The following is a 115,343-nucleotide window of genomic DNA, read 5'->3' on the forward strand; positions in this document are numbered from 1 at the left end:
CAGCGCCGCCGCATTCAGCGCACCGCCCTGCGTGAACGCGCGATCGGCGCGCCGCAAAGGCTGCGTGATGCGTGCGGGCCGGGCCTGTCGCGAAAGGCTGGCATCGATGAAATTTCCGTGCATAGGTCAGTCAGAAGTGGGCGAATACTAAATCGTCTTCGTTTCGGATATCAACCTATCTTAACAATGCAGCGCACGATTCCTTTCATCCGCAACGAAAGCGGCACGAGGCAACCAAAAATTGGAACCCCGCGACTAACGCCGGTTCCATCTTTCCTTCGATACTTGTCTCACTGATGTCATTTCTGAGCCTTTTCTGAGCGTTTCATGCAAAACGCCGAACGCATCCGTAACCCATACTCAGCCGTCGCTCACGAGCGACAACGAAGAGGAGAACCCAACGTGACAACGAACGGATCCGTCGCACCGAAAGAGCGGGTCAACATCGTCTATCGCCCCGCGATCGGCGATGCAAAAGCGGCAGTCGAACTTCCGCTCAAGGTGCTTGTGCTCGGTGAATTCTCGACGGCTGACAACAAACCGCCGCTCGAGGAGCTTACCCCCGTCAACATCGACAAGGACGACTTCAACAACGTGATGAAGGCGCAGAATCTACGACTCGCGATAGGCGTGCCGAACCTGCTCGACGATCAGGCTAGCGAAGACGATCATCTGCCCGTCACGCTCGGCTTCGATTCGATCGACGATTTCTCGCCCGACGCGATCGTCGAGAAGGTGCCCGAACTTAAACAGCTCATCGCACTACGCGACGCGTTGAAAGCGCTGAAAGGTCCACTCGGCAACATTCCGGGCTTTCGCAAGCGCATCCACGAGATCGTGACCGACAAGGCAGCGCGCAAGCAGTTGCTCGCCGAGCTCGGCCTCGACAACCAATGAACCGCGACGCAAAAGACATGATCATGGAAGGCGAACACTTGCAAACCCAGAAGGTCGCCGATGTGTCGGACGCGGCGAGTCCCGACGCCGCGACATCCGACACGCCCGCATCCCTGCTCGACGAACTGATCGAGGCCGCGCGCGTGAAGCGCGACGAGGACGCGTATTCGGTAACGCGTCACGGCATTCAGGCATTCATTACACACCTGGCAACGCCCAAGCGCCCGATCGAGACCGTGAGCCAGACGACTGTCGACGACATGATTGCCGAGATCGATCGCAAGCTGTGCCAGCAGGTAGACGCGATCCTGCATCATCCGGATTTTCAGCAACTCGAATCGACGTGGCGCTCGTTGAAATTCCTCGTCGAGCGCACAGATTTCCGCGAGAACATCAAGATTCAGTTCCTCGACGTCGCTAAGACCACGCTTCTCGACGATTTCGACGATTCGCCCGACATCACGAAATCCAGTCTGTACCAGAAGGTCTACACGGCCGAGTACGGCCAGTTCGGCGGCCAGCCGATCGGCGCGATCGTCGCGAACTACACGTTTGGACCCGGCGCGCAAGACGTCAAGCTGCTGCAATTCGTCGCAAGCACGTCGGCGATGGCGCATACGCCGTTCATCGCGGCGGCGGAACCCGCGTTCTTCGGCATTGATTCGTTTGGCAAGCTGCCGAACGTGAAGGATCTGTCGTCGCTCTTCGAGGGGCCGCAATTCACGAAATGGAACGCGTTTCGCGAGAGCGAGGATGCTCGCTACGTCGGCCTCACGCTGCCGCGCTTCCTGCTGCGGCTGCCCTACGGTGCGAACACGACGCCCGTCAAGCGCTTCAACTACGACGAGCGCGTCGACGGCGGCGATACAGACTTCCTATGGGGCAACGCCGCGTTCGCGTTCGCGACACGGCTCACCGCGAGCTTCGCCGACTATCGCTGGTGCGCGAACGTGATCGGCCCGAAAGGCGGCGGCACGGTCGCCGATCTGCCGCTCTATGCATACGAGGCCATGGGCGAGATCCAGAACAAGATCCCGACCGACGTGCTGATTTCCGAGCGCCGCGAGTTCGAGCTCGCTGAGCAGGGCTTCATCGCACTCACGATGCGCAAGCACAGCGACAACGCCGCGTTCTTCTCCGCCAATTCGACGCAGAAGCCGAAATTCTTCGGCATTAGTAAGGAAGGCAAGGATGCCGAACTGAATTACCGGCTCGGCACCCAGCTTCCGTACATCTTCGTCGTCAACCGGCTCGCCCATTACATCAAGGTCATTCAGCGCGAGAACATCGGCACGTGGAAGGAGCGCGGCGATCTCGAGCAGGAGCTCAACCAGTGGATTCGCCAGTACGTCGCGGACATGGACAACCCCACCGAGGGCGTGCGTAGCCGCCGGCCGCTGCGCCAGGCGGAGATCTTCGTGTCGGACGTCGAGGGCGAGCCGGGCTGGTACCGCGTCGACATGAAGGTGCGGCCGCATTTCAAGTACATGGGCGCGTCGTTCACGCTGTCGCTCGTCGGCAAGCTCGAAAAGCGCTGACGGTGCGCGGCCGCCGGCGCACCGCACCGAATGTTTCATCCGAGATGTTCGAGCACTGCACCGAAACGGAAATCCATTCCGCGCCGCCAATAATCGTTTCACGTCAGCGGCCCCGCATAGGGCCGCGACGTTCGTCAATCCGGTGCGCCGCGCGGCGCGCCGCCACACCAGGAGGAATTCGCCATGCCGATGCCGTGCTATCTCACGCTCGAAGGGCAAACCCAGGGAAACATCGAGGGTTCCGTCGACATCCAGGGGCACGAGGGCAAGATTCTCATCCAGGCCGTCGAGCACACGATCGAGATCCCCAAAAGCCCGCAAACGGGTCTGCCGACGGGCAAGCGCATCCACGGACCGATGACGCTGACGAAGGAAATCGACAAGTCGTCGCCGAAGCTGTCGCAGGCGCTCGCGTCCGGTGAGCAGATGAAATCGGTCGCGCTCGAGTTCTACCGGATTCTGAAGGAGGGGAAAGAAGAGCACTACTACACGGTCAAGCTCGAGAATGCGATCCTGACGAGCATCCGCTCGTGGACGCCGAACTGCCTCGTGCTCGACAACAAGCAGCTCGGCCACATGGAAGACGTGTCGTTCACATACGAGAAGATCACATGGACCTACGTGCCGGACGGCATCGAGGCCGAGGACTCATGGCGCGCGCCGAAGGTATGACCGCTCGCACGCCTGCCCGCCCCCCGGCGGGCGAGCTCCGCCTGCTCGAGCGGATCACGGCCTGGGAAGCGGGTGGCGAGCACAGCTGCATCCCGCGCGCGGACGTGCTCGCGCGCTCGGTCATCGATCATCTGCGCCGCATCTTGAACACGCGGCAGGGCCACGTGCCGATCGATCCGGCCTTCGGCGTGCCGGACTTCACGAATCTCGCGGGCGGTTTTGCGCAAGGGTCCGCCCGCGAGATTGAAACGCAGATCGAACGCGTGATCAAGTGCTACGAACCTCGACTGAGATCGCCGCGCGTCGTGCTCGCCGAGCGTCCGCTCGATGCGGCGACGCTGCACTTCAGTCTCGACGCGCTGCTCGTGCTCGACACACATGAAGTGTCGGCACGCTTTCTGACAACCATCAGCGGCAACGGAAAGATCGATATTCAAACGACTTCCTGAATGCACGCGATTTCGCCGCGAGTCCATCATGACCACCACGCTGAATCGCTATTTCGAGGACGAGCTGCTCCGTCTGCGCGAACTCGCCTCCGAATTCGGCCGCGCACACCCGCTGCTCGCGCCAATGCTCGGCGCGCCGTCGGGCGACCCTGACGTTGAGCGGCTGCTCGAAGGCGTCGCGTTCCTGACGGGGCTCGCCCGGCAAAAGCTCGACGACGGCCTTCCGGAGCTCGTCCAGGGACTCGCGAACCTGCTGTTTCCGCACTCACTACGCCCGGTTCCGGCGGCAACACTGATCGCTTTCGAGCCGCGCGGCGCGCTGCGCGAGCGCGCGATCGTCGGGGCCGGCACCGAGATCGAATCGATGCCCGTCGACGGCACGGCCTGCCGGTTCCGCACGTGCGTCGACCTCGACATCGAGCCGATTGCACTCGCCGACTGCCGTTTCGTTCCGTCCGCGGGCGACGCACCCGCCCTGCGCCTCGACTTCGAGATGCTCGGCATCGACGCAAGCGAATGGGACGCGACGCGCATCCGCCTGTTCGTCGGTGGCGAGCGGCTGCACGCGAGTCGGCTGTTCACGCTGCTGATGCGAAACGTCGCATCGGTCGACATCACGTGCGGCCCTCCGGATCGACCTGGCCCGCGCATCGCACTCGGCGGCGGCACATTGCGGCCGGCGGGCTTCGACGACGCGCTGCTGCCCTGCCCCGACCGCGCGTTTCCGGGCTTCCGGCTGCTGCACGAATACTTCGCGTTCGCCGAGAAATTCCTGTTCGTCGAACTGACCGGCCTCGAGCGCTGGCGCGCCGCCCGCTCAGGCACGCAGTTCAGCGTGTGGCTCGCGCTCGACTGCGCGCCCGACTGGTTGTCGGGCGTCGATCGCGACAGCTTCCGGCTGAACGTCGCTGCCGCGCTGAACCTGTTTCCGCACGAGGCGGTGCCGATCCAGCACGAGCATCGTGCGACCGACTACCGGCTGCAGCCCGAAGGGGACGCACGCGGCCACTGCCGGATCTTTTCCGTCGATCGCGTGGTTGGCTATCGTCCGGGCCATCCGTGCGATCGGCATTACGTACCGTTCGGCGTCGTGGGCGACGCCGCAAGCTATCGGCTGATTCGCCGCACGGCGCTCGACGGGCGCAGACACAACGTCCATCTCGCGCTCGCCTATCCACCCGGCGAGGCACTCGCGACCGAGACACTGTCGGTCGACCTGTCGTGCACGAACGGCACGCTGCCCGCGAGCCTGAAGATTGGCGACGTGTGCCGCCCGACTGACAGTTCGCCCGAATGTTTCGCGTTCACCAACATCACGCCCGTGAGCCCGTCGATCGACCCGCCGCTCGGCGAGCCTCTTCTTTGGCGGACGATCGGTCTTCTCGCGCTGAATTTCCTGTCGCTTGGAAGCACCGACAGCCTGAAGCAGATGCTCGCGCTCCACGCGTTCGCCGAGTACCGCGAGGACGCGCGCGCGCAAGGCGATCGCCGCCGCATCGACGGGATCGAGTCAGTCGACGTACAGGCTGAGACGCGGATTGTCGGTGAGCGGATGCTAAGCGGCCAGCGCGTCGCGCTGCGCTGCCGCTCGGACGCGTTCGGCGGCACCGGAGAGCTGTATCTGTTCGGCTGCGTGCTCGAGCGCTTTCTGTCCGACTACGCGGCGATCAACACATACATGCGCGTCGAGATCGACGCGTCGCCCGACGGCGAGCGTTTCGCTTGGCCGCCGAGGATGGGAACGCAATGCCTGCTCTAGAACCTGTCCTGCTCGGCGAGGCGAAGCACTTCGCGTATTTCCAGGCGATCCGGCTGCTGCGTCGCATTGTCCGCGAACGGCGCGGCGACGCCGTAGGTGGACCCGCCGCGCCGATGCCAATCCATACGCGGCCGAATCTCGCGCTGTCGTTTCCGGACACCGACGTCGAGCGCATCGACAAGGCTGAAGACGGCGGCTACCGGGTCATCGCGAACTTCTTCGGGCTGTACGGCGTATCGTCGCCACTGCCGACGTTCTATACCGAAGACCTGATTGACGAAGCGTCCAAAGGCCGCCACGCGGCGCGAAGCTTCCTCGACGTGCTGCATCGCGTGCTCTATCCGCTGCTGTTCGACGCATGGCTCAAGTACCGGCTGTCGCTGCGGATCGTCGAGGATCACGACGCGGCCGCGCTGCGTCCGCTCTATGCGCTCGCGGGCGTTGACGTGCGCACCGCGCGCGACGCGGGCCTGCACGAGCACGCGCTGCTGCGACACGTCGGGTTGCTGAGCCAGCGGCCGCGTTCGGCGGCCGGATTACGCGCGCTGCTCGCCGACGTGCTCGCGCCCTCGACGGTCGACATCGAGCAGTGTGTGCCGCAATGGCTGCCGATTCCCGTTGATCAGCGCACTCGCGTCGGCGCGAACGCGCATCGGCTCGGCGTCGATGCGCGCGTTGGCGAGCGAATGCGCGACGACGGCGGGCGGCTGCGCATCGTGCTCGGCGATGTGCCGGGCCCGCTGTTTCGCGAGCTAATGCCGTGCGGCGACGCGTTTCGCCGGCTCCGGTTCCTCGCTCGCCTCTATTTGACGCTACCGTTCGTCGTCGACGTCGAGGTACGCGTGCGTACGCGCGACGCGGGCCCCGCGCGCTGCGGCGGCGACGCATGGTCGCGCGTCGGACTCGACGCGTGGCTGGGCGGCCCTTCTGCCAAACACGCGACGTCGCCTGAATTCCGTCTTCCGACTTCCCCCTTTGATCAAGCGAGACCCCATCATGCTGGTTGACCTGAAGCCGTTGATCGAACAGCTCAACCCCTATTGCCGAACGTCGCTCGAAAACGCGATCGGCGCATGCGTCGCGCGCCGGCACGACGACGTCACCGTCGAGCACTTGCTCGCGCGGCTGTGCGACGAACCGTCGGCTGACGTCGCGCTGCTGCTGCGCGCGATCGGGGTCGACGCGGCGCGCCTGCGCCGGCAAGCCGACGCGGCGCTCGACGCACGGCAGGCGGGCGACGGCGGCCGCCCCGCGTTCGCGCCGTCGCTGCTCGCGCTGCTGCAAGACGCATGGCTGATCGCGTCGCTCGAGCTCGGCGAAACGCGAATCCGCTCGGCGGCGGTGCTCGCCGCCGCGGTCGCGCGCGCCGCGCGGCAGCCATCGCCCGGCTGCGACGACGTGTTGCAGTCGCTACGCAAGGACGCGCTTCTCGCGCACTTCACTGACACGTGCGCGCAATCGGTCGAATCGACACAAACGCGCGCGCGCGACGGCGCGCCGGGCGGTGCGCACGATGGGTCGAGCGCGATCGCCCGCTATTGCGAGGACTTCACCGCGAAGGCCCGCGCCGGCGGGATCGATCCCGTGTTCGGCCGTGACGCCGAAATCCGTCAGATCGTCGACATCCTCGCGCGGCGGCGCAAGAACAATCCAGTGTGCGTCGGCGAGCCGGGCGTCGGCAAGACGGCCGTCGTCGAGGGGCTCGCGCTGCGGATCGCCGAAGGCGACGTGCCGGCGACGCTGCGGCACGCGACGCTGCTCGGTCTCGATCTCGGGCTGCTTCAGGCGGGCGCGAGCGTCAAGGGCGAATTCGAGCAGCGGCTCAAGCGCGTGATCGCCGAAATTCGCGCGTCGCAAACGCCCGTTGTGCTATTCGTCGACGAGGCGCACACGCTGGTCGGCGCAGGCGGCCCGGCGGGCACATCCGATGCGGCGAGCCTGCTGAAGCCCGCGCTCGCGCGGGGCGAGCTGCGCACGATCGCGGCGACGACGTGGAGCGAATACAAGAAGTATTTCGAAAAGGATGCGGCGCTCGCCCGACGCTTTCAGCCAGTGAAGCTCGACAGCCCCGATGTCGCGACGTCGGTGATGATTCTGCGCGGCCTGAAGGACCGCTATCAGGACGCGCACGGCGTGACGATCCGCGACGACGCGCTCGTCGCGGCAGCCGAGCTGTCGGATCGCTACATCACGGGCCGGCAGTTGCCGGACAAGGCGATCGACCTGCTTGACACGGCCTGCGCACGCGTGAAAGTTCGCCTGCAGACGAAGCCCGCCGCGCTTGAGGACGCGGAGCGCGCGATCCAGGCGCTCGAGCGCGAGCGTCGCGCGCTGCGACAGGACCTCGCCGATCGTTGCGAGCCGGACACGCCGCGCGTCGCCGACATCGCGGACGAGCTCGTCGCGCAGTCCACGCGCGCCGACGCGTTACGGGACGCATGGGCGGCACAACGCGACGCGGCGCAAGCGCTCGTCGACGCGCGCCGCGCATGCTGTGCGATCGCGGATACCGCAGCGCATGCACGAACCGATTCGGATGTGCGCGCCGCTTCGAACGCCCAGGCCGATTCGAATTCGCATGCCGACGCGCGCGACCGCGCGAAGCGCGCGCTCGCCGACGCGACCCATCGCTTCAAGCACGCGCAGCGCGACGCCCAGCTCGTGCGGATCGACGTCGATCCGCACGCGATCGCCGACGTCGTGGCTGACTGGACCGGCATCGCGGCCGGCAAGCTGCGCCGCGACCGTGCGAACGTGATGCTGCGACTCGCCGACACGCTCAAGCGCCGCATCCGCGGCCAGGATCACGCGATCGAGCAGATCGCGGAAGCCGTCAAGACAAGCGCGGCCGGCGTGCATGATCCGCGTCGACCGCTCGGCGTGTTCCTGCTCGCGGGGCCGTCGGGCGTCGGCAAAACCGAAACCGCGATCGCCGTCGCCGACGCGCTGTTCGGCGACGAGCGCTCGATCGTCGTCGTCAACATGAGCGAGTTTCAGGAGCGGCACGAAGTCAGCCGTTTGATCGGCTCACCACCCGGCTACGTCGGCTACGGCGAAGGCGGGATGCTGACCGAGGCGGTGCGCCAGCGGCCCTATTCGGTCGTGCTGCTCGACGAAGTCGAGAAAGCCCACCCGGATGTGTTGAATCTGTTCTACCAGGTCTTCGATAAGGGCTCGCTGTCCGACGGCGAAGGCAAGGAAGTCGACTTTGCGAACACGGTGATCTTCCTGACGTCGAATCTCGGCGCGGGTGCAATCGCCAATCTAGTCGCGGACGGCGGCCGGCCAGACGCGGACGAGATGCGCGCGGCGATCCGGCCGACTCTGTCGCACCATTTCAAGCCCGCGCTGCTCGCGCGGATGGCCGTGATTCCGTATGCGACGCTCGCGCCCGACACGCTCGTGGACATCGCGCGGCTGAAGTTCGAACGCATTACGGCGCGCGTCGCTGCGCAGCATGGAACGCGCGTCGTCTGTGACGACGCCGTCGTCGCGCACGTCGCTGCGCACTGTACCGAAGTCGAATCGGGCGCGCGCAACGTCGACTTCGTCCTGCAACGTCACGTGCTGCCTGCGCTCGCGCAGCACATTCTCGTGCGCGCGTGCGATGCGACGCCTACATCCGCGATCCGCGTCGCGGTCGACGCCGACGGCTGCTTCGCTGTCTCGACCGACGAGCCGGCCACGTCCAACGCGTCCTGACGCCCCCCGCTGCCCAGGAGTTCCCGATGTCTTCGTCCCACCAACTGATAGCCGACGCGGCGTCCGCGAACGCGCGGCGCTTCGCATTCGTCAGCGACGCGTACGGCGACATGACGTTTGAAGTCGTCGACGTGACCGGGCGCGAGGCGATCTCGCAGCCGTACCGATTCGAGCTGACGCTCATAAGCGCGGAGCCCCAAATCGACTTCACAAAGATGCTGAGCCGCGCGGCGACGCTGACGATCCGCCCGCAGTATGGCAACGCCAACACGACGCGCTATTCCGGTGTGCTCGCCGAGTTCGACCAGCTGAACGGCTTTCGCAACCGTACCGTCTATCGTGCGGTACTCGTGCCGCGCCTCTGGCAGTTGTCGCAGTACAAAGTGTCCGACGTCTACCTGAACGAACAGACGATTCCGGACATCGTGAAGAGGGTGCTGCGCGCCGCGTCGTTCGGCGGCCGTGACTACCGGTTCCGGCACGGCGGCGCCTATCGGAAGCGCAGCTTCGTCTGCCAGTACGACGAAAGCCATCTCGATTTCGTGTCGCGCTGGATGGAAAAGGAAGGCATCTATTACTACTTCGAGCAGGACGGCGCGCGCGACACGCTCGTGATTGTCGACGAGCGCCGCCATCAGCCGGGCCCCGCCGACGATCTCGCACTCCGCTACCTGCCCCCGACGGATTTCGACACGGGCATCGACGCAAACCGCGTGCAGGCGTTCGCGTGCCGCGCGAAGCCGCTGCCACGCGAAGTTGTGCTACGCGATTTCAATCACCGAAAAGCGGAGCTACCGCTCGAAGTCCGCGAGAGCGTGTCACGCGACGGCGTCGGCGAACGGGTGTCAAGCGACGAGCATTTTCATACGAAGGAGGAAGGCCAGCGCTATGCGAAGCTGCGCGCCGAGGCGCTGATCTGCGAAGGCCGCCGATTCGCGGGCGAAGCGACCGCGACCGGGCTGCGCGCAGGCCGCTTCATCGCGCTCTCGGGCCACTATCGTACGGATTTCGACGGCCGCTATCTGGTGACGGCGGTCACGCACCGCGGCTCGCAGGCGTGCCTGCTGTTTCCCGATCTCGACACGCCGTTCGGCGCGACGCCGCGCGAAGTCGTCTACCGCAGCGAATTCGACGCGATTCCCGCGAACGTCCAGTACCGGCCACCGCGCACGACTCCGAAGCCGCAAGCGGCGGGCGTCGTCAGCGCGATCGTCGACGGCGAGGGCAGCGGCAAGCTCGCCGAACTCGACGAATACGGGCAATACAAAGTGCGCTTTCCGTTTGCACATACCGCCCATCCGGCGAATAAGGGCTCCGCACGGATTCGGATGGCGACGCCGTATTCGGGCCGCGACCGTGGCATGCATCTGCCGCTCCTGAAGCAGACCGAGGTAAAGATCGCATTCGACGGCGGCGATCCCGACCGCCCCGTCATTGTCGGCGCGGTGCCCAATTCGTCGCACCACAGCGTCGTGACGCGCAAAAATCCCGCCGCGCACCGGATCATGACCGAACACAACCAGCTCTACATGAAGGACGGCAGCGACGCAGCGACGTGGTTGCACGCGCCGAACAACCATATCGGCATCGGCGCGGTCGGGCCGAGCGACGGGCTCGCGCTTCTCACGTCCGGCAACAAGTTCGATTTCTCGCTCGGCAACGCGTACAGCTTCTCGGGTGGACTCAAATGCAAAGTGTCGATGGGCGGCAACACCGACGTCTACGTCGGCGTGCGCAACAGTCTCGACATTAGCGCGAATTTCATGACGACGCTGCAAGGCAACCTGCACTGGATGCTGCCCGGCAGCCGGGCCTACGAGATCAACGACAGCGCGTCGACGCTGCTACAGACGCTCCACAAGCAGTCCGCAACGCGTGCTATCCGGCTGTCCGCGGGGCAGGACGCGTCTGCCGTGCTGCAAAAGCAGCTCGATAAGCTGAAAGGCACGGTCCGCAAGTTCATGATCGTGTCGGGCCTCGCGAATGTAGGGGCAGCAGCAGCCGCGGCAGCGCTCATCAAGGGCAGCGATGCAAGCGCCGATTTGCCATGGGAGAGCTTCGGCGTGTCTGCCGGACAGTTCGCCGGCGCGACTGCCGTCAGCGCCGGCCTAATGGCGACATCCCGCGCGCTGCTGATGAACATCGCAAAGCTGCAGGCGACGCTGCCGCTCATCGCCGACCTGTCGCTCGGCAAGCACGGCATCGCCCTCGCGGCGAAGAACCTGGCGCACGCGACCCGGATGTCGTTGACCGTAGACGGCGTCACGTGGTCAACGCACGGCAAAGGGCCGGGCGCAGCCGATGTCGCCATGAGCGTCGGCAAAGGCCATTGGGGCGTCGAATCGGCGAAACATGCGCACGTCCACGCGAACGACACGGTGCTGTTCGCGGTACCGGCCGATCCGGCGACCAAGCTCGACCTCAAGGACCTGATCGGGCTGCGTCAGAATCTCGACGCATGTCTGAAGGACATCGCCGATCTCGAAGCCGACATCTCGGAGCACCAAGTACTGTCGACCGATCAAAACGCGTTCGGCGTGAGTGCGCTCGTGCCGACGCCACCGTCGCCGGCCGACGCAGTCGAGGCGATCGCGATCAAGGCCAAAGAGGCGAAGCTCGTCGAGCTGAACGCAAAGCAGAAGCTGGTCGCGCTAAAGATCGACAACCTGCAGCAAAAATTCGTGAAGCACGTAAAGAATCTGAGCGCCGTGCGGATAAGCGCATCCGACGCGGAGCTCGGCTTCAAGGGCAACCGGCTCGTCGCGACAGCCGACGGCGTCACGCTCGCCCACGCGCAGGGCAAGGCGAAGCTCGACGTCAGTGAAACGAAGATCGGCGTCGAAGCGGGCAAATCGAGCGTCGAGGTCGACGAAGGAAAGATTGCGGCCGAGTGCGGCTCGACGGCGCTCAAGCTCGGCAGCGACGGCGCGATCAATGTGCGTGCGACGAACCTCAAGCTGAGCGGCAGCGCGTCGGTGAAGATCGACGGCCAACTGATCCAGCTCGGCTGATCTGATCACTCGTACGAATTCCTTCATGAAAATTGTCAAACCCAATACGCTTGCACTGCTCTACCGAACACTGCGCTTCGAAGGCGTCGACCGGCTGTCGATCGGCGCGCTCGCGCTCTTTCCGCTGCGCGCTGACGCACCTGTCGGCCCTGATGACCTCGCGACCGAGACAGAGCTCTGGCAAGTTGCACAACAGATGTTCGACGAACACGCACTGCTTGACGAAGGCTTTCCGAAGCCGGCAGGTGAATTTCTCGTCTACGGCAACGTGTATGCACCTGCGTGCGAACGCGGCGCGCGCACGTCTATCGCGGTACGCGCGCGCATCGGTGCGACGTGCAAGGAACGGCTCGTCGACGTGCGAGCGTCCGCGCCGCTTGCCGATTTCCGCGCGTTGCTGGCCTCGGATCGCGAGCGTGTGCGCCATCTCGGGCCATTGGACGCCCGCTGGCAGGCGAATCATTGGCCTCATCTCCCCCCCGGCACACGCGCCGAGTACTTCCACGCAGCGCCACGCGACCAACGGATCGCCGGATTCTGGCGCGGCGGCGAGAGCATCGAGCTCGTCAATATGCATGCGGATCGGCCGATCATCGCGGGCGCGCTACCGCGTCTGCGGGCGCGCTGCTTCGTCGAGCGCATGGTCGGCGGCGTCGCGCGCGTTGACACGTGTCCAATGCGTGCGGAAACCGTCTGGCTGTTCCCCGGCGCGGTCTGCGGAATCATCCTGTATCGCGCGCTCGCTGCGATCGACGACGAAGACGGCGATGATGTCGTGCGCGTGATCGCCGGCTGGGAATGCGCCGACGCTCCGCCGCTGGCCGACGATGCTTACATCGGCCAGCCGATGATCGAAGATCGGCGTCCGCTCGCGAACGCCGCCGCGCTGGCAGAAAGCGTCGACGATGAAGCGCGCGCCAATACTGGCCCCGACGTGGACCGTATGGCGGCCGTGTCGGCCTCGCACACGAAACCGCCTGTACTGGACCTGTCCGAGCTCGAACGGGATGCGGCGGCACTCGCCGTACAAACCGACGCGTTGCTCGCCGAACACGGCCTGACCGAAGCCGATATCACGCGGCTACTGCCCGCGCGCGTCGCACCCACCGACCTGAACTTGGACGAACTCGCCGCGCTCGCAGCGGAACTCAACGCGCAGACCGAGCAATGGCAAACGCAGTGTTGCGCATCAGCGGTAGCCGGCGTGCAAAACGCCACTCCGCCGTCGTCATCGTCTCCTTGGTCGCCGGAATCGGACGACGCACCACTCGTCAAACTGCTCCGGCAAGCCGACGCGCAAGCCCGCGCGCTCGTCGAGCAGCTCGGCTTATCGCGCGCGCAGGTGCAGGCGGCTGCGCACGACCGGCCCGAGCTTGCCGCGCTCGTGGACGCGCTCGATGCACCGCTCGACCTCGGCGCGCTAACGACAGGCCTCGCGGCGCCCGGTAACCGCGAAGCGATTGCACCGGATGCGCTGGTCGCCCCCGAACAGCCGCCCGCCAATCAGCTCGACGATGCCGCGCTAGCGCTCCCCGCCGCTTCGCAGATCAGCGGTGCGGCGCCCGCGCCCCCGCTCACGCGCGAGTTGGTCATCGAACGCCACGCCCATGGGCTCGGCTTCGCCGGCCTCGATCTGAGCGATCTGGATCTCTCGTCGGCAGCGCTCGAGCACGCGGATTTCCGCGATGCACACCTCGAGCGAACCTGCTTCGCAGGCTGCAAGCTGTCCGGCGCGTCGTTCGAGCGCGCCCTGATGTCGCATGCGGACTTCTCGAACGCGGACCTGAGCGAGACGACGCTTGTACAAGCGTCCGCGCCCGATGCATCGTTCCGAGGCGCCACGCTCGACCGCGCGCGCCTCGACCGCACCGACTTCACCAACTGCGACTTCACGCGCGCGTCGCTCGTCGACAGCCGCTGCGTGGGAGCGCAATTCGATGCAAGCGCGATGTCTGCGCTCACCGCCGCGCGACTCGATGGCGCGCATGCGAGCTTTGCTGGCTGCACACTCGACGCCGCCGATTTCACGTCCGCGCGCTTGCCGCGCGCGAACTTCCAGCACGCAACGCTTACGGACGCAACGTTCGCGTCGGCGCAATGTGACGGCGTCGAATGGCATGCCGCGCAAGCGCCGCACGCTCGATTTCACGCGGCATCGCTGCGCGGATCGCGCGCGGACGCGGCGACGTCGTTCCGGCAGGCCAACCTGAGCAGGGCGTCGCTCGACGATGCGAACTGGGACGGCGCGGACCTGAGTCACGCGAATCTGCACAAGGCGACGCTCGATCGCGCGAGCCTCGTTCATGCGATCGCGAGCGGCACGCAACTGACCCTGACAAGCGCACGGCACGCCGATCTGGCAAAGGCCGATCTATCACACGCGGACATGCGCTTCTCGAACCTGTTCGGCACATCGCTACGCCGCACACGGCTCAACGGTGCCCAACTTCAATCGAGCAACCTGTACGGCGCCGATTGCTATGGCACGGCGCTCAGCCGATCACAGTTCGACGGCGCGAACGTCTATCGAACCCTGCTTGACGTGCCGGTCCACCTCTTAACAGAAATCGCCCGCCGATCCATTTGACGATACCGATGTCCGACATCCTTCAGGCGGCACTTGCCACCCTCGCCGACACCCGCACACTATCCGGCGTCGATCTTTCGTATGCCGATCTTTCGCGGCGCGACCTGTCCGTCTGCACATTCGACCGCGTGATCTTGCGCGGCGCGAACCTCTCGGGATCGCAGCTCGACACGACGTGCTGGCTGCATTGCGACCTGACGGGCGCACGCGTTGACGGCGCAACACTCGGCGGATCGAGCTGGCACGCGGTCGCGTTGCACGGCGCGAGCCTGTGCGCGACAACGGGAGACGCGTTTGCGATGACAGACGCCGATCTCGCCGAAGCGACGCTAACCGACACGCTTTGGGCGCGCTCGACGTTCGAGCGCTGCGACCTCACTGCCGCACAGTGCACAGGGGCAAAGCTGCAGCGTTGCGAAACCGTCGATTGCCGCTTCGAGCACACCAACTTCGCGAACGCCGAACTCGAGCGCTTCGCAGCGATGCACGCCGACCTGTCGACCGCCCGCTTTGACGCCACGCGTCTGACGAACGCGCTCCTCACTAACGCGGATCTGTGCGGGCAACGCTTCGACCACTGCGAACTAACAATGACGCATTTCAACGGCGCAAAGCTGTCCGGCAGTGATTTCAGCAGCGCATCGCTCGTGCAGACGATGTTCTTCGATGCCGACCTCGAATGCGCGACGCTCGCTGGTGCGCGCGGCCGCCATACTCGCTTCGCGGACGCGACGCTCGTTGGCGCCAACCTCACCGGGGCGGCATTCGACGAAACTGATTTCGCGCGCGCGCGCTTGTCTTCAGCAAACGCCCGTGGGTTGCGTGCACAGATGTCGCTCTTCGCGCATGCCGATTGCGCCGACGCCACGCTCGCGGGCGGCAGCTTCGTTTACTGCGATTTCTCGCACGCAAAGCTGTCGCGCGCTGACTGCACCGACGCCGATTTCTCGCATGCGAACCTACACGCCGTCGACGATCGCGCCGCCCGCTGGGCCGGCGCACGCAAGACAGGCGTGCGCCCGACCGATCCCACACTCGCGCAGGCCGAGCGATGGACCGCACCCGAACGATAACGCCTGGCTCTTACGCTCCGATGATGAACGTTCCTTCCTCTTCCGCTCCGTCGATCTCGCCACTTCCGTCCGTAGACATGCCACGCATACTCGGCGTGACGCTGCGCGCGTCGCACGTAACCGGCCGCGTCGGCGACTGGCTGCTGCTCGACGACCCGGTCGGTCGCGCGCGACGCGCCGACGGCTGCGTGCTCGCCCCCGACGTTGGCGACAGCGTGCTGATCTGGGCGTGCGCAGCCGGCGACGCATCCGGCAGGCCGCCCGCTTATGTACTCACTGTGCTCGCGCGCGCCGGCGCGCCTCAGGCCGCGCTCGCGCTGCCCGGCGGCGTCGTGTTTGAAACCGGCATCGACGGGCTGCGCATCGACGCGCCGCGCATCGCGCTCTCGGCGCGAGACCGGATCGACGCCCGCGCGGCGCGTGTCGACCTGAGCGCGCATCGCGCATGCGTGCGCGCCGCGCATCTCGACGCGTGCGCGCAGTCGATAGACGGCCGCGCGCACGACGTGCGGCTCGTTGCGCGCCGCTTCACGTCGACGATCGGCCGCGCACTGCACACGCTCGGCGATTGCTTTCGCCGCGTGCGGGGCGTCGACGACACGCGCGCGAGCCGAGCGCGCTGGCAGATCGACGAGCGCGCGCATCTGCACGCGCGAGATGTCACGCTGCTCGCCGACCGTCACGTCGGCATCGACGGCGAACGCATCGACCTCGGCTGATTTTCTCTTCCTGATTCGGAGTTCAAACATGTTTGTCGTCACCACCGCGTCCGGCCTGTGCATGAGCCCCGCCGACGTCTGCAAAACGCCGACGCCGACCGGCCCGGTTCCCATCCCGTATCCGAACACCGGCGCGCCGATGATGGCCTCTTCGATCACGACAAAAGTACTCGTCTGCGGCATGCCCGCGCTCACGAAGAAATCGACGATTCCGATGACGAACGGCGATCAGCCCGGCACCGTCGGCGGCGTGATGTCCGGAAAGATCATGGGCAAAGTCGAATTCGCGGCGGGCAGCGCGAAGGTCAAGTTCGAAGGCAGCCCCGTCGTGCGGCTCTCGACGCCAACGAAGCACAACGACGGCAATGCGACCGGCGCCGTGCTGCAACCGAGCCAGCAAAAAGTGATGGCGATGAGCTGAGAATTCGACATGAACGATCAACGGATTTCCGCACGGACGACGGCGCGCCGCCTCGCGGCGCGCGCGTGCGCCGTCGCCGCACTCTCCGCACTCTCCGCGTTGACGGGCTGCGCGGCGGGCGTTACCGAAGAGCAGGCGCGCGCCGACGTGCGATGGGACTACGTGCCCGACGCGCTGCGCATCGATATCGATGCGTCGCCACGGCTGAACGAATACCTGAACGCGCCGCACACGCTGCTGCTCACGATTTTCCAGACCGCGGACGCGCAGGCGTTCCGCAACCTCGCCGACGATCCGGACCGCCTGCGCGCAACGCTCGCGGCAGGCGAGACGGCTACAGGCTTCATTCAGACCACACGCTACGTCGTCTCGCCGGGCGCGCGCGTCGCATTATCGATCGATCGTGTGCAGCAGGCTCGCTACTTCGGCATCGTCGCCGGCTACTACGACACCGACGGCCCGCGCTCCGTGCGGCTCTACGACGTACCGTTGCGGGTCGACAAGCGCGGCTGGCTCTCACCCACCTATCACGCCTCGCCACGAACGCTCGAATTGAAGCTACGACTCGGCGCGCAGAGCATCACCGACGCGCGCGAAGCGCGCCTGAGCCTGCCACCATCCGGCGCGCGCGCGTGGACGCAGCTCGACTTCGGCGCGAAATCCCTAACGCTGCCGCCCGACGACGTAGCTGAGGACAAGCACAGCCGCGACGCGACCGGCGCGCAGCGCAAGCAATGACTCACGAACCCCAAATGAACAACATGGATAACGTCTATTGGCATCAGGGCATGCTCCTGCAGCCGCAACACTTCCAACTGGCCGAACTACAGCAGCAGTTCCGCGCCAAGCCGTGGCTCGCGTCTGGCCCCCCGCACTTCTGGGGCGTCGGCGCGCTTTCACTCGCGGAAACCGCGATCGATAATCGCGTGGTCGAGATCCGCTCCGCACACCTGCTGTTTTCCGACCGCAGTTACGTCGAGTACCCGGGCAATGCGGTCATCGCCGCGCGTGCGTTCGATCCCGCGTGGCTCGACGACGGCCGGGCGCTCGTCGCTCATGTCGCGCTGAAGCGGCTGGCGCGGGACGCGAACAACGTGACCGTCGCGGCCGCCGCCGATGCGCTGCCGAGCGTTGCAACGCGCTACGTAACGCTGCCGTCCGCCGACGACGTCAGCGATCTCCACTCGGACCACCCGCCCGCGCCGGTGCGCACGCTCAAGCACGTGCTGAAGATCGTCTTCGAGCACGAGCTTGACACATTCTCCGGGCACGAGACGGTCCCGTTCGCGCGCATCGTGCGCGACGGTGAGCGCCTGCGGCTAGACAACGAATTCGTGCCGCCTTGCTACGCGCTGTCCGGCTCGCGCGGGCTGCTCGACCGAATCCGCTGCATTCGCGACGAGCTCGCAGGCCGCGCGCGGCAACTGCAGCAGTACAAGAGCCCACGCGAGATGCAGCGCGACGAGTTCGACGCGAGCTATACGGCGTTCCTGCTCGCGCTGCGCTCGCTGAATCGCTTCGGCCCGCTGCTGTTCCATCTCACCGAATGCGATCAGTTGCATCCGTGGGAAATCTACGGCGCGCTGCGGCAACTCGTCGGCGAACTGAGCGTGTTCTCCGAGCGCTTCAACATGCTCGGCGAAGCGCTTGACGCGCGTGGGCTTGACGCGCGTGGCGGCCTACCGCCGTACGACCATCGCGATCTCGGCGGCTGCTTCTCACACGCGCATGCGCTGATCGGCCATCTGCTCGACGAAATCGCGGTCGGCCCCGACTGCGCTGCGACGTTCGAGCCCGACGGCCCGCAGCAGCCCGCGCAGTGGTCCGCACAACTGCCGCCTGACGTCTTTGGCGACCGCCATCTGTTCTATCTGGTGATCCGCAGCGAGCATGATCCGGACACAGTCGCGCAACGCTTTCTGCACGGCAGCCGTATTGCTGCGACCGACGAGATGCCCCAGCTTACCGCACTCGCGCTGCCGGGTGTCGAGCTGACCCGCCTGCCGGGCGCACCGCAGCGGTTGCCGCGCCGCAGTGGCACGCAGTACTTTCGGATCGAGCAGACCGGCCGCCAGTGGGACGCAATTAGGCGCGATGGGCACGTGTCGTTGCGCTGGCACGACGCGCCGGACGACCTGCAAGTGGAACTCGTCGCAGTAAGGCACAAATCATGAAACTGTCCGATTCCATGATGCCGCTCGTCGCATATGCGCGACAGTTCGCGCAACACCCACGCGGCGATGCCGCTGAAGTTGCGCTGCGGTTTGAATATCTGATCGAAAGCGCGCGTGATCACGCTGCGTGTGCCGGCGTATCCGAAATCGACGTCGACCATGCGCTGTTCGCCGTGTGCGCGTGGATCGACGAAGCATTACTGAACAGCGGCTGGGACAACGCCGATCGCTGGACGCTACGGCTTTTGCAGAAACACTACTTCGACACGTCGCACGCGGGCGTCGAATTCTTTGAGCGCCTCGAAACACTCGACGGCGAGCGCGCGGACGTGCTGGAGGTCTTTCTCCTCTGTCTACAACTCGGTTTTCGCGGCCGATACGGCTACGACGGCGGCAGCAGGCCGCTCGATGTGATCCGTCAACGCGCGATCGAAGCTCTGTCTGCGGAAGCGGCCTCGCGCGCCGAGGGCGAACCACTGTTTCCAGCCGCCTATACGGGCATCGAGTCGCACGCCACGGTGGCAAAAGCGCGCGCGCACCGCCGTATCCGGCTCGCGGGCCTGAACTTCGGAGTGCCGCTCGCGATCCTTTTGTCCCTTTATGTGATTTTTCACGTCGTCATCGCGCGGATGGTCGACTCGGTACTCCCCACATTGCAATGAAGATCATCGGTATGGTAATCGCGCGCATTGCGGCGTTAGTCGCACTCGTCGCGTTCAGTTGGGCGACAACGCTCTATTTCGACTGGCCGCTGTGGTGCGCACTCGCCGCGTTCTGCGCGGTACTCGCCGGATGGCTCCTGGCTCGGGTCGCGCGTCGCGCGCTGCGTGCAATGCGCGCGCGGGGGCAATTGGCGCAACTCGACGCGTCCGAGCGCCTGCCCTCCGATCGCGAGACGCCTGAAAAGAATGCCGCCGCGCGTTGGCGAGCCTCACTCACGGCGCTCGAGCGCGCAGTGCCCGCTCCTGGCCTACTCGGTCGGCCGCGGAACGCCCAGCCATGGTATCTCGTGATTGGCCGCTCCGGCTCGGGCAAGACGACCGCTCTGACTCGCGCGCGTGTCTCGTCGCCACTGCGGCGCGCGCGCCGCGATGCATCCGTCGAGCCGACCGAGGATTGCGATTGGTGGTGTTTCGACGACGCGGTCATGCTCGATCTCACGGGCCGCTTCGCCGAGCCCGACGCGACGGACGCCGACCGGCACGAGTGGAGCGCCATCCTTGACCGGCTCGGCCGCGCACGCGCGCGCAAAGGCATCAATGGCGTCGTCGTCGCGATCGATGCGCCGCGCCTCGTCGAAGCAGATCACGACGCGCTGACGATTGACGGCCGCGCCATCCGTGAACGACTCGAGCACCTGATCCGGTTGTTCGACCGGCGCTTCCCGGTCTACGTGCTCGTCACACAGTGCGATCGGCTCTATGGCTTCGAGGAATGGGCCAAGCAACTCGCTCCGCAAGACCGTGAGCGCGCGTTCGGCTATCTCGGTGATCACGACGCAAATGCGTTCGTCTCGCACGCGTTCGACAGCCTCGACGCGCGTCTGAGCGTGCTACGAACGGCGCTAACGGCGCGCGGCGAGCCGCCGTCGCCACGCGCACTGATGCTGCAGCACGAACTCGCACGTCTGCGGCCCGCGCTAGACGCGTTCGCGCGCGCGGCGTTCGGACCGAACGTCTATCAGGAGACGCCGTATCTGCGCGGTCTGCTGCTCGCGAGCGGCCGACAGACAGGTGGCGCGCATTCGCTGACGCTACCCGACTGGCTCGACGCCGCGCCAGCGCACGACCCCGACGACGCCGGCCTGTTCCTGTACGACGTATTCGCGCGCGTGCTGCCGAGCGATCGTGACGCGTCACGCCCCGTCGAGCGGCCGAGCCGCTCGCGGCTGACGCTGCGGCGTCTCGGGCTGGCCGCATGGCTGCTCGGCTGCGTCGCGGTCGGGCTGCTAATGACTGCGTCGTTCGTCGGCGACATGCGAACCGTCGAGCTGGTCCGCCGCGACTATCCCGCGCATCCGCGCTTCACAGGTGAGTTCCGGCACGATGCGGCAACGCTCGAACGGATCGGCCGCGCGATCGCCGACGTCGAGCAGCGCGACGATCGGCCGCCCGCTCGCACCATCGCCGATGCCACGCCCGTCGGCAGGCTCGAAGCGGAACTCAAGCGCCACTACGTCACGCATTATCGACGGTCGATCGAGCCTTCCGCCGACCGGCTGTTCTTCGGTGAGCCGGACGATGCAAGCGACGCGCGCGCGAACGGCAGCGGCGAAGTCGCCGCGCGCATCCGCAATCTGGTCCGCTACGTGAACCTGATGCAGGCACGCCAGCGCGGCGCGGACCGCAAAACGCTCACGCGAATGCCCGCGCTGAAGATCACCCGGGCGCCTAACAAAGACGAGGCAGACGACACACGCGATCGTGACGACGAAGCGTCGCCGCGCATCGACGCGCTCGCCGTCAACCAAATTGCCTGGAGCGCGCCGGACGACGGCGCGCTCGCAGCTCGAATCGCGGCGGCCCAAGCGCAGCTCGAACGGCTCGCGTACCGCGATCCCAACGGCGCATGGCTGCTCGACGCGCCCGACGCGTCTACGCCACACGACGTGACGCTCACCGACTTCTGGCCGGCCGCTGCAGCGCGCACGCTGCCTCCCGCGCTGCACGACGTGCGGGTGTCAGCCGTGCTGACGGCCGCACATCGTCCGGCAATCGATGCGTTCCTCGACGAAATGGCGCAGGCTGTGGCGAACCGGCCAACGTTCGCGTTCCATCGCGACGCGTTCTACGCCTGGTATCTCGCGCAGCGAATTGACGCGTGGCGCGACTTCGTCGCTCGCTTCCCGCAGGGCGAGAAATTGTTGACGAAAAAAGCGCAATGGCGCGTGGTGATCGACCGAATTCCCGACCGCCGCGATCCGTTCGCGGCGCTGCTCGCGCGCATCACGCGCGAATTCGAATCCGAGCACAACGATACGCTGCCACCCTGGCTGCGGTTCGTCCGGACGGCGTCACGCATGCTCGCGCCCGTATGGGCGCCCACGCCAAACAACGGCCTCGGCGCGCTGCTCGGCTCGATCTCGCGCAGCGGTGGCCGGGCCTTGCACGAAACGCTCGGCGGCGCGCCCGCGCAAGGACGGTTGACGCTCGAGCGCGACGCCGCGCTGCGCGACGCGCTCGTCGACTACGATCGGCGCGTCGCCGCACTCGCCGTCGACGCGCTCGCGGGCACAGGCGCCGCCTACCGACTCGCAGCCGACTTCCACGGGTTCGGCGCCGATGCATCAGTCGAAGCGTCCGCGATGCGGGCAGCCGACGACGCGCTACGGGGCGTCAAGCAACTCGCAGGCGATCGCGACGGCGGCGGCGACGTCGTCTGGAGCCTCATCGGCGGCTCACTGCATTCGGTATTCGCGTATGTCGAGCAGCAGGCATCGTGCGCACTGCAAAGCGACTGGGAGCGCGACGTGCTGTGGCCGCTCAAGCGCGCCGCAACGCAAGACGATGCGGACGACCGGCTGTACGGCCCGCAAGGAGCGATCTGGGCGTTCGTCAACGGTCCCGCGAAGCCGTTCGTGCGCGTCGGCGCGGCGCGTGCGTCGGTGGTCGACACGCTCGGCTACCGACTACCGTTCACCGACACGTTCCTGCCGCTTCTCGACGACGCGGCTGCCCGTCGCGTCGCGCAAGCGCGGCGCGACGCCGAGCGGCGCGCGCAACAGCAAGCAGCGGCGGAACTCGACGAGCAAATCGCGTCGCTCAGCCGACAGATCGACGCGCTACATGCGCAGACGATGCACATCGGGATCGTCGCGCAGCCAACCGACGTGAATCCGGATGCGCAGGCGAAGCCGTTCGAGACGATGCTGACACTACAATGCACACCGCAAGCGCGCACGCTAACGAACTACAACTTCCGCGTATCCGAGCAAATCGATTGGCGGCCTGATCAATGCGGCGACGCGACGCTACGCATCGCGCTCGGTGGCGTCACGCTCGTGCGTCGCTATACAGGGTCGCTTGGCGTCGCGCGCTTCGTGCAAGATTTCCGCTACGGCGTGCGCCGTTTCACGCCCGGCGATTTCCCCGACGCGAAAGCCCAGCTCGAACGACTCGGCGTGCGCTACGTCGACGTGCGATACGACTTCTCTGGGCAGGACGCGCTGCTCGCGCAAGTCGACCGGATCGACGAGCTCGAACAAACGCGTCGCGACAACATCGCGCGCCAGCGGCGCAACCCGATTCGGCAGAATGACGAAACGGCCGCGAGCGCCGCAGCGAACGCCGCGCTGCCTCCCCGCATTGGGGCGTGCTGGGGCGACCCGGCTCGCGACGGGCAAAACGCCGGACAAGGTGCGTAATCCGCGGTCCCTTCCGAACCGGCGGCGCACAGCGCCGCCGGTTCATCGAACCCGTTCATGTCCCTCTTCGATCTTGTCATGATGAAACGCACTTCGACACACCCTGACCATCCCAACGCGCCGCATTCGGCGCATCGTCTTATCCGCCCGGCCCGTACCGGCGCGGCCACAACGCGTCGTCGCCCGTGCCGCGTCAGTGCGGCGCTCGCGCTAGCCGTCGCGTCGTTCGCCGGATGCGGCGGAGGCGACGATTCAAACCAGTCCGCCACGAGCGTGCTCGCGCCGCCGACAGTGCAACTCTCGTATCCAGCGCAACCAGCGGCGCCGCAGCCGAATGTGCCCGCAGCACCCGCGCCGTCGACCGCGACTCCAACAACACCGCCCGCTGTCGTATCCGCCGGCGTCGCGCCGACGCACGCGGCATTGCGCCGCCCAACGATCATGCTCGAATTCGATCGTGCGATCGAACCGCGTTCGGTCAGCAACATCGCGCTACACGACGGAAATCGCGCAAGCGTTGCCATCGGCCCGTTGTCGTGGCTGAGCGATCGCCGGCTCACTTTCGCGCCACTTGTGTCGCTTAAGTCGAACAGCCGTTACGAAATCGTACTGCCGACCGGCATCGAAAGCGTGACGGGAGAACGGTCGGCGCACCGCATGACGGCCAGCTTCGACACTACGCCGACCACACCGCCGCGCGGATTGTCGAACCTCGGCAACACATGCTTCATCAATGTGGCGCTGCAACTGGCCGTCCATTCGACAGCGCTCGACGACATTCTGTCGAATGCCACCGTCGATTCCGCCGTGCGCGCGCTGCTCGACGGCTATGACGCTGCGCCAGCCAGTGAGCTCGAGAAACAGTGGCGCGCAGCAGTCGCCGCGATGCGCGCGCTGCCGCAGTTTCGCGGCGGCGGCATGGGATACACGTTTGATGTATTGAAGGCGCTGCAGATGCCGCTGCATTCGGCAGATAACGCGGACGCGATACGCTACGCGCCGCCGGAAGCAAAAGCGTTCTATCTGACCGGCATACCGCTCAGCTACGCGGAGCTGCCGAACCATGACCGGCTCGTCGCATTCGACTACAGCACGGGCGGCCATTACATCGCATATGTGAAGCGGGATTCGATCTGGTACCGCGTCAACGACGGCGTTGTAACCGAAGTCACGGAGCAGCAGTTGTCCGCCCTGCCGGCTCATAACCACCAAGGCGCCTTGGCGATCGAGCTCGCGATCTATCGCTGATCGGTCGGCACACGCAGCACGCCGACGCCGTACGCGGCGTCGAGCGGCTCAGCTTCGCTGCGGCGTCCCCGCGCCGCGCGCCGAACGTCGCCGGGCGTCTTACCGAAGCGCTGGCGAAACAGCTTGCCGAACGTCGACTGATCGGGGAAACCACACGCGTGCGCGATCTCGCCGATGCTAAGCGTGAGCCCTGGTTGCTCGAGGTAGCCGAGACTGCGGTTCAGCCTCGCATCACGAATCGCCGCCTTCACCGTCTGCGATTCGTGGCGGAACAAACGATAGAGCTGTGTGCGCGAGCAATGGATCGCGTCGGCAATTCGGTCGGGCGTCAGGGTTTGCAAGTGGAGATGCTGACCGATGAAGCGGTACGCGGCCTGCAGACGATCACCGCGCGCAGGCGCGGCGCGCGGCGCGCGCGCCGATAGCGCCGCCTGCAGCAGCATGCGACCGAGGTCGGCCGTGCGCGCGAGCGTGTAATCGAGTTCGCCGGACGACAGCGCCGGGCCGCGCCCACCGATGAGCGCCAGCTCCGCCGCAAGAAACGGCGCGAGCCGGCCCGCCTGCAACGAAACTGCGGGTTGCGACGCGTCCATCGCCACTTGGCCAAGTGTCCGCCCCACTGACGAACGCGGCAATCTGAGTGCGCTGAAGCACGGTTCTTCCCAGTGCACATGCATCGGACGACCGCCGTCGAGCATGAACAGTTCGTTCGCACAAAAGCGCGCGGCTGGCGAGCCGGGCGCCTCGACCACGCATTTGCCCGCGTGCAGCGCGCAAATCGTCACGTGCGTGTCGGTCGTCGCAGCCTTCAGCCACCCTTCGGTGATCCGCGCATCGAGCGATGCTCCGCGAAAACGGACGAACCGGGCGCGCTCGCACCTGCACAAAAAACCGTGTCCATGAAACGTCCGCGCCCGTTCCGCACGCACTTCCTCGCACTGAAACACGTGCGCGCTCCAGAACGCCGTTCCGTGCACAAGCGGCATGTCGTCGGTGGAAAAGAACTGCAGCAGCGTGCCGCTGCCAAGCGCGTGCATCTTCGCCATGATGAAGCCCGGTGAAATGTGCGACTGGAAGACGCGCCGTGCGTGTCGCATTGCATGTGTTGCGCGGCGTAGGTCACGTGTCATGCGACACAAAATCGGAACCCGCTGCGTGCATCGCGCGATATGGGGCGTGCACTGTGTTACATGAGCGGATGCGGCGCATCAAGATGCCCGGCGGGCGCGGCCGCGTTCCCGCCACACCGCGCACGGGGTGACAGGCTTGCGCGACATCCGCCGCCCGCTCCGCTGCGTCACCGGCCCACGTGCGCATTCATCCTGACGCGAGTCGTCTGCCCGGCCGCGCCGCGCGGGCGCGGCATGCGTTCACAGTGTCGGACTCTGCGTGCGCGTTGGCAAGACTTTGTACTTGCAGTCCTCGGGCCGGTCGCCGATGTGCCGATTAACGAACGCATGGAGTTCTCTCAGCTTGCGCCGTTCGAAATACAGGCCGCGGTGTGCGACGCATTTGACCGCTTCGATCGTCTTGCCGAACAGCCCTTTCCTGGCAAGCTTTTTGCCGACCTCGTCGATGTTAATGGTAATTCGCTTTTGTTTCGCGAGCAGCACCGGTTGGCTGACAGCGCTGTTGAAGCGGATCTCCCTGAGCACATCCATTCTGATGGCCTTGATCTCGCTCTTCAGCGCCCGACCGCGCTCGTCGCGGTTCTGTTTCGCATGTTTTTCAACTACGACATGTTGAGGTTTCAAAATCGCGGGGGACATCCCAATCGTTTTCATGATCTGTTTCCTTTTCCTGAACATTAGCGAGCGTTCATTCTCCGCCGCAGATTGGCTCGGCACTTTCACGAATCGCTCGCCCGGCTACACGGCGTAGCCTCGCTTGCTTCGTCGCACGAATCGCACAAGCTGCGCGAACAGCGCGAGTCGCGGAACGCAAGCGCGTACGACGCCCACAATCGCGTCGCGCTGATTAAACCGCACAGCAAACGGATCCGCCGAAGTGTCGTACGCACGCGCCATAGAGCGCGAACCCGCGCCGGTCGCGCGCTACGTCAGCGGCGCGCACGCATTCGCGTATCCGTATCGATACGCCCACTGAATCACGTTCGCCACGTTGCGCGCGCCGAGCTTCTGCATCAGCCGCTGCCGATGGCAATCGACCGTCTTCGGGCTGATGTTGAGCCGCGACGCGATCTCTCGGTTGCGCATCCCGTCGGCGATCAATTTCAGCACCTGCTTCTCGCGCCGCGTCAGTTCGTCGACAGGCGTGGAAAACGAGCGGCCATTGACCGAGGACGCGATTCTCGCGCCGTCGAGCGCCGGGTCGATATAAACTTGCCCAGACATCACGCGCCTAACCGCATGCAAAATGCCTTCCAGGCTGCACCACTTCAGCAAGTAGCCCGACGCACCGAAGCGGATCGCATCCGCCGCGCGCGTCTCAGATCCGAGCGCGGTGAAGACGATAAACCTGACGTTTGGATGCTCGCACAGGAGCTCGCCCATTGCTGGCAGCGGATCATCGCCCGGTAGCATCACGTCCATAAACACGAGGTCCGGCCTGTCGCGACGGCATCGGTCCCTCGCCTCAATCATGTCGGTGACCCCGCGCACCTCGATTCCCGCATACGCCCTGCCGAGTACGCCCTCAATGCCATCGCGCACGATAGGGTGACTGTCAATGACGAGCACCCTTTCACACTTACTCTTTTCGACCATAATTGATTCTCCGTTGCTCCGATGCGCCCCTCTTCCGTAAGCCCACGTGATGCGCCGCCTAGACGGCCCATGCCGCACGCTACGCACGCGCTTTTTTAACATAGTGCCCGCACGTCACCGAAATATTTCAGATCCATTTCATTAGTTCGCCGTTCAGCGATCCCAATTGCACGCAGGCCGTGCGTGACTCCGCCGGTGCGTCCCACGTGCGCGCGTCGTAGGCGCCCATCCGTGCGAACGCGTCGATCAGGCCTTCGAGGCGAGACGCAAACACTGCGAGTGCGTCGACGAATTCTCGGCTCTCGAGATTCGCCGTTGCAATGCGCTCGATCAGCATCACTGCTCCCGCTTCATCGTCGAGTCCGAGGCCGCTACCCGATTCGGACAAGTCGAGATTGACGACGAGCATCCGTCGCCAGAAGTCCGCAGGCGCATGCGGCGGAAATTCACCGACCATCCCATACAGCACGAGCGCGTCGGACCGGTCGCGAATCGAGATCATCAGTTGCTCATCCAGCAGCAGGAAACACTGCCCTTTCTCGTCGAAGCCAAGCGTCACGCCCGTCGCTTTGCTCAGCGCATTCAACAATTCGGTGTGTGCATTCATAGTTTGAGGTACTCCATCGGATTCGAATCGGTCGGTCGCGCGCCGCCAACCGACGAGCGGAGGGCATGCGTCATGCGGCGATCGCGGTCGACATGAACGCCTCGATTTGCCCGATCATCGCGTGCGCGGCCAGCATCCGCAGCGCGGACCGGTCGTCCGGCGGCGGCGCATCGAGATGCCGGCCGAGCGCCTCGACAAAGGTTCTCGCCTTGCGCGTCAACGCCGCGACGTCGTCGCGCACCGATGGTGCGCAGCGCTTCATCGCCTCGGCGAGATCCGCGTCCGCCCGATCGCGATGCTTGACGGATCGCGCGGCGGACAGCTCGTCGAAATACGCGCCGATCCGCTCGACTTCGAGCGCGTGACCGTCGAGGCGCGCTTGCCGCGGCGCGCCCGTGTGCGCGGGAACGCGACCGCGGCCGGCTTCGCCCGCGAGCACGCCCCGCACCGCTTGGCCGGGCTCCGAGAACGCGCGCCACGCCTCTCGCACGGGCGCGCTGTTGCACAGCCGATCGCAGTGGCGCGCGATATCAGCGCGCTGCTGGTTCAGCGTGTCGATCCTCGCCTGCACGGCCTGCGCATACGCATGCGCGCGATTCGGATCTTCGGAGATCCATGCGGCCGTATACGGCACGAAATGCTCGGCGCCGCCGGAGCGCAACACACGCAGCGCCATCGACGCGCAGTTTTCCTTCTTGCTGATCATCTGGTACTTGAGCTCGCCCGTCGTCGCAGCGTGCTTCACGGCACGCGCGTCGCGCAACATCGCCGCCTCGTTCAGGCCGAACAGCACGAACGCGTCCCGGCCGGCCGCCTCGCGCTTGTCGCGGTTCAATCCGATCGCCGGAAAATACACCTTGCGCGCGCTCAGCCCCCATCGCCACTCCTCATCCCGTTTCTGCCCCGCTCTCGGGAAAAAACGCGCGGCGCGAAAATCCGCTTCGTCAAGAAGATGGTTGGCTTCCTTCTCGATCTTTTCTCTCGCGATCTCGCCTCGCCGCAGATTGCGCACTGTTTCCTTGCCGATTTCCGATCGCTTGTCCTGCCGATATCGGCTCAGCGCCTTCGCTTCGACACGCCCGAATTCCTTGCTGTCGAGAGGTTTGAGCGGCCACCAACTAACGTGCTCGTACACATGCCGGCCGGCGTCGGCGTCCGCCTGATTCTTGATCGTCAGCGACGCGTGTCCCGGATGATCGAGACCTCGGCATTCCCATGACCGGAACACGATCTGGCGGGCGAGCGGCTTCGCATCGCCCGTCCCGTGAAAATGCTCGGCGATCGACATCATGTTGCGCACGAGCCGCCGATCGAGCGGCGCGTCGTCGCGGCGCGCGCCGTAGTCGAGCGCCGCCGTCGCGCCCTCCGGGCCGTATCGCTTCGACAACGCGCCCAGGAACACCGCGAGCGTGCGGCAGTTTTCCGTGCGGACCCGCTCGGCGTAGCGCCGCACCGCATCGCAGTGCTTGAGCAGCGGGACGTGCGCGAGAAACGCGAACAGCCGCTCCTTCATACCCAACCTCGCGACCGACACCGCCGGGCCGCGCGCGCCGTCACCGACGACGACACGCCCCCCCCACGGCAGCGCATGCGCAACGAATGCATCGACATTGATCATCAGGTCCTCCCATCGACTACGAGATATTCCGATACGACGCGGCAGCCGCGCAGGCCGCCGCACGTTGCTGTCGGACGGGCCGTCGCGCGCCGGGCATGCAAGCGAGACCGGCGCACGGCGCTTCAACCCGGTCGACATCGATACCGATGCTAAAGACATTCGTCCCGCGTCGCTTTCAGATTCCGCTCAGGCCACCGCGTACATGTCGGCGCCGCCGGCAAACAATGCGACGTCACGGGCGAAGGATGCGCTCGTCCGCATGTGCGGCTCGCGCGGCCGTCCGGCGTCGATCCGACTTCGCAGCGTCGCACACAAGCGGATCCGGCCAAACGGGACAACTCGCGCCGATCCGTGCCAATCCATGCCGATTCGTCCCGCTTCGCTCCGACGTCGCCCATGGCTGCAAATGGTCAAAAATTGCCGTGCATGGCCGCCCGTCGCCGGCACGCATGAGCACTTTATGGAATCGGACCACGCGACTCGCCCCATAAAATCGAATCTATTCAGAAGCCTGTTCCCGCGCGCGCCGTTGTCGATCGAAATCGAAACCGAAATCGCCGCGCGGATGCGGGCGTGCCGGATCCCGCCATTCCACTCAATCGAGAGCACGACATGATTTCCAACCTGAGAATTAACAGATCCACGCACGTCAAGAAAGCGTCGTTCGACGTTCACGTCAAGCGCTGCGAAGCGCGACCGCGCACGTTGTTTGCCCAGCAGATCAAGCGCATCTTCAGCAAGATCGGCGAGACGCTCGGGCCGCTGTTCCGCCGCTGTGCGCCGGACAGCGCGCCCACGCGGGTCAAGCTGCAGGGCATTCGCTACGTCAGCAGCTATCGGCCCACCGGCGACCGGAAACAGGCGATCCGGCATTTCGTCGACGAGGCGGTCAAGCAGGTCGCCCACACGCGTACCCCCGAGATCCAGCAAGACGCCGAATTCGGCCGGCAGGTCTACGAAGCGACGCTCTGCGCGATCTTCAGCGAAGCGAAGGACCGGTTCTGCATGGATCCGGCCACCCGCGCGGGCAACGCGCGGCCGGCGTTCGTCGCGGCGCTCGGCGATGCGGCGCGCGCAACCGGGCTGCCCGGCACCGACAAGCAAGGCGTCTTCACGCCAAGCGGCGCCGGCACGAATCCGCTCTATACCGAAATCCGGCAGTACGCCGACAGGCTGATGGACGCAGAACTAGCCGCGTGCCCGGAATACCGGGAGCTTCAGCCGTATGCGAGACAACAGGCGATCGACCTCGTCGCAAATGCAGTGTCGAATGAGCGCAAGAACACGCTCAAAAATTTCCAGACGACGACGCAAGAGCTCGATGTCCTCCACCGCGGTGCAACGGGCACCGTATAACGAAGGCGGGTGCCGGCCGCGATGACTGGGAAACGCGATCGGCGTGCGGGTGCGCTCCAGTTCATGGTAAGCGCTAAATCCGCCACACGTCGTTAGGTGACGTGTTACCGGGTAACATGTTTCGAATCGATAGTTACCGGGTAACGAAGGAGATGCGAGATGACGCAAACGACGGCGCAGCGGCAGGCGGCTTATCGGGCAAGGCGCGAGACGGCAGGCAAGGACGGCAACGGTGATCGACGTCTGGATATGTGGGTGAGCACGGAAGCGTACTGCTGGCCACGCCCCGGCTGGTACTCAAACAGCACCACCGGCTGCTCGCTATCCTCCGCGCTTCGGTAGACCCACATGTATGACTTGTCCTGCGCGTTTCGGCCGTTCTCCTTCAGGACCTGGACGGTGGTCTCGTCGCCGTGAATCAGCCACTGGCTGAGCAGAATCTTCTTGAGCGCCTTGAACAGGCGCGTGTAGTGAAGCTCGGCGGGGCGGATGATCCAGTTCGCCAGCGTACCGCGGCTGACTGCGATATTCGAGCGTGCGAGCACGTCTTCCATCCGGTACAGCGGCGTGCCGTCGACATACTTGCCGGCCGTGACGGCGGCGATCATCGATGCACTGGCGTGACTACCCGGCAAGGGCTGCGCCGGCATCGGCGCGACCACGATCGGTGTGTGCGTGCCGTGACGCTCGCAGTGCCGACACGCGTACTTGAAACGCGCGTGCTGCAGCACCGAGACCTTGACCTGCATGTGCAACTGTTCGCTGATTTCCTCGCCCATCCGATGCATTGCCTTGCTGCAGCACGGGCAGATCTTCTGGTCTTCGGGCAGGTCGTACTCGATTCGCTCGCGCGGCAGGTCCGCGGGCAGCGGTTTGCGGCCACGCTTGCGCGGTTCAGGCTGGCCGGGTTCCGGCAACCCGGTATCGGGCAACGTCAGCGGCTCGCCGTCGTCCTCCTCGGCCGGCTCAGCGTGGGCTGCCTCTTCGGCCTCGTTGAACACGCGGTCGCGGCGCTTCTCGCTCTTCGGCGCGTACTGTCGGGCCAACGCGAGACGATATTGCTCTTCCAGCGCATCCAGGCGCTTGGTCAATTCGTCGATCCTGGCGTCACGCTCGGCAATGACCTGAGCATCGGCCGCCACCCGCTCCTCCAGCTTGTGGATATAGGCCTTGGCGGTGCGCGGAAGTCGGGGGAGATTGGGAGGGGACATGCGCTCAACGATAGCGAAACGCAGAGCCAAATAGGTTTACGCGAATTTGTAACAGCTAAAGCCGCCGTTGTTTACTGGCAACAGCGGCGATACCCTGCTTCAGTTCGTGTGGCAGTACTGCCGCGCTGGGTGGCGGCGCACGGCGTCGATATCGACGCCGTCGAGCAGCAGGTGAAGCTGCTCGGCCGTCAGTTCGATCACGGCTTGCTGACGGCGGGGCCAAACGAAACGGTCGGCCTCGAGGCGTTTCAATAGGAGCCAGAATCCGGCCCGGTCATACAGCAGAAGCTTCACGCGATCGCGTTTGCGGTTGTGGAACGCGAAGACGGCTCGCGCAAGCGGATCGAGCAGCATCGACTGCTCGACCAGCGCGACGAGGCTGTTGATGCCGGCGCGGAAGTCGATGGGCTCGCGGTGCAGGTAGATCTGCAGGTCCGCGTCGAAGCGGAACATCAGCGTGCCCCCAACGCTTCGATCATCGCCTTCACGAGAGCGCCATCGTGTGCGGCGCATTCGAGCTGTAGCGTTACGCCGTTGGGCAACTGCGCTGATAGTCGCGCCGGCGTCATTGCCTTCGCCGCTTCGTACCTGTGTGACGTTCGCCGTACGTTCACCGGCTCGGGGTTCGTGCGCACCGGTGCCACCTCGTTGATCGGAACGACCGGCACGAATGCCGATGGCAAGGGCTCGACGCACGCCGTCACAGCAGCATTCGCGCGTTCGCGCAATTGAATCCACTTATGCAGCTGGTTCGCGTTCACACCCGCCTTCAACGCCAGTCCGGCAATTGACGCGCCCGGCTGCAGGCAGGCTTCAATCAGCTTGCGCTTACCCTCGGCGTCAAACCTGCGCTTGCCCGTCGCGGTCACGCCGGTCACCCGCAGTGGCAGGAAATCAACTTCGTTCTGTGTCATCGGTTGCGTCCGCAAGTTGTAGTTGCGGACGCAAGCCTGCGCTCGTTCAGCTTTCGATTCTAGGTGGGGTTAAATTCGCGCTTACAGTTCATGGAACCAAGTCTTCAATACCTGGGCCGTGTTTGACCACAACGGGATGCTTCGTTCCTTGCGGCCCTTGCCCATCAGGTTGATCAGCGTGCTGCCGCTGAACTGGACCTGCTCCTGTCGGAGCGCGATGATTTCGGAAACGCGCGCTCCGGTGTTGTACATCGTCAGCAGCAGTGCATAGTCGCGACGACCGCGCCATAGAGACCGGTCGGGAGCAGCAAGCAGCGCATCGATTTCGACTCGGGTGAGCGCCTGCACCAGCAGTCGATCGGTCCGCTTCAACGGAATCGCAAGTACGCGGGTACGGTTCCCGCGTACTCAGGAAAACTGCTCTGCAAGCACTGGCGGGGCGTTCGCGTTGAAGATAGGCGCACAATGCTTCGCCGACCTCGCAAGGCAACGGCAGTCTCCGTTCGCGGTGAGACTTTCCAGGACGAACGCGCACGCAGCCCTCGACCCAGTCGATGTCGTCGAGCATCAAATGCGTGAGCTCGCAGGCCCGTACGCCCATTCTCGCCAGGACCAGCAACATCGCCCGATTGCGCAACTCGTGAGCGCTGCCGTCGAGCGCTGCTCCGAGCACGCGCTCGGTCTCCTCTGTGGTGAGACGAACCGGCAGAGAGGCGTACTTCCACTGGAGCATCGAGGGAATCGCGGCTTCGAGCTCACGGCCCGCCATGCCGCAGAACATCAGATACCGGAGCCAAGCTCGCAGTGCAGTACCTGGCTTCTTGCGCGAGTGTCCGTGAAGACGTGCAGCCTCTTGGCGAACAAAGGCGGTGCGCCATTCCGCGCGAGGCACCCACTGGTCACGGGCGATTGCCGGGCAGTACTCCGCCAGGAACCGCCGGACAAAGAAGCGATATTGGCGGCGGGACGCGGATGCAAGCCCCACAACCTGCGAGAGATGGCGATCGAAATCGCCGACCCAGCTGTTCTGTTCGTCGGGCAGCGCTGCCTGCGCCAAACGCTTGCCGTTACCTCGTGATCGAGTTGCGGACGAAGTCGGAGACGGTGTGTTGTTCATGAGTCGGCCCTGAACAATTCACTTTGAACGACGACGGCGTTACGCGCCGCGCGTCATCATCAGGTTCCCGCCAATGACGCGCGCCAGAATCAGAGCGCAAAGAAGCCGCAGCTTCCTGAGGATCATCCGCAGGTTATGGCCGGCGCCGCACAGCACCGCATGAATCGCGTCGCCCAGCGCCCCTTTGAGCCAGTTCCGATCGAGCTTGCCGTCGGCCTTCATGTGGCCGATGGCCGGCTCAATGGCGCTACGGCGCCGGATCATGGCGCGCAGGCCGCGTGTAATGCCGCGCCGCAAACCCGGGTGATAGACCTGCACGCCATCGACGGCGACGCCCTTGTAGCCGCGATCGACCACGGCAATTTCCGGTTGAACGTCGCTCAGGATCGCTGCCTGTTCCAAGGCTTTGGCCAGCGTGTGTCCGTCGTACGGATTGCCCGGCATCGAGTTGCCGCTCGACGTCTCGCATCACACGCCCCACGCGCGAACGCAAAGTCCGCAGCGCCTTCCTCATCCGCTTGTACTGCTTCGCATGCGCGTAGCGGCCAATCTGGCTCGCCAGACGAGGCGCTTCGCGGTTGTAGTTCTGCCGCAGCTTCAGCCCGTGCCGAGCGGCGGCCTTCACCAGATGTTCCCGGCAGCGTTCCAGCAGGCGCGAATCGCTCGGATGGGCAATCGCCTTCTCCATCACCGTTGTGTCAACGATCACTCGCTTCAGGCTCGCGCTCTTGATGACGCTGGCCCGTTTGGCCGCTTCGATCGTCTCGGCCAACAGTTCTTCAACACCGGCCTCACCCAGGCGCTTCCTCCAGCGCGTCAGGCTCGATGGATCGATCGGCGGCTTCGTCTGCAAGTACGTCTCGCCCGTGAACACCTGCCAATACAGGTTCTCCAGCCATTGCCAGACCACGTCTTCGTCTGACAGGTCGAATGCGTGCTGCAAGTACAGCAGCCCCGCAACCAGGCGCGGCGAGGTCGCCGGCCGGCCCCGGTTCGAAACGAAGCTCACGCTCATCATCGCGCTCAACCGATCCCAATCGATCCCAATCGATCAGCTCGGCTAACCGCACCAGCGGATGCTTCAGGTTGATCTGCTCGCGCAGCGGTTGGCGGAAGAAATCTCCCTCCGTCACCGGCGTCTTCGGCCCCATCCAGACCTCGTCAGAATTTGCAGGAAACACGCGTCAATATGCCTGCACCTTGCAATTCCCACAACACCACTTCAGCCCACGAGCCTTGCTGTATAAGTCTTGGCGGATTGTTCAGGGCCGACTCATGAGCTTCTCCCGTCGGCCGGAATGACCGATCGGGGAAGCTTGCCCCGATTATGCGCAGACGGCTCAGATGCCAACTGGCTATGACGGACACCCCACGGGATCTGCAGAACTTAACCCGTCACGAGCTGGGCATAACCGGGAACTGTGCCTAAAAGCGCAATTTCCTATCATAAACCTCGAAGTTATAAAAATACCCGTGCTTATGCATAAATTCTCATAAGAGAGCGATTACTTGAGATCCCTCGCGCCAAACGCTTGATCGAACTGCCGGGCTCGTTGCACCTCGTCGCTGTGCAGGTAGGTCGAAGTCGTCGAGATCAATGCGTGTCGCAGGTTGTCGCGCACCATGATCAATTCGGCGCCGCGCGCCAGTGCGTGTGACGCGTGGGTGTGCCGCATCCAGTGTGGGCTCGCGCGCCGTAGCTTTTCGGCGGTTGCCGGCCGCTCGTCCTGGATCGCGTCAGCCGACAGCACGAAGAACCGGCGCAGCACGCGCCAGAGCCGTCTGGATTCGATGCCCGCGCCATCCTCATCGAGGCTCGCGACGAGCGGCGCCGTCGGGTTCCAGCGTGTCGGCGTGACCGGTAGGCCGCGCTGCGCGAGATATTGATCCAGCGCAGTCCAAGCGAGCGACGGTAAGGCCACCTTGCCGAGCTTCCCCCCTTTGCCGAGCACATCCAGATCGTGCCCACGATCTCACGTGATCCATGCGGAACTTGCCAAGCTCTCACATCATGCCCCACGCGCGCGCGAATATCGAACTGGCCGCGCTGAGCCGCTTACCTTTCGCGTCTGGCTATTGCGTTTGAACACTACAATGAGCGCCACCCGCATAAAGCTCTGAAATACCGCTCGCCTCGCGAGTTCAGGCGTGCTGCGGTGTCATCGACCTAACGGTGTCCGCGTGTCCTGTGTTACGGGGGCAACTCCAGCAACTATCTCGCCTTCGCAGCGCCTGCCTGCGCCTTTGGGCCGCTGGTGAGGTGTGTGAACAGAACCATCACGACTTGAACGCGTAGCCACATCGCGTCTCCCCAGGGGGATGGAACTGCGTAAAGCAGTGTTTCCTTCTTGTTTTGCATTAAATTATTTACTAGGATGACACATGCTCTCGATTGTTTTGGGAGTCGATATAAGATCCTGCTTAGTGTTGGTTTGGGCTAACTTCCTGAGTTGGTTGGGATGTCGAAATAATAATTGTGCGAATCTGTAATGTCGCAGGCGCATGCACCTTGAATGTGCAAAGCGAGATCGAGGCGAAACGGACCTTCGGAAATAGCTCCGGGTAATTCCCAAAATGTGGGATTTGTCGTGGTGGGGCAACTGATATGCTGCCGTGCATACAAGTGCATCGCTCATTTCTGGGGATGTGGAACAAGTGAACTTTGATGAGGCAGCGAGCAATAAATGATAGAAACAAAAAACGATATGAATTCCCAATCGATGTCTCTGGGTGACTTCGTTGAGCAGAGTCATCAATTCGTCATGTGGTTTATCCACTTGAGGTGTCATGTAAGAGCAAGGGCGACGGCGCTGGAGGGAAAAATAAGAATAGGTTGGAAGTAGTTGTAGACGTAAAAGTATTCGAAATTATATAAAAATAGACATTAACTATAGCAAATCAATCTTTGATATTAGATTTATTTGTATTGAGGCTATGATTAGGGCGGTTGATTGTGGATGTGTTGAAATTTGTTGTAATGAGCCTCGATTTTTGAGGTGAAGGTTTTCTAGGTGAGCCGAATGCGGTAATGTGCCGTACTTTTTGATCCGCTGTCGTGGAAATGAGCAGATACGTGATTCAGTAGAAATGGATGGCCGGGCGGAACTGTGTTCCAGATTACGTTGATGAACCACGATGCATTGGGTGGCAGTGGCGAATGATACGCGTTATCGATATTTTATCCGCGCGATTTATTTTGAGGATGTCCATGGCGAATAGGATAACCAAATCATGATCAGTGCTTGGCTCAAGCTTCAACCGGAGATCGCGCTGTTCGCGAGCCTCGCGATCGGATATCTCATCGGCTCGTTCCGAATCGGGCCAATTCAGTTGGGCGGTGTATGCGGCACGCTGATCGTTGCGTTGTTACTGGGGCAATTGGGAGTCCGGCTGACGCCGGATCTGAAAAATATCGCGTTTGCATTGTTTATCTTTGCGTTGGGATTCACCGGCGGGCCGCAGTTCTTTGCCAATATAGGTTCCGGCTGGCGTTATGGCCTGCTGTCGATTGTGGAAATTGTTTCGGTTCTATCTGTCGTGATGGTCGCGGTTGCGGTGCTCCATCTCGACGCCGGCACGGCCGCCGGCCTCGTTGCCGGTGCGGCGACGGAATCCGCCGTGGTCGGCACGGCGTCAGAGGCGGTCGCAAAGTTGGGTCTCGCGGGCGCTGAAACCGCGCAGTTGCAAGCCAATATCGTAACTGCTTACAGCGTCTGCTATTTGTTTGGCATCCTGACGATCGTCTTGCTTACCAGTCAATTTTCGCCACTCCTACTGCGCGTCAATTTGCGCGATGAGGCGGAGCGTCTTTGGCGCGAGTTGGGCGGCGACGATGCACTTAGCGAGGGGCAGCGAGTAGCGGCTCCCGCTCTGGTTGGGCGCGCGTTTCGGGTCGTATCGGGTGCGAACATGACGATCGCAGCATTCGAAAAGAAGTACGGCAACAACTTGACGGTAGAGCAAGTCGAGCGCGACGGTGCGAAATTGCTGGTCGAGCCTCAATTTGTACTCGCCGCGGGTGATCTCATTTTGGTATTCGGGCGACGTGCGGCATTGATCGCGGCCGCGTCGGATATTGGTCCGGAAATCGCGGGGCGTGGCCTGGAGGTGGTTGTCTGGGACAAAGTCGACGTGGTGCTGACGCGTCGCGAGGTGCAGGGGCTAACAATCGCTCAGGCGCGGGAGTTGGACGCGCCGGAAAACACGCGAGGTGTATACATTGCAGCCGTCACCCGCCAGGAGAGCACGATTCCTGCCTTGCCTGACACTGAACTGAAAGCCGGTGACGTGCTGACGCTGGTCGGCGCAAAGTCGAATCTCGCGCACGGCGCGCGTCAGCTCGGTTACGTGCTTGCGACGACCGAAGCGACGGATCTTGCCTATCTCGGCCTCGGCGTGCTTGTGGGGATCGCGATCGGACACTTGAGCGGCAGCATTGGCGGTGTGTCGATTGCACTCGGCACCGGCGGCGGTTGCTTGCTGTCTGGACTGCTGTTCGGTTGGGTTCGTTCACGCTATCCGCTCGTCGGTTCGCTGCCGTCTGCCGCTGCGCAGGTTCTGAAGGATTTCGGGCTCGCCGCCTTCATTGCCGCAGTCGGCCTGTCGGCCGGACCGGATGCGATCAAACTCCTGTCCAAATACGGCCTCGCGCTGCCGCTCGTCGGCGTTCTTATGGTGCTCGTGCCCGGCTTGCTGTCGCTCTGGCTTGGCCACGCGCTTCTCAAACTCGACGCGCCGATGCTGCTCGGCGCGATCGCCGGTCAGCAGTGCAGTACGCCAGCAATCAGCGCGCTGGTTAGTGCGGCTGGCAATTCCACGCCAGTCATTGGCTACACGATCACCTACGCCTTGTCGAACATCCTGTTGCCGTTGATGGGGCCAGTCGTCGTCGGACTGGTCGGGAAGCTAGGTTGAGGTGAACAAATCTCTGCACTTTCATTGCGAGGAAACGATGGACTGGCTACATGACGTCTTTCACAAATCACCCGAAATCGCGCTGTTTTTCTCTCTGGCGACCGGTTACTTCATCGGCCAGATCAAGTTCGGCAAGTTCCAGCTGGGCGGAGTGGGCGGATCGTTGCTCGCGGCGGTCGTCATCAGCCAGGTGGGCGTCACGGTCGATAACGGCGTGAAGGCGGTGATGTTCGCCATCTTCATTTATGCGGTTGGCTACAACTCGGGGCCGGGATTTTTCAATTCATTGAGTCGTAAGACGCTGCGTGAGGTTGCGATGGCGCTGTTTCTTGCGGTTTCGGCGTTAATTACAGTCGTCGTGTGCGCAAGGCTTTTCCATCTGAACAAGGGAATTGCTGCGGGACTCGCGGGCGGCGCACTGACGCAGTCGGCGATCATCGGGACAGCCGGCGATGCGATCGCGCGCCTTGGCTTGTCCGCCAACCAGACCAAATCGCTACAGTCGGACGTGGCGATTGCCTATGCGGTGACCTATGTGGTCGGCTCGCTCGGCGCGATCCTCGTCTGTGCAAATCTCGTGCCGAAGTTCATGGGGCAGGGCTTGCGCGAAGCGTCGATCGAAGCAGAAAGGGCGCTGGCTGGCGACAATGCGAGGGCTGAGCCGGGGCAGTTGCCGGCGTTGCCGGATCTGGTCGGCAGAGCCTATCGCGTGAATCATGCGTCCGGCCGCACGATTGCGGACATCGAGATGAACCAGGACGACCTGATCACGATTGAGCGCATCCACCGGCATGGAAAGTCGATCGAGCCGCGACCCGATATCAAGCTCGAAAAGGACGATGTGGTGCTCGTCGTCGGCCGTCGCGAAGGGATGGTCGATGTGGCGCCGCTGATCGGTGCCGAAGTGGCCGATACCGATGGCATCAGCGTCGTGATGCAGACCCGTCAGGCGGTATTCACGCGCAAAGGCATGAATCACACGACGATCGCCGCTGCGAAGACGAATATCGATCGGGATCTGCGTCGCGGCGTGTACATCGAGAGCATTACGCGCGTCGGACAGCCGCTGCCCGTTTTGCCGGAAACGCGAGTCGAACACGGCGACGTTATCACGTTCTACGGCACCCCGGAGGACACGAAGCGAGCCGTGCAGGCGGCGGGCTACGAGTTGCCGTACACCATCAAAACCGATTTCATCTACATGGGCGTGGGTATCGTGCTGGGGCTATTGATCGGCCTGATTGTCATCAACGTCGCGGGGATTCCGCTCACGCTCGGCTCGGGTGGCGGCTGCCTACTCGCGGGACTGGTGTTTGGCTGGATGCGTGGTAAGCACCCGATGTACGGCGTGATGCCATCGGCTGCATCGCATCTGCTTCAAGATTTTGGCCTGGCGGCGTTCGTCGCGGTGGTTGGGCTGGACTCGGGTTTGCAGGCTGCCGTCACTGTCAGGCAAAGCGGGCTGACCATCTTTTTGCTTGGCATTTTCGTGACGCTTTTCCCGCTGTTGTTGACGATGCTGTTTGGTCGCTACGTACTGCAATACAAAAACGCCGCGATCCTGGCCGGTGCGCTGGCTGGGTCGCGCAGCGCCAATCCCGCGTTCGGCGGCGTGCTCGACAAGGCGGAAAGCGCCGTGCCGACCGTACCGTTCGCGGTGACTTATGCGCTCGCGAACGTGCTGCTGACGCTTCTCGGGCCGCTCGTCGTGGGGCTCGTTTGATGCATGGCTGCTATATCGCAGCTCAGTTGTTTCTTTCTTGCTGGCGCGGCTGTAGAACGGTCCACCAAGTCGACGTATTACCCTTACTGGAGAATGCATCATGGCAAAAGGCAATGTCGGCAACGACAACAAACGGGCCAAGCTGGCCGCCCTCAGCCCGTTCGAACTGAAGGACGAACTGATCAAGGCAGCGGGCGGCGGCGCGGTCGAGCGCCCGGCGAACGCGGCGATGCTCAATGCCGGCCGCGGCAACCCGAATTTTTTGGCGACGATTCCGCGCCACGCGTTCTGGCAACTGGGACTCTTCTCCATGCGCGAAGCGGAGCGCTCGTTCGCGTACATGCCGGAGGGTTTGGGCGGATTTCCGAAGCGCGAAGGACTTACCGAGCGGTTCGAGCTCTTCGTGCGCGAGAACAGCGGCATACCGGGCGTCGAGTTTCTCGCGGGAGCGGTTTCGTACGTGCGTGACCAGCTCGGGCTTTCGGCCGGTGATTTCCTGTACGAAATGTGCGAAGGTATCCTGGCGTCGAATTATCCGGTTCCGGACCGGATGTTGAAGCTGTCCGAGATCATTGTCGGGCAATACCTGCGCCGCGAGATGATCGGCAAGCATCCGTTCGTCGGTGAATTCGACATCTTCGCGGTCGAAGGCGGCACGGCGGCGATGACTTATATCTTCAGCACCATGCGCCAGAATCATCTGATTCAGCCTGGCGACACGATTGCGCTCGGCATGCCGATCTTCACGCCTTACATCGAGATTCCAGGCCTGAACGATTACCAGTTGAATGTCGTGCACCTGAATGCCGGCGTCGAAAGCAACTGGCAGTACTCGAAGCAGGAACTCGACAAGCTGCGCGATCCGAAAGTCAAGGCATTTTTCCTCGTCAACCCGAGCAATCCGCCGTCGGTGAAACTCGACGACGAGAGCCTCCATTACATTGCGCAAATCGTCAAGGAACGTACCGACCTGATTTTCCTGACCGACGACGTGTACGGCACATTTGCCGACGATTTTGTATCGCTGTTCGCGCTTGCGCCGAAAAACACGATCCTCGTCTACTCGTATTCGAAGTATTTCGGCGCGACTGGCTGGCGGCTCGGCACGATCGCCATTCATCGCGATAACGTGCTTGACCGGTTGATTGCCGAGTTGCCGAAGAATGTGAAGGAGACGCTCCACGAGCGCTATGAATCGATTACCACCGAGCCTGAGAAGTTGAAGTTTATCGATCGGATGGTCGCCGACAGCCGTACTGTTGCACTTAATCATACTGCCGGCCTGTCGACGCCACAGCAAGTGCAGATGGTACTATTTTCTTTGTTCTCGCTGATGGATACGCCCGATGCATACAAGGGCGCACTGAAGCGCCTGATCCGCAGTCGGAAGCGGGCTCTGTACGAAGAAATGGGCATTGCTTTCGAGGATAACGATTCGAACCAGGTCGACTACTACACGATCCTGGACGTCGAGTTTCTCGGTGAGCGGATGTTCGGACGCGAATTCGTTGAATGGCTGTTCCAAAATACCGAGCCTTCCGAACTTCTGTTCCGACTCGCACGCGAAGCGCGGGTCGTGCTCCTGCCGGGGCGCGGCTTCGGCACTGCGCATCCGTCGGGGCGCGTGTCGCTGGCCAACCTGAACGAATCCGACTACCGCAAGATCGGCCGAGCTATGCGTAAACTGATCGACGAGTATGTCGAGCGTTACACCGCTGCGACGGGAACGAAGCTCGACGGGAAAGAGTGAAATAGCACTGGAATGGTGCGTTGCGTGCCCTGTGATGCGTCGTCGTCGAAATAAGGAGTAGGAATTCATGCTTCGAGCAAACTCGTTCTTTGTGCTGATTCTGCTGCTTGTGGGGTGAACCGCCCCGAGTTTTGTGGAGGCTCCAACTCTTGAGAGAATGGAGCCATGAACAAGAAGCCAAGCAAGTTTTCCCCGGAAGTCCGAGAGCGCGCAGTGCGCCTGGTACGCGAGCAGCGTAGCGAGCACCCATCGATGTGGGCGGCAGTCGAATCGATTGCGCCGATGATCGGCTGCACGCCGCAGACGCTGTTGGATTGGGTTAAGCGCAACGAGGTCGACCGTGGAGAGCGCGATGGCGTGAGTACGGCCGAGCGTGAACGCATCAAAGCCTTGGAGCGCGAGGTCAAGGAACTGCGCCGGACCAACGAGATTCTCAAACTGGCGAGCGCGTTTTTCGCTCAGGCGGAGCTCGACCGCCGTTTCAAGTCCTGAAGGCCTTCATTGATCAGCATCGCGACACCTTCGGGGTCGAGCCGATCTGCAAGGTCTTGCGGATTGCCCCGTCGGGCTACCGACGCCATGCAGCACAACTTCGCGATCCGTCGAAACGCTGCGCCCGCGCGAAACGCGATGAGCTTTTGCAACCGGAGATCAAGCGTGTCTGGCAGGCCAACATGCAGGTCTACGGCGTGCCGAAGGTCTGGAAGCAGATGAACCGGGAAGGCATTACGGTGGCACGCTGCACGGTCGGACGGTTGATGAAGCTGCAGGGCTTGCGTGGCGCAGTTCGCGGTAAGCGTGTTCGCACGACGATTACCGATGTGACCGCGCCGCGCCCGCTGGACCGAGTCAACCGGCAGTTCAAGGCTGACCGACCGAATCAGCTCTGGGTGTCGGATTTTACGTATGTCTCGACATGGCAAGGCTGGCTGTACGTGGCATTCGTGATCGACGTGTTCGCCCGCCGTATTGTTGGCTGGCGGGTCAGCTCGTCGATGACCACGGACTTTGTTCTGGATGCACTTGAACAAGCGCTGTACGCCCGCCAACCGAGCGAGGACTGGACCTTTGATTCATCATTCCGACAGGGGGGCTCAATACGTCAGCATTCGCTACAGCGAACGGCTGGCTGAGGCCGGCATCGAGCCCTCAGTCGGCAGCCGGGGCGACAGCTACGACAATGCGCTGGCCGAAACGATCAACGGCCTGTACAAGACGGAACTGATTCATCGGCGCGCCCCTTGGAAAACGAGGGAATCCGTCGAACTGGCAACGCTGGAATGGGTCGCCTGGTACAACCATCATCGGCTGATGGAACCGCTCGGCTATATCCCGCCCGCTGAAGCTGAGGCAAACTACTACAGACAACTCAGAAATGCCGCTGACGTGTCCGCATTAACTTAAACCAACCAGCCTCCACGATTCCCGGTGCGGTTCACACTTCCGTCGCCTCCGTATTCGTCTCGAGCGCCGTGCTGACATTCACGGCGCGTTCCTCAAACTCGGTTGCTGCCTGATCTGCTGGAATACCCTCCGGCGCGCCCAGCAGCCTTTATGAAACCGTCTCTTACGATGCAACGATTTGCTCAACGTCTACAGCGCTACTGGCACGGCATCCTGGCCCGCTGCCGCCGTCCGCTCTATATCAGCATCGTCGAAGGCATCAACAACACCACCAAGGTCATCAAGCGTCGAGCTTGCGGCTACCGCGACCAGGATTACTTCTTCCTCAAAATCCGTGCCGCCTTCCACGGTAATCCTTGATGAACCATAAAAATGTGAGGGCATCAACTATCGTTGCGATGAATCTAACAAATCACAAGATTATTGATTTGCTATACACTTCACAACGGTTCCCTCGATTTTTCGCCTTCCAACGGTCCCGAGTTATGCTGCGGCGTTTTGGGTCTGCTGAGCTTTGATCCAGTCTCGAAGGAACCGCTCCGGAGAAACGCAACCAAGCGACGAATGGCGACGATTGCGGTTGTAAAACTCTTCGATGTATTGGAACAGATCGGCCTTCGCGTCCTGATGCGTCCGGTAGCGCGTGGCGTGAACCCGTTCGTTCTTCAAGCTGTTGAAGAAGCCTTCCGTCGGGACGTTGTCCCAACAATTTCCCTTGCGGCTCATCGAGCAGCGCATGTCGTAGGCGGCCAGTTTGCGCTGGAACTCGTGACTCGCGTACAGGCTGCCCCGATCCGAGTGGCACCGTGCGCCGAGAGCGGGACGGCAGCGAAACCATGCCATCGTCAACACGTCCGTCACGAAAGCCGCCGTCATACGCGGCTTGGGGGACCAGCCGACTCCCTCCCGGTTCGTATGCCCCTGTTTTTTTTGATCTCAAGCTCCATCTGCTCCGGCTTGACCGGCTTCGATCCGGCGCCGCTGTGCTCGCCCGTCGCCTCAACCTTTACCCAGTTGCGAAGCGTCTGCTCAGAAATGCCCAGCTCGCGCGCCACTATGGCCATTCCCCGGCCATCCTCGACCCGCTTGCTGCGGCCCGTTCGAACTCCGCCGTGTACACCAGTTTCGGTACCTTACACATGCGTGATTGCCTTCCTTTCCGTCGAGTTTATACACGACATCTTGGAAGGCGAAATTTCAGGCGACGCTCACACAGTCACTTCCTCATTCTTGCTAGGTAGGCGAGCTTGGGGCGTACGAGGTGCGCGAAACGTGATATGTGCTTGCGAATTGAATTCCCAAAAATCAATAATTGTAAATCAAGGTATTAGCTGACGAGAAAGTATTCCGTAACGATGATTGCAATAACTACCGCTTGCATTACTTTTAAAAATCTTTTTGTCATGAAAAATATAAGGAGTGCAGATGGAAAAGATAAAAGTTGGTGTTGCTGACAGCCAGCCAGTGGTTCTTGCTGGAATTTCATCCGCCTTGAGTGGAATTAATGATATAGAATTGATTTTTGGAAAGGATAGCGTTCGAGAGATGCTGGAGGCCATCAGAAATAATCGAATTGATGTATTGATATGCGACTTCGAATTTGAAGATGATTTTCGCATAGATGGCGCGCGTTTATTGGGGATTGTCAAGGACATTTCTCCGGGAACTAGAGTCTTGTTTTTTAGTGCGTCTTCAACTCCTGAAATCGTTTCTCGAGCTCTCAAAGCCGGTGCTGCAGGATTTGTTAGCAAATTGGGGGCGGACTTCTCTAGACTAGCCACTGGCATTCGAGATGCGTATCTTCAGAAAATCTATCTGGCCCCATCACTGGCTGGAACTGTGATTTATTCATTGATTAATCAAAGGAAAGGTGTGAATGGAGTTTCTTCTCTATCGAAATGTGAGGCTGCTGTTGCGAGATTAATTTGCGATGGATTATCGATTGATCAAATTGCAAAGCGAATGAGTAGGAGTCCAAAGACGATTAGTAATCAAAAAAATTCTGCAAAGAGGAAGTTGGGTGCTAGAAGTGATATTGAGTTGGCGAGAATTATGAATGAATCTAAATAGTGACGATCCTGACGAGCCGCCTAGAAGCTCCAACGCAATGAGTTTTGAAGCTGTCGCCGGCAGATGATACAGGCCGCGATTTTCATGAGCGCCTCGTGCATGGTCGCGAGGCGTTCGAACCGAATGCGCAGGTGTCTGAAGTTGTGCAGCCATGCGAAGACTGTCGCCGGGTCGACATCGTTAGTTTGAGGCAGGTCCATTGCAATACCCTAGAAAATGCAAAATGCCGATGCTAGTCGATTGCGTTGCGGATTTCGGTGATGGTGATCAGGCGTTTCGGCGAACGTGATCAGTTTGGAAGGTGGTGTTGCGCGGTCAATGGTGAACCGCTCCGGGTTTGTCGGAGACTGCCGAGTTTGGCGCTACGCCGCGCGAGCGGACAGCGCCAGATTCCGATTGTAAGCTCCCTCCGCTTCTGCCGGCGACACGTACCCGAGCGGGCCGAGCAGCCGATGGTGGTTGTACCAGTGCACCCATTCGAGCGTCGCGAGCTCAACGTCCTGCAGCGTACGCCATGCCCGCCGATGCACCACCTCAGCCTTGTATAGCCCGTTGATGGTCTCGGCCAACGCATTGTCGTACGAATTGCCGACGCTGCCCGCAGATGGTTGCACCCCAGCGTCCAGCAAACGTTCGGTGTACCGAATGCTCAGATATTGGGCCCCGTGGTCGCTATGATGAATCAGTCCGGGTGCCGGCTGGCGTTCATGCAACGCCTGATTGAGTCGTCGCGCCAGGCAGAGGTGGCCTCACTCGTTCGGACAGTTTTCTGAGATTTTTAAGTGGAACGTCCGAGGCAATCATGCTGCCGATTTGATCGCAGGCAGCGTCGCGAAGTATGCCTCATCCGGCGTCCGATCCGCCAGGCTCGAATGGGGCCGTTTTCGGTTGTACAGCTCGATGTAGTCGCCGATGGAGCGCCGGGCATGGCTGACCGACTCGTAAGCTCGCAGGTAAACCTCTTCGTACTTGACGCTGCGCCACACGCGTTCGACGAACACGTTGTCGCGCCAGGCCCCTTTACCGTCCATCGACAGCCGCACGCCTCGACCCAGTACGGCCTCGGTGAACGCGCCCGCCGTGAACTGGCTGCCCTGATCGGTGTTCACAATGTCCGGCAGCCCGTAGCGCGCGAACGCTTCCTCGAGCGCCTCGACGGCGTGCACTGCTTCCAGCGTGATCGCCACCCGGTGCGAGAGCACCTTGCGACTTGACCAATCCACTACTGCCGTCAGGTACACGAAGCCTCGCGCCATCGGAATGTATGTCGTGTCCAGTGCCCACGCCTGATTGGCCCGGGCGATTTTCATGCCGCGCAGCAGGTACGGCCAGATCTTGTGCTGCGCATTGCGTCGGCTCGTGTTCGGCTTGCAGTACAGCGCTTCCACGCCCATGCGTTTCATCAGCGTGCGCACGCGGCGGCGGCCGACCTCATAGCCTTCCCGGCGCAACAGACGCGCCAGCATCCGCGCTCCGGCAAACGGAAACTCCATGTGCAGTTCGTCGATCCGCCGCATCAGCAACTGGTCCGCCTCGCTCACTGGCTGCGCCCGGTAATACGCGCTCGATCTCGCGATGCCAACCAGTCGCGTCTGTCGCGAAACCGGCAGCGCATGCGTACGGTCAATCATCGCTTTGCGCTCAGCAGTCCGGCTTTGCCGAGCGCTCCTGACAAAAAATCGTTCTCCAGCGTCAACTGTCCGATTTTCGCGTGCAGCGTTTTCACGTCCACCGGCGGCTCGTTCGACGGTGGAGCGGCCGCGCCGAACACATCCGCCGCACGCTCCTGCAGTTGCCGCTTCCACTCCGTGATCTGGTTCGGGTGCACATCGAACTGCTGCGCCAGTTCGGCCAGCGTGCGCTCGCCCTTGACCGCCGCCAGGGCCACTTTCGCTTTGAACGCCGCTGAGTGCGTCCGTCGGGTTCTCTTCGTCATCTTTCCGGTTCCTTTGCCTGCATTATCGCTGGCTCAGGCCCCGGGCATTCCACTTACCCGACTGTCCGAATTTGCGCGGCCACCTCTAGCGATCATCCCAGCACGCAGCCGGCGCCCGCGGGACAAGGAGTAGGTTTCACATTGCACCTTGTCCGGTAGTTGGAGCGGCGATGAAGGTTGCTTGTGTTGCTTTGCGTCCACCCGCGCCTCTTACGAGCAGGACATTCCCCGGAGGTTCGTACAGACAGCGGTGATCATGCCCGTAAACCTGCCGCCGTAGAAGTCCTTGGCGACCCCATTGATGGATGGTGGTCTGGCTCACTTTGAACTGCGCGGCGAGCTCGGCGCCGGTAAGCAGACCGCGCGAGCGCAGTCGCTCAAATCGGCTCGGCAATCCATAGGTGGTCCGCACCAGCGCAACCTTCCTGGCGGTAAATGCTTGCTGCTGCCAGTTTGTATATCCAAGTTCATTGAGTCGCGTGGCGACCTGCTGATCGGTACACGTTTCGAGAAGCTCATCGATAACCGTCACGACGGCCGGTAGTGTCTTGCGTACAAGTGCCATCGGCCTGGGATTGTCGACCGCCAGTGAAGTCGTCCGGCCACCCCGGAAACGCACGTGGATCGAGACCTTCTCTGACTTCACAAGAGTGACGTCTTCGATAAGCAGTCCGAGCATTCGCTTGCGCTCGATGGATTCGACGCGCCTATCGTTCCAGACGGCGGCGAAGTCATCTGCAAGAGCGCGGATACGCGCACGAGCCTCATCTCCAAGCAGATCCTGGTCTGACCGGCGTTGGCGATCGTGTTCCTGCTGCAGCACGTCAAGTCGACGTAGGCGATCGTTCCAATCGGCTTCCAGCGCATCGGCAACCATCCGGTTCGCTGGATCGACATTCATGTAGCGACGGCGGGCGAGTTCGGCTTCGTATCGTGCGCGTTCCAGTTGCTTCAGACGCATGGAATCGGCCTGCTCAATACGTCCGGCGATCTCGTCCTCGACTGCGAGCGCCACTTCGATGGTTGCCGGCCCAACTGTCTCCAGGAGCAACGCACTGATTGCATCATCGATCGCACGCCCACGTATCGACTGGCATGGTTTGCCCGCATCGTGAGCAGCGACGTCGTGACATACGTAGTACGGCTCCATCCTGTCGCTTACCTTCTGATAGCGCACACGCATGCGATTGCCGCAAATACCGCAGATGACGCGCCCCTGCAGCAGTCCGTCCCCTTCGCGAGGGACCGTACCTCGCACGAGCGAACCGAAGCCATTCGCGCTTTGCCTAAGCGTCACCTGATTGCGCTCGAATTCGTCCCAGTCAATGTAACCGATGTGGGCGTCTCGTATGAGAACCTGCCAGTCGGATTGCGCGACCTTGAGTTGCGTGCTCGTCAAGTCGGCTTTGCGTCCAATTCTCGTCCGACCGTACACAAAGGCACCGGCATATCGGGGATTGTGGAGGATCTGTAGAACACGCGATGTGTTCAGTGCGCCCCAGTGCACTTCGCCTTTGCCGATGCCGCGGCGGATCCGGCGCGGGAAGGACCAGCCTTCGCGACGGAAGCGGCGTACCACCATGCTTGCCGAGTGCGTTTGCCGGTAGGTATCGAACAGCAGTCGCAGGCTCGCGTGGATTTGCTGGTCGGGGTCGAGCACAACCGATCCGTTTGGATGGTAGACCAGCCCGACGGGAAGTGGCAGTTCGAGTTCGCCACGTCGCGCCTTGTTGCGCATCCCACCCTGCAACCGCGCGTTCAGCACGTGCAGCTCCGCCTCGCTCATGGTTCCCTTCAGGCCGAGCAGCAGGCGGTCGTTGAAGTAAGCCGGATCATAGACCCCGTCTTCGTCCAGAATCAGGGTGTGGGTCAGTGCCGCAAGTTCGATGAGCCGATGCCAATCGGCGTTGTTGCGCGCCAGACGAGATACCTCAAGTCCGAGTACGATGCCGGCGTGGCCTATGGCGACCTCCGAAACCAGTTGCTGGAACCCGTCCCGGTGTTCTGCGCTTGCACCGGACAGCCCAAGATCGGTGTCGATAACGTGGATGCGTTCGATGGGCCAGCCCAGTGACACGGCGCGCTCACGCAAAGCATACTGGCGCTTCGTACTCTCGGTGTTCTCAAAGACCTGGCGTAGTGAAGATTGCCGCACATAGAGGAAGGCATCACGGCGCAAGTGGTCGTGCGTAACCTTCTGATACCGTTCAGTAGACATGGGCGAGCTCCGAATGGGTCCGTAGAACGAGGTTGGCCAGCAAACGCACAAACTCGTCGCCAGCCGGAAAGGCGTCCATACGCTGCGCCTGGTGACGCGAGGTAGCGTCTATGGCCGCCGTTGACTTCACGAGTACAGGAAGTCCATGCAGCATCCCGTGATAGCGCAGCGCTGCGGCGCCCTCGGCGCGCGGGGTGCCGTCGATCACCGCATCGCGTAGGGCCTCGTAAGCGGCGGTCAAGGCTTGCGCGAAGGGGACGGCGGCAACGGTTGGCTCTACGGTTTTTTTTTGCGCGCGATTGCGCGTTCGATGCTGCGGGGGTGGACAGAGATGCCGAGCTCGGATTCCAGTTGCTCGGCTAGCGCCCGGGCGTGAATCGCGCCATCGCCTTCGAGATGTCGTTCGACGAACGCCATCGCCTCGAAATTGAGCTTGTGCGCTCCCTTGGGCCCACGCTGCTTCGGAGCGAGTCCTGCCAAGCCATCGCGAGCAAACGCGGCCTCGGCCTGATAGAAGGTTGGCCGTGACATGCCGAACAGGGCCGCAGCATCGGCCTTCGATGCGCCGTCGACGCTGACATGGCGCAGCATCTCGTACTTGACTTGAATCAAGTCGCGGGCGTCGAAAAAATCGCTCGACTGGAACCAGGAAGCCTGCACCCTCTCGGGATGGGGATTCAGTACCCCGAGGCGCCTGAGACGTTCCAGCTTTGGATCGGGCTTGGTCAAGATCGCTGCACCGGTGCAAAGTGTGTAATCTAAAATATGCCGCACACACGTCAATGTCAAGGTCGGCGCGCAATCGAATGCGCCGGCCAAATCGCGATATTGTGGGTATATTGCTACGCACGTCGCGCTCACGCGAATCTGATGCGGCGTAATTTAACTTACATTGGCGGCGTAATTTACTTGACACGCCCCAGGACCTCCGGCCTCAGGTCGTCGATTAGCGCGCGCAGCCTCCGAAGGTCGTCGACACGAAAGGCGGAGCGCCCCGCCGCAGCCTGCGCGAACGCGTCCGGCTCATCCACGTTCGTCCATGAGGCCAGTATCGATACCAGCTGGCCATGTTCGTCGTAGAACATGACGCGGTCCTCTCCCCAGTTGATGCGCCGGGTAGCCAGCTGGATTCGTGTACCGCGTCGCGGGTGAAAGGGATGGGTGATCTCGACCGTTACGGCCGTGCAACCGTCGTCACGACAAGCAGTTGCTGACTTACGATAAGGCGAAGGTCGAGCAATCGGTGCTCCTCGTTCAGCGCTGGATTCTGGCGCGGCTGCGCCACCAGCGCCTGTTCAGCCTCGATGAAGCGAACCGCGCGATCGCCACACTGCTCGTCGGTTTGAACAACAAGCCGTTCAAGAAGCTGCCCGGCTGTCGCCGCAGTGCCTTCGAGGAACTCGATCGCCCGGCGTTGCGGCCGCTGCCCGAGCGGCCGTATCAGTTCGCCCAGTGGAAGCTCGCGCGCGTCGGGATCGACTACCACGTCGAAGTCGTCGAGCACTTCTACTCCGTGCCGTACCGCTACGCGCGCGAACAGGTCGACGTGCGCTACACCAGGACCAGCGTCGAGATCTTCCATCGCGGCCAGCGCATTGCCGCGCATGCCCGCAGTGAGCGGCGCGGCCATCACAGCACGATCGCCGCGCACATGCCGCCGAATCACCGGGTGGCCACCACCGAGTGGAACCCGCAACGCCTGCTCAAATGGGCAGCCAGTATCGGTCCGCACACCGCCGCCGTCGTCGAGCACCTGCTCAGTGGCCGCCAACACCCGGAGCAAGCCTACCGCGCCTGCCTGGGTGTGCTGCGGCTGGGCAAGGACTACGGGGCCACGCGGCTGGAGGCCGCCTGCAGCCGCGCCATCGATCTGAAAGCGTCGAACTACCGCTTCATTGCGTCGACGCTGAAGAACGGTCTGGAAAGCAAGGCCGAGACGGCCGCCGCCCAGGCCGAGTTGCCGCTCGTGCACGCGAACGTGCGCGGACCATCCTACTACCACTGACTGGAGATCGTCATCATGTTGCATCATCCGACCGTCGAGAAGCTCCATACGCTGCGCCTGTTCGGCATGGCAGCGGCGCTGGCCGAGCAGCAATCGCAGGCCAGCATCGATCAACTCGGCTTCGAGGAGCGTCTCGGGCTGCTCGTCGAGCGCGAGGCCAGCGAGCGCGATTCGCTCCTGCTCACGGCGCGGCTGCGCCGCGCCAAGCTGCGCTTCCCCGGCGCCGTGCCAGAAGACATCGACTACCGTTCGTCGCGCGGCCTGGACCGGACGCTGCTCGCCCGGCTGCTGACCGGCGAGTGGATTCGGGAGCGGCAGAATGTGATCCTGGTCGCGCCGACCGGGCTCGGCAAGAGCTGGTTGGCGTGCGCTCTGGTGAACCAGGCCTGCCGGCAGGGCTACTCGGCTGGCTATCTGCGCATGCCGAAGTTCAGTGAGGAGATGGCGATCGCGCACGGCGCCGGCCGCTATGCCCGGCTGCTCGCGCAGTGGGCTCGAACCGACGTCCTGGTGCTCGACGATCTCGCGATGGCGCCGATGTCCGATCAGGCGCGGCGCGACCTGCTCGAGGTGCTCGACGACCGGCACGGCTCCCACTCGACGATCGTCACCAGTCAGATCCCCATCGAGAACTGGCATGCCGCCATTGGCGACCCGACGCTCGCCGACGCGATCCTCGACCGACTCGTTCACAACGCCCATCGCCTCACGCTCGCCGGCGAATCGATGCGCAAGCGCCGAAATGGTTTGACCAGCAAGGAGGTGTCGGAGTAAAAACGCTCAGGCCCGCGTCGCCACGTCCGCAGCGTTCGCTTGCGCGTGGAATGCGTGTTCGGATAACCGTGGAATGGGCGTTCGCTTAAGCGTGGAATGAGCGTTCGGTTTGCGTGGAATACGCAAAGTGCTGGGCGACGACGCGGTGCGTCGTGCCATGCACGCGCACATTGGCCACAGTGTCGAGCCACTCGCGCAACTGTCGGTTCAGGTCGGCGAGATTCTGGAAGCGACGCGCCAGGAAGAAGTCCTGCCGGATATAGCGATACGGCCGCTCGACCTTGCCCTTGGTCTTGGCGCGATACGCCTTGCAGGCGCGCGGCGCGAAGCCGTAGTGCTGCGCAAACGCGACCAGCTTCGCGTTGTAGACGATGTGCTTCTCGACTTCGCCCAGCACGGCCGCCTTCATCCGGTCGTACAGAATCTCGCGCGGAGCGCCGCCGAGGTGTTCGAATGCCTCCGTATGACAGCGCAGGACGGTCTGCAGATCCTGATGCTCGACGAAGCGTCCCCAGAGATAGCGGCTGTGCCCAAGCACGATTGAGAACAGCCATATCGAACGCCGCTGGCCAGGCGCGTCACCGAACTCGACATTGAAGTGCGCGAAATCCACTTGAGCCTGATGACCGGCGGGCGTCTCAAAGCGCACCTCGAAGCCGCGTTGGCGGGGTGGCCGGACCTCGCGAATCAGATCGCCCAGCGCCGTGCGGCCGCCGGTATCCCCCATGGCCCGGATCTCGCGCAGCAGACGTTCGACGCTCAGGTCGGGAAACTCGCGGACACGTTCGGTGACGTAGTGGACGAACGGATCGACCACGCACGGTCGCGGCGCGCGCGGACCGTAACGCGGCGCCTGAACGCCATTCCTGATGTATTTACGAACGGTCTTGCGGTCCATACTCAGTCGAGCAGCTATGGCCGAAATACTCAGCCCTTGCCGATGCAATTCCAGAATCGTCATCACTTCCTCCAGCTCGACCACCGACACCCCCACGACGGATCTCAAGGGCAATATGGTCGGCGATCGACAGGACGGCGCCGCTACCGCGGCGCCGTCAGATAAAAAACTGGGGAAAATTACTTCGACGAAAGTGGGGAGTATCTATCCGACGCTGACATTACATGCCTCCGCTTCTCGATTTTACGAGACGTTGGCTTCCATTTTCTTCGGCCGACCTCACCTGTCCATCAAAGATATTAATGGACACGATGCTTCTTGTTTCCGTCGCCCGCATTCAAGATGAAATCGCCGCGGACTTACCCCCAACCCGCACAAAATCATTGGTTAATTTTATTTTCCTTCGCACCTCGATTTTTTGGTTGATATGCGGACCACTCGCACCTGGAAAAGAATTTATCCTGATCAACCAGGCCATCTTCTTTCCAGAAATTAACATATTTCTTAATCTGCCACAATTCTCGATGTCGATATAGCCACCGCAACTCACTTGATGTAATGCTTTGTCCATACCCTTTTTCTTTTTTTGCAACCACCTCGATATTTTCCTCGATAACATCAACAACAAAATGGACGACCATTTTTCTTTTTAATATCTGAAATTCAAGGCCCGCCTTACTGGTCTTTTTAAATATCTCCACTGCATCCAGTGGATGGCGTTTCGTTAAAGGGTCATTTTTTACGTTATATCGACCATGACTTTCCAGAAAATTTTTAAATGAAATGGCGCGCGCCGAATCATGCAGATTCTTTGAAATTTCCCGATCTTCCGTATAATCGTTGGGGCGCTCCTGGTTCCAGACGGCATTGGTGATATCATTTTGAGTCAATATGTTTCGCTTCGGCGAGCGCCAACTTTTTGGCATAATTGACTTGATCCATCTAAGGGGTTTACCATTTTGCGTGAAATTCCCGCCAACTCGAGAAAAGCCCTGATTTTTCAAAACGAAGAGGGCATTTTTTCTCGGCACATCAAGACCGTAAACGATGTCACCGACTCTAAATGCATTAGCTAGCTGCGCGTAGGAGTGTTCGTCGTCTAGAGGTTGAGGAGCCAATCCAAGTGAGTCACGCAAGATAATTGGCCTATTGGCAACCATCCTGTAGAGGTTCTGACCATCGATAGCCCCGGCCGGATCGGGGTTGAGCCATCGGCCGAGCCAAGGTTGATAGCTGCGCCAGCCGTAGTCGTAAAGCCCAGTCGCATCGCGCTCCATGCCTGAGTAGCGTACGTACTTGGTGTCCGTCTCGGCCTGGCTGCGCGCGGTCCACACTGCGGTGCCCCCGTATGGGTAGTATTCCTCTCGACTGATCAGGTCCGCTTGAGCGTCCAGCTCCAGCCCGACCGAGCCGATCAAGTCCCCGTGGCTGAAGCGCAGCGCATCGTTCGCGAGACCGGCCGGCAGGCCCGTCTCCCAGTGTAGCGCCCGCGCGCCGGCCCGGCCCGCGTCCAGCCGGACCTCCTGCAGCGCCTCCACCACCTTCACGGTTTGCCCGTCGTCGCTGCGCGTGACCCGCAGCGTCAGCCCCGGCAGCACGATCGCCTCGGCCGTGCGGGTGGTGCCGCTCGTGTGCGTGGTGGTGCGCTTGCGCGCCCGCATGCCGTCGGCACCGTACTGGTACGTCTCACGGTCGTCGATACCGCCGTCGCGCTGCACCAGCGTGACGCCGGCAAGGCGGTTGCGGCCGTTCCACGCGAGCGGTTGGGTCCGGTCCGGCAGGAGGACTTGCTGATTGCCCGCCGCATCGAACCAGGTTCCATCGTCGACATCGGCCGGCACGATCGTGCCTTCGGCGTTTTGCTGAAGCGCGTGGTTGCTGCGATCGGACACCACAATCGCCTGTATGTAGCTGTAGCTCGCTGCGCCACGGTGTTGGATCCCGGTGAGATTGCCGCCGCGATCGTACGTGTAGGTGCGGGCGTAGTTCGTATAGACAGAATTGTCGTTCGGTAGCGGGATTGTCGGCAGCGGGAGCGCTGCCCCTTGCGGGCCGCGCTGAACGGCTTCGCGGCCCGTCGCAGACATCAGTTGGTATAGCGCATCGTAGGTGTAGATGCGCGTCGAGTCGACTTGCTGGTTGCGCCAGTAGGTTGTCGCCTGCGCGTCGTCGTGCACGCTCAGTACGTTGCCGACCGGATCATAGATGTAGTGCAGATCCTGCAGAACCCTGGCGCGGCCCGCCTGGGCCGGACGTGTCACGGTCAACCGCGTGAGCCGCTGCGTCTCGGGCTCGTATTCATAGGTGCTGACCATGCTGTTACCCGCCGTTTCGCTCAGCACCTGGCCCGCCGCGCTGTACTCGATCGATCTGAGCACTGGCTGCGCTGTTCCACCACCGGCCAGCGTCAGGCTGTTCCTGGCCAGCTGGCCCGCAACATCGTGGGCACAAGCTTGCACGTTGCCCTTTGCATCGGTCTGCGTCAGCCAGGCTCCGGTGGCGTCGTGTGTCCAGGTGGTCGTATACGAAGTCGGTTCCAACACTCTCGGCCACTTGGCCTCATCGTTGCCCGCCCAGTCAGCCTCAGCGCCGGCTAGCAACTGGCGTGTCTCGGCGAGCGGCGCGCTGGTGAGACGAAAGCCGCTCCATGTAAGTCGCCCTGCGCTATCGTAGCGGCGCACGCAGTGGCCGCGCAGATTGTGCGCTTGCGCATCGGCTTCGGCTTCGCCGTAGATCCAGGCGTCACGAACGGCGGGTGCCGTATCACCCACTGTCTCGATAGCTGTCAACGGGCGGCCGAGCGTATCGTAGGTCCAGGTAGAGACGGTGCCACGGGCATCGCACGCCCAAACCGGACGGCCATCGACATCGGCCAGTGCCCAGCTCGTGCCGGCGTCGACACTGACGGTACACAACGCGCCACCAGCAACCGACGTCACGTAAGCAAAGTTCGGTGTTTCATCGGCACTGAGCAACCGCGCATCGATTCGAGACGAAGCAAACCCGAGCCGGTTGTACTCGGTCCGCTCGATCCGCTCGTCGAGGTCCTCGTCAACCGCCGCGCGGTTGTAGCTCAGCGTGCGCACCGTCTCGCCTCGATTGCCCACTACCGCCAGCGTCGGCGTACCGTACGCAGGATTCTCAAGCGTCGTCATAACAATCTCACTCTTTTAAAGATGCGTCACTGCCACTTCGTCAGTTCGTCGGCTGCCAGGTATCGTTCTCGTCCTCGGCGACCGTGAACCACGGGTAGTAGCCCGTGCGACGCAGATATCCCTTGGCCGTCACCACTTGCACCTCACGACCAACCGCATCGTAATAATGCGTATCGGCATACCCGCAGCTGCGCATCGCCGTATCGGCCACATAGCGCCAGTCGTCGATAAAGTACGGCTGATAGCTGCGCACCGGCTGCCCCTTGTTGTCGTATTCGACCTTGCCGGACACCTCATAAGTCAGCGCGCTCGTCGCAGGCTGGCTGCTCGGGTGGTAGAACTTCGCCGCCGATCCATATGACGTGTATCCCCGCGGAGCAACCCAGACTTGCGGTTCTTTGGCCAGACCATCCGGCGGCAGCAAACGGTCCACGTAGTCCACCACGTCTCGTCTCAGCGCGGGCCGGGCCACTTTTGAGGCGACATCCTGCAGGATGGCCTTGTCGAGGCTCAGTTCGGCAACCAACTTCTTCAGCCGCGCATTCCCATCCTGCAATTGCTTGAGCTCGTGTACCTGATCCGACTGCATCCCCGCGTATCGCTTCTTCCATCGATAGAACGTCTGCTCGGAAATGCCGACCTGACGGATCAGATCCGCTACTGGCATACCCAACTCCGCCTGCTTCAGTACCGCAACAATCTGTTCGATCGGAAAGCACTTCCGTTTCATGGCAAACCACCTCTCGGTTCAGGGTCAAGTTTGCCGCAAAACTCGCTCTAGAATCGGTCCAGTTTTCCTAATACGGATTAGTGGAGTTTGAGTTAAAAACCCTCTTAATAACTCGATAGTGAACCATGTTTCTATTAAATATTTCCAGGGCCCTGCCTTGGCCGAGCTGAATCGTCATTTGCTCGCCCTCGACCTTAAATTGAGCATTGGTCTTCATCCATTCACCCCCTCCTTCCCTCATATCCGGAAATAATAACTTAACACCCTTATTCAAGGCCAAGCCAATTTCTCTGAGCTCCTTTAATGTTCCAGGTTTGAGGGCGAACTGAATTAACTCTCCGTTGCTAGGCGAAGAATATTCCAATGAATAAGCCACCGCCGGCGAAATCGATGTTTCAGTTGTTGGTTGCAATTTATTGGTTTTCATCAATCCATTATAGTGATCGGTAGACATTGATCTAAAAAGCAACTCATTTCCATGAATATCATACTCCAAAGCAGGAGAGGAAGGATTTTCTGTGCTCCTGTATGGAATTCCAACTAGGCCAGATCGTAACGAGCCACCACCAACAAAAACTCCGGAAGATATATCCTGATTGAGTGATATTGAAGCGTATACGGGATTATCAGACCCTTTTATCTCCACGTTGAAAGGGAGATGCCGACGCTTCTCGAGAATCTTCTTGGTTGACTCAGCAATTGTCGACACCGTTGGCGCATTTGATGGCTCACCTTTTTTTATCTTTCCACGATGCTTTCCAGTTTCAATTGTAATTTGCCTATTGGCACTGAAATATCCATGAGCATTTGCTTTTCCTCTCAATGCCTGAACTCCGCCGAGGTATGCCAACACATGTTCCGGCCCAAAATTTTTCAATTTGTTAATTTCTTGTTTTGCCAGATCTTGTAAGGTTGGCAGTAGCCCCAATAGATCACGTTGCGTAACCGGGCTATTCCTGACCATCCGAAAGAGGTTGAGCCCGTCAACAGTGCCGGCGGGATCGGGGCTGAGCCAGCGGCACGCCCACGGCTGGTAGTATCGATAACCGTAGTCGTACAGCCCGGTCACATCCTGCTCCTTGCCCGAGTAGCGGATGAACTTGGTGTCGGCCTCAGTCTGACTGCGCGCAGACCACACCGCAGTGCCGCCGTACGGATAGTATTCCTCACGGCTGACTAGGTCGGCCTGCCCGTCCAGTTCCAGCCCGATCGAGCCGACCAGGTCGCCATGGCTGAATCGAAGCGCGTCGTTTCCCACGGCAGGCGGCAGACCACTCTCCCAATGCAGCGCCCGCGCGCCGGTCCGTCCCGCGTTCAGCCGGATCTCGTGCAGCGCCTCCGTTACCTTTACGGTGGCGCCATCGTCGCTGCGGGTGAGCCGCAAGGTCAGTCCCGGCAGGGTAATCGCCTCGGCCGTGCGGGTCGTCCCCAACGTCCACGCGCTCGTGCACTTGCGCACCCGCATCCCGTCTGATCCGTAATGATACGCCTCCCGGTCGTCGGGGTCGCCGCTCCGTTTGACCAGCGTGACCCGTTGCAGCCGATTGCGGCCATTCCAGCCAAGCGGCTCGACGCGGTCCGGCAGCAGGCACTGCTGGTTGCCGGTGGGATCGAACCAGGTCCCGTCGTCGACATCGCCTGGCGTCAGGCTGCCGCGGGCGTTCTGCACTAATGCGTGGTTGCTGCGACCGGACACCACGATGTCCTGCGTGTAGCCTACCGCCCCCTGGTGCGCGATCTGAGTAAAGTTGCCGCCGCGGTCGTATTGATAGGTACGCGTATAGCCGCTATAGACGGAATCGTCGTTCGGCAGCGGGATCGGCGCGGGCAGCGTTGTACCTTGCCGACCACGGTTGACGGTTTCGCGGCCGGTCGCGCGGATCAACTGATACAGCGCATCGTACGCGTAGGTATTGCCTGCATCGACCCGCTGGTTGCGCCAGTAGGTGGTCGGTTGCACGGTGTCCGTCATGCTCAGCACATTGCCGACCGGGTCGTATGTGTACTGCAGGTCTTGCAGCACCGTGCCTCGCCCGGTCTGCGCCGGTCGTGTCACGGTCAACCGCACCAGCCGCTGGGTTTCTGGCTCGTAAGCACAGGTGCTGACCACGCCATTGCCGGCCGTTTCGCTCAAGACCTGGCCCGGCGCGCTGTAGTCGATTGCCGATAGCACTGGCCATGCCGTTCCGCCGGCGAGCGTCAGGCCGCTAAGGGCAAGCCGGCCGGCGACATCGAAGGCGCGAGCCTGCACGTTGCTTGCCGCATCGGTCTGCGTCAACCAGGTGCCGGTTGCATCGCGGGTCCAGGCTGTTGTATAGGCAACCGATTCGAGCGCACTCGCCCATGCCAACTCGTCGCCTGCCCAATCGGCGTTGCCCTCCGCGTCGGCTAGCAGGGTGCGGGATTCAATAACCGGTTCGCCAATGAGGTGAAAGCCGCGCCACTCGAGCCGTCCCGCAGTATCGTAGCGACGCACACATTGCCCGCGCAGGTTGTGCGCCTGCGCGTCGGCTTCCCGCTCGCCGTACACCCATACCTCGCGGGTCGCGGGGGCTTGCCCCGCAACAGCCTCCTCGGCCGTCAGCGGACGCCCCAATACATCGTACGTCCACGTCGCGGTGGTTCCACGGGCGTCATGAGCCCAAACCGGCCGGCCGTCGATATCGGCCAGCGCCCAGCTCGTGCCGGCGTCGACACTGACGGTACACAACGCGCCACCAGCAACCGACGTCACGTAAGCAAAGTTCGGTGTTTCATCGGCACTGAGCAACCGCGCATCGATTCGAGACGAAGCAAACCCGAGCCGGTTGTACTCGGTCCGCTCGATCCGCTCGTCGAGGTCCTCGTCAACCGCCGCGCGGTTGTAGCTCAGCGTGCGCACCGTCTCGCCTCGATTGCCCACTACCGCCAGCGTCGGCGTACCGTACGCAGGATTCCCAAGCGTCGCCATAACAATCTCGCCCTTTTAAAGATGCGTCACTGCCACTTCGTCAGTTCGTCGGCTGCCAGGTATCGTTCTCGTCCTCGGCGACCGTGAACCACGGGTAGTAGCCCGTGCGACGCAGATATCCCTTGGCCGTCACCACTTGCACCTCACGACCAACCGCATCGTAATAATGCGTATCGGCATACCCGCAGCTGCGCATCGCCGTATCGGCCACATAGCGCCAGTCGTCGATAAAGTACGGCTGATAGCTGCGCACCGGCTGCCCCTTGTTGTCGTATTCGACCTTGCCGGACACCGCCCAACGCGTCGCCGTCTCTTGACTCATCGGCTTGCCGGCCTCGTCTACGACGATTTCACCTCGCGCATCGCGTTGCCAGGCGGTGCCGCCTGGCACTTTTTGCGCGCTCTGTAATGCCCGGCCAAGACCATCGACGCAACCCACGCTGACTCGCACCTGTTGCGCCGAGTCGGATGGGTAACGATGACAGGCTCCGCCATCATTATTAAGGCAATGCTGAACAAGCGGCTGCATTCATGATGTCATCAAGAGTTCGAAGCAAGCTGATCATGAACGCAGGTTCCTTGCTGGTTTTCGGTCATCCTAGGGGCCGTTCGAGGGCCCGTGGTCCTCACTGGCGGGCCCCAGGTTCGGTTTTCGCCCATTACGGGCGCACCTGTGCCATCAATCGCGTGCGGCGCAGGTAGACATTGGCCAGCGCCACCGCGACGAAGGCGCGGTTCGCAGTCTTCCCGAGCCCGCGATAGCGCACCTTCGCGAAACCCCACAGTCGCTTCACCACGGCGAATACATGTTCGACGCGGGCCCGAATTTTCGACTTGTTTCGGTTCTTGCGGCACGCCACCTCGTCGATCGCGCCGTTGCGGCGTGTGCGCTGATTCGTGAAGTCGCGCGCCTTGGGCGCCTTGCCATGAATCAGTGCCTTCTGGCTCGCGTAGGCGCTGTCGCCGTAGACGCGCTGCTCCTGCCCATGCAGCAGTTGCGGCAACGCATGCTTATAGTGAACGTTGGCCGTCGTCACCACCGCGCTGTGGGCCAGGCCGCTCTGACTGTCGACCCCGATGTGCAGCTTCATGCCAAAGTGCCAATTGCCGTTCTTCTTCGTCTGGCGCATCTCGGGGTCGCGGGCCTTCTGTCCGTTCTTCGTCGAACCGGGTGCGCCAATTAACGTGGCATCCACGATCGTGCCGCTGGCAAGCTTCATCCCGCTGGCCTGGAGAACCCGACCCACTTCCGCGAAGATCTGTTCGCCCAGCTTGTGCTTCTCGAGCAGATGCCGGAACTTGAGCATCGTCGTCGCATCCGGCACGGCCTCGCAGCCCAGATCGATGCCCACGAAGTGGCGCAGGCTCGTGCTGTCGTACAGCGCCGCCTCGCAGGCGAGGTCCGCCAGGTTGAACCAGTGCTGGACGAAGTGAATTCGCAGCATACGTTCCAGGCCAATCGGCGGGCGCCCGTTGCCGCGTCTCGGGTAATAGGCTCGACCGGCACGCACAACGCCGCCCAAGGCACGATCCGGTTCATCGTGTCGAGAAACTCGTCGCGTCGCGTGCGTTTGCGCTTCGTCTCGAAGCCCGCTCCCTGATCGACTGCCATCGCCAGCGTCTGCTGCTTCATCGTCTTTCGCCTTTCTCGGGTCATGTCCAACGATCTATAACGGCTGGACCACGGCGATGGTGGACTTGTTCAGCATTGCCTTAAGCTACATTTACCCTCCTATTGCCAGAATGGGTCACCCTCCCAACAACCTGAGCAGGAATTTCAGTCATGATTTTCCTCGATGAAAACCACGATTCTTTGACGCGAAGGTTCTTCACGTATGCAGGGGCTTCCTGTCCCTGATAATGTAAATTCCAGCTTCCACCCTCTTTCGATTCATACCTGAGAAAAGCAAATCCGTGAACATTTTCAATGTTGCTCTCGCCTATTCTATGAAATCCATAATCCGGATACTCCATGGCCGCCACCATCCCACGGCCATGTTCAATACCCACCCTATTGTATTGCTCCTCTTCCTTGCCGCCTTCCACGTGATAGACTCGCAACGTCTCTTCGCTCATCATGTCTACCACGAATGAGCAACCGCTAAAAGCAGGGGTAAAGACATGAATTGGGTCGGTTGTGATATCTGGATGGACCGGAATGTCATAGTATTTTCCTTGCGGCACCCAATAAGCCTTCACGGTCGATCCCGTTGTTACCTCGGCTCCGAATAGTTCCACATGCGGCGCAATCGCCATATAATTTTCTTGGCCGCCGGGATTCACTCCGAGGAATGAAAACCTTGCGATGCCACCGTGCTGTAGCACATCTCCAGGCAGACGCAGTTGTTGTCCGGGGGCTGCGTTAAGGAGATCCGACACAATAGGCAATAGTTTTCGCCCGCCTGCCACCGCTGACATTGGCCAGATCTTATACTGCTCGGGCAAAGTGAGTTCGACGGTTTGTGTTCTGCCCGATAAGTCAGGTTGGACGCTTGAAAGGATGGATCCTGGTATTTCCTTCTGTTTACCTGCTCGCAGTTTAAAGCCTGCAATTGGATCCAGTCCAGTAGGATCGTAATAATTAATCGGACAGTTACGCGCCATCCTGTACAGGTTGAGTCCATCGATGGTGAAGGCGGGATCGGCGCTGGCCCAGCGTCCGAGCCACGGCATGTAGTAGCGGTACCCGTAGTAGTACAGCCCGGTCGCATCACGCTCCTTGCCCGAGTAGCGGATGAACTTGTACTTCACCTCATACTCGTTACCGCCCCACACTGCAGTGCCGCCATATGGGTAGTACTCCTCCTGCGTAATGATCCGCCCATCGCCATCGAGCTCCAGGATCGCCGAAGCGATCTGATCGCGCACGCTCCAGCGGTACTGGTCGTTCGGAATCTGCTCCGGCCGCCCCGCTGTCCAGTGCAGTACCCGCATCGACCCGTCCGGCACCATCACCACATCCAGCGCCTCTTCCGTCTTCCCATCGGCCTCCGTCGTGCGCAGCTCCAGTCCCGGCAGGTAGATCACCTGTTGCGTGCGCCAGGTGCTCGCAGTCCTTGCGCGTGTCTGTTTCCACACTCGCATCCCGCTGCCGTCGTAGCCGTAGGTTTCCCGGTCATTATCGCTGTCACCGCCGCGGTCAATGAGCGTTACCTTCTCCAGTTGGTTGCGCACGTTCCACACCTGCGCCTGCCCCGGCTTCAGCGCCAGCCTGTTGCCACAGGCGTCGAAGTAACTCCCGTTGTCGATGTCTCCCGGCCGCAGGCTCTCCTCATCGGCCTGCGCAACCCCGTGATTACTGCGGTCCGACACCACGATGTCGTTGCGCCACGCGCTGCCGCCTTGGTGCTCGATGCGCGTCAGGTTGCCACCGCGGTCATAGGTATAGCGGCGCATGTAGTTGACCAGGTTGGCCGAATCGCTCCCCGGCGGTGAAACCGGACCCTGGCCGCCCGCCGTCGCGTTCTCCCGTCCGGTGGCTTCCAGCAGTTGGTACAGCGCGTCATGGCGGTAGGTGGCCTGCGCCGCCACCCGCTGGTTGCGGAAGTAACGGACTTCCTGCGCGGCGTCGCTAATACCCAGAATGTTGCCCACCGGGTCATACGCGTATCCCAGCGCCTGCACCAGCGTGCCGTCAGCCCGGTGCGTGCGCCGGTGCACCAGCCGCCGGGTCTCGGCCTCGTACTCACAGGTTGTGGCCACTCCGTTGCCAGCCGTCTGCGCAAGTAGCTCGCCGGCCGCGGTATAGCGAATACCGCTCACCAGCACCTGCTCGTGCACAGCACCGGCCAGCTTCAGCCAGCCTACCTGCAGTTGGCCCGCGACGTCCATGCTCCAGCGCCGCCGGTGGCCCTTCGCATCGGTCTGCGCGATGACACTACCTAGCGCGTCGTAGTCCCACCCGGTCGTCCACGCCTGCGTCGACAGCTGCGTGTCCCAGCCTGCCTCATCGTCACCCGGCCAGCAGGCTAACGCCACCAGCTCGGCCAGCAGGCGCCGCGTCTCGTCCTGTGGCTGACCACCCAGCGTGTAGCCCAACGTGCGCACCTGCCCGGCCGTATCGTAGCGACGCACACATTGCCCGCGCAGGTTGTGCGCCTGCGCGTCGGCTTCCCGCTCGCCGTACACCCATACCTCGCGGGTCGCGGGGGCTTGCCCCGCAACAGCCTCCTCGGCCGTCAGCGGACGCCCCAATACATCGTACGTCCACGTCGCGGTGGTTCCACGGGCGTCATGGGTCCAAACCGGCCGGCCGTCGATATCGGCCAGTGCCCAGCTCGTGCCGGCGTCGACACTGACGGTACACAACGCGCCACCAGCAACCGACGTCACGTAAGCAAAGTTCGGTGTTTCATCGGCACTGAGCAACCGCGCATCGATTCGAGACGAAGCAAACCCGAGCCGGTTGTACTCGGTCCGCTCGATCCGCTCGTCGAGGTCCTCGTCAACCGCCGCGCGGTTGTAGCTCAGCGTGCGCACCGTCTCGCCTCGATTGCCCACTACCACCAGCGTCGGCGTACCGTACGCAGGATTCCCAAGCGTCGTCATAACAATCTCGCCCTTTTAAAGATGCGTCACTGCCACTTCGTCAGTTCGTCGGCTGCCAGGTATCGTTCTCGTCCTCGGCGACCGTGAACCACGGGTAGTAGCCCATCTTTCGGCGCTTGGGCAACTTCGAACGTAACTGCAATTGCTCCTCGCAATACAGCCGGTACGCCTGGTTCTTACCTAACTGCCAACCTTCGCGGCGCAACAGCACGTGAACACGCCGATAGCCATAACGCACACGCGTGTAGGTAATCTCGCGCATGAGTGCGCGCAGCTCCGCACGGGGATCCTTGACGCTCCGGTAGTACTGAACGCTGCGCGGCTGCTTCACGAGCCGACCGACCCGCCTCATCGTCAATCCATAGTGGCTTACTACGTAGTCCACCACGTCTCGCCTCAGCGCGGGCCGGGCCACATTTTTTTGCGGCTATGTCCTGCAAGATGGCCTTATCCAAGCTCAGTTCGGCAACCAGCTTCTTCAGCCGCGCATTCTCATCCTGCAATTGCTTGAGTTCGCGCACCTGATCCGACTGCATCCCCGCGTATTGCCTCTTCCATCGATAGAACGTTTGCTCGGAAATGCCGACCTGCCGGATCACATCGACTACCGGCATCCCCAGCTCTGCCGGTTTCGGTACCGCCACAATCTGCTCGATCGAAAAGCGTTTCCGTTTCATGACAAACGACCTCGTGATTCAGGGGCAGGTTTGCCGCAAAACTCGCTCTCAGATCAGCCCAGGATTCCGAAAGCGGATCACATCGACTGACGTACTCGCGCTCAACATTGTGACGTCGAGGACCGCGGCTTTGACGCCACGGGCCTCGCTCCCAATTTGTGAGAGGCTACGCCCCAAGCTTGAGGATAAAAAATACGTGGCGACGAAATATGGTCTTTTCTATTGAATAATCGCCTAATATCATGCTTCCTCAAAGCCGCGTACACCGTAAATGATGGATCCTCAGCGCGCTCCACGCCATGTGCCCTAACAGGGTGCTTGGAATAAGCCACAACTGGCCTATCGATACTGTCTGCCACTTGCTGGGCGGCCCCCCTCTTGGCATAACAACTAATCAAATGAAAGGGCGTAGTTCCTTTGGTCAAGTCTATAGAGTATTTCAACTTTAGCTGCTCTTCTAAAGCATTTGCTGCTATCCCCTTACTTGTACGAGTATATTTACCAGTAAATCTCCCAGCAACTTTCTCGGCTTGCTTCCCCCAAACTAGGACACTGTCCCCATTATTTCGCTCTTTAGCGCCATGAATTATCATCGCCTCGACCCCCTGCTTACCTTGGAACTTGTCGGTATAACCACCGTACCATACCGCGAATTTTCGATTGAATATTGTGATGTTTTCGTCAGTTTTCACTTCCGCCCACCATTGCATTCCTTGATCAATGCTCTGAGCCGGTCTGTTTGTCCGCGCTGCCAGATCAGTCTCTTCCACCGCCCCACTGGCGATTGCCGTCGCGTCTCTCGCTTTCGCTCGTGCGGGGTCCTCCTGGCTCTTCATCAACCTTTGTACTGCCCGCCCAATACGTGCAACCACACGTGCCAATCTCGTCGCTAGCGACATCTGGCCCGAAACAGGGACGTCGGCGGCAAGGCCACCAACGTCCTCGTAGGTAACCGGATTGTTGCGTACCATGCCAAAAAGGTTCAGGCCATCGACGAGGCCGGCGGGATCAGCGTTGAGCCAGCGTCCAATCCAAGGTTGGTAATACCGCAGGCCATAGTCGTACAACCCTGTCGCGTCGCGCTCCTTGCCAGAGTAACGGTTGTATTTCGTATCTGCCTCTGCCTGACTGCGCGCTGTCACTACTGCCGTGCCGCCGTATGGGTAGTATTCTTCCCGGCTGATTATTTCTGCGTGCTGGTCCAGCTCGAGTCCGATCGAGCTGGTCAACCCTCCAATCTCGTAACGAATGGCGTCGTCTACGAGGCCGTCCGGCTGCCCGCTTTCCCAGTGCAGTGTTCGCGCGCTCATCTGGCCGGCTTCCAGTTTCACCTCGTGCAGCACCTTGATTACTTTCACCCCCTGCCCGCTCTCACTACGTGTCACCCGCAGCGTCAACCCGGGCAGATAAATTGACTCGGCAATGCGTATCGTGCCACTGGTCTGCGTGCGCTTCGTGCCCGCGGTATAAGTACGCGTCTGCTTGCGCACACGCGTCCCGTCTGCACCATATTGGTACACTTCACAATCGTCCGTCGTACCGTCCCTCTTGACGAGCGTCACCCGCGCCAGCCGGTTGTCACCGTTCCAGTCCAGCGGCTGCAATCGGTCCGGCAGCAGAATCCGCTGGTTGCCTGCCGCATCAAACCAGTCGCCGTCGTCGATGTGCTCCGGCTTCAAATTCTGCTGGTCATTCTGCTCAATCGCGCGGTTACTGCGACCGGACACCACGATCGTCTTTGTGTAGCGCGCTGCCCCTCGGTGCTGAACGTGCGTGAGATTACCGCTGCGGTCGTATGTATAGGTACGTTCGTAGTTCGTATAGACCGTGTCGTCGAGCGGAATGGCCGGTGCGGGCAGTAATGGCCCGTCCTGGCCGCGATTAGCCGTCTCCCGCCCAGTTGCGCCAGTCAACTGGTACAACGCGTCGTAGGCATAGGTGTGCACCGGCTCGATCTGTTGATTGCGCCAGTAGGTGGTGGTCTGCGCGTCGTTGTGCACGCTCAGCACATTGCCAACCGGGTCGTACGCATAGTGCAGGTCCTGCAGCACGGTGGCACGACGCGCCTGATCCGGGCGCGTCGTGCGCGCGCCGATCAGTCGTTGCGTCTCGGGCTCGTATGCGTATGTGTTCATCACACCGTTGCCCGCCATTTCGCTGAGCACCTGGCCCGCTGCGCTGTACTCGATCGATCTAAGTACTGGCTGCGCTGTTCCATCGCCGGCCAGCGTCAGGCTGCTGCTGGCCAACTGGCCCGCAACATCGTGGGCACGAGCTTGCACGTTGCCCTTCGCGTCGACCTGTGTACACCAGGCACCCGTCGCATCATGCGTCCATACGGTCTTGTACAACGTCGGGTCCAGTTCGCCTGCCCACGCCGACTCGTCGTTGCCCACCCAGTCTGCTTCATCTTCGGCGCTCATGGGTAACTGACGGGTTTCACCAACGGGTTCTCCGGTGAGACGAAAGCCGCTCCATGTAAGCAGCCCTGCGGCATCATAGCGACGCATACATTGCCCGCGCAGGTTGTGCGCCTGCGCGTCGGCTTCCCGCTCGCCGTACACCCATACCTCGCGGGTCGCGGGGGCTTGCCCCGCAACAGCCTCCTCGGCCGTCAGCGGACGCCCCAATACATCGTACGTCCACGTCGCGGTGGTTCCACGGGCGTCATGAGCCCAAACCGGCCGGCCGTCGATATCGGCCAGCGCCCAGCTCGTGCCGGCGTCGACACTGACGGTACACAACGCGCCACCAGCAACCGACGTCACGTAAGCAAAGTTCGGTGTTTCATCGGCACTGAGCAACCGCGCATCGATTCGAGACGAAGCAAACCCGAGCCGGTTGTACTCGGTCCGCTCGATCCGCTCGTCGAGGTCCTCGTCAACCGCCGCGCGGTTGTAGCTCAGCGTGCGCACCGTCTCGCCTCGATTGCCCACTACCGCCAGCGTCGGCGTACCGTACGCAGGATTCCCAAGCGTCGCCATAACAATCTCGCCCTTTTAAAGATGCGTCACTGCCACTTCGTCAGTTCGTCGGCTGCCAGGTATCGTTCTCGTCCTCGGCGACCGTGAACCACGGGTAGTAGCCCGTGCGACGCAGATATCCCTTGGCCGTCACCACTTGCACCTCACGACCAACCGCATCGTAATAATGCGTATCGGCATACCCGCAGCTGCGCATCGCCGTATCGGCCACATAGCGCCAGTCGTCGATAAAGTACGGCTGATAGCTGCGCACCGGCTGCCCCTTGTTGTCGTATTCGACCTTGCCGGACACCGCCCAACGCGTCGCCGTCTCTTGACTCATCGGCTTGCCGGCCTCGTCTACGACGATTTCACCTCGCGCATCGCGTTGCCAGGCGGTGCCGCCTGGCACTTTTTGCGCGCTCTGTAATGCCCGGCCAAGACCATCGACGCAACCCACGCTGACTCGCACCTGTTGCGCCGAGTCGGATGGGTAACGATCCGCGATCAGCGACGCCTGCTGAACCGGCTGTCGAGGCAGTGCCCGAATAATCTGGCGAACGCCATCCGGAAGGTCGGCTATCGACACTTCACCAGCCGCCCACGCATGTCCCACGGACAGGACTCGACCATCGGGGGTAATGAACGCGTGCGTCAGCAGTGCATTCCAAATTGGCGTGACGTCGTCCGTCACGACTTTCAGCGCATCCTGAGTCAATTGCCCCATCCAGCTCAGCGGGGCAGCCAGATAAATGCCGGCAACCTCCTGCTTCGACACACCCGCGTTCTGGATCGCTTGGGCGACCGTGAGGTCGTTGAGAGAGAAATCCGCCAAGGAGCTAAAGCCGACTGGTTGCCCTTCCTCTGTACCGTAAAAACTATTCACCAACACGCGCCCCAGCGCATCGAACAACACTTCCTGGGTATTGCCGTTGAGGTCTACCATCTGCTTGGGCTGCAAGAAGCGATAGTCGTAGACCGCCGTCGTCTGATTGTCCAGTGCGTCGGTGGTCTTCTTCAGTCCGCACGTGAAGTTGTCGTACTCATACTTCACCTCACCCGTCAGCGCGCTCGTACGCTGGCTGATCGGGCGATAGAACTCCGCCGCAGATCCATAAGACGTGTATCCGCGCGGCGCAACCCAGACTTGCGGTTCTTTGGCCTGACCATCCGGCGGCAGTAAACGATCCGCCAACCGATACCCGGCCTGCTTAAGCAATGCGGTCAGTGCGTCATCGTCCAGCACGCCATCGAACGCCTTGAGCGCGGCATCGTCGAGTTCAGCCGTTTCCACATGGTCGACAAGCGCGGTCAAGCCAACCGGGGTGTCCGTATAAAAGATCTGCTGCTGCCCTGCGTACGTGCGCGACTTTTTGGCATCCAGCCATCCCCCCGCTTGCGTCAGCAATTCGTAGCTCAATCCGTTCACCGGCGCCTGGCTGCCGTCGAAGATCAACACGTCGCTGCGCTGCTGACTAGGAAGGCCTAATCGCCACGCCTGCGCATCATCCAGGTGGATCGGCAGGCTGCGCTGCTCGGTCAGAATCAGACTGGCTTGCTGGTCGTCATAACTGCTGGCCCAACTCGTTGAGGGCAGCGTCGCTGGATAGGGATTAGCGTTCGGCCGCGGACGACGCGGATAATTCACGGCAACATTCCACGTCACACTACCGTAGCGGTCCAATTGCAACTGAACCTGCTGGCTAACCAACGGATCGACCGCGATACGCTCATAGCTATAGCTGACCTGCTCGAGCCCAGTCGGCATGACAACCGGACTCGCTCGCCCAGCCCCGGCCTGGAGAAGCCGGACCTGATACCGCGCCGTCGACACCGTATATGGCACCGCTTCCTTGTCGCTACCATCCAGGCCATACACTTCCTGACGTAGCTGGACACCCTTGAGTGCTCGGAACAACCAGTAGCGCGTGTCGGCATCCACTGCATCAAGATCGACGTCCTGCTGGTGTTCGGCATCGAACTCGGTCAGACGGGTAGGATTGACTGACACTGCACTCGCATCTTGGTAAGGCGAATTCGCCAGTACCGTTTCATCGGTCTCCCGACCGGTGTGGTACCACGTCTTGGTGACGAGCGGCGGCGCAAGCGGCACCGAACTAACGATCGTCGTCGCCACCTGTTGCGCGTCTTGTGCCGTCACGAGCCCGAAGCCGCGAAACTCACGCTCGACACCGTCGTACACGCCATGGTGATATCCATATTGCTGGACAATCGAATTGCCGGTGATTTCATCGAGCGTCGTCACCTGGGCGACCGTGGGGATCGGCATCGGCAACGCGGACGTCAGCGTCGGGTCCGCCTGCTTGTCGTCGAGCCAGTATTGCACCGAACTGCGGTAATCGAAGGTCGTATGCATCCCCATGTTGTTGTTCACGCTCGTGAGCAGATATGGCTTGGCCTTGGCAAAATCCAATCGCCAATGTTTCGGCGTCATATGCGGATGCGAAACAATCAGGCTGGCGACGCCCACCCCCTGCAGATCGGCAAAGCTGGCTTGGCATAACCGGTCGAACGTCAGACCATCGGGCAACGGCAATGTGACCGGCGCCGCGAAGCCATTGCCGGACTGGTTCAGATAGAGCGTCAGGTGGTCCCGCTCGAGATAGATCACGTCCGTCGCGCCGCTGCCGTCCAGATCGGCCAAGAAGATCTGGTCGGGATTGAAGGTGTCGCGAGCGAAATTGAGCGTGGCGAGCAGGAACGGCCGACCGAAACGGCCGCGCCCTAGATTCGGCCAACACATGACGCCATCGTGGCGGATACGGACGAGATGCGTCTGGCCCGAACCCAGTACGTCGCTGAAGGCGACCAGTTCCCGCGCGTCGCGCCCCGCAATCGGCAACGTGGTCTCCTCAGACTGCACGACGTCGGTTGCACGAGCAAACCCGTCTCGCTGGTTAGCATAGAGACGCACGCTCTTGGGGCCGATCAATGCCAGATCCGACAGGCCCGAGCCAACCAGGTCGGCCAGTTGCGCCTGCGGATGGAAGAACTCCGGCGGCAGCGCGTTGAAAGGCGTGAATCTGGACCACTGGTTGCCTTCCTTGAGCGAAAAGCAACCGCTCATACCCGGTTGAGCGACCAGCCAATCCAGGCGGCCATCGCCATCGATATCCATGAGCGCGAGCCGCACCGGTTGCATCGTCGGAACATCGGGCAGCGCTTGCCAAGCACCGTAGGCAACCTCCTCGGTTCCTGCTTCGCCGCGCATCGGTGGCTTGTAGCGCCAATCGACATCATGACGAAACAGCACACCGGCTAAGCCGTCGCCGTACAAGTCCACCAGCTCGTAATGCTCGCCATCGTTCAATTCGGGCACACCGTCGAAGACTGTGCCGCTGCCCGCAAGCGCATTCGGATCGAACTTGCTGTAATCGAACTCGATCGGCGCCAGGCTTTGCACTGCTCCGTCGGGTTCATAGGCCAGTGATCGCACCTGCGTCAGGTGACTAACGATGGGTGATTCCTCATACGCGAAGAGCATGCGATGGATCAGCGTATGATCAGCCTCTAACTCCTCGCGAATATGATGAAACACCAGCACCTGCCGACACAGTCGATGGGTACGCACTTCGAAGCCGTATTGATAGCGGGAAAAGCTGTCGGCACGCATCGACCACGCCCGGCCACTCGGAACATCATAGGTCGGAGGCCTGTTGAAATCGACGCCTCGCTCGCCGTAATCCAGCACAACGCTGAACAGCCAGCCTTGATCGCGGGCATCAGGCATGTCCCACAGATACAAGTGGGGCGCCGGAGCTCGATTGCCGTAATAGACTTCGGCGAGGTAACGATTCGCCGCGTGATCGCGGTTGTTTTCGTTATCCGCCGCAACACCGTCGTCGGTTTCGGCAGCATAGCGGTAGTAAATATGCTCGCCGGTCGGATTGACCGACTCTTCGATATACCATTCCGCAATTTGTTCGGGGGCACTCGGGTTCGCCACCCGTGCCGCCGCGGTCTTGCCGAAACAGTGAAGCTGGCCATCGGCGCCGTGGCTCATCCAAAAATCGTCGACGGCGCCGGAGCCTTGCCAGCGCTCGATGCGGTCGAATGCGCTCTCGACCCGCGGGAAATAGCGGGTGACCTGGTAAGTTTCCCCCAGATCCTTATCGCCATACTTCGCGACGGAGGTCGTGATCGTCTTGCCGTGCTCGTCGCGTTCGCTGACAAGCACTTCACCGTCGAGATCGAGAAACTCGTCTTCTGGCCCACCGTCGTAACGCGGCACGCCACAGTTGGTACGGCGCCGGATGGCCGCTGAACTCAATTGCCATCCGAGGCCGAATGGGCCGTTGCCTGCACCGCTGCTGTAATTCAGCATCAGCGACGGCGCGTATCCCCGCCCTGCGGAGACCGGCAACGGCAACGCAAACCCAGCCATTCCACTGGGGCCAATGGGCGTGAGGCTATCGCCCAATCCAACGATCGCGCCTCCGCCTTTGGGCAACGATAGGCTTTGGACCGATACTGAAGCATCATTCTGCATGGTAGATCGAATCCTGTTGGATCGGTGCCCGTGGGCACCGATAACATCGTGAACGCTCACGACGGCGTCTGTGCAAAAGCACGCTGGTTATGCGGTAGCCGGACAAGCCCGGATCAGCTATACCGGTCCGGGCAAGACAGGTCACCGCTTTGCCTTCAACAAGCCTTCGACCTCCTTCGCAAACGACTCCCCGCCATCAACCGCCGTGTAACGCACGTGGACGATCACATCAGTCAACGCGTCTAGCATCGCTTTCTGCGTGGCCGATTTATCATGACGTGGAAACGAGAGTATCCAACTCGAAACGGCTCCCGTCCCTTCGAACGGCAAATAACGTTCGTCTCCAAAATTCAGTTCGAACTGTCCTGCATCATTCAAGCCGGACGAGATGGCGATCTGCTGACTCGCACGCAAGTTGGTCACGATATTTGCGTCACCCTTATCGCTATTCGGATTGTTCAAGTACTTCACACCGTTGACACTGGCGTTCAAAAGCGTACTGCTCTTGGTCTGCGTCAGCGTCGCCTTGACGTCTTGATAGGGGCCAACCAGCGTCGGCAAGCTGATCGACACCGTCTTGATCTGTCGCATGTAATGACCAGGATAATCTTCATCGAACAATTTTTCATTCAGATCGAAGTCGAAGCTGCCTGATTTTCTCTTGCTGTCGAACTCTTCTTTTTTCAGCAGATCCTTGAGCGATACCGTCCTTGTGATTTCGAGACGGCGTTCATTCCGGGCAAGGTAAGCCGCCTCCATCTGATGCAAGTTTAATTGCAGCGTCTCGCCAACCTGCAAGCCACGATAATGATCGTTCCATGCGCCGGTTCGAACAAAGGTTGTCGCAAAATCTCCCATTTCGTACTGCCAGCACGCTTGCGCCGACAGGCACATCGACACCACCGCGTCATAAACTTGGTAATACAGTGCTGCCAACTGACCACTCAGCCACTGGTACAAGGTAGCCTGCGTGAAACGCGTCTTCAGAAAATTGAGCGTCGCTTGAGTCTGCGCCTGCTGCACCTGCACACGCATCAACTCTGTTTGTGCCGCTTGCTCGCGAATCGTAAGTGCATCCAGCTGCTTGTCCAGCGCATCGACTTCAGCCTGCGCCTGTTCGTACTGGATCTGCCATTCTTCACGGCGTCGACGATAGTTCTCGCTCGTGGCTAAGCGATCCGCGCCGATCTCCATCGCTTGCGAGACCGTCATCAACACGTTGGCAGTCGCTTCGGTTGCCCCCTCATAGCGCGAGCCTCCATCCGCAAGACCAAAAACGTTGGGAATCAGTTTCAATGCGCCAGTCGCGATCAACATACTTTGCGCCCCAATCAATATACCCTGTGCGCTAGCGCGTGTGTCCATTATCGATTGCTCGGTACTGGAGATGTTTTCTTGATAGAGGGCGTAGTAGCTGTCGTAGCGATTCTGCGCAACCACTCGACTAGCTTCCAGCGACTGTCGGTCGGCAGCCAATCCGTCAATCGCTTGTTGTTGCAGCGTGATCGCGTAGCTCGACATGTCGAGGAATTGCTGTTGCTGCAGTTCTTCCTGGCTCGCTCTATCACTACGCTCAAGCAATGACAGCAGCGTCTCCCCAAATCGGCTCAACGTGGCAACCGCGTTGTAGGCGCGGGGCAAGATCGCGATAAAACGGTACGGCGGTACCGTCAGTCGCGCGCCGCTCACTCCGCTGACCTGCGTGCCCGACTGCGCGCGCTGCACAAGCAACGCGACAGGATCTGCAGGCGCCTCATAGAGGGCGAGCGACATCGGCTTTCCGTCGATCGTCAGGTTATGACGCAGGTTATACAGGCGCGCATCCAGCGCGTCCCAGTGCGCGAGCATCAGCGAATTCAGTGGCTCGATGAAGTTGTCGTTATCTACAAGTCGCAGGTAACCAACGTGTTGACCCGCCATGGCGATGAACTGTTCATCGTCGGCCTTCGCTTGTTCATGCTCAAAACCACGCAGCTTTTCACTTCCAGCTTTGGCCAGTTCATCCAGGGCATGCGGTGCCCACGTGTTGCTCAACGAGACATCCGGACGTGTTCCCAGCAATTCAGCGGCAAGATTGTAGAACACGCGCGCTTGGGCTAACCCATCGCGAGTAAGTTGGCGATACCATTGATCGCCTTGCGCGATCAAGTTGCTAACATAGGCTACAAATACCGCCTTCCTGTATACGTCCGGGTGTGCATAAGCTTGCGTATCCGGATCCAGCGGATCACCCAGCAAATGCGATAAGTGGCCCACCGCATCAACTAATGGACGGACATTCCAGTAAAGGGGGGCCCCGTTATCTTTCTGACCTGCCGCAGGATCAAAAATGTAGCGCAGCCATTTCTGCGACTGATCAAACTGCCGCTCGCTGGCAAAGCGCGATGCAATCAGGAAAGGCACATGAAAGAATAGCTCCCAGAAATATAGCCCGTTTGCACCACTGAAGTCCATCGGCTCACTTCTTCCATCGTTCTCGAGATCTGCCTCAAGCGAGTCATCTGCCTGGAGGGTATAATCGAGCAGACTGTCTAAACCTATATTTGCTTTTTCGATCAACGTGCGCACGAAAGTCGTGTTCATACGGGTGTTGGCCGGCAATTTTTTTACATCTGAAAAATCCAGGTACTGAACCAGCCCACGCTTGCTGTCGTACCGCGATACGATGTGAGGAGCGTTTTCTGGTGCATTAGTATCATCCAGCTCAAGATTAACTTGAAATGCCTTTGATACACTCGACCCCTCGCTCTCATCTCCCGAAAATATATTATATCCACTCCACTCGACACCGAGCGTCGCCGTAATAAATCGCTTTTCTTCCGTGAAATCCTCCTCAGATAGAGCATGCTCCACTAAACATGTTGCGCTTTCATCCATCGAATCTGTCGGATCGCCTTTTCCCACGGTCTCCACCCCTGAGGGAGAGGCAATCGACACCACCTGATTAAATTTATTATAGTCATAAATCTTCTTTATATTATCAATTACCATAACCCCCATTATTGAATCGTCATCAATATCATCAACATCGGTGACACTCGAATCCATCAAACACACAAAAAATCCTGAAAAGTCACTAGCATAATAAGCTTCCTTCGGGATCTGCATAACGAGACCAGACACATTCATTCTTGATTCAAATTTATCCGACCCAATGGGCGCAATTCCCCCATCTTTAACACTGAAACTCAAATTCAATTTAGTAAGTTTGTCGTACTCAAGCCCAATCCATGCTTGATAATCCCCATCCTTAATTTTGGTTGATCCGTAGCGAGTCACATCATATAAAATAGCAGCATCATCAAATACATATGCACCATCACCGAGTGATCTTATCGTGACGCCAGAGTCGCCATTTGCCCGACAAAAACCAATCGGAACAAATAGGTCACTCCAAGCTCCATGTTCAATATTCTCCGTTTCCTCCTTGCTAAATTCGTAGATATTGGAAAATTCCTCCTTAATCCCCATTTCGACACGCACTGTCGAGCCATCAATCACGTAAACGCAAGACTTAGAACCGTGATCACTCGACTCGAGATCAAAAATTCTTTTCCACCAGCCAGTGTTATTTTCATCCTTATGATCCTTATTTTCCACCCCCTTCACTACGTAAGCTTTGTTATAAACAGAGAATTGAAGTGAATTTTTATCGCCAACCACATCCCGATAACTTTTGAACAACGCCTCTTTCGCCATTCCTCCAAGATCATGAACATTGAATGCCGAATCGCAATATATATAACCATAAGTGTCAGGATTATTAATGCCATCATTGCCATCAGATTTGTTAACAAATACTGCAAGCATCAAACGACCATATGGATTACCATCACCACCCTGACCAGGATCAACGCTAAAATCGGAGGTTGCTAGAAGATTAACTGCACGAAACTCAGAACCTGCGTCAGCATCGCGGATTTCGAGGCTGGAACGAAGTACATCCCCCTCGTCTGTTGTTACCCGAGTCATCAGAGGAATGTTGTTTGGCGCAGTCCAAGAATCATCGAAGCGCTTGTAGCCGAAATTGATGACATATTCATGCATATCAAGAACATCTTCATTTTTATTGTCTTTCACGTCTTTCAGTGACGTAGCATTACGCTCGACCCACGCGACGTAAAGCCTGTCGTTGTAAAACACCGGTCGAACCGTATGCTCGAGCACCGCATCGGAAGCAAGCGGCAATGAGATCGCCTGCCAGTCACTCCAGCAATTCGGCGTAACTGGCTTCCCGGGCGAATCCTCACGATTCTTATCGAGATCCAATTGTCTCCAATAATACTGATATGGCTTGGTCGTCGTCCGGCCAATAAAGTAATAGCTGGCCCGTGCAAAATCACGCCCCTGAATATATCCGCTTAGAATTTTTAAGTTGCTGACGGCCTCGAACTGATTCAGATATGAGAGCGCCGCATCTTGTACATGATCAGGATCCAGTCGGGCCTGATTCAGTGCCGTTTCGAGATCTTCAAAATAGTGACTCTTTTCTAGTCGAGTTATCGGAGAAATATAATTCTCCGGATAATTCTGAACCTCAGCTCCGGCTGCCCAAATCGAGTATTGGTTCTCGTCGTCGCGCCACGATTTTGCTACCGGCGAATCCACAGCAGCAAAACCCGGCTCAGATCCGTTGACGATTCGCGTCATGTACATCTGAACGCTCGCGATTACGCTTGCAACCCGACTTGTCGTAACTTCATCAGCAATCAGCGGATCGAGCAGCAGAAATTCGTACAGATCTTCGATCGTGAGTGGGTTGCTTCCCACTCCTTGCAAATTTGGCGCAACAAACCTCATATAGCCAGTAACCAGCGCGTCGCGCTGGGATTCATTCAGTTGTTTCTCCATTGCCGATAACATAGGAATCACCTCGATAAGGAAGTCGGGCAGCAAAATCACTCAACGAACGTCGTTCAGGTGATCCGGCAGGCAAACGCCGGCCGGGGGTAAGTATCAGTCGGCGCCCTTGACGTGGCTCACACCCGCGATCATGGCCTGGCCAACTGCTTGCCAATCGTCATAGCTACTATTTCGCCCCAACACAAATGCTTGCTGCTGCTGCGTAACCGTTAGTCCGATCTGACTTTGTGCCTGTTGCAATCGCATCACGACATCGAGCTGCGACACGGTTCTGGCTGTTCCGCCGAGCACCTTGCACGCCGCGGCCACTTCCTCTTGCTCCCAGCCCAACAGCGACGCCAGCAGTTCAGTCGCATCAGACTCGCTAATCGGCGCATCACGATTGACCGCCTGGAAAAAGGCAAAGACATCGTCTTCAGTGCCATTTCCTGATGCACCAATCTGACGCAGAAGATCGTCATAGCGACTGAGCAAATACAGCAACCATATCGACACATTCCCGTCGTACGGCGATGGCAATCCGAAATGTTCAGGGAATTCGAGCAGATGTCGAACCGCGGCCGGGCTTAATGAAAACTGTTGACACAGCAGAGCGCGTCGTGCGATTTCTCCCAGGCTATTCAGATAGCCAGAAGGAATATCGGCGGATGTCTGGACATCCCCCTTCAATGACCACGTGCTCTTCAACCATTTATACGACGTCAGTTGCGCCCAGTGCAGTACGAACGCCGACAGCGATTGCGACACTCCCAGCGTTTTTGCCAGCAAGTTGGTTGCAACACCTGATTGTGTTTGCCATGCTTGTACTACCGCCGCATTCAACGAAATCTTCGCCTGGTTCCTTTCAGCATCACCCAGTTTCTGGCGGTCGACGGCATCGCTAATAAATTTGATCAGTTGCACGACCTGACCATCGATCGTCGCGCTAATCGTATCAACAACGGCGTCAGTAACGAGTCCCGCATCGATCAGTTTGGCGTCCTCTCTCGACAGCAAATCCAACCATTCAATCGGCTCCCGATTATCGTCGACAAGCGGTGCGCCACAGCGCCGCAACAACGCTCCGTCGACCAGCGCATTCGGAAGAAGTCGCCAGACATCTTGGATAACATTTAGCTGATCGTTCGTACCTTGCTGCGGTTTTTCACTTTGCGTAGTTAGGATTTGAATACCGCGGCCCGTCAGTTGGCATTTCTGCAGCCACTGAAAAATTAGACTCAATGCTTGCAGCAGAGTCAGAAAATCATCACTGAGAGAGCCTCCCTCTTTCGGCGCGACTACAACTGGACGCCCGGCAAGCTGTTTCCACACATTATCGGTATTTCGATCCATTAGATCGACCAGTGCGCAGAAATCCTCGGGACTTGCTCCCAAAACACGCGCAAGCGACGCCAAGCGGTAAAACGCCGATACGACGAACAAATTGCAGTTCAGCGTATGTTGGTCAGCTTTGCCTTGCTGATGCGCAATTTTATCAGCAAACGTAAGAAATTGGCGATGATTCAACCCCAGAGCCGTGCAGAGTTTTTTCACGCGCACATCATCGCCTCCTGATGTCTGCGTATAGACAAAGTCCTGATTATCAATCGAAAACGGAGTATCAAATTTTCCTTTTTTGTTGAATATTTGATCTAGAAACGGGGTGCCTGGAGCGATCGCAAATGGCGTTACAACATGCAACCACGAAGCGAATTGCTTAGCAGAAACACCGTACGTATTCTGATAATGCTTGAACACGCCCAACATGCGCAGAGTATTGTCGTTCATCAGCAGTACGCCATCGCCCTCAGCCTCCATTGCCGATGTAATCATCAGATCAATATCTTCAAACGGCATGCTCGACCATTTCTTGATTCGAACAACTCTATTAATCCTATCCAGACGATCGTCGGTTAGTTCTACCAGCCTCAAAGATCCGCTCTTGTCCTTCGAAATATAAATACATTTATCCAATCCGCCATTAATAAATTTCGCGCCGTATATCGATTGCAAAGCCATACCGCTTGACACCGGACGGCTAGAAGATATATTCGCAAACATATCACCGGACACCAAATAATTATCCGACTTGACAATGATAGACGAATTTTCTCCACCGGCCGTGGAGCACAGCATTTCCTCTATATCGGGCACCGTCAGGTTCGTTCTGGACGTCAACTCCTCCATCGATTCAAAACGAAGGACGTCGAGCATGCCATCTCCGTAGTTGTCTGCGTAGAATTGTTCCCGTACCGTTGCATCCCCCCCTTTGTCGTCGTTCGCAAGGCTTTCAAAGTAAGCCGGTTCAACAACGATGTTCTGCTGCTCTGGAGCCAATCGACTATTCATAACCTGCAATCTGATCAGGTCACTTGCGTCAGAATCCGTAAATTTAGCTTGTGCAGCAAAAAATTTCTGCAACATGCCTGGCTTCTGAAGCAACAACGTTTCCAAAAGAGATATGTCTACTGTGGACTCTGCGATGCAGATTTGCTGAGAGCCATAATGAAATGGCAAGGTATTTGGGAAGCGAGTCGTCGCCAACAACTTGTTCACATCGCCCAGATGATCAAAATTTTTATAATCCTGAATAGCTGAGCCAAGAACCTCGTTGACCAGCTGGATCTGTGGAATTATTTTATTAATCGCCACATCATCGACGATTAATTTGCCAATGTCCGGACGTCGGCCTTTCAATTTATTCTTCAACCCAGGCCCCTCGTTTTCCTCCTCCTGAAGCGCAAGTTGATATATATATGTAAGATACGCAACAGGACCATCGTTAGCTTCTATTGCGCCGCTCGGCGCCTTATCTTTCCACCCAGTTTCGGCATCCAGGAACTGGCTTGCATAGTCGGGGCCAGGCTTCGAGAACGGCCCACGCAACGCTGTATTAATGGCTCTGGTTAAACGCTTTCGGCGAAGTTTATGACTAACCTGATGGGCATAGCCAATTGCAAGGTCATACATTTTTTCAGCTCGCCGGCCGAGGATGTTCCGATGCTTGCGGACGAAACGTTCGCGGGGAACGCGCACGACATCGAAGACCGAGTGATAACCGAGTTTAGTTAGCGTGTCGGGAAGACCATGTGTATCTTCGATGTGTTTAATCAAAAGGCTGATTGGCGTCATGCTAATTCCTTTGTCACTGAAGTTAGTCGAGTAACAGGCCGAGACGCTTCTCCGAGAGAAGCGTCACATCGTACGTGGCCCCCTGCGAAATCCATATTTTCGAATGCCCGAGTTCAGCGCTTTCCGCTCAAACAAACTTCTCCGAGTCCGCTCAGAGCGACAACTAGATTTCTGGTCGGCCGGGCTGTTCAACTCTGTAGCAAGCCTTCATAGGTATATTGCTATTCATTTTTCAATGTCCTCGCCCTATCGCCAAGGTCCGCAGTATGTGGTACGAGTTGTTCAACTTACCTACGGCTCATGCTCATTTAACTTAAAAAATTTAGACAGCGTTTTTTGATCACGTGAAGATTCGAGTGCAGATCGTGTACTTCGAAATTTCCGGCCCATCTGCACGCAATTTAACTTGCGCATTCCAATATTGATGTGAATCTGAATGTCGCTCGCTATTTCATGCATAGACCCATCCGCTATGCGGCATGATTCAAAATCATGCATGCTGATCAAGAATCGGAATTTTCTCCATCTGGATAGTGGTTTCGGCGGAGATCAATCGTTTAGGCCAAAAATACATCGGTCGCCGCTTGCCACCGCGCCTGTCGCTCCGGATGTCCAGTCAATCCGCCGTTGATGACACGCGTGATTCGCACAAAATCGCCGTCATCCGCCAGTTTGTTCAAGCCGTTGGCCCTCCAGAACCAGCCCGCCGACCGCGCGGCGTACTCGTCTTGCTCGAGCAACTCTGGTTGCGCGACCAGATCCACACTCAACGCCACACCACACATTCGGTAGTTGTCCTTGAACGTGATCTGCTTCAACCCTCGGCCTCGATAGCGCCAGCCATCGCCCGAGCTCGCATCCCCATTGCCGTATCGCCCTCCATAGGCGAGGTTGGCGATCGTCATCTGTCGTTCGATTGGGACGATTCTCTCGTTTGATCGACGACCGAGCTGCTCACGCATATCGGCCGGGATGCGCGAGAAAATTTTCAAGGCATCGACCCTATAGTTGAACGATTCGACAAGCTGAGTGAAGCCACCCGACTCGTGTCCGATCTGCGCAATCCAAGCAGCGAGGCGTTTTGAGGTCGTGATTTCAAATTCGGCGGCCGCGGCCGATACGTGCGGGAACCACCGATCCGCGAGCACATCGGATAATTGCGCTGCTTGCTGAAATGTCTGTCGATTCATCGAACTTCCCCAATTAAGAGGCGCCGAGTAAAACGAGCGCTCCGCACCTGCAACCCGAGCTTGGACGTGAAAATCAGAAACGGTCGCTACTCCGTCAACCATTGGCCTCGTCGCCTCGATTTTCACTCCTCATTCCAGCAAGACTCCTCGTCGCGCATGGCTATCGATACGAGCAGCCCACCGTTATTGTGTATCCGAATCCTTCTCTTTATCGCCTCGAATTTTTCCCAATAAACTGTGTGCGATCTTTTCTAGCATCGGCTGTCCCAGCAAGCCGATTGCAGCAGCGACACCCACCAGCGCTGTCGGCGTGAGCTCTTGAAACAGAATGAGTACGGCCCCTGCACTCGCCGACAAAGCAGCACCTGTAACCATGCCGCCTAGGATCATCCGCGCCGAGAGCGGCTCGATACCGGTCAACAGCTTTCCCAACCCTATAGCAGCGCCAATTCCCAGCAATACCAGCAGTTCCTTTTCGTGCACTCCAATTTGCATAACCGTGCTCCTGCCGAATCCGGGTTAACAGATGGCTCTAGCAAGCTACAACACATTCCGATACTTTTTATGACCTAACGTCGTCAGGAGATTGGCCCATCTCGCGCTCCGCTTCGCCTACGTGAAGATTATTATCGGCGACCTTCTTACAGTGTCCAATGCATTAAATGCATTGCAATTTATTGGGGTCAGCGGACGGCGTTACAGCGCCAATCTGGGGACGGCGTAATCGAGCCACCTCATGGGCGACGTAAAGGCGCCACCCTGGGAGAAACCTACCATCACAAGCCGACCGGGATGTCAAACGGCATCGCTATCGCCATGCGTCGCGGCTCGTCGCCTCCACTTGCCCATCTCATCGATTTCGCCTTCAAATCAGCAGCTTGGGTCGGGATGCGGCGGTTTTTTACAAACTCCAGCCGGACATCGAGAAGGGCCCGCGGTCGTTTTTACAGCACCGCTCAATCGCCTCTATTGCCGCTCGCGCCCGCATTCGACCGGTCGCCAAATAGGCGCTGACTGGTGCCCCCTTCAGCTATATAAAGTCCATGAAGCATCAGTCGAATCGGAGGAACGCAAATGTCCCACGCCTTATACATCGTCATAGCGACGGCATGTATCTTGATGATCACCTACCGCTTCTATGGCATTTTCTTTGTCCGCAAGGTGCTTGCCGCCGACGACAGCGAGGTAACGCCGTCCCATGCCCTCGCCGACGGCAAAAACTACGTCCCCACCAAGAAGTGGGTCAACGCGGGCCAACACTTCGCGGCCATCGCCGCTGCCGGCCCGCTCGTGGGCCCGGTGCTCGCTGCGCAGTTCGGCTATCTGCCCGGTCTCGTCTGGCTGCTGGTTGGCTGTGTGATCGGCGGTGCGGTGCACGACACGGTTGTGCTCTTCGCGTCGATGAAATACCAGGGCAAGTCGCTTTCCGAAGTCGCAAAAGCGGAACTGGGCCCCATCGCCGGCTGGTGTACCGGTCTCGCAATGCTCTTCATCATCACAATCACGATGGCGGGGCTGTCCATCGTCGTCGTGCACGCGCTTGAACGCAACGCCTGGGGCACGTTCGCCGTATTCATGACGGTGCCGATCGCCATTGCGCTCGGCGTGTTCGAAAAATGCTTCGGCTCATCGAAGATCGCGACTTGGGTCGGCATCGCGGCGATCGCAGCCTCGGTGCTCGCCGGTCCCCATATTCAGGGCACAGCCCTCGGCAACTGGCTCACGCTCAACGCGCACACCATCTCGCTGATCCTGCCGATCTATGCATTCTTTGCCTCAGCCCTGCCGGTGTGGCTGCTGCTCACGCCGCGCGGCTATCTCTCCAGCTTCATGAAAATCGGCGTGTTCGGCGCGCTTGTTATCGGCGTTGTCTTCATCAACCCGGCGGTGCATTTCCCAGCTGTCACGAAGTTCATTGCCGGCGGCGGCCCGGTGCTCTCCGGTCCGGTGTGGCCGTTCATCTCGATCACGATCGCCTGCGGTGCGATCTCGGGCTTCCATGCCTTCATCGGTTCAGGTACGACTCCGAAACTTATCGACAAGTGGAGCGACATCCTTCCCGTCGCGTTCGGCGGCATGCTGGCCGAGTGCCTGGTCGGCGTGATGGCACTGATCGCCGCGATCTCGCTGCAACCGGCCGACTACTTTGCCATTAACGCAGCACCCGCCGCGTTCCACACGCTCGGCATGACAGTCGTCGACCTGCCGCGCCTGTCGAGCGAAATCGGCCTCGATCTCTACGGCCGCACTGGCGGCGCGGTGACGCTCGCGGTCGGCATGACCGAAATCTTCACGAAGGTGCCCTGGTTCAGCCAGCTCGCTGCGTACTTCTTCCAGTTCGTCGTGATGTTCGAAGCGGTGTTCATCCTCACTGCCGTCGACTCCGGCACGCGCGTCGCCCGCTATCTGCTGCAGGACCTCGGCGGCGACTTCTACGCACCGCTTAAGAAGCTCGACTGGGTGCCCGGCGCCGTGGGCGCGAGCCTCGTCGCCTGTGCCGCATGGGGCTACATGTTGATGTCCGGCGACATCAACTCGGTGTGGTCGCTGTTCGGTGTGTCGAACCAGATGATGGCTTCCATCGGCCTTGCCATCGGCGCCACGATCATCCTGCGCCTGTCGGTCAAGAGGAGTTACATGCTCACGTGCCTGATTCCGCTGGCCTATCTCTACGTGACAGTGAACTATGCCGCCTACTGGATGGCTGCCAACGTGTACTTCAACAACGCATCGAAGGGTTATAGCCTCTTCAATGGACTCCTGACGGTCGTGATGGTGGTACTCGGCGTCGTGATCATCGGATCCGCGGTCCTGCGCTGGAAGTCGCTTGTCGACAAGCGCGCCACGGTGATGAGCGCGACGGCCTCGCTAACCAAAGTTGAATGAACGAATTGAAGCGCTGTTCCTGACTTTTCGCAATTAACGGAGTTGAATAATGAACATGATGTCGAAGACCCAGAGCGTAGAACCGTGGGCAGGCTTTGTCGGGGGTCCGTGGCAGACATCTGTCGACGTGCGCGGCTTCATCCTGGCCAACTATGTACCCTATCAAGGCGACGACTCGTTCCTCGCCGGTTCGACGGAACGTACCAAGGCGCTCTGGGCAAAGCTCGCCGAGCCGCTAAAGAAAGAGCGCGCAAAGGGTGTGCTCGACGTCTCGGCCGATCGCGCCTCGTCGATCACCGCGCATGATGCCGGTTATATCGACCGCGAGACCGAGTTGATCGTCGGCCTGCAGACCGACGCGCCGCTCAAGCGCGCGATCATGCCGAACGGCGGCCTGCGGATGGTGGAAAACGGCCTCGAGGCCTTCGGCTTCAAGATCGATCCGTCGGTCAAGGAGGTGTGGACTAAGTACCGCAAGAGCCATAACCAGGGCGTCTTCGACACGTACTCGCCGGAAATCCTGGCCGCACGCAAGTCGGGCATCATCACGGGCTTGCCCGACGCCTACGGCCGCGGCCGCATTATCGGCGACTATCGCCGCGTCGCGCTGTACGGCACCGATTTCCTGCGCGCGGACCGCCAGCGCGTGTATCACCAGCTGGACGACGCCGTCTTCAATGACGATGTGCTGCGCCTGCGCGAAGAGCTTTCGGAGCAATATCGCGCGCTCGACGAGCTGAGGGAAATGGCCGCCAAGTACGGCTACGACATCTCGCGTCCGGCGATCAACGCACGGGAAGCGATCCAATGGACCTACTTCGGCTATCTCGCCGCCGTGAAGGAGCAGAACGGTGCGGCGATGTCGATTGGCCGAATCTCGACCTTCCTCGACATCTATATACTGCGCGACTTCGAGCGCGGCATCCTGACCGAGCAGCAAGCGCAGGAGCTCTTCGACGACCTCGTCATCAAACTGCGCATCGTGCGTTTCCTACGCACGCCTGAATACGATCAGCTGTTTTCGGGCGACCCGACCTGGGTGACAGAATCGATCGGCGGCATGGGCGAAGACGGCCGCACGCTCGTCACGAAATCGAGCTTCCGGATCCTGAACACGCTGTTCAACCTTGGCCCGGCACCGGAACCGAATCTCACTGTGCTGTGGTCGGGCAAGCTGCCGGAAGGCTTCAAGGACTTCTGCGCGAAGGTGTCGATCGAGACTTCGTCAATCCAGTACGAAAACGACGACATCATGCGTCCTCGCTGGGGCGACGACTACGGGATCGCCTGCTGCGTGTCGGCGATGCGCATCGGCAAACAGATGCAGTTCTTCGGGGCGCGCGCCAATCTCGCGAAGGCATTGCTCTACGCGATCAACGGCGGCATCGACGAAAAAAGCGGAGTGAAGGTGGCCGAGGGCTTCGAGCCGATCAACGGCGACGTGCTCGACTACGACGAAGTAATGGCCAAGCTCGACCCGATGATGGATTGGCTCGCCAAGACCTATGTCAAGGCGCTCAACTCGATCCACTACATGCACGACAAGTACGCATACGAGCGCATCGAGATGGCGCTGCACGATCGCGACATCCTGCGCACGATGGCGTGTGGCATCGCAGGCCTGTCGGTGGCGGCGGATAGCCTCTCGGCCATCAAGCACGCGAAGGTGCGGGTCGTGCGCAATGGATTGGGGCTGGCCGTCGATTACGCGCTCGAAGGTGAATATCCGGCCTACGGCAACAACGACGATCGCGCCGACAGTATCGCCGTGTGGCTCACCGAGGCCTTCATGAAGAAGGTCGCGAGCCAGCCGTACTTCTACCGCAACGCAATGCCGACCCAATCGGTGCTGACGATTACGTCGAACGTCGTATATGGCAAGAAGACCGGCAACACGCCGGACGGACGACGCGCGGGCGAACCATTCTCGCCGGGTGCGAACCCGATGAACGGCCGCGACAAGAAGGGTTTCGTCGCAGCGGGCGCGTCGGTAGCGAAGCTGCCATATGCAAGCGCACTCGACGGCATCTCGTGGACGGCCTCGGCCACACCCGATGCGCTTGGCCGCACCGGCGGCGAACGCCAAGGCAACCTCGCGAAGTGCCTCGACGCCTACACCAGCGCAGGCGGCCACCACGTTAACGTGAACGTATTCAATCGCGACACGCTGGTCGACGCGATGAGCCATCCGGAAAAGTATCCGCAACTGACGGTGCGCGTCTCCGGTTATGCCGTGAACTTCATCAAGCTCACGCGTGAGCAGCAGCTCGATGTGATCTCGCGGACGTTCCACGCATCGCTGTAATCCTGAAATCGAGTGGCGACAGCGGCCGCCGGGAAGTCCCGGCGGCCAACGAGGCAAGCGCCATGCAACGACGTTCATATAAACATCATGACAGCCGCCATTGAGACTTCGTGCCAACATCCGCTCTGCGTACCGTCGGCCGGGGTCGCGAAAATCAACGGTCCGACCGGCTATCTGCATTCGGTGGAAAGTGGCGCAGCCACTGACGGCCCGGGCATGCGCTTTGTATTCTTCTTGGCAGGGTGCCCGTTCCGCTGCGTCTATTGCCACAACCCAGACACGTGGAAGCGCTCGTCGGGCCGTCCCGTGACAGTCGACAAAGCTATCGCCGAAATCCGTCCCTATATCCCGTTCCTAAAGATGGCAGGCGGCGTGACGGTTTCCGGCGGTGAGCCGCTGATGCAGCCAGAGTTTGTCGGTGCTTTGCTTTCCCGCCTGCATAACGAGTACGGTCTTCACACCGCGCTCGACACGCAAGGCTATCTGGCCCGCAATGTCAACAGCAGTTGGTTCGACGCCGTCGATCTGGTGCTGCTCGACATCAAGCACATTAATCCGGAGCGCTATCGCAAGATCACGAGCTGCGAGCTTGCTCCGACGCTCGACTTCGCCCAACGCCTCGTACGCCTGGGGAAGCCGATCTGGATTCGCTATGTGCTGGTGCCCGGCCTGACCGATGACGCCGGCGATATCGCCCGCCACGCCGATTTTCTTGCCAGTCTGGGCCCTCTCGTCGAACGGGTCGACGTCCTGCCTTTTCACCAACTAGGCGCTCACAAATGGGAACAGCTCGACCGCGAGTACGTGCTAGCCGACACGCCGACCCCCACGTCTGAGCAGGTCGCGGCCGCCATCGAAATTTTCCACTCCCGCCAACTCTCGGCGGTTTGAGAGCCGATCTACTGAATCAACATACCGTCATGTCCAATCATCCGCTCGACCTTGTTCTAGTCATCAACTGCGGCTCCTCGTCGCTGAAATTCACGGTCCTGCCAACACACGGCGGCGAACCGCTCGTCTCCGGTATCGCGGAATGTCTCGGCCAAGACGATGCGCGGCTCATCATCAAGAAAGAGTGCGAGAAAACCACGGTGCAACTTGCCAGCGGTGCCGCCCATAGCCGGGCGCTGGAAGTGCTGATGGACCGTTTCGACGACGCGGATCTGCTCGACCGTGTGGCCGTCGTCGGCCATCGTGTCGTGCATGGTGGCGAGCGCTTCACCGAGTCCGTGCTGATCACGCCAGAGGTGATTCGAGATATCGAGGGGGTGTCCGGCCTCGCGCCGCTGCACAACCCGGCCAACCTGCTCGGCATCCACACGTGCCTCGAAGAATTGCCGTTCGTGCCGCAAGTGGCCGTGTTCGACACTGCGTTCCACCAGACCATGCCGAAGGCCGCGTACGCGTACGCCGTGCCGCAGCGCCTCTATCGTGAACACGGCATCCGCCGCTACGGCTTTCACGGCACCTCACACCGCTACGTGTCGGGCGAGGTGGTGCACCTCGCCGGGCTCGATCCAGAAAACCATGGTGTCGTCGTCGCCCACCTCGGCAACGGCGCGTCGGCGACGGCTGTCGTAAACGGCAAGAGCGTCGACACGTCGATGGGCCTCACACCGCTCGAAGGCCTCGTGATGGGCACGCGTTCGGGCGACATCGACTTCGGCGCGGTCGCAAAGATCGCCAGCATCACCGGCTCCGATTTCGCCGACATGGAAGCGCTGCTCAACAAGAATAGCGGCCTGCTCGGACTATCCGAACTGTCAAGCGACTGCCGCGACCTCGAGACCGCGGCGGCTGACGGGCACGAAGGCGCGCAGCTTGCGCTCGATGTGTTCGTCCACCGGCTTGCCTGCTACATCGGCGCACTCGCAACCTCGCTGCCGCGCTTCGACGTGCTCGTGTTCACGGGCGGCATCGGCGAGAATTCGGTCCGTATGCGCGCGAAGACGCTCGAGCGTCTGAAAGTGTTCGGCTTCGTGCTCGACGAAGCAGCAAACGGGCTTGCCGTGCGCGGCCAGTGCGGCCGCATCGATTCCGGCAGCACCCCACAGGCCTGGGTCATCCCGACCGATGAAGAAGGGATGATCGCCCGCGAGGCGACCCGAATCGCCAGGGCAACGCGCGACACAACCACGAACGTCTGCAAGACTACTCGCCGCCCGCTGGCCCTGGAACAATAACCATGAATCTCCCGACTCTTCCCCGCACTTACTACCTCGTTCCGGTATCGAGCCACACCGGCCTCACATCGATGACCCTAGGCCTCGTCCGGGCGCTGCAGCTCGCCGGCGTGCGCGTCGGTTTCGTCAAGCCTATCTCCCAGCCCGAGGCGGCGACGAACGATTGCGATCTGTCCCCCCACTTCGCACGCACCCTGTGCGGCACCACGACGCCCGCGCCGATCACGTTTGCCCGCGCTGCCGAAATGGTGCGCTCGGGACAACTCGCCGGCCTAATGGAGGAGGTCGTCGCTATCGTCGAAAGCGCGCGCAAAGGCTGTCACGTGATGGTCGTCGAAGGCTTGATTCCCGATGTCGATTTTCAGATCGCGACACGCCTCAATATCGAAATGATCCGCTCAATGGGCGCCGATCTGGTGCCCGTGATGGCCGGAGGCACGCGTACCACGCCGGAACTAGCCGCCATCGCTGCGGCGGCGACCGAGCAATACAGCAACGGCGGCCGGCGGCCGCTTGCCGGCTTGCTGATCAACCACTGTAGCGAAGCGTGTGCCGCCGCGCTCGGTGAAGCGGGTAGCCTGCAGCTCGCGGATTCGGCGTGCAATGTGCCGATCCTCGCTGCGGTGCCGACCAACGACCACCTGTCAGCGCCGCGCACGCTCGACGTTGCCAACGCTCTCAATCTGAAAGTGCTCCGCCGCGGTGACATCGGAACGGCGCGTGTCGAGAGCTTCGTGGTCGCGGCCCGCTCGCCGGAGAAGATGATCCCGCATCTGAAGAGCGGAACGCTCGCGGTCACGCCCGCGGACCGGTCTGATGCGGTTCTCGCCGTCGCTCTCGCCGCGCTGCGCGGGATGCCGCTTGCGGGGCTGCTCCTCACTTGCGGCGACAAGCCGTCCCGCGAGGTGATGAATATGCTCGATGCGCCGCCGCTCGATCGCCTGTCGATCCTGCTGTCGGACGAAGATACCTTCACGGTCGCCGCCCGCCTTTCGAGCCTGTCGACCCATGTGCCTGCCGACGACGCCGTACGCATGGACCGCGTGCTCGACTTCATCGCGGGCAAGGTCGATACGCGGCCGTTCGCGGCGCGCGTGGCCTTGCCAGCCGAGATGCTGATGCCACCGCCGGTGTTCCGTCACCGTCTTGTCGGCAGCGCCCGCGCTGCCAACCGTCGGATCGTGCTTCCCGAGGGCGACGAGCCGCGCACGATCGCCGCTGCCGCCATCTGCGCCGAGAGGGGCATCGCCCGCCCGGTACTGCTCGGCGAACCGGAAACGATCCGCTCGGTCGCCGCCGGTCACGGCATCGAGCTGCCGGAATCGGTCGAAATCATCGACCCGGACACCATCCGTGACACCTATGTAGAGCCGATGTGCGAACGTCGCCGTACGAAGGGGCTAAACGCGCTGCAGGCACAGAAGCAGTTGGAGGACACCGTCGTGCTCGGCACGATGATGGTGGCCGAGGGCGATGTCGACGGCCTGGTTTCCGGCGCCGTCCACACGACGGCCAGCACGGTGCGCCCGGCGCTGCAGCTCATCAAGGCCGCGCCGGGCTCGAACATCGTTTCGAGCGTGTTCTTCATGCTGATGCCAGATCAGGTGCTGGTCTACGGCGACTGCGCGATCAACCCCGATCCGAACGCGGTTGAGCTCGCTGAAATCGCGATCCAGTCGGCCGACAGCGCGAAGGCTTTCGGCATCGATCCGCGCATTGCGATGATCTCCTACTCGACGGGCTCGTCGGGCTCCGGCGACGACGTCGAGAAGGTGCGCGAGGCGACCGCGCTCGTGCGCGAACGCCGACCCGATCTCATCATTGACGGCCCGATGCAGTACGACGCTGCTACTGTGGAGAGCGTCGGCAGGCAAAAGGCGCCGGACAGCCCGGTTGCCGGACGTGCCAACGTCTGCATCTTCCCTGACCTCAACACGGGCAACACGACCTACAAGGCGGTGCAGCGTTCGGCGAACGTCGTCTCGGTCGGCCCGATGCTGCAAGGGCTGCGCAAACCGGTGAACGATTTGTCGCGTGGCGCGCTCGTCGACGATATCGTCTACACGATCGCGCTGACGGCCATCCAGGCAACTGCTCGCGACGGGAATCCGAACCGCGCGGTACTGCCAGCCCCTGCCGCAGTCGCCGCCTAATCTACAAATGCGAGGAATGCTGTGAAGCCAGTAACTGAAATTTCGGCGGGGGCTGCCGACCCAGCAACCGGCACCGAGAAACGCACGGCAGAGGTGCCGCTCTTCAATGCCCTTACACCGCCCGCGATCGCGCGCGCGGCCGAAGACCTAGGCGTCAAGAAGGCCCACTACGACATCGCAACGCTCTTTGTGCTCGCCATTCTCGGCGGCGCGTTCATCTCGTTCGGTGGTTTTTTCGCGATCGTCGCGATGTCGGGAGCCAACGGCTATATGTCGTTCGGGATCACGCGGCTCGTCGGCGGCGTGGTGTTTTCGCTCGGTCTCGTGCTGATCATGTGTGGCGGCGCACAGCTCTTCACGGGCGATTGCCTGATGGTGATGGCCTGGGCGAGCAAGCGTCTGCGCTTTCGCGAGATGATCCGGGTCTGGGTGACGGTCTGGGTCGGCAACGGGATCGGGGCCGTCGCCACTGCCGTGCTGCTCTTCCTGGGCGGCACTTACAAGATCGGCCATGGCGCGTTCGGCGCAAGCGCGCTTGCGCTCGCGTCGGCCAAGGCCAACGACGTGCCGATGGAAGCATTCTTCCTCGCGATCCTCTGCAACGTGATGGTCTGCCTTGCGGTTTGGTTGTCGCTCGCGGCTCGCTCGCTCACCGATAAGATGCTCGCTATCGCGCTTCCGGTTGCCATGTTCGTCGCCGCGGGCTTCGAGCACTGCATAGCCGACATGTTCTTCGTGCCATTCGGCCTGATGATTGTGAAATGGGCGCCACAGTCGTTCTGGCTCGACCTCGGTCATGGGACCGTTGCAGCAGCACCGCCGATTCCGCTCGAGCACTTTCTCGGCAATCTCGCGCTGATCACTGCGGGTAACTGGATCGGTGGCGCGCTTCTCGTCGGCGCGGTCTACTGGTTCGTGTTTTGCAGAAAGCGCGGTCATTGATGCAGCGACCGGGCCGTGCGACGCGGCGGCCGGATGGAGCACGTCTTCATCGAAACAATGGCCTCACACAATCGCGAGCCGCGCCTTAAGTGGCCCGAGAAAACGGCGGCTGACCGGTATCTTCTGATCGCTGAACGTGACAATCTCGGCAAGCCCGTTTTGCTGAAACACGATCTCCCGAATGGCTTCCGGATTGACCAGTACCTGCCGATGGCAGCGAATCAGCGAAGTGCGCGCTTCCAAGGTCTTCAGCGTGAGCTCGGTGAAGCGCTCCTGCCCCCCCCGGCCGCCCACGAATGCGCCGCTCGCCTTCGAGATCACGTACTCGATATCGGCCACCTTCACGAGATAGATGCGGTCCTGTCCCGAGCACGGAATCTGCGTGAGCATCTGGCTCGGATCGAACAGCGCAGGCTGCGGGAGGCTCGCTTCGCGCAGGCGTTCAATCGTTTTCGCGAGCCGCTCGTGGTCGGCAGGTTTCAGCAGATAGTCGAACGCGTTCTCCTCGAACGCCTTGAGTGCGTATTCCTCGTGCGCCGTCAGGAACACGACCTTCGGCTTGCGCCCGGGGTCGAGCATGGTGAGCATTTCAAGTCCCGTCACGCGCGGCATCTGGACATCGAGGAACACGACATCGGGTGAGAGGCGGTTGATTGCCGCGATCCCTTCGACCGCGTTCCCGCATTCACCGACGATCGTCACGTCCTCGAAGGCTTCCAGGAGCCGTCGCAGCTCGTCGCGGGCCGGCGCTTCGTCGTCGACGATGATGATGTTCATAGCGTTGTGCTCTCCATCGGGATACGCAGCGTGACGCGCGTCCATACGTCGTCTTCGCACATTACCGTGGTGCCGTAGCCCGGGCCGAAGCTGTTCCTGAGACGCTTGTCGACGAGATTCATGCCGAGTCCGCCACATGGCAAGTGCTCGTCGTAGAGCCCCGCATTGTCGGTCACTTCGATGAGCAGATCATCGCCGTCGCGTCTGGCGGCGATGAACACCGCGCCCTTGCCGATCAATTGTGACGTGCCATGCTTGATCGCGTTTTCGACGATCGGCTGGATCGAGAAGGCCGGCAGGCGCACGCCGGAAAATTCGGGCGGGATGTCGATCTGCACGTCGAGCTTGCCCGCAAAGCGCGCCTTTTCGATCTCGAGATAGGCCTCGACGTGCTCGAGCTCGTCTTCGAGCGGCACTTCCTCGCTCGGGCGCTTCAGATTCTTGCGGAAGAACGTCGACAGGTTCTGCACGAGCTGGCGGGCGCGCTCGGGATCCTTGGCGATGACGGCGGCGAGCGTGTTCAGCGTGTTGAACAAGAAGTGTGGATTGATCTGCGCCTGCAGGAGCTTCAATTCCGACTGCGTCAACATCTGCTTCTGGTCTTCGTAGCGGCCGGCGAGGATCTGCGCGGACAAGAGGCGCGCGATCCCTTCACCGAGCGTGCGGTTGATCGTCGAGAAGAGCTTGGTCTTGGGTTCCGCAAGAATGATCGTGCCGATCACGCGCTCCTCTTCGCCAAGCAACGGAATCACGAGCGCGGCGCCGAGCGGGCACGTCGTCGGACAGATCGGGCACTGGTAGGCGAGTTCGTTGCCGTCCGCGTAGACGACGACGTTGCGCTCGATCGCCTCGATGGTCTGCAGCGACGTGATCGGCGTGCCCGTGAGATGGTGATCGTCGCCGATACCGATGAAGGCGAGCACCTTGTCGCGATCGGTGATGGTGACGGCGCCGACGCCGGTTTCCTCATAGACGATGCGTGCTACGCGCGTCGCGTTCGCCGTGTCGAGCCCGCCCCGCAACGCGCCTTCGGCGCGCGCTGCGATCTTCAGCGCCCGCGCCGAGAAGAGGCTTGACTGCCGCTCAAGCGCCTGGCGGCGGTCGAGCAGGATGCTCACGAACATACCAGCGCCGAGTGTGTTGGCGAGCAGCATCGGCACCGCGATGTGGCCGACGAGCTGGTGAGCGAGGCTCCCGGGCTTCACCATCACCAGCAGGATGGCCATCTGAACGAGCTCCGCGACAAACGTGACGAGCGCCACGCCGATCGGCTGCAAGAGGCGCTTGAGCCGGCCGCGGCGGATCATCCACAAATGGTAGAGCCCGCCGATCAGCCCCTCGGCGACCGTAGACACCATGCAGGCGAACGCAGTCGGTCCGCCGATCGTGTAGCGATGCAGTCCGCCGGTCAACCCAACCGCAAAGCCAACGATGGGCCCGCCGAGCGTACCGCCGAGCACCGCGCCGATCGCACGCGTGTTGGCGATCGAGTTGTCGATGTCGAAGCCGAGGTAGGTGCCCATGATGCAAAAGAGCGAGAACACCACATAGCAAGCGATGCGATGCGGCAGGCGCATGCTCACGTGCATGAACGGCAGGAAAAGCCGCGTGCGGGTGAACAGGTACGCGATGACCAGATAGACGCAGGTCTGGACGATCAGCATAAAGCTCAAGTGGGCGGTGTCGGTCGACAGCACGATGGCCAGACGAAGGGCTTGGTTACGTTCGCTTTACAGTGCGGGGAGCGAGATGCGCGAAGAGGCCGACCAGGCCATCGGAACCCGGCGAGACGAAACCATCCTCTTCATCCTGGAAATACAGAATGAGACATTTTCCGACGGATGTAAACAGTGATCTGAGGCGAATTTTGTGACCAATCAGGCAGTGAGCCTCGCGTCGATATTATCGGAATCCAGCCAGGCATGTCCGCGGGCGGCGTTTTAGAGCCGATCTGGGGGCGGCGTAATCGAGCCACCTCATGGGCGACGTAAAGGAGCCACCCAGGGAGCGCCAGCGGTAGCGGGCACAAGCGCAGTTCGAACGTTCCAAGTCGGTACGCTCCGTTCTTTTGAGCTGAGCGCCTATGGGCAACAGGAGGTTCGAATTGTTTGAGTATCGTCACATCCTTGTGCGCATGCGACGCGGTGATTCCGACCGCGACATTGCGCGGCGACGCCTGATGGGCCGAGCCAAGCTTGCAGCCGTACGGCAGGAAGCCCAGTCGCGAGGCTGGCTCGATCCGGCGCAACCCATGCCGGAAGACGCCGAAATCGCAAGCGTCTTCGACAGCATTCCGAAACAGGTGCCAAGCAGTAGCGTCTCGACGGTTGAACCGCACCGGATTTGGTGGAGGCTCCAACTCTTGAGAGAATGGAGCCATGAACAAGTCGAACAAGTTTTCTGCTGAAGTCCGAGAACGTGCAGTCCGCAGGTGCGCGAGCATCGCGACGAGTATCCGTCACAGTGGGCGGCGATTGAATCCATCGCCCCCAAGATCGGCTGCACGAGCCAGACATTGTTGGGGTGGGTCAAACGAGAAGAAGTCGATTGCGGCGAGCGTGAGGGGGTCACCACGTCGGAACGTGAACGCCTCAAGGCACTGGAGCGTGAGAACAAGGAACTGCGCCGTGCCAATGAGATTCTGAAGCTAGCGAGCGCATTTTTCGCCCAGGCGGAGCTCGACCGCCGCCTGAAGTCCTGAAGGCCTTTATCGATCAGCATCGCGACACCTTCGGGGTCGAGCCGATCTGCAGTTTGCGAGCCCAGTAGTGCGCGCTGGCGCACGCCTCCATCCCGATTACACAGGCGGGGAGGTTGGCGAAGAACTCCGCAACGTGATTTCGCTTGAGCACTTTCTTCAGCACGGTTCGGCCATGCTCATTTACACCATGGACGGCAAAAATATTCTTCGCCAGATCGATGCCAATCGTCGTAATCTTCATGATGGGCGCTCCCCTCGGTCAGGTGGTTGCTTTGACACTTCCACTTTGGCACATTGATGCCGCTTCGGGTGGGGGCGTCCATTCCATTACATTTGACATTAGCTCGCTTTCGAGTTCGCGCCTGAACGCCGCAGTATCGAGCGGCGTGTGAACGGCGTCCCGAGCTTGCGCGTGAGACAGGTTGAACGCAAGCAGAGGGGCGGTAGGCATGCTGGCGCCCGCGCGTCCGAGCGCAATCCGCGCATCGGTGAATCGGCGCAACGCGCTCCACGGGTTGGCGGCGATCGACCGTGCGCCGCTATCGTCCAGGGCGTCGTCCGTCATGATTCGATCCAGTCGATCAGCAACGGGTTGCGCGACTGCCCTTGAATCTGCCCGCGTTTGTCCGTGATTTGCATTGCACTGAGCCAGTCCTCGAACTCCGGCGCGCGCTTTAGATCGAGCAGGCGCCGGATATAGAGCGCGTCGTGAAAAGACGTGCTCTGGTAATTGAGCATGATGTCGTCGGCGCCAGGCACGCCCATAATGAAGTTGATATTGGCGGCGCCGAGCAGCGTGAGCAGGGTGTCCACGTCGTCTTGGTCGGCCTCCGCGTGGTTCGTATAGCAAATGTCGCAGCCCATCGGCACCCCGAGCAGCTTGCCGCAGAAGTGATCTTCCAGGCCGGCGCGGATGATCTGTTTCCCGTCATACAGATACTCGGGACCGATGAAGCCGACCACCGTATTCGTGAGAAACGGATTGAAGTGCCGCGCGACCGCGTACGCTCGCACTTCGCAGGTCTGCTGGTCAACGCCATGATGCGCGTTCGCGGACAGCGCGCTGCCCTGGCCGGTCTCGAAGTACATCAGGTTTTGGCCGACCGTACCGCGCTTGAGCGACAGCCCCGCGTCGTACGCTTCGGCGAGCAGCGACAGCGATACGCCGAAGCTCGCGTTCGCCTTCTCCGTGCCCGCGATCGACTGGAAGATCAGGTCGACGGGCGCGCCCTTCTCGATTGCGGCGAGGGTGTTCGTCACATGCGTGAGCACACAGGTCTGGGTGGGGACGTCATAGGCGCGGCGGAACTCGTCCATCATCGTCAACAGCGCGGCGATCGCCGCGAGAGAGTCAGACGCCGGGTTAATGCCGATCATGGCGTCGCCGCAGCCATACATCAGACCATCAATCATCGAAGCCGCGATGCCCTTTACGTCGTCAGTCGGGTGGTTCGGCTGCAGGCGCACCGAAAGATGGCCCGACAATCCCACCGTGTTCCTGAAGCGCGTGATCACGGGCCGTTTGCGCGCGACGAGAATCAGATCCTGGTTGCGCATTAGCTTCGATACCGCTGCGACCATCTCGGGCGTGAGCCCCGCGCTGATGCGCACGAGCGCCGCCGTATCGGTGGTATCGGCCAGCAGCCAGTCGCGAAAGTCACCAACCGTGAGATGCGAGATCTCCGCGAAGGCCTCCGCCGAATGCGCATCGATGATGAGGCGCGTGACCTCGTCGCTTTCATAAGAGATCAGCGCTTCGTTCAGGAAGGCGGCGAGAGGCATCTGCGCAAGCGCCAGTTTCGCCGCCACGCGCTCCTCTTCCGACGCGGCGGCGAAACCGGCAAGCTCGTCCCCGGAGCGGCGCGGGCTCGCTTTGGCAAGCAGCGCGGCGAGGCCATCAAAACGATAGGTGCGCGCGCCGATGGTTTCACGAAAGTTCATTTCTGCGATCTCGCCGGCGGATATCGGAAAGCTCTAGACGCCGTTGCCGCCGACGGTCCTTTGGCTCTTCCATTGCCCCTGCTGGACTTCGAACAGGGTGTAAGGCGGCTTGATCAGATCGCCTTGCGGATCGAACGCAATCTTGCCTGTCACGCCCGTGAAGGTCACCTTCGGGAAGGCCGCGACGATCTTCGCGCGATCGAGCGAATCGGCGTCATGGATCGCCTTGAGCATTGCTAGCGCCGCGTCATAAGCGAACGGCGCATACAGCTCGACGTCCTCGTTGAAGTGCGCCTTGTAGCGCTTCGCGAATTCCTGTGCGGCAGGGAGCTTGTCGAGCGCCGGGCCCGGCTCCAGATCCCGCGTGCCTTCGCCCGCCGTGCCGGCGATCTGCAGAAATGCATTGCTCTTCAACGCTCCGGCGCCGAACAAGCGCGCCGGCATGCCGAGCGAGCGCATCTGCTTGACGAGCATCGCCCCTTGTTCGTCGAGCCCGCCAAAAAAGATCATGTCGACATTCTTCTGCTTCAGCGTGGTCAAGATCGCACGGAAATCAACCGCCTTGTCGTTCGTGAACTCGCGGTCGACGACATTGCCGTTCGCTTCTTTGGCGCCTTTTTCAAAGGCGTCGGCGAGACCTTGGCCGAATGCGGTGCGGTCATCGATAATGCCGATGCGCTTCGCCTTCAACTGCTGGACCGCGAACTGGCCCGCGATCACGCCGCCGATGCCGTCGTGGCCCATCGTGCGGAATACGTTGGTGAACCCCTGGTGAGTCAGCACCGGATTGGTCGAGCCCGGCGTGATCATTGCGATATTTGCTTTATGGTAGACGGCCGACGCCGGAATGCTGCAGCCCGAGTTGTAGTGGCCGATGACACCGACCACGCCGTCATCGATCATCTTCTGCGCGATCTGGACCGCGACGCGCGGGTCAGCCTGATCATCCTGCACATCGAGCACGAACTTGACCGGCTTGCCGCCGATCGTCGGGTTCTTCGCATTTTCCTCGTCGAGCGCGAGCTGCGCGCCGTTTTGCAGATCCTTGCCGACGCGGGCGACGGGCCCCGTCAACGGACCGGCGAATCCGATCTTCACGATCTCTGGTTCCGCACCATATGACGGCGCATGCGCGCATAGGAGTGCAAGTGCTAGTGCGACTACCACGTTTCGGCGTTTCATGATTCCGTCCTCGTTTGTGCAGACAGTTGCGGTGGTTAAAAGCGACGCGGGCTATAAGGCTCGAGATCGATGGGAGGCATGCGGCCGGCGATCAGGTCGGCGACGATGCTGCCTGTCACGCCGCCCAGCGTGACGCCCAAGTGCTGATGCCCGAACGCGTAGACAACGCGCGGCGAGGCGCTCGACGCTCCGACGACCGGCAAGCCGTCGGGCAAGCTCGGCCTGAAGCCGAGCCAATTGCTGTCCGGTTGATGCAGGCCCGGCAACGCTTCCTGCGCGGAAGTCGTAATCAGGTTCAGCAGCTCCGGGTTCTTCTGTGGTCCAAATCCGCCGAGCTCGACGGTGCCCGCCGCGCGGATGCCGCCGTCCATCGGCACCATGTAGAAGCCGCGCTCGGCCCAGCCGCACGGGCGGGAGATCAGCGACGACGTGCCGGGAAAGCGCACGTGATAGCCGCGCTCGGTATCGAGCGGCACACGGTCGCCGCATTGGCGTGCGAAGCGGCCCGACAGCGCGCCCGTGCAGACGATCGCGTGCTCGGCGCCGTGCACGCGGCCGGCTTCGTCGACGATGCGTACGCCGCTCTTCTGCGGCTCGAGCGAGCGGACCGCGGTGCGCTCGTGCTGCAGCCCTTGGCGCACCATCGATTCATACAGCACCTGCAAGAAGCCGCGCGGGTCGCTCAGGAACCAGCTGTCGTTGAACATCGTGCCGTGCGCGAAGATCGGCGCGAGGTTCGGTTCGAGTTCGCGAATGCCGTCGCGCTCGAAGTTTTCGAATCGCACGCCGAGCGAACGGCGTAAGGCGAGTGACGGTTGCGCCGACTGGAACGAGTCTGCGTTCGAGTACAGGTACAGGCATTCGCGTTCGCGCACGAAGCTCGACAATCCATCGATCGAAAGCATCTCCCGATACCCCTCGAACGCGCACCTCAGCAGGCTCGCCAGCGCTTTCGCGCTGTGCTCGTAACGCTTGGGAGTCGCGTTCAGCAGAAAACGTGCGAGCCACGGTGCGAGGTGCGGCACGTAGCCCCAGCGAATCCTGAGCGGGCTCGTCGCCGAGAACAGGAATCGCGGCAGGTTGCGGAACACGTCCGGGTTGTTGACGGGGATGCACGCGTAGTTCGCGAACGTGCCCGCGTTGCCGTACGACGTGGCTTCACCGGGGCCGAGCGCGTCGTAGAGCGTCACCCGGTGGCCGTCGCGCATCAGCCAGTACGCGCTCGACAACCCGATGAATCCCGCACCAAGGACAGCGACGTCGGCCATTATTTTTTCCAGTCTGCGGCAGGGGCCGGGAACGCGCGGCGGCGTGCGTCGCGGCGCGACGAGGTATTGCGCCGATGGGCATGCGGTGTGGCACCGCTGGAGGCGATAGGCTCGTGGCCTATTGCCCCGGCGGCACGTTCGCGCTGTTTGCGCGTGAGAACGAAAGCGACCGACACGACCGCGACGCTGCCAAGGCTCGCCATCAACTGGCTCGCGAGCGAATGGTCGAAGCCCATCGCGATCAGCACGCCGGCAATCGCCGCGACCACGGCATAGGAGAGCCACGGAAACAGCCACATCTTGAGCGTCAGGCGCTCGGGCGCGCTCGCCTCGATGCGCCGCCGGATGACGATCTGCGAGACCGCGATCGCGAGATACACGAAGAGCATGATCGCGCCGGACGCGTTGACGAGATATAGGAACACGCCCTGCGGCGAGACGATCGCCGCGACGATCGCGACATAGCCGACCACGCTCGAGAGCAGCACCGCGAGGCTCGGTACTTTGTTCGGCGATAGCTTGAGGACCGCATGCGGTGCGTCGCCGCGTTCGGCAAGCCGGAACATGATGCGCGACGACACGTAGAGCCCCGAATTCAGCGCCGACAGCACGGCCACCAGCACGATCGCGTTCATCATGTCGGCGGCGCAGGGGATGTGCATCGTCTCCAGCGCGGCGACGAACGGCGAGTAGCCGACCTTGATCGACGCCCACGGCACGATGCAGGCGATCACGAACATCGAGCCGACATAGAACGTGATCACACGCAGGATCACCGAGCGCGTCATCGCGGCGACGTTCTTGCTCGGGTCGTCCGATTCGGCGGCGGCGATCGTCGCGATTTCGGCACCGCCGACCGCGAAGATCACGGTCGGCACGCTCGCGAAGATCGACATCATGCCGAACGGCAAGAAGCCGCGGTCGCTGGCGAGATGCTGCGCCGTCTGATGCCACGACGAGAAGCCGAACAGATAGCTCGCGCCGACGACGATGAACACGATGATCGCCGCGACCTTGATCGACGCGAACCAGTACTCGAACTCGCCGTACGACTTCACCGACAGCAGATTGATGGCGGTGATCACGGAGAGCAGCACGAGGCCGATCGCCCAGACCGGGGCCGGTATCCAGCGCTGCAGGATGCCGGCGCCCGCCACCGCCTCGACGGCGACGACGATCACCCAGAAGTACCAGTAGAGCCAGCCGTTGGTGAAGCCGGCCCAGTTGCCGAGGCCGATGCGCGTGTATTCGGTGAACGAGCCGATGCCGGGCGTGGCGATCGCCATTTCGCCGAGCATGCGCATCACGAACAGCACAACGACGCCGGCGAGCAGATACGACAGGCACGCGGCAGGTCCCATCGCGCTGATCGTGGCGCTGCTGCCGACAAAGAGGCCGGCGCCGATGATCCCGCCGAGCGAAATCATCGTCACGTGGCGTTTTCTGAGCGCCGTGCCGAGATGGGCCGTGTCGGGCGTCTCTGGGGTGGTGGTGGGCTGTCGATCTGCCACAAGCGTCTCCTCCTGTACTACAGTTCGGGATCGCACCGCTGAGCTGGCGCCGTACAAACGATGGGCTTATACTCACACAAAGATTTTTTGTGCGCAATTGATTTGCCTTTGTGTGGACTTAGGTGTTTTCCCCGATGCCGCAGCGCTCTTTGTCGCCGGATGGCGGGTGAGTCCTTGATTCACGACCCGATAAAGGGTTTAGTATCTGTTCCATGGACGTATGCCGTGCACTGCGTGGCGAGATTTGTGCGGGCGAACGATAGTTTTGTATGGAGTTTCTACCTGAATGAATACCGAAATAAATCACACAAATGGTGAAGAAAATCTCCAGACAAAGGGACGCCAAGCCACCTACCTGGAGGTGTCGCGCAATCTCGAAGAGAAAGTGCGCAGCGGGCTCTACCCGCCGGGCAGCCGCCTGCCGCCGCAACGCGACCTCGCGCTGGAGCTTGGCCTAAACGTGTCGACGGTGTCGCGCGCGTACAAGGAGCTGCAGGCGCGCGGGCTGATCGTCGCGAGCAAGCGGCGCGGATCGATCGTCACCGGGGGCGCGATGCCGTCGGTGCACGCACGAGCGGAAAACAGCCCGAGCGCTGCCGCCGACGTGAACGCGGTAATCGACCTGACCGTCAATCGCCCCGCGACCGGCGAATTCCTCACGCAGCTGGCGCGCACGATGGCAAATCTCGCGCGCGATCCGCGCTATCCCGAGACGCAGGAATACCAGCCGCCGCAGGGGCCCGATTGGGCGCGCGCGGCTGGCGCGCAGTGGATCGCCGCGCCGGGTTTCGCACCGCTGGCTGATAACGTGGTCGTGACGAGCGGCGCGCAGCACGGCCTTTACGCGGTGCTGAGCAGCTTGATGGGCCATGAGGGCGTGATCCTCTCGGATCAGTTGACCTACTACGGGCTCAAGGCGCTTGCGCCCGTGTTCCAGTTCGAGATCGTCGGGATTCCGAGCGACGGCGAAGGGCTGCTGCCGGACCGTCTCGAAGACGCGTGCAAGCGCATGCGCGTGAAGGCGATCTTCGTCGTGCCGAATCTGCAGAATCCGACTGTCGTGACGATGAGCCTCGCGCGCCGCGTGGCGCTCGTCGATATCGCGCGGCGCCATCACATCGCGATCATCGAAGATGACGTGTACGGTCCGCTCTTGCGCACGCGTCTGCCGACAATCGCGAGCCTGTGCCCCGAGCTGACCTTCCATGTCGCTTCGACGTCGAAGATCCTCGCGCCCGGGCTGCGCATCGGCTACCTGCATACGCCGCCGCATGGCGCCGCGTTGGCCGCTGAGGCCGTGCGCACGACGGCGTGGATGCCCGCGCCGCTCTCGACGCTGATCGTCACGCGCTGGATCGAGGACGGCACCGCGCACACGATCCTCGAGGCGCAGCGTACCGAACTGCAGGCCCGCCAGGAAATCGCGCGCGAATTGCTGCCGGCCGAGTTGCTGCACAGCGATCCGGCGTGCATGTTCGTCTGGCTGCGCGTGCCGCCGCCCTGGCGTTCGGACGATTACGCGGCGAATGCGCTTGCGCGCGGCGTCAATGCGATGCCGGCGTCGGCGTTTGCGGTGGACCGCTCGACCGTCGAGCACGGCGTGCGGATCAACCTCGCCTGCGCGGCATCGCGCGAGCAGTTGACGCACGCGCTGCAGATTCTCGCGCACACGCTTCGCGACCGGCCGCGGGCGCTGTTCGGCACGATCTAGTGGCAAGTGCTGAATACGTTGCTCGTGACGCGCTCACGAAGATATGGATTGGCCGGCGATCTGGATTCCGCGGTTGCACCATTGGGAGGCCGACGAGCGATCGATAGCTGCCGCTCATGATGTGCGCTTGTCAACGGCGCATACGGGTCCGTTGCCGGTCTCGGTATACCGCAGCGCGTCCTGCGGGTGCGATCGAGTCTCGGCCGTTTCGTCGGTCAGCCGCGGCCTGACGCGGACCGGCGATGGGACAGACCTCATCCACCCACAGAGCGACGTGCTATAAGCGCTGACCCGGCTTAGCCTTAGCGTACGATTTTTTCCGAATTCTGAAGCCACCCCGTGTTCATCGACGATGCAACCGGACGGCTGCCGTAGGAGGCCAGCATCCAATCGCGCGACATCGTTCGGGCGTCTGTCGCAATCACTTGAAATTGGTATCAAATGTTTTATAATCAGGTATCAAGTGATACCTTTGGGGGCGCTATGTTGCTTGTTACTCCGGAAGCCGTGGCTGACGTTATGGAGCTTCGGCCCGTACCGCATACGCTCGCGGAACTTGAAGCGCTCGTGCGCAGCGGACTACCGAAATCTGCATTGCGTGCGGGCGTCGAGCACGCTACGCAAGGGGCAGATGCTCGACGCACGTTGCTGGCGCGCATCATCCCCGAGGCCACCTATAAGCGGCGTCGTGACCGGCTCACTCAAGACGAATCGGAGAAGACAGAGCGGCTTGCACGGATCGTCGCAACCACATCATACGTCTGGAGTGACGAAGATGATGCGCGGGAGTTTCTGGCGACACCGCATCCGGAACTCGAGGGGCGTACGCCGCTCGATGTTGCGCTCACCGAACTCGGCGCGCGTCGCGTCGAGGAATTGCTCTGGAAGTTGTTCTACGGGCTGCCGGCATGAAGCTGTTCCGCATCGCCGATACACGTCACTCGATCTGGAGCGGCACCGGTGCGATGTTGGTTGGCGGCCGATTCAATAGTCCCGGACGCCCTGTCATCTATGCGGCGTTGAGTTTCGCTGGCGCCATGCTCGAGGTGCTGGTGCATGCGCGCATTGGGAAGGTACCCAAGACGCATGGATGGGTCGAGGCGACGGTACCCGACGAAGTGGTCATCGAACGCCATACCGCGGCGACACTACCGGAAGGATGGGACGCACCCGCACAACATTCCGCACGGCGGTTCGGCGATGCGTGGCTGGCTGAAAGCCGTACTGCCATCTTGATCGTTCCCTCGGTCGTCGCACGCGCCGAGTTCAATGTGCTGGTTAATCCCGCGCATCCGGACGCCATGCGGATCGTAGTATCGGATCCACAGTCGGTTGTGTGGGACGAGCGGCTCTTTGTCGCCCCACCCGGCGGCACCTCGTAATGCGTGGACGCTTGAGGTTTTCGTGGGTATGAATAGTCGAGGGCGCTGCGGACATCTTTCCCAGCCGAAGGCCGCTTGCAGGATAGGTGTAGTTTGCTTAGCAACTCGGCTCCGTCCACCTCGATCCGGCTCCGGATGGGCACATCGCGTCGACGGCGATCACGGTCTGCACGAGATCGTTGATCGCCGCTGGATACTGCCGCTCGAGCGCGACTTCGGATGCACAGCCGAAGGCAGCCGCAGTCGCTGCTGCGATCGCGTGCATGCGCTCTCTTCTCTTTGATGCTGACTCATGCCGTTCCCTATTTTTGAAAGTGCATAACATTCTCTAAAATACCGAAAGCGATGAGGCACGCGTATGAAGCTCCGCACCTTTTCTTGCTTGCGCCGCGGCGACAAGCGGAAAGCGAAGCTATTGGCTCCGGCTGTTCCACTCGGCGGCGGCTGGCTTTCTGGATGGCTGGCATGGCTGCCATTCGCATGAAGGAAAACTCCTTCCTGCCATCGGCGAACCCCATACTGTGGTCCAGGCCGCATTCGCCCTTGGCCACCTCGAAGCTGATCTTGATTTCCCGCCGGCGGGCCGCAACGTTGATGAGCGTTTGTCGTGAAGCCGCCCTGCGTAGCGCATACTCGACGTAATAGGCGTGTTCGCGCTTCTCGTCAAGGCTGCGCCGTACCAGTAGGTAATGCTCGAAACGACGTTCTTCCGCCGTACGTGAACTATCTTCTACAACACCCTCGGCTGCGTCAGCGATGACTGCCGAGCCAAATTGATCAGCGCTTCCCTAATCGAGTCGAAGTTCGCTTTTCAAGCGATTCGCGATGCCGACCAGATCTTTCAACGCATCGTGCAGTTCTTCGCCACTGCGCTCGCCAGATACGCGCGATAGCGCCAGCAGCAAGGCTTCGTCGGCGTCTGCCGCCAGTATCACGCTGCCGGCATAGTTGTATTGCAACAATCTTTTCAACGTTTCCGGATCTTCCGGCAGCGCGCCCAGCGGGCAGACCATTTCTAACCCGGTGGGCGATTCGTCAAAGTGGACGGCCAGATTCTCGTCAAAGAACAGTACCAGATCTTCGTCGTCCCATTCCAATCCCATGATTTCATACAACGGCGATAACAAGCTATACATGTCTTTTCCACTGTTAAACGAGCGACGATAATCCTCGTGCCTGCTGATGCACGCCGGCATCGCCGACACGCTTCGCGTAGGACAGGTTGAGCAGCTGCCTGAACGGCAGCGTCTTGAGGACCTTGTTACCGGATGCGCCTGTGTTTTTCTCCTGCACCGCCAGGTTGCCGCCGTCGAGGAGCACGGCGCGGAACAAGCGCTGCATGGGCTCGGTCAGCCCGGCCATCGGGCGGCTCGGTGGGTGTCCCTCGTGCTGCGTGATAGCCTCTCGCTTGATTTCGGCGTCCAGCATCCCGGTTCGGTCTTTGCCGCTCTTGCAGTTCCAACAAGGAACCGCCCCGATCTCATACGCGAGCATTGCTACTCGCTGGGCGGCCTTGTACGGCTCTCCACCGTCTTTGCGGTGCGCGTGCTGCGCCCAAATTTCCTTCAATTGCGTAACCATCGTCCTGATGCATTCCGCATTTTTCGGCCTTCCGATCAGATACTGGCCGACCCAGCCTCCGAGTGGCGCCGAGGGATTCAAGTCGGGCCCGATCAAGGTGTGCAAAGCCTGTTCGTTCATTCGGTCCGATTCACGATGACCGAGCCCAAGCTTTAACGCAGGTTCGTTGACGGCGAAATTGAACGCGGCTACATCTAGACGCACTTTTATGTTACACAATTGACCGTTCTGATCGCGAATGCTCAACGCAATCGGTTGAATGCACCCGCTTAGCGCCTTCCAGGCCGACGCCTGGTCACGCAGCATCGTCTTTTCTTGGCCGAACGGCGTGAGAAGCGAGCAGGACGCGAGCCTTAGCGTGACGGTTTCGCCAGCCAGCGCGTTGCGCAACTCGTCTGGCCGAGAAAAAAGGGCGGCGGTAACAACCTCTTTCGCGCGTCGAATCGCTCCTTGCTCGCGCAACTCGGGATCGTCCAGACCGAAAGGCGATAGCACGCCGTGGCGAATTCCTCTGAAGAGCAGCTTGCTCGAGCCGTCTTCTTGCAAGGCAGTCAGTTCCGACTGCCATAGGTTGGTTGCATGCTGCGCTTCCGTCGTGGACGCGCTGCATACTCCCTGGTCGTTGTACGAGCGTTCGAAAATGTCCTGTGCGCCGAGCTTCATTTGTGAAGCCGGCGTCAGCTCACAACCGTATTTGCGACCGTCATATGTCACCGTGGTGGTGATGGTTTTCCACTCCTGCTGATTGAGCAACTCGGTATCGGCCTGACGTAGCAGCTTTCTAGCTTCCGGGAGGGCGGTGCTCGGCGTTGTACACATATTGCGCAGGTGGCGCGAGACGATCTGAACCAACTCGTCGTTCAACCGCTTCATTGAAGCCGTGTCATTGGGCAGGACCGGCCGGTCTTCTTTGAATCGGCTGGCGCTCAGCTGCGCGGACATATTCTTTAGCAGCTGCGCATCGGGTGTGTTGCCGTATCCAAGTTTGTCGAGTGCCACGCGGGCGGCATCCAGCTTATGACATTGCAGCGCAAAAAGCGCATGGAGCGAGCGACCATCCGAAAGCCGCGATTGCCGGGGCTGCATGTCATGCGCGAGCATTTTTGGATAGCTGATTTCCGGTCGTTCGATCTTGCGTGGAGTCGGACGGTTATCCGAGGCGTTGCCCAGATGTCGGTTGGTCACCGTATTGCGCCGCAAGGGGAAAAGGTTTCGAATATTCATCTATGCTCTGCTAATCTTACTGTGTCAATAAATCAGCATTGGAAGCTGAACAAAACGGACATCGCTGAAGCCGGCGCGCGATGTAGGCAGCGATACGCCAGCGCAGCGTGGTGATGGAATCAGCCACGTGGCGCTGCGCGCGCTGGGGACCCGCGTGGCACGTAATCCGAGGGTAAGGCAAATGGGTCGCGGATCACGGAGTTTTTTTTACTGTCGCCTTGAATGAGGCGTTGAGCGACAAGAAACCCGTAGGCAGCAATGCACAACGATGCATGGTGATGGAATCCACGCCAGCCACGTCCTTCGAAGTGTCCCAGGCCGAATTCCTGCTTGAGATCCCGATAGTCTCGCTCGATACGCCAGCGCATCTTGGCGACATGAACCATGCGTTCGAGCGTCGTGTCTGGGAGCAAAGTCGAAAGCCAATATTTGAGCGGCTCCGCATCACCTTCGGACCATTCGATCAGCAGCCATTCCTCATCGCGCAGTGTGGATCGCCAGTAATCGCGGTGCGAAGCACGCACACGCACAGCGGCAAAGCGCGAACTGAGCGCGGCACACGTACCTTCACGCCATATCACCGTGCGATAGTGCGAGGCATCAAGCGTCAAGGCCAGATCTTTGACTCCGATCGGCTCATGCCCCGGCGCGCGCCGTAATAAGCTGCGCGGCCGGCCCGACTTCCCTGCGGAGGGTTCGGGCGGCAGAGGACCCGTACCCGGCGCCCATACGCGTGTGTTCGAGCGAATGCCCACCGCATACTGCAGTCTGAGCTCGCTGACGGCCTCGCGAAACGAGGTGTCGTCTCCATAGCCAGCATCGGCCAAAACGACACCGTCGGGCGCGCCACTTTGCCGAGCTTCGCGCAACTGCCCGGCCGCAATCTCGGGTTTGGTTACAAACTCGATTTGCTCAGGCACGCCGGCTTTCTGTCGTCGCGCGGGGTCGTCACTCCATTCACGCGGCAGATACAGTCGATACGACACCGGCAAGCTCGCGGCTTCCGTCGCCACCGATAGACTCACCGCAACCTGGCAGTTATCCTGCTTGCCCAGCTGGCCGCAGTATTGCCGCGCTACGCCGGCCGAATGCTTGCCCTTCTTGGGAAAACCCGTGTCGTCGATAATCCAGTACAACCCGCCCGCTGGGTCCATGTGCGGAAGCACCCAGCGCCGCACCTGCTCGAGCAGCGCTGTATCGGACCATTCCGACGTCGCCACAAAATGATGCAGCGACTGGTGCCGCGCGCTCACGTGCTCCGGCTCCAGATGTGCGGCCAGCGGCTCGACGCTCTTGCGTCGAATTGGCAGCATTAGCCCTTGGCAATAGCCCCTCAAACCTGATTCGCGGTCGTTATGTCCAAGCGCCCCGCACAAATGTTCCAGATACGCCTCGAATGACGTCTCCCAGTCCATCATTCCTCACGCCATGGATGAAGAAGTTCCAATAATGGCATGAATTTATTGACACAGTAAGATTAGAGAGACGTCGCTGATGAACCGCATACTCTTCTCTATCGCCCCCGACTACCTGTCAGTACGACCACCTCACTGAGCAACTCAGCAACGTTGCCGACCGTCGCCAGGTCATTCAATCGCGCTCGATCAAGACGAATGTTCCAGCGCTCCTCGAGTTCCATCGCGAGCTCGATCAACTCGAGCGAATCCATCGAGAGATCCTCCAGTAATCGATGCTCGGCCGCGATCTGCGCGTTTGGCACGCCGAGCATGCTGGATAACATCGTCTTCACCACTGAGAGCGCGATAGTTTCATTCAGATGCGAACCGACGCTCATCGCTTCACGCTCCCGCTGGCCCGCGTTGGACCTTCGGTCGTCACGACTCTGTCGGCGGGCGTGATGGTCGGAAACGTCCTCGCTGATCGCGGCCCCGCATCCTTCGTCGACGATTCAATATGGCGCGGCGGTGAAACGCTGCGATTAAACGTGTCGGTCACCTGCATCGATGCTCCGGTCTGCACAGGCGTGCCCTGTCTCGAAACGCTGGCTGACGCGGAATTCGACGACGCCTTCGATGCCTCGGCGGACGATGTCGCTGGCGACTGCGCCGTCGACGCGTCCTCCGCGCTCGATCGAGTCCCAGAACGAGGCTGCGCGTCGTTCGATCGGACCGCACGGGCGCCGAGCGCCGTTGCGCCTGGCGTCGCCATACCGTGAATGCCCGCACCCGCTGCATTTGCGCCAACACCGCTGAATGGATCGATCCGCATCGCCCCTTCCGTCGTTCGAGCAATCGGATTCTCGCGCGCCATTCGCCACTTGCCGTTCTCGTCGCGCGACCATGCGCCAGTCGGCGCCTCCGTTCCCTCTCCGCGATCCTGCGCCGGCCGCGGCATCGGGCGCTCAGCCCGCGACTCGTCCGACGACCGGCTCGTCGCGTTCCGAGGATCACGTTGTCGCGTAACGTTCGCGTCACCTGACGCGGAATTCGACGACGCCTTCGATGCCTCGGCGGACGATGTCGCTGGCGACTGCGCCGTCGACGCGTCCTCCGCGCTCGATCGAGTCCCAGAACGAGGCTGCGCGTCGTTCGATCGGACCGCACGGGCGCCGAGCGCCGTTGCGCCTGGCGTCGCCATACCGTGAATGCCCGCACCCGCTGCATTTGCGCCAACACCGCTGAATGGATCGATCCGCATCGCCCCTTCCGTCGTTCGAGCAATCGGATTCTCGCGCGCCATTCGCCACTTGCCGTTCTCGTCGCGCGACCATGCGCCAGTCGGCGCCTCCGTTCCCTCTCCGCGATCCTGCGCCGGCCGCGGCATCGGGCGCTCAGCCCGCGACTCGTCCGACGACCGGCTCGTCGCGTTCCGAGGATCACGTTGTCGCGTAACGTTCGCGTCACCTGACGCGGAATTCGACGACGCCTTCGATGCCTCGGCGGACGATGTCGCTGGCGACTGCGCCGTCGACGCGTCCTCCGCGCTCGATCGAGTCCCAGAACGAGGCTGCGCGTCGTTCGATCGGACCGCACGGGCGCCGAGCGCCGTTGCGCCTGGCGTCGCCATACCGTGAATGCCCGCACCCGCTGCATTTGCGCCAACACCGCTGAATGGATCGATCCGCATCGCCCCTTCCGTCGTTCGAGCAATCGGATTCTCGCGCGCCATTCGCCACTTGCCGTTCTCGTCGCGCGACCATGCGCCAGTCGGCGCCTCCGTTCCCTCTCCGCGATCCTGCGCCGGCCGCGGCATCGGGCGCTCAGCCCGCGACTCGTCCGACGACCGGCTCGTCGCGTTCCGAGGATCACGTTGTCGCGTAACGTTCGCGTCACCTGACGCGGAATTCGACGACGCCTTCGATGCCTCGGCGGACGATGTCGCTGGCGACTGCGCCGTCGACGCGTCCTCCGCGCTCGATCGAGTCCCAGAACGAGGCTGCGCGTCGTTCGATCGGACCGCACGGGCGCCGAGCGCCGTTGCGCCTGGCGTCGCCATACCGTGAATGCCCGCACCCGCTGCATTTGCGCCAACACCGCTGAATGGATCGATCCGCATCGCCCCTTCCGTCGTTCGAGCAATCGGATTCTCGCGCGCCATTCGCCACTTGCCGTTCTCGTCGCGCGACCATGCGCCAGTCGGCGCCTCCGTTCCCTCTCCGCGATCCTGCGCCGGCCGCGGCATCGGGCGCTCAGCCCGCGACTCGTCCGACGACCGGCTCGTCGCGTTCCGAGGATCACGTTGTCGCGTAACGTTCGCGTCACCTGACGCGGAATTCGACGACGCCTTCGATGCCTCGGCGGACGATGTCGCTGGCGACTGCGCCGTCGACGCGTCCTCCGCGCTCGATCGAGTCCCAGAACGAGGCTGCGCATCGTTCGATCGGACCGCACGGGCGCCGAGCGCCGTTGCGCCTGGCGTCGCCATACCGTGAATGCCCGCACCCGCTGCATTTGCGCCAACACCGCTGAATGGATCGATCCGCATCGCCCCTTCCGTCGTTCGAGCAATCGGATTCTCGCGCGCCATTCGCCACTTGCCGTTCTCGTCGCGCGACCATGCGCCAGTCGGCGCCTCCGTTCCCTCTCCGCGATCCTGCGCCGGCCGCGGCATCGGGCGCTCAGCCCGCGACTCGTCCGACGACCGGCTCGTCGCGTTCCGAGGATCACGTTGTCGCGTAACGTTCGCGTCACCTGACGCGGAATTCGACGACGCCTTCGATGCCTCGGCGGACGATGTCGCTGGCGACTGCGCCGTCGACGCGTCCTCCGCGCTCGATCGAGTCCCAGAACGAGGCTGCGCGTCGTTCGATCGGACCGCACGGGCGCCGAGCGCCGTTGCGCCTGGCGTCGCCATACCGTGAATGCCCGCACCCGCTGCATTTGCGCCAACACCGCTGAATGGATCGATCCGCATCGCCCCTTCCGTCGTTCGAGCAATCGGATTCTCGCGCGCCATTCGCCACTTGCCGTTCTCGTCGCGCGACCATGCGCCAGTCGGCGCCTCCGTTCCCTCTCCGCGATCCTGCGCCGGCCGCGGCATCGGGCGCTCAGCCCGCGACTCGTCCGACGACCGGCTCGTCGCGTTCCGAGGATCACGTTGTCGCGTAACGTTCGCGTCACCTGACGCGGAATTCGACGACGCCTTCGATGCCTCGGCGGACGATGTCGCTGGCGACTGCGCCGTCGACGCGTCCTCCGCGCTCGATCGAGTCCCAGAACGAGGCTGCGCGTCGTTCGATCTAACGTCTACATTAACGTCGATGTTGTTAACAACCATCGGTGCGGTCTGCTGCGGCATCGCGCCGGGCACGGGACCACCATTCGAGGCCGCCGGATCACCGCCCGGTGCGCGCGAGTCATCTGGCGCAGGCGCCGGCACAGGCTGCTTCTGCGTTACGCTATTAAGCAACTGGTCGGTGCGGCCGATTTGCTTGAGCGTCGTGCCGACCATGTAGACAAGATTCGTTACGTGCCCAGCATAGCGCGCGAAGCGTTGAGCGACGTCCGCCATACCAAGCTGCCTGTCGCCACCGTGGCGATTCACGATGCCGTCGCGAACGCCTCCTTCCATCTGCCCGCCGAGCGCATTGGACACGCTATTCTTCGCCCAATCGTCGCTCCCCATGAGCGCGCCCTTGAACACCTCATCGGTGACCCCATCCTTCATCACCAATGTCGCGATGCACTCGCATAGTTCCCGGTACTTCTTGTTACCCTCGATACATCGATCCTGCGACATCGACCCCGACTGCGCGGCAGCCTTCAGAAACGACGCGAGCGCCTTGCCGATTTCGGTGAAATTATCAGAGAAGGCGTCGTCGCCAACCGCAAGGTGCAGTGAATGCACTGTCAGTGCAAGATGATCTAGTGCGCGACGATCATGGCCGTTCAGCTGCGCGACGAGCGTCGTCATCTTGCTGCCTTGATTTCCGACAAGTTCGCTCAGGTACGCGTGCGCCTTTTTGAGTGAAATCTCCTCGTACAATTCAACGCCACGTGCGTTGATAGCGCGTGATTCGCCTGTGGGTGCGCCCTTGCAGCGCGAGGACACGGCATTAACCTGCTGTGACAGCAGTCGCGGCGACGAGGCTCGACCGCCCTCGTCGCCTCGAAGGCTCACATTCGGCATGCAATGCCCGCGCGTGCTCATCACGCGCGTCACGCTAGTCGCCAGATCACCGCCGGATCGGGGGAAACGAACATCGGAGCCGACGATCGTCGACCGTACGCTAACATTTCGTGGGACGCGTGGAAATTGAGCATCGGACGGAGGCATTGCGAAGATTCTCCATATTGATTCGTTCATGGGACAGCGAAGGCTGCACTAGGTTCTGTTCAGATTCTCACCAGCGGCCCAAAGGCGCAGGTAGGCGCGGCGAAGGCGAGATAGTTGCCCGCGAGCTTGTCATATCGAGTAGAGACGCCGCGAAAATGTTTGATGCGATTGAAGAAACGTTCGACGACGTTTCGAGTTCGGTACAGCACTCGGCTGTACCGACGCTTGGTCTTTCGATTCGAACATGGCGGGATGACAACCTCGGCATGCGCAGCACGGATAGTGTTCGCGAAGGCATCTGAGTCGCAGGCTTTGTCGGCCATCACTGCGCCCGTGCGCAGATGCTCGACCAATTCGTGCGCGCACGAAATATCGGCGACCGGCCCCTCGGTAATGATCATTCGCAGAGGACGTCCGGCTTCATCGACAGCCAGATGCAGCTTGGTCGTCAGTCCGCCGCGCGAACGGCCGAGAGCTTGCGGGCCGCTTTTTTCGAGCGCCGGCCGAATGTTGGTGCGCACGCACGATGGTCGAGTCGATCAGCACGCGTTTGATCTCCGTTTCGTCGGACCCTGCGTGCGCCACGCGCTCCCACACTCCTTTGCGACGCCACCGCGATGCGCATGTACACCGTATGCCATCGGCCCAACTGCTTCGGCAAATCGCGCCACGGGCAGCCCGTTCGGCCGATCCAGAGAACGGCTTCGACAAACCAACGATTGTCGGCTGCCGTTCGCCCTGGATCGCCTTCCTTGCCCGGCAAAACCGATTCGATTTGTGCCCATACCTCGTCGCTCAGTGACCTTCGAATCATCTTGGCCCGCTTGTGCAAAAGACAAGATGTAAACACATTTCATCGAATGTAAATAGACGCTAGCGAGTGGCCAGAATGAGAACGCAGCGCCGCTCATTCCTTTAGAGGATTTTCGAGGTATCTGTCGAGGTCGACATAGCCCGGCGCAGCACCCTGATTAAGTTGCGTTCTTAAGGAAGCTCGATGCGACGTCCATCAGAGCCGATATGGCGCCGCTCAGCACCTTGTTCAAATTGTCGAAACTCGAAATCTGATGCTGGTTCTTTTCAGCGAACGTCTGGACATCGTTCTGAATGTTGCTTTCTTCCGCCTGAAATCCGGTATACCAAGCGCTTTCACGTGCAGTGTCCCAGTCCACACTGTCCTTGTCGGGTAACGAATCACGCATGCTGATCAACTCGTCCGGCTTGATTGTCACCACGCCGTCATCACTGATCGAGAAGGCACCGCCGAGTTCCTCGCGCCAGCGATCCAGATCCTCGCCTGGCGGCAGTT

73 protein-coding genes, 19 pseudogenes and 2 other annotated features (2 of these 94 only partly in view) are annotated in these 115,343 nt (G+C 61.2%); of the genes and pseudogenes, 40 read left to right on the top strand and 52 right to left on the bottom strand.

Annotated elements, in window-relative coordinates; all coding sequences use genetic code 11:
* Nucleotides 1–123 carry the 5' portion of an ATP-binding protein gene (locus WS78_RS34535; protein ID WP_059574899.1) on the bottom strand. Its footprint begins 1,680 nt before the window's first position, so 123 of the gene's 1,803 nt are visible here — the first part of the coding sequence; it begins with the start codon at nt 121–123; the stop codon falls past the left edge of the window.
* Nucleotides 124–402: 279 nt separating this feature from the next.
* Here WS78_RS34535 and tssB point away from each other — a divergent pair, with 279 nt between their 5' ends.
* The 17 genes from tssB to WS78_RS34620 all read left to right on the top strand — a co-directional run bounded on the left by tssB (nt 403) and on the right by WS78_RS34620 (nt 24,613).
* Complete coding sequence (gene tssB / locus WS78_RS34540) at nt 403–897, top strand: type VI secretion system contractile sheath small subunit (RefSeq protein ID WP_059574897.1); 495 nt, start codon at nt 403–405, stop codon at nt 895–897.
* 23 nt (nt 898–920) lie between these two features.
* Nucleotides 921–2,435: a type VI secretion system contractile sheath large subunit gene (gene tssC, locus WS78_RS34545; protein WP_082717447.1), complete on the top strand. Its 1,515-nt coding sequence runs from the start codon at nt 921–923 to the stop codon at nt 2,433–2,435.
* Nucleotides 2,436–2,618: 183 nt separating this feature from the next.
* On the top strand, nt 2,619–3,107 hold the full coding sequence (locus WS78_RS34550; protein WP_059574893.1) for an Hcp family type VI secretion system effector: 489 nt from the start codon (nt 2,619–2,621) through the stop codon (nt 3,105–3,107).
* Nucleotides 3,086–3,556 (top strand): type VI secretion system baseplate subunit TssE, encoded by a 471-nt coding sequence (gene tssE / locus WS78_RS34555; protein ID WP_059574891.1) that lies wholly within the window; start codon nt 3,086–3,088, stop codon nt 3,554–3,556. Before WS78_RS34550 ends, tssE begins: the two co-directional genes overlap by 22 nt.
* A 25-nt stretch (nt 3,557–3,581) precedes the next feature.
* Complete coding sequence (gene tssF / locus WS78_RS34560; protein WP_059574889.1) at nt 3,582–5,315, top strand: type VI secretion system baseplate subunit TssF; 1,734 nt, start codon at nt 3,582–3,584, stop codon at nt 5,313–5,315.
* Nucleotides 5,303–6,322, top strand: a complete 1,020-nt coding sequence (gene tssG / locus WS78_RS34565) for a type VI secretion system baseplate subunit TssG (protein ID WP_059574887.1) — start codon at nt 5,303–5,305, stop codon at nt 6,320–6,322. Before tssF ends, tssG begins: the two co-directional genes overlap by 13 nt.
* The gene (tssH, locus tag WS78_RS34570; RefSeq protein ID WP_059574925.1) at nt 6,309–9,017 is read left to right on the top strand and encodes a type VI secretion system ATPase TssH; all 2,709 of its coding nucleotides are present in this window, start codon (nt 6,309–6,311) and stop codon (nt 9,015–9,017) included. Before tssG ends, tssH begins: the two co-directional genes overlap by 14 nt.
* A 26-nt stretch (nt 9,018–9,043) precedes the next feature.
* Nucleotides 9,044–12,028, top strand: coding sequence for a type VI secretion system Vgr family protein (locus WS78_RS34575; RefSeq protein WP_059574886.1), 2,985 nt, complete (start codon nt 9,044–9,046; stop codon nt 12,026–12,028).
* A gap of 25 nt (nt 12,029–12,053) precedes the next feature.
* Entirely contained in the window at nt 12,054–14,615 is a 2,562-nt protein-coding gene (locus tag WS78_RS34580; RefSeq protein ID WP_059574883.1) for a type VI secretion system accessory protein TagAB-5, read from the top strand.
* A gap of 8 nt (nt 14,616–14,623) precedes the next feature.
* A complete protein-coding gene (gene tagB-5 / locus WS78_RS34585; protein WP_059574881.1) occupies nt 14,624–15,688 on the top strand; it encodes a type VI secretion system accessory protein TagB-5 in 1,065 nt (354 codons plus the stop codon).
* Nucleotides 15,667–16,407, top strand: coding sequence for a DUF3540 domain-containing protein (locus tag WS78_RS34590; protein ID WP_059574879.1), 741 nt, complete (start codon nt 15,667–15,669; stop codon nt 16,405–16,407). Before tagB-5 ends, WS78_RS34590 begins: the two co-directional genes overlap by 22 nt.
* Nucleotides 16,408–16,435: 28 nt before the next feature.
* Nucleotides 16,436–16,828, top strand: coding sequence for a DUF4150 domain-containing protein (locus tag WS78_RS34595; protein ID WP_059574877.1), 393 nt, complete (start codon nt 16,436–16,438; stop codon nt 16,826–16,828).
* A 9-nt stretch (nt 16,829–16,837) separates the two neighbouring features.
* Nucleotides 16,838–17,566 (top strand): type VI secretion system lipoprotein TssJ, encoded by a 729-nt coding sequence (gene tssJ, locus WS78_RS34600; protein ID WP_059574875.1) that lies wholly within the window; start codon nt 16,838–16,840, stop codon nt 17,564–17,566.
* 23 nt (nt 17,567–17,589) lie between these two features.
* The gene (gene tssK / locus WS78_RS34605; RefSeq protein ID WP_059574921.1) at nt 17,590–19,002 is read left to right on the top strand and encodes a type VI secretion system baseplate subunit TssK; all 1,413 of its coding nucleotides are present in this window, start codon (nt 17,590–17,592) and stop codon (nt 19,000–19,002) included.
* Nucleotides 18,999–19,664: a DotU family type IV/VI secretion system protein gene (locus WS78_RS34610; RefSeq protein ID WP_059574873.1), complete on the top strand. Its 666-nt coding sequence runs from the start codon at nt 18,999–19,001 to the stop codon at nt 19,662–19,664. The genes tssK and WS78_RS34610 overlap by 4 nt, the downstream gene beginning before the upstream one ends.
* Before the next feature lie 11 nt (nt 19,665–19,675).
* The gene (locus WS78_RS34615; protein ID WP_059574923.1) at nt 19,676–23,365 is read left to right on the top strand and encodes a type VI secretion protein IcmF/TssM N-terminal domain-containing protein; all 3,690 of its coding nucleotides are present in this window, start codon (nt 19,676–19,678) and stop codon (nt 23,363–23,365) included.
* 57 nt (nt 23,366–23,422) lie between these two features.
* On the top strand, nt 23,423–24,613 hold the full coding sequence (locus WS78_RS34620; protein ID WP_082717443.1) for an Ig-like domain-containing protein: 1,191 nt from the start codon (nt 23,423–23,425) through the stop codon (nt 24,611–24,613).
* On the opposite strand, the gene WS78_RS34625 is transcribed toward WS78_RS34620, so the two are convergent.
* The 5 genes from WS78_RS34625 to bopA all read right to left on the bottom strand — a co-directional run bounded on the left by WS78_RS34625 (nt 24,604) and on the right by bopA (nt 29,564).
* Nucleotides 24,604–25,659, bottom strand: coding sequence for a helix-turn-helix transcriptional regulator (locus WS78_RS34625; RefSeq protein ID WP_059574868.1), 1,056 nt, complete (start codon nt 25,657–25,659; stop codon nt 24,604–24,606). The genes WS78_RS34620 and WS78_RS34625 overlap by 10 nt on opposite strands.
* 324 nt (nt 25,660–25,983) lie before the next feature.
* The gene (locus WS78_RS34630; RefSeq protein WP_059574919.1) at nt 25,984–26,397 is read right to left on the bottom strand and encodes a hypothetical protein; all 414 of its coding nucleotides are present in this window, start codon (nt 26,395–26,397) and stop codon (nt 25,984–25,986) included.
* 270 nt (nt 26,398–26,667) lie between these two features.
* Complete coding sequence (locus WS78_RS34635; protein ID WP_059574917.1) at nt 26,668–27,312, bottom strand: LuxR C-terminal-related transcriptional regulator; 645 nt, start codon at nt 27,310–27,312, stop codon at nt 26,668–26,670.
* Between the two features lie 154 nt (nt 27,313–27,466).
* Nucleotides 27,467–27,946 (bottom strand): chaperone SicP, encoded by a 480-nt coding sequence (gene sicP, locus WS78_RS34640; protein ID WP_059574866.1) that lies wholly within the window; start codon nt 27,944–27,946, stop codon nt 27,467–27,469.
* A gap of 70 nt (nt 27,947–28,016) precedes the next feature.
* Nucleotides 28,017–29,564 (bottom strand): autophagy evasion T3SS effector BopA, encoded by a 1,548-nt coding sequence (bopA, locus tag WS78_RS34645; RefSeq protein WP_059574863.1) that lies wholly within the window; start codon nt 29,562–29,564, stop codon nt 28,017–28,019.
* Here bopA and WS78_RS36835 point away from each other — a divergent pair.
* Together WS78_RS36835 and WS78_RS34650 are read left to right on the top strand one after the other, a co-directional pair.
* Nucleotides 29,557–30,180: a hypothetical protein gene (locus WS78_RS36835; protein WP_156437409.1), complete on the top strand. Its 624-nt coding sequence runs from the start codon at nt 29,557–29,559 to the stop codon at nt 30,178–30,180. The two genes, bopA and WS78_RS36835, sit on opposite strands and share 8 nt — an antisense overlap.
* Nucleotides 30,138–30,920 carry a type III secretion protein BopE gene (locus WS78_RS34650; protein WP_269434491.1) on the top strand — a complete coding sequence of 261 codons (783 nt, stop codon included), beginning with the start codon at nt 30,138–30,140 and terminating at the stop codon, nt 30,918–30,920. The genes WS78_RS36835 and WS78_RS34650 overlap by 43 nt, the downstream gene beginning before the upstream one ends.
* Nucleotides 30,921–31,189: 269 nt before the next feature.
* On the opposite strand, the pseudogene tnpC reads toward WS78_RS34650, so the two are convergent.
* The 7 genes and pseudogenes from tnpC to WS78_RS34690 all read right to left on the bottom strand — a co-directional run.
* Nucleotides 31,190–32,131, bottom strand: a pseudogene (gene tnpC, locus WS78_RS34660) (IS66 family transposase); the annotation flags it as partial.
* A 99-nt stretch (nt 32,132–32,230) separates the two neighbouring features.
* On the bottom strand, nt 32,231–32,584 hold the full coding sequence (tnpB, locus tag WS78_RS34665; protein ID WP_059580646.1) for an IS66 family insertion sequence element accessory protein TnpB: 354 nt from the start codon (nt 32,582–32,584) through the stop codon (nt 32,231–32,233).
* Complete coding sequence (gene tnpA / locus WS78_RS34670) at nt 32,584–33,045, bottom strand: IS66-like element accessory protein TnpA (RefSeq protein ID WP_059584105.1); 462 nt, start codon at nt 33,043–33,045, stop codon at nt 32,584–32,586. Before tnpA ends, tnpB begins: the two co-directional genes overlap by 1 nt.
* A gap of 81 nt (nt 33,046–33,126) precedes the next feature.
* Nucleotides 33,127–33,393: a tyrosine-type recombinase/integrase gene (locus WS78_RS37385; protein ID WP_059579017.1), complete on the bottom strand. Its 267-nt coding sequence runs from the start codon at nt 33,391–33,393 to the stop codon at nt 33,127–33,129.
* A 112-nt stretch (nt 33,394–33,505) separates the two neighbouring features.
* Nucleotides 33,506–34,162, bottom strand: a pseudogene (locus WS78_RS38470) (tyrosine-type recombinase/integrase); the annotation flags it as partial.
* Between the two features lie 39 nt (nt 34,163–34,201).
* Nucleotides 34,202–35,313: pseudogene (locus tag WS78_RS34685) on the bottom strand (IS5 family transposase).
* 354 nt (nt 35,314–35,667) lie between these two features.
* Nucleotides 35,668–36,126 (bottom strand): annotated as a pseudogene (locus tag WS78_RS34690) (tyrosine-type recombinase/integrase); the annotation flags it as partial.
* A gap of 1,267 nt (nt 36,127–37,393) precedes the next feature.
* On the opposite strand from WS78_RS34690, the gene aspT (WS78_RS34695) reads away from it, so the two are divergent.
* From aspT (WS78_RS34695) to WS78_RS34715, 6 genes and pseudogenes are all read left to right on the top strand, one after another.
* On the top strand, nt 37,394–39,076 hold the full coding sequence (gene aspT, locus WS78_RS34695; RefSeq protein WP_059584092.1) for an aspartate-alanine antiporter: 1,683 nt from the start codon (nt 37,394–37,396) through the stop codon (nt 39,074–39,076).
* A 37-nt stretch (nt 39,077–39,113) separates the two neighbouring features.
* The gene (gene aspT, locus WS78_RS34700; RefSeq protein ID WP_059584094.1) at nt 39,114–40,799 is read left to right on the top strand and encodes an aspartate-alanine antiporter; all 1,686 of its coding nucleotides are present in this window, start codon (nt 39,114–39,116) and stop codon (nt 40,797–40,799) included.
* A 100-nt stretch (nt 40,800–40,899) separates the two neighbouring features.
* Nucleotides 40,900–42,549 carry a bifunctional aspartate transaminase/aspartate 4-decarboxylase gene (locus tag WS78_RS34705; protein ID WP_059584097.1) on the top strand — a complete coding sequence of 550 codons (1,650 nt, stop codon included), beginning with the start codon at nt 40,900–40,902 and terminating at the stop codon, nt 42,547–42,549.
* A 165-nt stretch (nt 42,550–42,714) separates the two neighbouring features.
* Nucleotides 42,715–43,953 (top strand): annotated as a pseudogene (locus WS78_RS34710) (IS3 family transposase).
* Nucleotides 42,996–43,112, top strand: a sequence feature (AL1L pseudoknot). Its footprint overlaps the pseudogene before it by 117 nt.
* Nucleotides 43,954–43,987: 34 nt before the next feature.
* A pseudogene (locus WS78_RS36840) lies at nt 43,988–44,107 on the top strand (IS5/IS1182 family transposase); the annotation flags it as partial.
* Nucleotides 44,108–44,121: 14 nt separating this feature from the next.
* Nucleotides 44,122–44,313 (top strand): annotated as a pseudogene (locus WS78_RS34715) (transposase); the annotation flags it as partial.
* Nucleotides 44,314–44,436: 123 nt separating this feature from the next.
* On the opposite strand, the pseudogene WS78_RS34720 reads toward WS78_RS34715, so the two are convergent.
* Together WS78_RS34720 and WS78_RS38475 are read right to left on the bottom strand one after the other, a co-directional pair.
* Nucleotides 44,437–44,865: pseudogene (locus tag WS78_RS34720) on the bottom strand (DDE-type integrase/transposase/recombinase); the annotation flags it as partial.
* A complete protein-coding gene (locus tag WS78_RS38475) occupies nt 44,826–45,017 on the bottom strand; it encodes a transposase (protein ID WP_394335899.1) in 192 nt (63 codons plus the stop codon). The pseudogene WS78_RS34720 and the gene WS78_RS38475, both read right to left, overlap by 40 nt.
* Nucleotides 45,018–45,378: 361 nt before the next feature.
* Here WS78_RS38475 and WS78_RS34725 point away from each other — a divergent pair, with 361 nt between their 5' ends.
* The gene (locus WS78_RS34725) at nt 45,379–46,023 is read left to right on the top strand and encodes a response regulator transcription factor (RefSeq protein WP_082717416.1); all 645 of its coding nucleotides are present in this window, start codon (nt 45,379–45,381) and stop codon (nt 46,021–46,023) included.
* A gap of 362 nt (nt 46,024–46,385) precedes the next feature.
* Here WS78_RS34725 and WS78_RS34735 read toward each other — a convergent pair.
* The 6 genes and pseudogenes from WS78_RS34735 to WS78_RS34760 all read right to left on the bottom strand — a co-directional run.
* Nucleotides 46,386–46,748 (bottom strand): annotated as a pseudogene (locus WS78_RS34735) (integrase core domain-containing protein); the annotation flags it as partial.
* Between the two features lie 75 nt (nt 46,749–46,823).
* Nucleotides 46,824–47,959, bottom strand: a protein-coding gene (locus WS78_RS34740) for an IS3 family transposase (protein ID WP_394335868.1) whose coding sequence is annotated in 2 segments (ribosomal slippage) — nt 46,824–47,704 and nt 47,704–47,959 — 1,137 coding nt in all. Because the reading frame shifts where the segments join, the coding sequence is not laid out codon by codon here.
* A 136-nt stretch (nt 47,960–48,095) separates the two neighbouring features.
* Nucleotides 48,096–50,177 carry a recombinase family protein gene (locus WS78_RS34745; RefSeq protein ID WP_059581534.1) on the bottom strand — a complete coding sequence of 694 codons (2,082 nt, stop codon included), beginning with the start codon at nt 50,175–50,177 and terminating at the stop codon, nt 48,096–48,098.
* Entirely contained in the window at nt 50,167–50,418 is a 252-nt protein-coding gene (locus WS78_RS34750) for a hypothetical protein (RefSeq protein WP_059581537.1), read from the bottom strand. Before WS78_RS34750 ends, WS78_RS34745 begins: the two co-directional genes overlap by 11 nt.
* A gap of 35 nt (nt 50,419–50,453) precedes the next feature.
* The gene (locus WS78_RS34755) at nt 50,454–50,906 is read right to left on the bottom strand and encodes a helix-turn-helix domain-containing protein (RefSeq protein WP_059581540.1); all 453 of its coding nucleotides are present in this window, start codon (nt 50,904–50,906) and stop codon (nt 50,454–50,456) included.
* A 176-nt stretch (nt 50,907–51,082) separates the two neighbouring features.
* Nucleotides 51,083–51,343, bottom strand: a complete 261-nt coding sequence (locus tag WS78_RS34760; protein WP_156432289.1) for a DUF5372 family protein — start codon at nt 51,341–51,343, stop codon at nt 51,083–51,085.
* A 53-nt stretch (nt 51,344–51,396) separates the two neighbouring features.
* Between WS78_RS34760 and WS78_RS34765 the strand changes: the two are divergent.
* Together WS78_RS34765 and istB are read left to right on the top strand one after the other, a co-directional pair.
* A pseudogene (locus WS78_RS34765) lies at nt 51,397–52,182 on the top strand (Mu transposase domain-containing protein); the annotation flags it as partial.
* A 15-nt stretch (nt 52,183–52,197) separates the two neighbouring features.
* A complete protein-coding gene (gene istB / locus WS78_RS34770) occupies nt 52,198–52,956 on the top strand; it encodes an IS21-like element helper ATPase IstB (protein ID WP_059580329.1) in 759 nt (252 codons plus the stop codon).
* Nucleotides 52,957–53,080: 124 nt separating this feature from the next.
* On the opposite strand, the pseudogene istA reads toward istB, so the two are convergent.
* Nucleotides 53,081–53,950 (bottom strand): annotated as a pseudogene (istA, locus tag WS78_RS34775) (IS21 family transposase); the annotation flags it as partial.
* On the opposite strand from istA, the gene WS78_RS37390 reads away from it, so the two are divergent.
* Nucleotides 53,871–54,200 carry a hypothetical protein gene (locus WS78_RS37390; protein WP_197419466.1) on the top strand — a complete coding sequence of 110 codons (330 nt, stop codon included), beginning with the start codon at nt 53,871–53,873 and terminating at the stop codon, nt 54,198–54,200. The pseudogene istA and the gene WS78_RS37390 sit on opposite strands and share 80 nt — an antisense overlap.
* Nucleotides 54,201–54,234: 34 nt before the next feature.
* On the opposite strand, the gene WS78_RS34780 is transcribed toward WS78_RS37390, so the two are convergent.
* From WS78_RS34780 to WS78_RS34845, 14 genes and pseudogenes are all read right to left on the bottom strand, one after another.
* On the bottom strand, nt 54,235–57,009 hold the full coding sequence (locus WS78_RS34780) for an RHS repeat-associated core domain-containing protein (protein ID WP_085701558.1): 2,775 nt from the start codon (nt 57,007–57,009) through the stop codon (nt 54,235–54,237).
* Between the two features lie 40 nt (nt 57,010–57,049).
* A pseudogene (locus WS78_RS38480) lies at nt 57,050–57,307 on the bottom strand (hypothetical protein); the annotation flags it as partial.
* Between the two features lie 132 nt (nt 57,308–57,439).
* Nucleotides 57,440–57,739: pseudogene (locus WS78_RS36850) on the bottom strand (transposase); the annotation flags it as partial.
* Between the two features lie 67 nt (nt 57,740–57,806).
* Entirely contained in the window at nt 57,807–60,620 is a 2,814-nt protein-coding gene (locus WS78_RS34790; RefSeq protein ID WP_198174684.1) for an RHS repeat-associated core domain-containing protein, read from the bottom strand.
* 109 nt (nt 60,621–60,729) lie between these two features.
* Nucleotides 60,730–61,218, bottom strand: coding sequence for a hypothetical protein (locus WS78_RS36855; RefSeq protein ID WP_157131173.1), 489 nt, complete (start codon nt 61,216–61,218; stop codon nt 60,730–60,732).
* A gap of 130 nt (nt 61,219–61,348) precedes the next feature.
* A protein-coding gene (locus tag WS78_RS34800; protein ID WP_226377341.1) for an IS5 family transposase occupies nt 61,349–62,322 on the bottom strand; the annotation gives its coding sequence in 2 pieces (ribosomal slippage) (nt 61,349–62,181 and nt 62,181–62,322; 975 coding nt in all).
* Between the two features lie 80 nt (nt 62,323–62,402).
* Entirely contained in the window at nt 62,403–65,237 is a 2,835-nt protein-coding gene (locus WS78_RS34805; RefSeq protein ID WP_059584209.1) for an RHS repeat domain-containing protein, read from the bottom strand.
* A 103-nt stretch (nt 65,238–65,340) separates the two neighbouring features.
* Nucleotides 65,341–65,914 (bottom strand): annotated as a pseudogene (locus WS78_RS34810) (transposase); the annotation flags it as partial.
* Nucleotides 65,915–66,015: 101 nt separating this feature from the next.
* The gene (locus WS78_RS34815; RefSeq protein WP_085701562.1) at nt 66,016–68,898 is read right to left on the bottom strand and encodes an RHS repeat-associated core domain-containing protein; all 2,883 of its coding nucleotides are present in this window, start codon (nt 68,896–68,898) and stop codon (nt 66,016–66,018) included.
* A gap of 40 nt (nt 68,899–68,938) precedes the next feature.
* Nucleotides 68,939–73,387, bottom strand: coding sequence for a SpvB/TcaC N-terminal domain-containing protein (locus WS78_RS34820; RefSeq protein WP_085701563.1), 4,449 nt, complete (start codon nt 73,385–73,387; stop codon nt 68,939–68,941).
* Nucleotides 73,388–73,528: 141 nt separating this feature from the next.
* Nucleotides 73,529–78,289 (bottom strand): Tc toxin subunit A-related protein, encoded by a 4,761-nt coding sequence (locus WS78_RS36860; protein ID WP_156437542.1) that lies wholly within the window; start codon nt 78,287–78,289, stop codon nt 73,529–73,531.
* A 54-nt stretch (nt 78,290–78,343) separates the two neighbouring features.
* A complete protein-coding gene (locus WS78_RS34835) occupies nt 78,344–81,361 on the bottom strand; it encodes a Tc toxin subunit A (RefSeq protein ID WP_082717324.1) in 3,018 nt (1,005 codons plus the stop codon).
* 557 nt (nt 81,362–81,918) lie between these two features.
* Entirely contained in the window at nt 81,919–82,551 is a 633-nt protein-coding gene (locus WS78_RS34840) for a glycoside hydrolase family 19 protein (protein WP_059577723.1), read from the bottom strand.
* 183 nt (nt 82,552–82,734) lie between these two features.
* A complete protein-coding gene (locus tag WS78_RS34845) occupies nt 82,735–83,046 on the bottom strand; it encodes a phage holin family protein (protein ID WP_059577718.1) in 312 nt (103 codons plus the stop codon).
* Between the two features lie 579 nt (nt 83,047–83,625).
* Here WS78_RS34845 and WS78_RS34850 point away from each other — a divergent pair.
* From WS78_RS34850 to WS78_RS34875, 6 genes are all read left to right on the top strand, one after another.
* A complete protein-coding gene (locus tag WS78_RS34850) occupies nt 83,626–85,437 on the top strand; it encodes a carbon starvation CstA family protein (RefSeq protein WP_059577715.1) in 1,812 nt (603 codons plus the stop codon).
* Between the two features lie 49 nt (nt 85,438–85,486).
* Nucleotides 85,487–87,742, top strand: a complete 2,256-nt coding sequence (gene pflB, locus WS78_RS34855; RefSeq protein ID WP_059577712.1) for a formate C-acetyltransferase — start codon at nt 85,487–85,489, stop codon at nt 87,740–87,742.
* 87 nt (nt 87,743–87,829) lie between these two features.
* On the top strand, nt 87,830–88,633 hold the full coding sequence (gene pflA, locus WS78_RS34860) for a pyruvate formate-lyase-activating protein (RefSeq protein WP_082717323.1): 804 nt from the start codon (nt 87,830–87,832) through the stop codon (nt 88,631–88,633).
* A 29-nt stretch (nt 88,634–88,662) separates the two neighbouring features.
* Nucleotides 88,663–89,925, top strand: a complete 1,263-nt coding sequence (locus WS78_RS34865) for an acetate/propionate family kinase (RefSeq protein WP_082717322.1) — start codon at nt 88,663–88,665, stop codon at nt 89,923–89,925.
* Between the two features lie 2 nt (nt 89,926–89,927).
* Complete coding sequence (gene pta / locus WS78_RS34870) at nt 89,928–92,078, top strand: phosphate acetyltransferase (RefSeq protein WP_059577709.1); 2,151 nt, start codon at nt 89,928–89,930, stop codon at nt 92,076–92,078.
* 21 nt (nt 92,079–92,099) lie between these two features.
* Nucleotides 92,100–93,020: a formate/nitrite transporter family protein gene (locus WS78_RS34875; protein WP_082717321.1), complete on the top strand. Its 921-nt coding sequence runs from the start codon at nt 92,100–92,102 to the stop codon at nt 93,018–93,020.
* 63 nt (nt 93,021–93,083) lie between these two features.
* Here WS78_RS34875 and btsR read toward each other — a convergent pair whose 3' ends face one another.
* Both btsR and WS78_RS34885 read right to left on the bottom strand, forming a co-directional pair.
* Nucleotides 93,084–93,797, bottom strand: coding sequence for a two-component system response regulator BtsR (gene btsR, locus WS78_RS34880; protein WP_059577701.1), 714 nt, complete (start codon nt 93,795–93,797; stop codon nt 93,084–93,086).
* Nucleotides 93,794–95,461, bottom strand: a complete 1,668-nt coding sequence (locus tag WS78_RS34885; RefSeq protein ID WP_059577698.1) for a sensor histidine kinase — start codon at nt 95,459–95,461, stop codon at nt 93,794–93,796. Before WS78_RS34885 ends, btsR begins: the two co-directional genes overlap by 4 nt.
* A 440-nt stretch (nt 95,462–95,901) precedes the next feature.
* Here WS78_RS34885 and WS78_RS36865 point away from each other — a divergent pair, with 440 nt between their 5' ends.
* Both WS78_RS36865 and WS78_RS34890 read left to right on the top strand, forming a co-directional pair.
* Nucleotides 95,902–96,204, top strand: a complete 303-nt coding sequence (locus WS78_RS36865; RefSeq protein WP_157131174.1) for a hypothetical protein — start codon at nt 95,902–95,904, stop codon at nt 96,202–96,204.
* A pseudogene (locus WS78_RS34890) lies at nt 96,176–96,554 on the top strand (transposase); the annotation flags it as partial. The gene WS78_RS36865 and the pseudogene WS78_RS34890, both read left to right, overlap by 29 nt.
* Nucleotides 96,453–96,575: a sequence feature (AL1L pseudoknot), on the top strand. It overlaps the preceding pseudogene by 102 nt.
* On the opposite strand, the pseudogene WS78_RS34895 reads toward WS78_RS34890, so the two are convergent.
* The 6 genes and pseudogenes from WS78_RS34895 to WS78_RS34920 all read right to left on the bottom strand — a co-directional run.
* Nucleotides 96,545–96,739: pseudogene (locus WS78_RS34895) on the bottom strand (IS110 family transposase); the annotation flags it as partial. It overlaps the preceding feature by 31 nt. The pseudogenes WS78_RS34890 and WS78_RS34895 sit on opposite strands and share 10 nt — an antisense overlap.
* Nucleotides 96,740–96,844: 105 nt before the next feature.
* Nucleotides 96,845–97,063 (bottom strand): annotated as a pseudogene (locus WS78_RS34900) (ethanolamine ammonia-lyase light chain EutC); the annotation flags it as partial.
* The gene (locus WS78_RS34905; RefSeq protein WP_059577683.1) at nt 97,060–98,439 is read right to left on the bottom strand and encodes an ethanolamine ammonia-lyase subunit EutB; all 1,380 of its coding nucleotides are present in this window, start codon (nt 98,437–98,439) and stop codon (nt 97,060–97,062) included. The gene WS78_RS34905 and the pseudogene WS78_RS34900, both read right to left, overlap by 4 nt.
* A 33-nt stretch (nt 98,440–98,472) precedes the next feature.
* Nucleotides 98,473–99,621, bottom strand: coding sequence for a branched-chain amino acid ABC transporter substrate-binding protein (locus tag WS78_RS34910; protein WP_059577677.1), 1,149 nt, complete (start codon nt 99,619–99,621; stop codon nt 98,473–98,475).
* A 35-nt stretch (nt 99,622–99,656) separates the two neighbouring features.
* Entirely contained in the window at nt 99,657–100,889 is a 1,233-nt protein-coding gene (locus tag WS78_RS34915; RefSeq protein WP_059577673.1) for an NAD(P)/FAD-dependent oxidoreductase, read from the bottom strand.
* Nucleotides 100,889–102,316, bottom strand: coding sequence for an amino acid permease (locus tag WS78_RS34920; protein ID WP_082717326.1), 1,428 nt, complete (start codon nt 102,314–102,316; stop codon nt 100,889–100,891). Before WS78_RS34920 ends, WS78_RS34915 begins: the two co-directional genes overlap by 1 nt.
* A gap of 370 nt (nt 102,317–102,686) precedes the next feature.
* Between WS78_RS34920 and WS78_RS34925 the strand changes: the two genes are divergently transcribed.
* The 3 genes from WS78_RS34925 to WS78_RS34935 all read left to right on the top strand — a co-directional run bounded on the left by WS78_RS34925 (nt 102,687) and on the right by WS78_RS34935 (nt 105,493).
* Complete coding sequence (locus WS78_RS34925) at nt 102,687–104,111, top strand: aminotransferase-like domain-containing protein (RefSeq protein WP_059577670.1); 1,425 nt, start codon at nt 102,687–102,689, stop codon at nt 104,109–104,111.
* A gap of 483 nt (nt 104,112–104,594) precedes the next feature.
* The gene (locus tag WS78_RS34930; protein WP_059577666.1) at nt 104,595–105,023 is read left to right on the top strand and encodes an antitoxin Xre/MbcA/ParS toxin-binding domain-containing protein; all 429 of its coding nucleotides are present in this window, start codon (nt 104,595–104,597) and stop codon (nt 105,021–105,023) included.
* Nucleotides 105,020–105,493, top strand: a complete 474-nt coding sequence (locus WS78_RS34935; RefSeq protein WP_059577662.1) for an RES family NAD+ phosphorylase — start codon at nt 105,020–105,022, stop codon at nt 105,491–105,493. The genes WS78_RS34930 and WS78_RS34935 overlap by 4 nt, the downstream gene beginning before the upstream one ends.
* A gap of 456 nt (nt 105,494–105,949) precedes the next feature.
* On the opposite strand, the pseudogene WS78_RS38565 reads toward WS78_RS34935, so the two are convergent.
* The 8 genes and pseudogenes from WS78_RS38565 to WS78_RS34970 form a co-directional block, all read right to left on the bottom strand.
* Nucleotides 105,950–106,209: pseudogene (locus WS78_RS38565) on the bottom strand (IS701 family transposase); the annotation flags it as partial.
* Nucleotides 106,210–106,281: 72 nt separating this feature from the next.
* A complete protein-coding gene (locus tag WS78_RS34945; RefSeq protein ID WP_059577659.1) occupies nt 106,282–106,629 on the bottom strand; it encodes a CesT family type III secretion system chaperone in 348 nt (115 codons plus the stop codon).
* 13 nt (nt 106,630–106,642) lie between these two features.
* Entirely contained in the window at nt 106,643–108,298 is a 1,656-nt protein-coding gene (locus WS78_RS34950; RefSeq protein ID WP_156437541.1) for an inositol phosphate phosphatase SopB, read from the bottom strand.
* A gap of 119 nt (nt 108,299–108,417) precedes the next feature.
* On the bottom strand, nt 108,418–109,713 hold the full coding sequence (locus WS78_RS34955; RefSeq protein WP_059577754.1) for an IS701 family transposase: 1,296 nt from the start codon (nt 109,711–109,713) through the stop codon (nt 108,418–108,420).
* A gap of 98 nt (nt 109,714–109,811) precedes the next feature.
* Nucleotides 109,812–110,093, bottom strand: a complete 282-nt coding sequence (locus WS78_RS34960) for a phosphopantetheine-binding protein (RefSeq protein ID WP_059577654.1) — start codon at nt 110,091–110,093, stop codon at nt 109,812–109,814.
* Nucleotides 110,090–113,743: a hypothetical protein gene (locus WS78_RS36870; protein WP_157131175.1), complete on the bottom strand. Its 3,654-nt coding sequence runs from the start codon at nt 113,741–113,743 to the stop codon at nt 110,090–110,092. Before WS78_RS36870 ends, WS78_RS34960 begins: the two co-directional genes overlap by 4 nt.
* A 350-nt stretch (nt 113,744–114,093) precedes the next feature.
* A pseudogene (locus tag WS78_RS34965) lies at nt 114,094–114,848 on the bottom strand (IS5 family transposase).
* Nucleotides 114,849–115,005: 157 nt separating this feature from the next.
* On the bottom strand, nt 115,006–115,343 hold the end of the coding sequence (locus WS78_RS34970; RefSeq protein WP_059577649.1) for an IpaD/SipD/SspD family type III secretion system needle tip protein. Its footprint extends 601 nt past the window's final position; only the last 338 of its 939 coding nucleotides appear in the window; the start codon falls outside the window, past its right edge; its stop codon occupies nt 115,006–115,008.

This window comes from Burkholderia savannae (assembly GCF_001524445.2).
Lineage (GTDB): Bacteria > Pseudomonadota > Gammaproteobacteria > Burkholderiales > Burkholderiaceae > Burkholderia > Burkholderia savannae.

Coding starts and splice junctions, on each gene's coding strand:
- WS78_RS37390 (WP_197419466.1), top strand. CDS start 53,871: ATGGCCGAAATACTCAGCCCTTGCCGATGCAATTCCAGAATCGTCATC.
- WS78_RS34915 (WP_059577673.1), bottom strand. CDS start 100,889: ATGGCCGACGTCGCTGTCCTTGGTGCGGGATTCATCGGGTTGTCGAGC.
- WS78_RS34815 (WP_085701562.1), bottom strand. CDS start 68,898: ATGGCGACGCTTGGGAATCCTGCGTACGGTACGCCGACGCTGGCGGTA.
- pflA (WP_082717323.1), top strand. CDS start 87,830: ATGACAGCCGCCATTGAGACTTCGTGCCAACATCCGCTCTGCGTACCG.
- aspT (WP_059584092.1), top strand. CDS start 37,394: ATGATCAGTGCTTGGCTCAAGCTTCAACCGGAGATCGCGCTGTTCGCG.
- bopA (WP_059574863.1), bottom strand. CDS start 29,564: ATGATCAATGTCGATGCATTCGTTGCGCATGCGCTGCCGTGGGGGGGG.
- WS78_RS34905 (WP_059577683.1), bottom strand. CDS start 98,439: ATGAACTTTCGTGAAACCATCGGCGCGCGCACCTATCGTTTTGATGGC.
- tnpA (WP_059584105.1), bottom strand. CDS start 33,045: ATGACACAGAACGAAGTTGATTTCCTGCCACTGCGGGTGACCGGCGTG.
- WS78_RS34920 (WP_082717326.1), bottom strand. CDS start 102,316: ATGATTTCGCTCGGCGGGATCATCGGCGCCGGCCTCTTTGTCGGCAGC.
- WS78_RS34885 (WP_059577698.1), bottom strand. CDS start 95,461: ATGCTGATCGTCCAGACCTGCGTCTATCTGGTCATCGCGTACCTGTTC.
- WS78_RS34590 (WP_059574879.1), top strand. CDS start 15,667: ATGGACCGCACCCGAACGATAACGCCTGGCTCTTACGCTCCGATGATG.
- sicP (WP_059574866.1), bottom strand. CDS start 27,946: ATGAATGCACACACCGAATTGTTGAATGCGCTGAGCAAAGCGACGGGC.
- WS78_RS34625 (WP_059574868.1), bottom strand. CDS start 25,659: ATGGCGAAGATGCACGCGCTTGGCAGCGGCACGCTGCTGCAGTTCTTT.
- WS78_RS34725 (WP_082717416.1), top strand. CDS start 45,379: ATGGAAAAGATAAAAGTTGGTGTTGCTGACAGCCAGCCAGTGGTTCTT.
- btsR (WP_059577701.1), bottom strand. CDS start 93,797: ATGAACATCATCATCGTCGACGACGAAGCGCCGGCCCGCGACGAGCTG.
- WS78_RS34575 (WP_059574886.1), top strand. CDS start 9,044: ATGTCTTCGTCCCACCAACTGATAGCCGACGCGGCGTCCGCGAACGCG.
- tssE (WP_059574891.1), top strand. CDS start 3,086: ATGGCGCGCGCCGAAGGTATGACCGCTCGCACGCCTGCCCGCCCCCCG.
- WS78_RS34930 (WP_059577666.1), top strand. CDS start 104,595: ATGTTGCTTGTTACTCCGGAAGCCGTGGCTGACGTTATGGAGCTTCGG.
- WS78_RS34955 (WP_059577754.1), bottom strand. CDS start 109,713: ATGGACTGGGAGACGTCATTCGAGGCGTATCTGGAACATTTGTGCGGG.
- WS78_RS34780 (WP_085701558.1), bottom strand. CDS start 57,009: ATGACGACGCTTGAGAATCCTGCGTACGGTACGCCGACGCTGGCGGTA.
- WS78_RS34745 (WP_059581534.1), bottom strand. CDS start 50,177: ATGTCTACTGAACGGTATCAGAAGGTTACGCACGACCACTTGCGCCGT.
- WS78_RS34865 (WP_082717322.1), top strand. CDS start 88,663: ATGTCCAATCATCCGCTCGACCTTGTTCTAGTCATCAACTGCGGCTCC.
- aspT (WP_059584094.1), top strand. CDS start 39,114: ATGGACTGGCTACATGACGTCTTTCACAAATCACCCGAAATCGCGCTG.
- tagB-5 (WP_059574881.1), top strand. CDS start 14,624: ATGTCCGACATCCTTCAGGCGGCACTTGCCACCCTCGCCGACACCCGC.
- tssG (WP_059574887.1), top strand. CDS start 5,303: ATGCCTGCTCTAGAACCTGTCCTGCTCGGCGAGGCGAAGCACTTCGCG.
- WS78_RS34580 (WP_059574883.1), top strand. CDS start 12,054: ATGAAAATTGTCAAACCCAATACGCTTGCACTGCTCTACCGAACACTG.
- tnpB (WP_059580646.1), bottom strand. CDS start 32,584: ATGTTCCGCTTCGACGCGGACCTGCAGATCTACCTGCACCGCGAGCCC.
- WS78_RS34630 (WP_059574919.1), bottom strand. CDS start 26,397: ATGAAAACGATTGGGATGTCCCCCGCGATTTTGAAACCTCAACATGTC.
- WS78_RS34925 (WP_059577670.1), top strand. CDS start 102,687: ATGAATACCGAAATAAATCACACAAATGGTGAAGAAAATCTCCAGACA.
- istB (WP_059580329.1), top strand. CDS start 52,198: ATGTTGCATCATCCGACCGTCGAGAAGCTCCATACGCTGCGCCTGTTC.
- tssJ (WP_059574875.1), top strand. CDS start 16,838: ATGAACGATCAACGGATTTCCGCACGGACGACGGCGCGCCGCCTCGCG.
- WS78_RS34840 (WP_059577723.1), bottom strand. CDS start 82,551: ATGAATCGACAGACATTTCAGCAAGCAGCGCAATTATCCGATGTGCTC.
- WS78_RS34845 (WP_059577718.1), bottom strand. CDS start 83,046: ATGCAAATTGGAGTGCACGAAAAGGAACTGCTGGTATTGCTGGGAATT.
- WS78_RS34850 (WP_059577715.1), top strand. CDS start 83,626: ATGTCCCACGCCTTATACATCGTCATAGCGACGGCATGTATCTTGATG.
- WS78_RS34820 (WP_085701563.1), bottom strand. CDS start 73,387: ATGCAGAATGATGCTTCAGTATCGGTCCAAAGCCTATCGTTGCCCAAA.
- WS78_RS34705 (WP_059584097.1), top strand. CDS start 40,900: ATGGCAAAAGGCAATGTCGGCAACGACAACAAACGGGCCAAGCTGGCC.
- WS78_RS34960 (WP_059577654.1), bottom strand. CDS start 110,093: ATGAGCGTCGGTTCGCATCTGAATGAAACTATCGCGCTCTCAGTGGTG.
- pflB (WP_059577712.1), top strand. CDS start 85,487: ATGAACATGATGTCGAAGACCCAGAGCGTAGAACCGTGGGCAGGCTTT.
- WS78_RS34595 (WP_059574877.1), top strand. CDS start 16,436: ATGTTTGTCGTCACCACCGCGTCCGGCCTGTGCATGAGCCCCGCCGAC.
- pta (WP_059577709.1), top strand. CDS start 89,928: ATGAATCTCCCGACTCTTCCCCGCACTTACTACCTCGTTCCGGTATCG.
- WS78_RS38475 (WP_394335899.1), bottom strand. CDS start 45,017: ATGGCCATAGTGGCGCGCGAGCTGGGCATTTCTGAGCAGACGCTTCGC.
- WS78_RS34945 (WP_059577659.1), bottom strand. CDS start 106,629: ATGTATAGCTTGTTATCGCCGTTGTATGAAATCATGGGATTGGAATGG.
- WS78_RS34805 (WP_059584209.1), bottom strand. CDS start 65,237: ATGACGACGCTTGGGAATCCTGCGTACGGTACGCCGACGCTGGTGGTA.
- tssC (WP_082717447.1), top strand. CDS start 921: ATGGAAGGCGAACACTTGCAAACCCAGAAGGTCGCCGATGTGTCGGAC.
- WS78_RS34910 (WP_059577677.1), bottom strand. CDS start 99,621: ATGAAACGCCGAAACGTGGTAGTCGCACTAGCACTTGCACTCCTATGC.
- WS78_RS34615 (WP_059574923.1), top strand. CDS start 19,676: ATGGTAATCGCGCGCATTGCGGCGTTAGTCGCACTCGTCGCGTTCAGT.
- WS78_RS34935 (WP_059577662.1), top strand. CDS start 105,020: ATGAAGCTGTTCCGCATCGCCGATACACGTCACTCGATCTGGAGCGGC.
- WS78_RS34550 (WP_059574893.1), top strand. CDS start 2,619: ATGCCGATGCCGTGCTATCTCACGCTCGAAGGGCAAACCCAGGGAAAC.
- tssK (WP_059574921.1), top strand. CDS start 17,590: ATGGATAACGTCTATTGGCATCAGGGCATGCTCCTGCAGCCGCAACAC.
- WS78_RS34610 (WP_059574873.1), top strand. CDS start 18,999: ATGAAACTGTCCGATTCCATGATGCCGCTCGTCGCATATGCGCGACAG.
- WS78_RS34835 (WP_082717324.1), bottom strand. CDS start 81,361: ATGACGCCAATCAGCCTTTTGATTAAACACATCGAAGATACACATGGT.
- WS78_RS34620 (WP_082717443.1), top strand. CDS start 23,423: ATGTCCCTCTTCGATCTTGTCATGATGAAACGCACTTCGACACACCCT.
- WS78_RS34950 (WP_156437541.1), bottom strand. CDS start 108,298: ATGAATATTCGAAACCTTTTCCCCTTGCGGCGCAATACGGTGACCAAC.
- WS78_RS36855 (WP_157131173.1), bottom strand. CDS start 61,218: ATGCAGCCGCTTGTTCAGCATTGCCTTAATAATGATGGCGGAGCCTGT.